This is a genomic window from Streptomyces sp. NPDC104106 (assembly GCF_055584345.1).
The window spans coordinates 112,264-196,765 of sequence record NZ_JBVJMF010000017.1; the positions used below are offsets into that span (position 1 = coordinate 112,264).

General features: G+C 72.8%; 85 protein-coding genes and 1 pseudogene. 43 read left to right on the forward strand and 43 right to left on the reverse strand.

What is annotated here, in order from left to right:
* Positions 1-77: 77 nt before the first annotated feature.
* The 3 genes from ACZ60X_RS32520 to crcB (ACZ60X_RS32530) form a co-directional block, all read right to left on the reverse strand.
* Positions 78-1,319 (reverse strand): MFS transporter, encoded by a 1,242-nt coding sequence (locus ACZ60X_RS32520; RefSeq protein ID WP_469606177.1) that lies wholly within the window; start codon positions 1,317-1,319, stop codon positions 78-80.
* A complete protein-coding gene (gene crcB, locus ACZ60X_RS32525) occupies positions 1,310-1,684 on the reverse strand; it encodes a fluoride efflux transporter CrcB (RefSeq protein WP_469606180.1) in 375 nt (124 codons plus the stop codon). The genes ACZ60X_RS32520 and crcB (ACZ60X_RS32525) overlap by 10 nt, the downstream gene beginning before the upstream one ends.
* A 124-nt stretch (positions 1,685-1,808) precedes the next feature.
* The gene (gene crcB, locus ACZ60X_RS32530; RefSeq protein WP_469606183.1) at positions 1,809-2,294 is read right to left on the reverse strand and encodes a fluoride efflux transporter CrcB; all 486 of its coding nucleotides are present in this window, start codon (positions 2,292-2,294) and stop codon (positions 1,809-1,811) included.
* 276 nt (positions 2,295-2,570) lie between these two features.
* On the opposite strand from crcB (ACZ60X_RS32530), the gene ACZ60X_RS32535 reads away from it, so the two are divergent.
* The 3 genes from ACZ60X_RS32535 (at position 2,571) to ACZ60X_RS32545 (ending at position 4,688) form a co-directional block, all read left to right on the forward strand.
* A complete protein-coding gene (locus tag ACZ60X_RS32535; protein WP_469606186.1) occupies positions 2,571-2,960 on the forward strand; it encodes a BlaI/MecI/CopY family transcriptional regulator in 390 nt (129 codons plus the stop codon).
* Between the two features lie 17 nt (positions 2,961-2,977).
* On the forward strand, positions 2,978-3,931 hold the full coding sequence (locus ACZ60X_RS32540) for a M56 family metallopeptidase (RefSeq protein ID WP_469606188.1): 954 nt from the start codon (positions 2,978-2,980) through the stop codon (positions 3,929-3,931).
* Between the two features lie 133 nt (positions 3,932-4,064).
* On the forward strand, positions 4,065-4,688 hold the full coding sequence (locus ACZ60X_RS32545; RefSeq protein WP_469606191.1) for a phosphatase PAP2 family protein: 624 nt from the start codon (positions 4,065-4,067) through the stop codon (positions 4,686-4,688).
* Between the two features lie 801 nt (positions 4,689-5,489).
* Here ACZ60X_RS32545 and ACZ60X_RS32550 read toward each other — a convergent pair.
* Complete coding sequence (locus ACZ60X_RS32550) at positions 5,490-5,927, reverse strand: (2Fe-2S) ferredoxin domain-containing protein (protein WP_469606193.1); 438 nt, start codon at positions 5,925-5,927, stop codon at positions 5,490-5,492.
* On the reverse strand, positions 5,924-7,948 hold the full coding sequence (locus ACZ60X_RS32555; protein WP_469606196.1) for a heavy metal translocating P-type ATPase: 2,025 nt from the start codon (positions 7,946-7,948) through the stop codon (positions 5,924-5,926). The genes ACZ60X_RS32550 and ACZ60X_RS32555 overlap by 4 nt, the downstream gene beginning before the upstream one ends.
* A gap of 114 nt (positions 7,949-8,062) precedes the next feature.
* On the opposite strand from ACZ60X_RS32555, the gene ACZ60X_RS32560 reads away from it, so the two are divergent.
* The 6 genes from ACZ60X_RS32560 (at position 8,063) to ACZ60X_RS32585 (ending at position 11,373) form a co-directional block, all read left to right on the forward strand.
* Positions 8,063-8,476: an ArsR/SmtB family transcription factor gene (locus ACZ60X_RS32560; protein WP_469606198.1), complete on the forward strand. Its 414-nt coding sequence runs from the start codon at positions 8,063-8,065 to the stop codon at positions 8,474-8,476.
* Positions 8,477-8,549: 73 nt separating this feature from the next.
* Complete coding sequence (locus ACZ60X_RS32565; RefSeq protein ID WP_469606201.1) at positions 8,550-8,861, forward strand: PadR family transcriptional regulator; 312 nt, start codon at positions 8,550-8,552, stop codon at positions 8,859-8,861.
* Positions 8,858-9,283, forward strand: a complete 426-nt coding sequence (locus tag ACZ60X_RS32570) for a hypothetical protein (protein ID WP_469606203.1) — start codon at positions 8,858-8,860, stop codon at positions 9,281-9,283. The genes ACZ60X_RS32565 and ACZ60X_RS32570 overlap by 4 nt, the downstream gene beginning before the upstream one ends.
* The gene (locus ACZ60X_RS32575; RefSeq protein ID WP_469606206.1) at positions 9,241-9,678 is read left to right on the forward strand and encodes a hypothetical protein; all 438 of its coding nucleotides are present in this window, start codon (positions 9,241-9,243) and stop codon (positions 9,676-9,678) included. Before ACZ60X_RS32570 ends, ACZ60X_RS32575 begins: the two co-directional genes overlap by 43 nt.
* Positions 9,679-9,904: 226 nt before the next feature.
* Complete coding sequence (locus ACZ60X_RS32580) at positions 9,905-10,156, forward strand: hypothetical protein (RefSeq protein WP_469606209.1); 252 nt, start codon at positions 9,905-9,907, stop codon at positions 10,154-10,156.
* Positions 10,157-10,167: 11 nt separating this feature from the next.
* Positions 10,168-11,373 (forward strand): SPFH domain-containing protein, encoded by a 1,206-nt coding sequence (locus tag ACZ60X_RS32585; protein WP_469606212.1) that lies wholly within the window; start codon positions 10,168-10,170, stop codon positions 11,371-11,373.
* A gap of 269 nt (positions 11,374-11,642) precedes the next feature.
* On the opposite strand, the gene ACZ60X_RS32590 is transcribed toward ACZ60X_RS32585, so the two are convergent.
* Both ACZ60X_RS32590 and ACZ60X_RS32595 read right to left on the reverse strand, forming a co-directional pair.
* Positions 11,643-12,329 (reverse strand): NAD(P)-dependent oxidoreductase, encoded by a 687-nt coding sequence (locus tag ACZ60X_RS32590; protein ID WP_469606215.1) that lies wholly within the window; start codon positions 12,327-12,329, stop codon positions 11,643-11,645.
* Positions 12,220-13,317 carry an EamA family transporter gene (locus ACZ60X_RS32595; RefSeq protein ID WP_469606217.1) on the reverse strand — a complete coding sequence of 366 codons (1,098 nt, stop codon included), beginning with the start codon at positions 13,315-13,317 and terminating at the stop codon, positions 12,220-12,222. Before ACZ60X_RS32595 ends, ACZ60X_RS32590 begins: the two co-directional genes overlap by 110 nt.
* Positions 13,318-13,395: 78 nt before the next feature.
* Between ACZ60X_RS32595 and ACZ60X_RS32600 the strand changes: the two genes are divergently transcribed.
* The 3 genes from ACZ60X_RS32600 to ACZ60X_RS32610 all read left to right on the forward strand — a co-directional run bounded on the left by ACZ60X_RS32600 (position 13,396) and on the right by ACZ60X_RS32610 (position 16,109).
* A complete protein-coding gene (locus tag ACZ60X_RS32600) occupies positions 13,396-14,283 on the forward strand; it encodes a LysR family transcriptional regulator (RefSeq protein ID WP_469606390.1) in 888 nt (295 codons plus the stop codon).
* A gap of 129 nt (positions 14,284-14,412) precedes the next feature.
* Positions 14,413-14,943: a hypothetical protein gene (locus tag ACZ60X_RS32605; protein WP_469606220.1), complete on the forward strand. Its 531-nt coding sequence runs from the start codon at positions 14,413-14,415 to the stop codon at positions 14,941-14,943.
* The gene (locus ACZ60X_RS32610) at positions 14,940-16,109 is read left to right on the forward strand and encodes an MAB_1171c family putative transporter (RefSeq protein WP_469606222.1); all 1,170 of its coding nucleotides are present in this window, start codon (positions 14,940-14,942) and stop codon (positions 16,107-16,109) included. Before ACZ60X_RS32605 ends, ACZ60X_RS32610 begins: the two co-directional genes overlap by 4 nt.
* 284 nt (positions 16,110-16,393) lie before the next feature.
* Here ACZ60X_RS32610 and ACZ60X_RS32615 read toward each other — a convergent pair whose 3' ends face one another.
* Both ACZ60X_RS32615 and ACZ60X_RS32620 read right to left on the reverse strand, forming a co-directional pair.
* Positions 16,394-17,332, reverse strand: a complete 939-nt coding sequence (locus ACZ60X_RS32615) for an NADP-dependent oxidoreductase (RefSeq protein ID WP_469606224.1) — start codon at positions 17,330-17,332, stop codon at positions 16,394-16,396.
* Positions 17,329-17,790 carry a hypothetical protein gene (locus ACZ60X_RS32620; protein WP_469606226.1) on the reverse strand — a complete coding sequence of 154 codons (462 nt, stop codon included), beginning with the start codon at positions 17,788-17,790 and terminating at the stop codon, positions 17,329-17,331. Before ACZ60X_RS32620 ends, ACZ60X_RS32615 begins: the two co-directional genes overlap by 4 nt.
* Positions 17,791-17,969: 179 nt before the next feature.
* Here ACZ60X_RS32620 and ACZ60X_RS32625 point away from each other — a divergent pair, with 179 nt between their 5' ends.
* The 8 genes from ACZ60X_RS32625 to ACZ60X_RS32660 all read left to right on the forward strand — a co-directional run bounded on the left by ACZ60X_RS32625 (position 17,970) and on the right by ACZ60X_RS32660 (position 25,938).
* Positions 17,970-19,220, forward strand: a complete 1,251-nt coding sequence (locus ACZ60X_RS32625) for a sedoheptulose 7-phosphate cyclase (RefSeq protein ID WP_469606228.1) — start codon at positions 17,970-17,972, stop codon at positions 19,218-19,220.
* Complete coding sequence (locus ACZ60X_RS32630; protein ID WP_469606230.1) at positions 19,217-19,984, forward strand: SDR family NAD(P)-dependent oxidoreductase; 768 nt, start codon at positions 19,217-19,219, stop codon at positions 19,982-19,984. The genes ACZ60X_RS32625 and ACZ60X_RS32630 overlap by 4 nt, the downstream gene beginning before the upstream one ends.
* 49 nt (positions 19,985-20,033) lie before the next feature.
* Positions 20,034-20,714 (forward strand): HAD-IA family hydrolase, encoded by a 681-nt coding sequence (locus tag ACZ60X_RS32635; protein WP_469606233.1) that lies wholly within the window; start codon positions 20,034-20,036, stop codon positions 20,712-20,714.
* A gap of 101 nt (positions 20,715-20,815) precedes the next feature.
* Positions 20,816-21,778, forward strand: a complete 963-nt coding sequence (locus tag ACZ60X_RS32640; protein ID WP_469606236.1) for an ROK family protein — start codon at positions 20,816-20,818, stop codon at positions 21,776-21,778.
* A complete protein-coding gene (locus ACZ60X_RS32645) occupies positions 21,775-22,869 on the forward strand; it encodes an alcohol dehydrogenase catalytic domain-containing protein (RefSeq protein ID WP_469606238.1) in 1,095 nt (364 codons plus the stop codon). Before ACZ60X_RS32640 ends, ACZ60X_RS32645 begins: the two co-directional genes overlap by 4 nt.
* Positions 22,866-23,684, forward strand: coding sequence for a sugar phosphate isomerase/epimerase family protein (locus ACZ60X_RS32650; protein WP_469606240.1), 819 nt, complete (start codon positions 22,866-22,868; stop codon positions 23,682-23,684). Before ACZ60X_RS32645 ends, ACZ60X_RS32650 begins: the two co-directional genes overlap by 4 nt.
* Positions 23,681-24,703: a zinc-dependent alcohol dehydrogenase gene (locus ACZ60X_RS32655; protein WP_469606244.1), complete on the forward strand. Its 1,023-nt coding sequence runs from the start codon at positions 23,681-23,683 to the stop codon at positions 24,701-24,703. Before ACZ60X_RS32650 ends, ACZ60X_RS32655 begins: the two co-directional genes overlap by 4 nt.
* Positions 24,700-25,938: an MFS transporter gene (locus ACZ60X_RS32660; RefSeq protein ID WP_469606247.1), complete on the forward strand. Its 1,239-nt coding sequence runs from the start codon at positions 24,700-24,702 to the stop codon at positions 25,936-25,938. The genes ACZ60X_RS32655 and ACZ60X_RS32660 overlap by 4 nt, the downstream gene beginning before the upstream one ends.
* Positions 25,939-25,950: 12 nt before the next feature.
* Here the strand turns inward: ACZ60X_RS32660 and ACZ60X_RS32665 are convergent, their stop codons facing one another.
* The 6 genes from ACZ60X_RS32665 to ACZ60X_RS32690 all read right to left on the reverse strand — a co-directional run bounded on the left by ACZ60X_RS32665 (position 25,951) and on the right by ACZ60X_RS32690 (position 32,501).
* Complete coding sequence (locus ACZ60X_RS32665) at positions 25,951-26,775, reverse strand: alpha/beta fold hydrolase (RefSeq protein ID WP_469606250.1); 825 nt, start codon at positions 26,773-26,775, stop codon at positions 25,951-25,953.
* A complete protein-coding gene (locus ACZ60X_RS32670; RefSeq protein ID WP_469606253.1) occupies positions 26,772-27,956 on the reverse strand; it encodes an acyltransferase family protein in 1,185 nt (394 codons plus the stop codon). The genes ACZ60X_RS32665 and ACZ60X_RS32670 overlap by 4 nt, the downstream gene beginning before the upstream one ends.
* Complete coding sequence (locus ACZ60X_RS32675) at positions 27,953-28,786, reverse strand: patatin-like phospholipase family protein (protein WP_469606255.1); 834 nt, start codon at positions 28,784-28,786, stop codon at positions 27,953-27,955. The genes ACZ60X_RS32670 and ACZ60X_RS32675 overlap by 4 nt, the downstream gene beginning before the upstream one ends.
* 121 nt (positions 28,787-28,907) lie before the next feature.
* Complete coding sequence (locus tag ACZ60X_RS32680; protein ID WP_469606257.1) at positions 28,908-30,122, reverse strand: acyltransferase family protein; 1,215 nt, start codon at positions 30,120-30,122, stop codon at positions 28,908-28,910.
* On the reverse strand, positions 30,119-31,426 hold the full coding sequence (locus tag ACZ60X_RS32685; protein WP_469606392.1) for an acyltransferase family protein: 1,308 nt from the start codon (positions 31,424-31,426) through the stop codon (positions 30,119-30,121). The genes ACZ60X_RS32680 and ACZ60X_RS32685 overlap by 4 nt, the downstream gene beginning before the upstream one ends.
* Entirely contained in the window at positions 31,320-32,501 is a 1,182-nt protein-coding gene (locus ACZ60X_RS32690; RefSeq protein WP_469606259.1) for an MFS transporter, read from the reverse strand. The genes ACZ60X_RS32685 and ACZ60X_RS32690 overlap by 107 nt, the downstream gene beginning before the upstream one ends.
* A 288-nt stretch (positions 32,502-32,789) precedes the next feature.
* On the opposite strand from ACZ60X_RS32690, the gene ACZ60X_RS32695 reads away from it, so the two are divergent.
* Together ACZ60X_RS32695 and ACZ60X_RS32700 are read left to right on the forward strand one after the other, a co-directional pair.
* Positions 32,790-33,065 carry a hypothetical protein gene (locus ACZ60X_RS32695; RefSeq protein WP_469606262.1) on the forward strand — a complete coding sequence of 92 codons (276 nt, stop codon included), beginning with the start codon at positions 32,790-32,792 and terminating at the stop codon, positions 33,063-33,065.
* Positions 33,066-33,339: 274 nt separating this feature from the next.
* The gene (locus ACZ60X_RS32700) at positions 33,340-35,175 is read left to right on the forward strand and encodes a phosphatidylglycerol lysyltransferase domain-containing protein (RefSeq protein WP_469606265.1); all 1,836 of its coding nucleotides are present in this window, start codon (positions 33,340-33,342) and stop codon (positions 35,173-35,175) included.
* Between the two features lie 198 nt (positions 35,176-35,373).
* Here ACZ60X_RS32700 and ACZ60X_RS32705 read toward each other — a convergent pair whose 3' ends face one another.
* The 4 genes from ACZ60X_RS32705 to ACZ60X_RS32720 all read right to left on the reverse strand — a co-directional run bounded on the left by ACZ60X_RS32705 (position 35,374) and on the right by ACZ60X_RS32720 (position 39,821).
* Entirely contained in the window at positions 35,374-36,819 is a 1,446-nt protein-coding gene (locus ACZ60X_RS32705; RefSeq protein WP_469606267.1) for a sensor histidine kinase, read from the reverse strand.
* The gene (locus ACZ60X_RS32710) at positions 36,820-37,557 is read right to left on the reverse strand and encodes a response regulator transcription factor (protein WP_469606271.1); all 738 of its coding nucleotides are present in this window, start codon (positions 37,555-37,557) and stop codon (positions 36,820-36,822) included.
* A gap of 116 nt (positions 37,558-37,673) precedes the next feature.
* Positions 37,674-38,828, reverse strand: coding sequence for an LLM class flavin-dependent oxidoreductase (locus ACZ60X_RS32715; protein ID WP_469606274.1), 1,155 nt, complete (start codon positions 38,826-38,828; stop codon positions 37,674-37,676).
* A 102-nt stretch (positions 38,829-38,930) separates the two neighbouring features.
* Positions 38,931-39,821, reverse strand: a complete 891-nt coding sequence (locus ACZ60X_RS32720) for an NADP-dependent oxidoreductase (protein WP_469606276.1) — start codon at positions 39,819-39,821, stop codon at positions 38,931-38,933.
* Positions 39,822-39,954: 133 nt separating this feature from the next.
* Between ACZ60X_RS32720 and ACZ60X_RS32725 the strand changes: the two genes are divergently transcribed.
* The 4 genes from ACZ60X_RS32725 to ACZ60X_RS32740 all read left to right on the forward strand — a co-directional run bounded on the left by ACZ60X_RS32725 (position 39,955) and on the right by ACZ60X_RS32740 (position 41,818).
* On the forward strand, positions 39,955-40,359 hold the full coding sequence (locus ACZ60X_RS32725; RefSeq protein ID WP_469606279.1) for a winged helix-turn-helix transcriptional regulator: 405 nt from the start codon (positions 39,955-39,957) through the stop codon (positions 40,357-40,359).
* 93 nt (positions 40,360-40,452) lie between these two features.
* A complete protein-coding gene (locus ACZ60X_RS32730; protein ID WP_469606281.1) occupies positions 40,453-40,791 on the forward strand; it encodes a YnfA family protein in 339 nt (112 codons plus the stop codon).
* A gap of 74 nt (positions 40,792-40,865) precedes the next feature.
* Positions 40,866-41,633 (forward strand): SDR family NAD(P)-dependent oxidoreductase, encoded by a 768-nt coding sequence (locus tag ACZ60X_RS32735; RefSeq protein ID WP_469606284.1) that lies wholly within the window; start codon positions 40,866-40,868, stop codon positions 41,631-41,633.
* On the forward strand, positions 41,633-41,818 hold the full coding sequence (locus ACZ60X_RS32740) for a hypothetical protein (RefSeq protein ID WP_469606286.1): 186 nt from the start codon (positions 41,633-41,635) through the stop codon (positions 41,816-41,818). The genes ACZ60X_RS32735 and ACZ60X_RS32740 overlap by 1 nt, the downstream gene beginning before the upstream one ends.
* Positions 41,819-41,824: 6 nt before the next feature.
* On the opposite strand, the gene ACZ60X_RS32745 is transcribed toward ACZ60X_RS32740, so the two are convergent.
* A complete protein-coding gene (locus ACZ60X_RS32745; RefSeq protein WP_469606289.1) occupies positions 41,825-43,018 on the reverse strand; it encodes an RtcB family protein in 1,194 nt (397 codons plus the stop codon).
* A 226-nt stretch (positions 43,019-43,244) separates the two neighbouring features.
* Here ACZ60X_RS32745 and ACZ60X_RS32750 point away from each other — a divergent pair, with 226 nt between their 5' ends.
* The 3 genes from ACZ60X_RS32750 to ACZ60X_RS32760 all read left to right on the forward strand — a co-directional run bounded on the left by ACZ60X_RS32750 (position 43,245) and on the right by ACZ60X_RS32760 (position 46,462).
* Positions 43,245-44,117 (forward strand): DUF3558 domain-containing protein, encoded by an 873-nt coding sequence (locus ACZ60X_RS32750; protein WP_469606291.1) that lies wholly within the window; start codon positions 43,245-43,247, stop codon positions 44,115-44,117.
* A 111-nt stretch (positions 44,118-44,228) separates the two neighbouring features.
* Positions 44,229-45,122: a DUF3558 family protein gene (locus ACZ60X_RS32755; RefSeq protein ID WP_469606293.1), complete on the forward strand. Its 894-nt coding sequence runs from the start codon at positions 44,229-44,231 to the stop codon at positions 45,120-45,122.
* Positions 45,123-45,265: 143 nt separating this feature from the next.
* A complete protein-coding gene (locus ACZ60X_RS32760; RefSeq protein ID WP_469606296.1) occupies positions 45,266-46,462 on the forward strand; it encodes a DUF2637 domain-containing protein in 1,197 nt (398 codons plus the stop codon).
* 74 nt (positions 46,463-46,536) lie between these two features.
* Here the strand turns inward: ACZ60X_RS32760 and lysS are convergent, their stop codons facing one another.
* The gene (lysS, locus tag ACZ60X_RS32765; protein ID WP_469606298.1) at positions 46,537-48,279 is read right to left on the reverse strand and encodes a lysine--tRNA ligase; all 1,743 of its coding nucleotides are present in this window, start codon (positions 48,277-48,279) and stop codon (positions 46,537-46,539) included.
* A 150-nt stretch (positions 48,280-48,429) separates the two neighbouring features.
* Here lysS and argS point away from each other — a divergent pair, with 150 nt between their 5' ends.
* The 6 genes from argS to ACZ60X_RS32795 all read left to right on the forward strand — a co-directional run bounded on the left by argS (position 48,430) and on the right by ACZ60X_RS32795 (position 55,947).
* Complete coding sequence (argS, locus tag ACZ60X_RS32770) at positions 48,430-50,196, forward strand: arginine--tRNA ligase (protein ID WP_469606301.1); 1,767 nt, start codon at positions 48,430-48,432, stop codon at positions 50,194-50,196.
* An 83-nt stretch (positions 50,197-50,279) separates the two neighbouring features.
* Positions 50,280-51,155, forward strand: a complete 876-nt coding sequence (locus ACZ60X_RS32775; protein WP_469606303.1) for a nucleic acid/nucleotide deaminase domain-containing protein — start codon at positions 50,280-50,282, stop codon at positions 51,153-51,155.
* A gap of 60 nt (positions 51,156-51,215) precedes the next feature.
* Positions 51,216-52,925, forward strand: coding sequence for a hypothetical protein (locus tag ACZ60X_RS32780; RefSeq protein ID WP_469606306.1), 1,710 nt, complete (start codon positions 51,216-51,218; stop codon positions 52,923-52,925).
* A gap of 126 nt (positions 52,926-53,051) precedes the next feature.
* The gene (locus ACZ60X_RS32785) at positions 53,052-54,800 is read left to right on the forward strand and encodes a nucleic acid/nucleotide deaminase domain-containing protein (protein WP_469606308.1); all 1,749 of its coding nucleotides are present in this window, start codon (positions 53,052-53,054) and stop codon (positions 54,798-54,800) included.
* Between the two features lie 3 nt (positions 54,801-54,803).
* On the forward strand, positions 54,804-55,391 hold the full coding sequence (locus ACZ60X_RS32790; protein WP_469606311.1) for an SUKH-4 family immunity protein: 588 nt from the start codon (positions 54,804-54,806) through the stop codon (positions 55,389-55,391).
* 13 nt (positions 55,392-55,404) lie between these two features.
* The gene (locus ACZ60X_RS32795; protein ID WP_469606313.1) at positions 55,405-55,947 is read left to right on the forward strand and encodes a GNAT family N-acetyltransferase; all 543 of its coding nucleotides are present in this window, start codon (positions 55,405-55,407) and stop codon (positions 55,945-55,947) included.
* On the opposite strand, the gene ACZ60X_RS32800 is transcribed toward ACZ60X_RS32795, so the two are convergent.
* Positions 55,882-56,880, reverse strand: a complete 999-nt coding sequence (locus ACZ60X_RS32800; protein ID WP_469606316.1) for a helix-turn-helix transcriptional regulator — start codon at positions 56,878-56,880, stop codon at positions 55,882-55,884. The genes ACZ60X_RS32795 and ACZ60X_RS32800 overlap by 66 nt on opposite strands.
* Positions 56,881-56,953: 73 nt before the next feature.
* Here ACZ60X_RS32800 and ACZ60X_RS32805 point away from each other — a divergent pair, with 73 nt between their 5' ends.
* A complete protein-coding gene (locus ACZ60X_RS32805) occupies positions 56,954-57,334 on the forward strand; it encodes a VOC family protein (RefSeq protein WP_469606318.1) in 381 nt (126 codons plus the stop codon).
* Between the two features lie 125 nt (positions 57,335-57,459).
* Here ACZ60X_RS32805 and ACZ60X_RS32810 read toward each other — a convergent pair whose 3' ends face one another.
* Together ACZ60X_RS32810 and ACZ60X_RS32815 are read right to left on the reverse strand one after the other, a co-directional pair.
* On the reverse strand, positions 57,460-57,852 hold the full coding sequence (locus tag ACZ60X_RS32810; RefSeq protein WP_469606322.1) for a hypothetical protein: 393 nt from the start codon (positions 57,850-57,852) through the stop codon (positions 57,460-57,462).
* 95 nt (positions 57,853-57,947) lie between these two features.
* Positions 57,948-59,138 carry a hypothetical protein gene (locus tag ACZ60X_RS32815; RefSeq protein ID WP_469606324.1) on the reverse strand — a complete coding sequence of 397 codons (1,191 nt, stop codon included), beginning with the start codon at positions 59,136-59,138 and terminating at the stop codon, positions 57,948-57,950.
* A 117-nt stretch (positions 59,139-59,255) separates the two neighbouring features.
* Here ACZ60X_RS32815 and ACZ60X_RS32820 point away from each other — a divergent pair, with 117 nt between their 5' ends.
* A complete protein-coding gene (locus ACZ60X_RS32820) occupies positions 59,256-60,083 on the forward strand; it encodes a DUF4253 domain-containing protein (protein WP_469606327.1) in 828 nt (275 codons plus the stop codon).
* A 24-nt stretch (positions 60,084-60,107) separates the two neighbouring features.
* Here ACZ60X_RS32820 and ACZ60X_RS32825 read toward each other — a convergent pair whose 3' ends face one another.
* Together ACZ60X_RS32825 and ACZ60X_RS32830 are read right to left on the reverse strand one after the other, a co-directional pair.
* Positions 60,108-61,346, reverse strand: a complete 1,239-nt coding sequence (locus tag ACZ60X_RS32825; protein ID WP_469606329.1) for an aminotransferase-like domain-containing protein — start codon at positions 61,344-61,346, stop codon at positions 60,108-60,110.
* Between the two features lie 109 nt (positions 61,347-61,455).
* Positions 61,456-62,826, reverse strand: coding sequence for a helix-turn-helix domain-containing protein (locus ACZ60X_RS32830; RefSeq protein WP_469606332.1), 1,371 nt, complete (start codon positions 62,824-62,826; stop codon positions 61,456-61,458).
* A 191-nt stretch (positions 62,827-63,017) separates the two neighbouring features.
* Here ACZ60X_RS32830 and ACZ60X_RS32835 point away from each other — a divergent pair, with 191 nt between their 5' ends.
* Positions 63,018-63,740, forward strand: a complete 723-nt coding sequence (locus ACZ60X_RS32835) for a DUF4232 domain-containing protein (RefSeq protein ID WP_469606395.1) — start codon at positions 63,018-63,020, stop codon at positions 63,738-63,740.
* A gap of 15 nt (positions 63,741-63,755) precedes the next feature.
* On the opposite strand, the gene hemB is transcribed toward ACZ60X_RS32835, so the two are convergent.
* The 3 genes and pseudogenes from hemB to ACZ60X_RS32850 all read right to left on the reverse strand — a co-directional run bounded on the left by hemB (position 63,756) and on the right by ACZ60X_RS32850 (position 65,919).
* Positions 63,756-64,748 (reverse strand): porphobilinogen synthase, encoded by a 993-nt coding sequence (gene hemB, locus ACZ60X_RS32840; protein ID WP_469606334.1) that lies wholly within the window; start codon positions 64,746-64,748, stop codon positions 63,756-63,758.
* A gap of 97 nt (positions 64,749-64,845) precedes the next feature.
* Positions 64,846-65,187: pseudogene (locus ACZ60X_RS32845) on the reverse strand (helix-turn-helix domain-containing protein); the annotation flags it as partial.
* 273 nt (positions 65,188-65,460) lie between these two features.
* Positions 65,461-65,919, reverse strand: coding sequence for an ATP-binding protein (locus ACZ60X_RS32850; protein ID WP_469606337.1), 459 nt, complete (start codon positions 65,917-65,919; stop codon positions 65,461-65,463).
* A 127-nt stretch (positions 65,920-66,046) separates the two neighbouring features.
* Between ACZ60X_RS32850 and ACZ60X_RS32855 the strand changes: the two genes are divergently transcribed.
* Entirely contained in the window at positions 66,047-66,877 is an 831-nt protein-coding gene (locus ACZ60X_RS32855) for a helix-turn-helix domain-containing protein (RefSeq protein ID WP_469606340.1), read from the forward strand.
* On the forward strand, positions 66,874-67,050 hold the full coding sequence (locus tag ACZ60X_RS32860; RefSeq protein ID WP_469606342.1) for a DUF397 domain-containing protein: 177 nt from the start codon (positions 66,874-66,876) through the stop codon (positions 67,048-67,050). Before ACZ60X_RS32855 ends, ACZ60X_RS32860 begins: the two co-directional genes overlap by 4 nt.
* A 121-nt stretch (positions 67,051-67,171) precedes the next feature.
* Here the strand turns inward: ACZ60X_RS32860 and ACZ60X_RS32865 are convergent, their stop codons facing one another.
* The 5 genes from ACZ60X_RS32865 to ACZ60X_RS32885 all read right to left on the reverse strand — a co-directional run bounded on the left by ACZ60X_RS32865 (position 67,172) and on the right by ACZ60X_RS32885 (position 72,872).
* On the reverse strand, positions 67,172-68,881 hold the full coding sequence (locus ACZ60X_RS32865; RefSeq protein ID WP_469606345.1) for a bifunctional uroporphyrinogen-III C-methyltransferase/uroporphyrinogen-III synthase: 1,710 nt from the start codon (positions 68,879-68,881) through the stop codon (positions 67,172-67,174).
* Positions 68,878-69,837 carry a hydroxymethylbilane synthase gene (gene hemC, locus ACZ60X_RS32870; RefSeq protein WP_469606347.1) on the reverse strand — a complete coding sequence of 320 codons (960 nt, stop codon included), beginning with the start codon at positions 69,835-69,837 and terminating at the stop codon, positions 68,878-68,880. The genes ACZ60X_RS32865 and hemC overlap by 4 nt, the downstream gene beginning before the upstream one ends.
* Positions 69,834-71,510 carry a glutamyl-tRNA reductase gene (locus ACZ60X_RS32875; protein WP_469606350.1) on the reverse strand — a complete coding sequence of 559 codons (1,677 nt, stop codon included), beginning with the start codon at positions 71,508-71,510 and terminating at the stop codon, positions 69,834-69,836. Before ACZ60X_RS32875 ends, hemC begins: the two co-directional genes overlap by 4 nt.
* Complete coding sequence (locus ACZ60X_RS32880; RefSeq protein WP_469606352.1) at positions 71,507-72,310, reverse strand: redox-sensing transcriptional repressor Rex; 804 nt, start codon at positions 72,308-72,310, stop codon at positions 71,507-71,509. The genes ACZ60X_RS32875 and ACZ60X_RS32880 overlap by 4 nt, the downstream gene beginning before the upstream one ends.
* A gap of 280 nt (positions 72,311-72,590) precedes the next feature.
* Entirely contained in the window at positions 72,591-72,872 is a 282-nt protein-coding gene (locus tag ACZ60X_RS32885) for a glutaredoxin family protein (RefSeq protein WP_469606354.1), read from the reverse strand.
* Between the two features lie 128 nt (positions 72,873-73,000).
* Here ACZ60X_RS32885 and ACZ60X_RS32890 point away from each other — a divergent pair, with 128 nt between their 5' ends.
* The 3 genes from ACZ60X_RS32890 to ACZ60X_RS32900 all read left to right on the forward strand — a co-directional run bounded on the left by ACZ60X_RS32890 (position 73,001) and on the right by ACZ60X_RS32900 (position 76,527).
* A complete protein-coding gene (locus tag ACZ60X_RS32890) occupies positions 73,001-73,930 on the forward strand; it encodes an HAD family hydrolase (protein ID WP_469606357.1) in 930 nt (309 codons plus the stop codon).
* A gap of 347 nt (positions 73,931-74,277) precedes the next feature.
* Complete coding sequence (locus tag ACZ60X_RS32895; protein WP_469606359.1) at positions 74,278-75,060, forward strand: ECF subfamily RNA polymerase sigma factor, BldN family; 783 nt, start codon at positions 74,278-74,280, stop codon at positions 75,058-75,060.
* A 237-nt stretch (positions 75,061-75,297) separates the two neighbouring features.
* Positions 75,298-76,527, forward strand: a complete 1,230-nt coding sequence (locus ACZ60X_RS32900) for a DUF5667 domain-containing protein (protein WP_469606362.1) — start codon at positions 75,298-75,300, stop codon at positions 76,525-76,527.
* A gap of 68 nt (positions 76,528-76,595) precedes the next feature.
* On the opposite strand, the gene ACZ60X_RS32905 is transcribed toward ACZ60X_RS32900, so the two are convergent.
* From ACZ60X_RS32905 to ACZ60X_RS32945, 9 genes are all read right to left on the reverse strand, one after another.
* The gene (locus tag ACZ60X_RS32905; RefSeq protein WP_469606365.1) at positions 76,596-77,699 is read right to left on the reverse strand and encodes a lysophospholipid acyltransferase family protein; all 1,104 of its coding nucleotides are present in this window, start codon (positions 77,697-77,699) and stop codon (positions 76,596-76,598) included.
* A gap of 14 nt (positions 77,700-77,713) precedes the next feature.
* Positions 77,714-78,775, reverse strand: a complete 1,062-nt coding sequence (locus tag ACZ60X_RS32910; protein ID WP_469606367.1) for an NAD-dependent epimerase/dehydratase family protein — start codon at positions 78,773-78,775, stop codon at positions 77,714-77,716.
* A gap of 201 nt (positions 78,776-78,976) precedes the next feature.
* Positions 78,977-79,075 carry a 30S ribosomal protein bS22 gene (locus tag ACZ60X_RS32915; protein ID WP_003948845.1) on the reverse strand — a complete coding sequence of 33 codons (99 nt, stop codon included), beginning with the start codon at positions 79,073-79,075 and terminating at the stop codon, positions 78,977-78,979.
* A gap of 133 nt (positions 79,076-79,208) precedes the next feature.
* Positions 79,209-79,418 (reverse strand): helix-turn-helix domain-containing protein, encoded by a 210-nt coding sequence (locus ACZ60X_RS32920; protein ID WP_212907930.1) that lies wholly within the window; start codon positions 79,416-79,418, stop codon positions 79,209-79,211.
* A 129-nt stretch (positions 79,419-79,547) separates the two neighbouring features.
* On the reverse strand, positions 79,548-80,360 hold the full coding sequence (locus ACZ60X_RS32925) for a phosphatase (RefSeq protein ID WP_469606397.1): 813 nt from the start codon (positions 80,358-80,360) through the stop codon (positions 79,548-79,550).
* Positions 80,361-80,488: 128 nt separating this feature from the next.
* Positions 80,489-81,661 carry an acetoin utilization protein AcuC gene (locus ACZ60X_RS32930; RefSeq protein ID WP_469606370.1) on the reverse strand — a complete coding sequence of 391 codons (1,173 nt, stop codon included), beginning with the start codon at positions 81,659-81,661 and terminating at the stop codon, positions 80,489-80,491.
* The gene (locus tag ACZ60X_RS32935; RefSeq protein ID WP_469606372.1) at positions 81,612-82,826 is read right to left on the reverse strand and encodes an MFS transporter; all 1,215 of its coding nucleotides are present in this window, start codon (positions 82,824-82,826) and stop codon (positions 81,612-81,614) included. The genes ACZ60X_RS32930 and ACZ60X_RS32935 overlap by 50 nt, the downstream gene beginning before the upstream one ends.
* 78 nt (positions 82,827-82,904) lie before the next feature.
* A complete protein-coding gene (locus tag ACZ60X_RS32940) occupies positions 82,905-83,660 on the reverse strand; it encodes a VC0807 family protein (RefSeq protein WP_469606375.1) in 756 nt (251 codons plus the stop codon).
* Between the two features lie 93 nt (positions 83,661-83,753).
* The gene (locus tag ACZ60X_RS32945) at positions 83,754-84,398 is read right to left on the reverse strand and encodes an HAD family hydrolase (RefSeq protein WP_469606378.1); all 645 of its coding nucleotides are present in this window, start codon (positions 84,396-84,398) and stop codon (positions 83,754-83,756) included.
* Positions 84,399-84,502: the final 104 nt, after the last annotated feature.

The following is an 84,502-nucleotide window of genomic DNA, read 5'->3' on the forward strand; positions in this document are numbered from 1 at the left end:
GCCGCGTGGGCGCGACCAGCCGGGGGGCGGACCCGCGGCCGGCCGGCGGCATGGCGCGGGCACTTCCGGCGGAGCGCTCAGGCCGGGGCGCCGCCCGCCCGGGGCCGCGTGGCGGCCAGCAGTGCCACGGCCAGGACCTGGACGGCGACGACGACCGTGATCAGCAGGGGGATCGAGTAGCCGTACAGACCGCCGAGCAGCGCGCCGCCGGCCAGGCTCGCCGCGCCGACCACGCCGGCGAACAGGCCGTACGCGGTCGCCCGCCGTCCGCTGGGGACGAGGTCGGCGACGGTCGCGCGCAGCGTGGACTCCTGGATGCCCATGGCCGCGCCCCACACCAGCGATCCGGCGACGGCGACCGCGACCGTGTCGGTGAAGGCCAGCGCCGCCACGGCCGCGGTCAGCGCCGGCAGGGCGACCAGGACGCGCGGGCCGATCCGGTCGTAGAGCCAGCCGGTGGCGAGCGCGGCGACGGCGTCCACCGCCATCGCCCCGGCGTACAGCACCGGCACCCACGCGGCGGTCAGCAGACGGCGCTCGACCAGGTGGTAGGAGAGCAGGCCGAAGGTCGCGAACCCGGTCGTGGTGGCCGCCGTGAACGCGGCGTACGTCCAGAACGCCCGCGGCAGCCGGCCGTCCGGCGGCGCCGACGGCCGGGCGGGCGCCGAGGCCAGCACCTCGCGTTCGTAGCCTTCCGGATCCGGCACCCGCGCCCGCAGCCAGAAGAGCAGCAGCAGGACGGCGACGCCGGGGGCGGCGAGGACGCCGAGGGCGGGGCCGTAGTCGTCGCCGGTCAGCGCGAGCACGCCCGCCACCAGCAGCGGCCCGGCCAGGGCGCCGATCTGGTCCAGGGCCTCGTGGACGGCGAAGCCGCGGCCCCGTCCGGTCGCGGCGGTCGCGTGCGAGAGCAGGGTGTCCTTCGCGGGTGAGCGCACCGCCTTGCCGACGCGCTCGGCGACCACCAGCGCGCACGCGGCCCACAGCACCCCGGCCACGCCCAGCAGCGGTACGGAGACGACGGTCAGCGCGTACCCGGCGATCGCCAGGCCCCAGAAGCGCCGGGTGCGGTCGGCCAGCGGGCCGGAGACCAGCCGCAGCCCGAGTGCCGCCGCCTCACCGGCACCGGTGACCACGCCGACGACCAGGGCGGACGCCCCCAGTGAGGCCAGCAGCGGGCCGGTGATCGAGCGGGCGCCCTCGTACACGACGTCCGCGAGCAGGCTGACCGTGCCGAACCAGACCACGAACCGCCACGGCCCCATCCGCGCCGGCGGCCGCCGCGGCTCCTGCTCCTGCGGGGCCGCCGGGTTCACGCCCACAGCGCCTCCGCGACCGACACGCCGACGAAGGCCGCCCCCAGGCCCGCGACCACGCCGGCGACGACGTTGGCCGCGGCGAAGAACCTGGCCCCGCCCTCCGCCAGCCGCAGCGTCTCGTACGAGAACGTCGAGTACGTCGTCAGCGCCCCGCACAGGCCGGTGCCGAGCAGCAGCTGGACGTGCGAGGAGGCGGCCCCGGCGGCCGCGGCGCCGGAGAGCAGGCCCAGGATCAGGCAGCCGGCCACGTTCACGGTGAAGGTGCCCCAGGGGAAGACCGTGTCGTGCCGCTTCTGCACCGCGCGGTCGGTCAGATACCGCAGCGGCGCGCCGACCATGGCCCCGACGACCACCAGCAGCCAGTTCACGCCTTCTTCTCCTTCTTCCGTCGTACCGGATGGCCTCCTTCCCGTCGTACCCGACGGCCTCACGGTCGTCGAGTGACGGGCGGGGCCCCGCGCCTGACGATCTTCACCGGCGAGAGCCGTGTCATCACCGCCTGCCTGCCACCAGGCGGCGCGTCGCCGTCGCCGCGAGCCACACCGCCGCCAGCGCCGCGCACAGCGTCGCGGCCAGATACGCGAGCGCGGTCCGGGGGTGACCGCCGCCGACCAGCTTCTGGATGTCCACCGCGTAGGTCGAGAACGTCGTGAAGCCGCCCAGGACACCGGTTCCGAAGAACGGCCGCACCAGCCGGTGCGCCGCCCACACGTCGGTGATCAGCACCATGAAGACGCCGATGACCGCACAGCCCAGCGTGTTGACGCACAGCGTCGTCCACGGGAAGCCGCCCGCCGCGACCGGCCACAGCAGCGAGGCCCCGTACCGGGCCGACGCCCCGATCGCCCCGCCGGCCGCCACCACCGCCACGATCGGCGCCTGCGCCCGCCAGGGCCGCGGGCGCCGCCGAGCGGGCACGCGCGGATCGACGCCGGGGTCCGTGGGCTCGGCCGTCACGCCGGGGTTCGGGGCTGTCATGTCGGTGTCTCCTACTCGCCGGGGCCCGCGGACATGCGGGCGCGCACCATCGCAAGTAGGGACTGTTGGCGGCACCCGTGCCGCGGTTCGGGTACGGCGAGCCCCACCGCCGCGCCGCGATCGCCGGATCGCGGCCTGTGCCAGGTTAGAGCACGGGGACGCGGGATGGCACACTCGGGGGACAGCGGCATTTACACGCCCGTAAAAGTTCGCCGTGGCGGCGGGCAGCGGGTTCCGTCGGGTGGCGGCGGACGGCGAGCGAGGGACGCGGAGCTGATGAACGGTGGTGCACAGGACCGGGGGGCCAAGCTGGCCAACGGCGTGCGCGAGGCCGAGATCCTCGCCCTGCTCCAGCGGTCCGGGCAGGCGCTGACGCCGGGCGAGGTCGCCGGACTCCTCGGCGGAGAGCTGGCGTACAGCAGCGTGGTGACGATCCTGACCCGTATGCACACCAAGCAGATCCTGACCCGCACCCGGCGCGGCCGGGCCTACGCCTACGCGCCCGCGACCGACGACGCCGGGTTCGCCGCCCGCCGGATGCGCACGGTCCTGGAGGAGCGCCCCGACCGGGAGGCGGTGCTGGCCCGCTTCGCCGACGGCCTGTCCGACACGGACGCGGAGTTGCTGCGGCAGCTGCTCGACCCCCGATCCGGCACCGGTCGCTGAGCGGGGCCGGGTCCGGGATGCGCGTTCTCGTCTATCTTCCGCTGCTCCTGCCGCTGCTCGCGCCCCTGGGAGCCGCGCGGCTGTCACGGCACTGCGAGCCACGGCTCGCGACCTGGCTGCTCACCGCGTCCTCGCTGGTACTGGCCGTGGCGAGCACCCTCTCGCTGGGGCTGCTGGCCGTCACCGGGCTGACCCGGATCCCGCTGCTCGCCGCGCTCGGCCACTGGTCGGTGGGCACGGCCCGGCAGAACGACCCGACCGAGCTGTCCGTCGCGCTGCTCGCCGGGCTGCTGCTCGGCGTGGCGGTCGTCATGGCCGTACGGACGCTGTGGCGCCGGGCCCGGTCGCTGGCCGCCGCCGCGCTGGACGCGGCCTGCATGCCGGCGCGGGACGGGCTGGTGGTCGTCGACGATCCGGCGCCGGACGCGTTCGCGCTGCCAGGGCTGCCCGGCCGGGTCGTGGTCTCCACCGGCATGCTGCACACCCTCGACGAGGCCGAGCACGACGTCCTGCTCGCCCATGAACGCGCGCATCTGAGCGCGCACCACTACGCGTTCGTCGCCCTCACCCAGTTCGCCGCCGCCGCCAACCCGCTGCTGCGCCCGCTCGCCACGGCGGTCGCCTTCACCACCGAGCGCTGGGCCGACGAGAACGCGGCCCGCGCCACGGGGGACCGCACCCGGGTCGCCCGGGCGATCGGCAAGGCGGCCCTCGCCGCGCACGCGAACCCGGTACGCTCCCGGCTCTCCGACGCGGCCCTCGGCCTCCTCGGCCGCGTGGGCCGGCGCCGCGATCCCATGGCCGCGGCCGGTCCGGTGCCGCGCCGCGTCGCCGCGCTGCTCGCCCCGCCGCCCGGCCGGCGCCCGCTCCTGGTGGCCGCCACGCTGGCGGTGCTGCTCACGGCGACCTGGTCGAGCGCCGAGGCGGCGCACGACCTGCACCGGCTGCTGGAGACGATCGGCGCCGGGTAGCGCGCGACGGCGGCCCGCGCGTCAACGCCGCGAGACCCCGTGATCATTTACACGCGTGTAGATGATACCCTCCGTTCATCCGGCCACACCCCGGTGTTCCCGCGGTCTCCGCCTGCTCGAAAGACCACGCCCGATGACCCCTCACACCACCGCCCAGCTCGCCTTCGACGGCTCCGGCATCGACGGCTCGCTGTTCACGTCGGTCACCGACTTCGCCCGCGACACCCCCTGGCTCAACACCCCGATCGCGCTGGCGACCAATCTCGGCCTGGGCGTGTTCGCCGTGCTGATGGTGATGGGCTGGTGGCGGGCCCGCCGGCGCGACGCCGCCGCCATGGCCACGGCGCTGGCCGCACCGGTGGCCGTCGTGGTCGCCTTCGCCGTCACCGAGGTGATCAAGAAGCTGGTCGCGGAGGCCCGCCCCTGCCGTGCGCTGCCGCACGACTACTTCGTCAACAGCTGCCCCGCGCCCACCGATTACGCCTTCCCCAGCGGCCACACCACCACGGCCGCCGCCACCGCCGCGGCCCTGTTCCTCCTCGATCGCCGGCTCGCCGCCATCGCCGCCGTCTGCACGGTCCTGGAGGGCTTCACCCGCGTCTACGTCGGCGACCACTACCCGCACGACGTCCTCGGCGCGATCGTCATCGCCGCACCCGTCGCCCTCGTCGCCGCCCTGGCCCTGCGCGCCCTGCTCCACCCCCTGGTCTCCCGCCTGCGCTCCACCGGCGCCCTCCAGCCCCTGCTCACGGCGTAGACCTCCGGCCACACGCCCGCACCAAGGGGGCCGGAAGCCGCTTGACCGTCGCCGACACCGGGACCGACGACGCGAAGGCCACTCGACCGACGCCGACACCGGGACCGACGACGCGAAGGCCACCCGACCGACGCCGACACCGCCGCCGGGGCCGCCTGGGCAGCTCCGGCGGCCACGGCGGAGGCCAGCTCGGACCGCAACGGCGGCCACGACGGAGACCGCCTGGGCCGGGTCGGCGCGCGCGACGGAGGCCAGCCGGAAGGCGTCGGCCCCCGCGACGGAGGCCAGCCCAGACCCCAACGGCGGCCACGGAATCGGCTCGGGCACTACGACGGCCGCGCCGAAGTCCACCATCCGACACCGCGTCGCCTGCGACGGAGACCAGCCACGACCCCAACGGCGGCCACCGAAACGGCTCGGGCACTACGACGGCCGCGCCGAAGTCCACCATCCGACACCGCGTCGCCTGCGACGGAGACCAGCCACGACCCCAACGGCAAAGTCCATCCCGACCGCGCCGGCCCCCGCGAGGCAGACCAGCCCCAACCACAACAGCAACACGACGCGGTCCGCACGCGCCTTCCAGCGCCCACCACGAAGACCACCCGGACCGAACACCGGCGACCACGCCCCAGGCCGCCCGGACCGCTGCGGCGCTGGTGGTGGCAAGGAAACCCGTTCCCGTCCGGGCGGCAACCGCGCGGAGGGGCCCGCCCCGACTGCCTCCGCCCACTCCCCCGCCCTGGCCTCAGACGCCGCGGGCGAAGGCCTCGACGCCGGTCGGCCCGGCCCCCGCGGGCGTCAGTCGCCCATCGTGCGGCGGACGCGGCGGGACGGGGTGAAGGTGTACAGGTCGAGGATGGCGGGCGGGTCGGCGAGGCCGGGGCCGCCGGCGCGGATCCAGGCCGTGATGTCGCCGGTGGCGTCGGGGTCGTTGACCAGGCCGAGCCAGACCGGCCGGCCGCCGGCCCTGCGGCCCTCGGCCGACGGCTGGACGACGATGACGTTGGCGTGCTCGCAGGTGTCCAGGCAGGTGGTGGGCCGCACGCTCGCCGCCTCCCCCAACGAGGCGCGCAGAGCGGCGAGTTGGGCGGCGTGGTCCACGCCGGGCACCTTCGGGGTGCCGCAGCAGCAGCCACGGCAGACGGTGACCGTGCACCGCCCCCCGCCCGTCCCCGCCCCCCGCTCCGTCCCACCCTGCGCCGCGGCCCGGCCCGCCTTGCGGGTACGGCGGCTCACCGGCCGTACTCCGCACCGGCCCGACGCCACGCGGAATCCGCCAGCAGCCGCAGGCCGTTGAGGCCGACGACGACCGTCGAACCCTCGTGCCCGGCGACACCGAGCGGCAGCGGCAGGGTGCCGGCGAGGTCCCACACGACCAGGCCGGTGATGAACACGGCGGCGATGACGAGGTTCTGCACCACCAGGCGCCGCGCCCGCCGGGACAGGGCGACGACGGCCGGGACCGTGGCCAGTTCGTCGCGGACGACGACGGCGTCGGCGGTCTCCAGGGCGAGGTCCGAGCCGGCCCGGCCCATGGCGACACCGGTGTGCGCGGCGGCGAGCGCGGGCGCGTCGTTGACGCCGTCACCGACCACCAGCACCTTGCGCCCGGCCCGCTCCAGCTCCCGTACCGCGGCGACCTTGTCCTGGGGCAGCAGGCCCGCGCGGACGTCGGTGATGCCGACCTCGCCGGCCAGGCGGGCCGCGGCGCGCGGGTTGTCCCCGGTGACCAGGACCGGCGCGGTGCCGGTGAGGGCGGTCAGCGCGGTGACGGTGGCGACGGCGTCCGGCCGGAGCCGGTCGGCGATCCCGAGCACGCCCACCGGGACGCCGTCGAGGGTGACGAGCACGGCGGTACGCCCCTCCGCCTCCAGCGCCTCCACCTCCGCGTCCAGCCGCGCCGCCTCCCGCTCCTGCGTGTCCCGCCCCTCCGCCTCGGCGGCGGCCGGCTCGGTCCGGCGGGAGAGGAGCCGGGCCGGGCTGCCGACCGCGACCGCCCTGCCGTCGACCGTGGCGGTCACGCCCGTGCCGGGGGCGGAGCCGAAGTCGTCCACCAGCGGGATGTCCAGCCCCCGGGCGCGGGCGGCGGCCACGACGGCGCGGGCCAGCGGATGCTCGCTGGGGTGCTCGGCCGCCGCCGCGAACCGCAGCACCTCCGTCTCGCTCAGCCCGGAGCCCGCCGACGGGCGCACGTCCGTCACCCTCGGGGTGCCCTCGGTGAGGGTGCCGGTCTTGTCCAGCGCCACCGCGTCGGCCTGCCCGAGGCGCTCCATCACCACGGCCGACTTCACCAGCACGCCGTGGCGGCCGGCGCCCGCGATCGCGGCCAGCAGCGGCGGCATGGTGGCCAGCACCACCGCGCACGGCGAGGCGACGATCATGAAGGTCATGGCCCGCAGCAGCGTCGGCCGCAGCGCGGCACCGAGGACGAGCGGCAGCGCGAAGAGCGCGACGGTCGCCGCCACCATGCCGAGGGAGTAGCGCTGTTCGACCTTCTCGATGAACAGCTGGGTGGGCGCCTTGGTCTCGGAGGCTTCCTCCACCATGGCCACGATCCGGGCGATCACCGAGTCCGCCGGGTCGCGCTCGACCTTCACCCGCAGCGCGCCGGTGCCGTTCAGGGTGCCGGCGAACACCTCGTCCCCGGGCTCCTTCGCCACCGGCAGCGGCTCGCCGGTGATGGTGGCCTGGTCCACCTCGCTCGCGCCGGCCAGGACCCGGCCGTCGGCGCCGATCCGCTCGCCGGGCCGGACCAGGATCACGTCGCCCACGCGCAGCCGGTCACCGGGGACGGTCTCCTCGGTGCCGTCGTCGCTGAGCCGGGTGGCGGTGGCGGGGGCCAGGTCGAGCAGGCCGCGCACGGAGTCGGCGGTGCGGGCGGTGGCGACGGCCTCCAGGGCGCCGGAGGTGGCGAAGATGACGATCAGCAGCGCGCCGTCGAGCACCTGCCCGACCGCCGCCGCCCCGAGCGCGGCGACGACCATGAGCAGGTCCACGTCCAGCGTCTTCTCGCGCAGCGCCCGCAGGCCCGCCCAGCCGGGCTCCCAGCCGCCGGTGGCGTACGTGAGCGCGAACAGCGGGCCCCACGTCCAGGCCGGCGCCCCGGTCAGGTACAGCGGCAGCGCGAGCAGGAACAGCACCAGGGCCGCGGCGGCCCACCGGGCCTCCGGCAGGGCGAGGATCCGGGTGCGGCGCCGGGGCGCCACCACGTCTTCGGCGGTGCCGGTGGCGGCCGGGCGGATGAGGGTGGAGGACATACGGCGGATTCCTTGGGATTCCTCGGGGACGCGACCTTCGGTCCGGTCCGACGCCCCCACCATACAGGAACACATGAAGAAGCCTTCATGTATACATCTCGGTAGCATGACCGCATGGGCCATGGAGCAGCCACCCCCGCCGACACCGTCCCGCGCACCCGCCTGGACGCCGACAGCGCCACGAAGGTCGCCACCACGCTCCAGGCGCTGGCCACCCCCTCCCGGCTGCTGATCCTCGCCCGGCTGCGGGAGGGCCCGCTGCCCGCCACCGAACTCGCCGCCGAGGTCGGCATGGAGCAGTCCGCCTGCTCCCACCAGCTCCGCCTGCTGCGCAACCTCGGCCTGGTCACCGGCACCCGCAAGGGCCGCTCCGTCGTCTACGCCCTGTACGACCACCATGTCGCCGAACTGCTCGACCAGGCCCTCTACCACGTCGAGCACCTGCGCCTCGGCCTCACCGACACCCCCGCCTCGCGGACGCCGGGGGCGGCGGGGGGCGAGGACGAGACCGAGGCCGAGATGGCGTAGTTCGCGTCTCGTACTACGTGACAAGTAGTATCGAGCGTCGTAACGTGGCGGCTCCGAGGCAAGGAGACGACGCATGCACAGCAACGACGCCCAGATGCTCGTACTCACCGTCCTCGCGGACGGACCGCGGCACGGATACGCCATCAACACCGCCATCGAGGAACTGACCGGCCGCCGGCTCGGCCCCGGCAGCCTCTACGGCGCGCTGTCCCGGCTGGAGGCGCGGGAGTTGATCCGGCCCGCGGACGAGGCGGGCGAGGCGCGGGAGCGGCACCGCACCATGCGGATCACCGACGCCGGCCGCGACCAACTGCGCGCCGAACTCCAGCAGATGGCCCGGATCTCCGCGGCCGGGCTGCGCGCGCTCGGGGCCGGCCCGGCATGAGCGCGGCCACGTTGCTGGCCGGGCTCTACCCGCCGGCCGTACGCGAGCGCTGGGGCGCGGAGATCCGCAGCGAGGTGGCCGCGTCGGGACCGCGGTGCCGGCCCGACACCGTCGCGGGGGCGGTGCGGCTGTGGTTCCACCCCGGGGACTGGCCCGAGACGTTCGCCGGGCAGACCCGCCGTGTCATGACGGTCGCGCTGTTCGCACTGGCCGCGGTCAGCGCGCTGGCGCTCCGCTCGTTCGAGCCGTCCGCCGCGCTGGCCGTCGACGCCCACACCGACCCGCCGCCGGCCTGTGGCACGTCCCGCTGGTGCTCGGTCTCGCCCTCGCCGCGCCACTGCCCCCGCCGCACGCCGTGGCGCTGCGCCGCCTGGCCGGCGTGGCCGTCCGCACCCCGGCGGCCCCGGCCGTCACGGGTCTGACACTGTGTCTGCCTGCCTGGAGCGGCGCCGTACCCGCCCGGCCCTCCGGCCTCACCGACGCCGTCCTGGTGCTGTCCTACTGGCTCACGCTCGGCTTCATCGCACTGCGCCTGTGCGTCCTCGTCGCCCGCGTCGCCCGGATCTCGGCCCTGCCCTCGGCCCGGCGGCTGTCCACGGCCCTGCTGCTCATCGGGACGGACCTGGCTCTCGCAGCGGGCCAGAACCTCCTCGCCACCGCCCGCACCGCGGGCGGTGGCCCGGTTCCCGTCACCGAGAGCCTCGTACTCGGCCTCCTCGCCGCCACGGCCCTCGGCACCGGCCGCGACCTGCGCCGACGCGCCACCGCCGGGCGTGAGGGGCCGCACCGCCCCCGCCCCCGGCGACAGTTCCGCTAGAGCAGCGCCCCCTTCCCGACCCGCGGAACCACCGCCCCGCACACCGCGGCCCGCCCCTCCACGCCGAACCACCGCCCGCCTCCCACCGCCCCCCGCCACCCGCAGACCGCCACCCACCGGTCGTCGCGCACCTCCCGGTACGCCGCGCCCTCCTGCCCGTTGGGAACCGGCCGGACGAGGACTATCGTCGGAATCCTGGGGCCAGGAACGAGGAGGACGGCCGGTTATGCCGCAGGACGAGGCCGTGATCGGCCGGACGGGGAAGGTGCTCATCGGGACCCGCGGATCCGCCGGTCCCGGCGAGGTCCTGGTCCGGGTCAGAGGCGGCTCCGAGACCTTCCTCGCCTGGTCCGACAATCCCCTGCCCGCGGGCGCCACGGTCCTCGTGATCGAATCACGGGGCTCCCGTGAGGTCGGCGTCATCGAGTGGGTGGATCCATTGGACGCGCTCGGCGGAGACACCCCGGGCGCAAGCTGAGGAGTACAGGCATGTTCGGATACCGCGTTCCCGCTCCCGACGAGGCGATGCTGATCTCGGGCGGCAGGCGGGGACTGGGGGGCGCTCCGTTCCGCGTGGTCACGGGCCACGGCAAGTTCGTGCTCCCGATCTTTCGGAAGGTCCGCTTCCTCACCCTGTCGATGTGTGAGGCGGAGGTCACCGAGACCTGCGTGACCAAGCAGGGCATCTCGCTGCACGTCCGCGCGGTCATCGCCTTCAAGGTCGGCAACGACCACGAGAGCATCATCAACGCCGGTCAGCGCTTCCTCTCCGACCAGGAGCAGATGTCGGTGCTGACCGGCCGGATCTTCGCCGGCCACCTGCGGGCCATCATCGGCTCGATGACGGTCGAGGAGATCGTCACCGAGCGGCAGAAGCTCGCCGCCGAGGTACTCGACACCTCGAAGGTGGAGATGGCGAAGATCGGCCTCATCGTCGACTCGCTCCAGATCCAGTCGATCGACGACGGCGACACCGGCTACATCGCCGCGATGTCCGCCCCGCACAAGGCGGCCATCCAGCGCCAGGCCCAGATCGCCCAGGCGCAGGCCACCCAGGCGGCGGTCGAGGCGGAGCAGGAGGCGGCCCGCAAGCAGGCCGAGTACGCCCGGCAGACCGCCATCGTCAAGGCCGAGTACTCCGCCGAGGTGGACCGCGCCCAGGCCCAGGCCGCACAGGCCGGACCGCTGGCGCAGGCCCACGCCCAGCAGGAGGTGCTGGACGCGCAGACCGAACTGGCCCAGCGCCAGGCCCAGTTGCGCCAGCAGCAGCTGGTGGCCGAGGTCGTCAAGCCCGCCGAGGCCGAGGCCGAGCGGGTCCGCATCCTCGCCTCCGCCGAGGCCCAGCGCATGAAGATCCAGGCGGAGGCGGCGGCCTCCTACGACCGGGTCGCGCTGGACCGGATGCTCATCGACCAGCTCCCGCAGATCGTGAAGGAGGCCGCGGGCGGCCTCGCGGGCGCCAACGTCAACGTGCTCAACGGCGCCGACGGCCTCGGCGAGATCGCCGCCGGCCTGGTCTCCCAGGGCCTGACGATCCTCGACTCGGTCCGCCAGAACCTGAACGGCCAGGACAAGGACCGGGACGGTGACCGCGACCGCGGCCGGCCGGAGAACACCAACCCCAGCGGTCTGCTCCAGCTGCGCGCCGGCAAGGGACGCGGGACGGGCGACGACGGTCCGGTCGACGTCGACTAGTGCTCCGGCGGGCAGAATTCGCCCGTCCAGCAGCGGCGTCCGGCGCGTGCTGTCGGCGTGCCGGCCGCCTCCGCAGGGGAAGTCCTCGTACGGGGCCGTACGTTGGGCCTTCGGCCGGTGCGGCGGGTGGGGGCGCCTCCCGCGCGGCGGGGGAGGCGCCGGGCGTCGCGACGGGGCGAGCGTCGCCTGTCGGGGCGGCACGCGCCGGGCCCCGCCCGGGTCCGCCGGGCCGCACCGTTCGTCCCGGCCGGCCCGATCCAAACGCCCCCCTAGGGGTGCCCCGCGTCCTCCACGACCGTGAAGTGCCGGTCGGCGCCGGGGGTTTCCAGCTCGTCCAGCACCGCCGCGGCCAGGTCCTCGGCGCTGACGTACGACCGTCCGTCGGCGCCGGTCAGCAGGGTGTCGGTACCCCGCCGGTAGCGGCCGGTGCGCTCGCCGGGCGCCAGCAGGGCGGGCGGGCTCAGATAGACCCAGTCGGCGCCGGCGTGGGCCCGGCAGGCGTCCAGCTGGGCGATCCCGGCAGCGGCCACCGCACGGTGTTCCGCCGGAACGTAGCGGGGGTTCTCGGCGACCGGCAGCGCCGGGTCGCCGGGGCTGCGCAGGGCGCCGGCCCCGCCGACCACGAGGACCCGGATGCCGAGCCGGGCGGCGGCGTCCAGCACCGTCCGGGTGGCGCCGACCAGGAACTCCCGGTCGGCCGGGAAGGTCCGCACGCTCAGGACGACGGCGTCGGGGGCGCCGTCCTCCAGCGCCTGGCGCACGGCGTCCGGCTCGCCCACGTCGACCGCGACCGGCGTCACGTCCGCGTCACCCGACCCCCCGGCGCCGCGCTCGCCGGCCTGTTCGTCACTCGCCGGTTTCCGCGACAGCGCCAGCACCCGGTGCCCGCGCGCCCTCGCCTCGGTCACCACCCGCGCGCCGACCATCCCGGTAGCGCCCAGCACGGCGATCGTCATGCACCGCGTCGTCATCACAGCTCTCCTCTTCCGTCCCGTACGTCTGCGTGACGCACGTGCGCGCCACGTGCCTCCGCGGCGCGTCCGTCTGCGCCGCGCTCTTCTTCTCCCGCTCCCCGGGCCCGAGTTGGGCGGCCAGCAGCGCGGCCAGGGACAGGGCGAAGCCCAGGGTCTGGGGCAGGTTCAGGGTCTCCCCCCGGGCCAGTCCGATGACGGTCGCGACCAGCGGGGACAGCAGCACCAGCGGGGCGCTCGCGGCGACCGGGAGACGGCCGATCCCGCGGAACCACAGCGTGTACGCGATCAGCCCGCCCATGCTGCCGAGCCACAGGTAGCCGCCCGCGGCGCCCGCGTCGATCCGCCCGGGCACCCCCTCGACGCCGAGCGTGAGGGGCAGCATCAGCAGTCCCCCGGCGGTCAGCTGCCAGCCCGTCAGGGCCAGCGGGCTCACCCCGGGGGGACGGCCCCAGCGCTTGGTCAGGACGACCCCGCACGCCATGGTCGCCGCGTGCCCGAGGCCGGCCAGCACGCCGACGGCGTCCAGCCGGGCGCTCGGCCCGAGCACGACGAGCCCCACACCGAGCACCCCGAGCACCCCCCAGGCCAGCCGCCACAGGGTGGGCCGCTCGTGCAGCAGTGCCGCGCCGACGGCGGCGGCCAGCAGGGGCTGGGCGGCGCCGAGGGTGGCCGCGACGCCGCCGGGGAGCCGTTCGGCGGCCACGAACAGCAGGGGCATCGCGCCGATGTTGAGGGCACCGAGGGCCGCCGTCCGCCCCCACCACCGCCCGCGGGGCAGCACCCGGGTGAGGGCCAGCGCGATCAGGCCCGCGGGCAGGGCGCGCATCAGCCCGGCGAACAGCGGGTGCCCGGGCGGCAGAAGCCGCGTGGTCACGGCGTACGTGGTGCCCCAGGAGGCGGGGGCGAGGGCGGTCAGGGCGACGGTGGCCGCCCGCGCCCGGTGCCGGGGCGGGGAGGTCAGGGGGTCCATGCCGGAAGTGTCGCCAGGCAGCGGCCATGCCTCCAAAGCATGGTTGCCATCGCAGCCATGAACGGAAACCATCGATCCATGGACCTCCAGCAGCTCCGGTACGTCGTCGCCGTCGCCGACACCCTCAACTTCACCCGCGCCGCCGAGCGCTGCGAGGTGGTGCAGTCCTCGCTCAGCCACCGGATCGCCGCGCTGGAGCGGGAGTTGGGGGTGCGGCTGTTCGCTCGCTCCAGCCGCCGGGTCGAACTGACCAGCGCGGGCGCGGCGTTCCTCGCCGGGGCGCGCGAGTGCCTGGCCGCCGCCGACCGGGCGGTGGCGGACGCGGCCGCCGCGACCGGGGTGGTGCGCGGGCGGCTCGCCGTCGGCGTGATCGTGACGACGGCCGCCGTCGACGTACCGGAGCTGCTGCAGCGCTACCGCGCCCGGCACCCGGACGTCCAGGTGGCCCTGCGCTCCGGGCGCAGCGACGACCTGGCGGCCGCGGTCCGCTCCGGTGAGCTGGACATCGCGTTCCTGGGCCTGCCGGAGGGCGAGCGGCCGGCCGGGGTGGAGACGGTCGTCCTCGATCACGACGAGCACGTGCTGGTGGTGCCGGCCGGGCACCGGCTGGCGGCGGCGCCCCGGGTGACGCTGGCGCAGATCGCCGGGGAGACGTTCGTGGACTTCGTGGCCGGGACGCCCGGCCGGGCACCGTCGGACCGGGCGTTCGCCGCCGCCGGGCTCGTGCGCGACGTGGCGTACGAGGCGGGGGTCGTGGAGCTGATCACCCGGCTGATCGGGCGGGGGCTCGGCGTCGCGCTGCTGCCGTCGGCGTTCATCCGCCCGCTCGCCGCCGACGACCCCGGGCTGGCCCTCGTCCCGGTGGTGGACGGGCCGCGCCGGCTGGAGTACCTGGCGTGGAGCCGCTTCAACCCCAGCCCGGCCACCCGCGCCATGCTCGACGTCCTCGGCGTCCGCCCGGGCTGAACCGGAGCGGCGGCACGCCACATGTCACACCGCGTTACAGCCTCATGACGTTCACCACCATGATCTGCGGTCTCACCACTTGCTGACGTAAATTGACTGTGGCCTACAGGCACGAACTCGGGGGAATGAATGCTGAGCAGGCAGGTTCGGAACGTCTTTCGCCGGTTCCCGGACTCACGCCAGGGCCGGCTCCGCGACGCGCACCTGCGCGCGCACAGCCGTCAGCTGATGCGGCGGCTCGAACTGCCCGTGCCGCTCGACCCGGGGATCCTGTGCGAACGGCTCGGCGAGTTCCGCGGCACCCCGATCCGGCTGATGGCCTGGGAGCTGCCGGTCGACGGGCCGTTCGGCATGCTGATCTCACGCCCGCACGAGGACGCGATCGTCTACCAGTCCCACACCACCCGGGCCCACCAGGCGCACATCATCCTGCACGAGGTGGGGCACATCGTCGCGTACGACCTCGCGGGCGAGCGACCCGACGGGACGAAGCTGCGCACCTGTTACTCGGACCGGGACGAGCGGGACGCCGAGGTCATCGCCTCCACGATCATGCGGCAGGCGATCCTGCTGGGTCGCCGCGCCCGGCGCTACGGCATCGACGAGCCCTGGCGGCCGACCGTCTACAACAGCCTGGTCCCGACCGACGGGCTGACGTGAGGGCGTTCGACTGCGTCGCCGTCGTCACGCTGCTGGCGGGCACCCTGTGGACCCTGCCCGCGCTCGTCCGACGCCGGTTCCGCGACCCCATGCGGCTGCACCTGTGCCTGTCGCTGTTCCTGATGGGGATGGGCAACCTGCTGGCACAGCCCGCCCTGATCGCCCTCGTGGACCGGCACACGGCGCCCGGCGTCGCCAAGTGCACGTACAACGCGATGGTCCTGGTCGGACTCTGCCTCATGGTCTCGTTCCTGCGGGAGCGCCCGATCGACCGCCGTACGGCCGCACGCTCGTGGGAGGTGCTGCTGTGTGCGGGGTGCCTGGCGGGCATGCTGGCGATGACCGCCCTGCTGCCGCCCCGGCTCCGCAACCACTCGCTGACCGGCGTCTTCCTCGCCGACTGGCGCGTGCGGGTGTTCTACGACCTCGGCAACGTCTTCCTCTTCTGCGGATACGCCGCCTGCGCGCTGCTCGCCTGGCGGCACGCCCGCACGGGGCATCCGCTGCGCCGGTGGTCCCTGGCGGTCATCTCCGCCGGCCTGGTCGGGCTGGCCCTGAGCTGCGTCTACCGCGTGCTGTGGGTCAACGTGCCCGCACTGCGCGCGCCCGGGACGCCGGTGACGTACGCGGACGACTTCGCCTTCGGCGTCGCCGACACCATCGTGGTGTGCGCCGGGCTGAGCCTGCCGTTCTTCGTGGGGGTGTGGCAGCTGGTCCGCGACCGGCTCGACCACCGGGCGCAGTTCCACGGGCTTGAGGAGCTGTGGCGGCGCCTGGTGGCCCTGTACCCCGAGCTGGTCCTGGACCAACGGCCGCTCGCCGGGCGCCCGTTGCTGTCGGTCGCGGACTACTCGTCGGCGACGTACCGGCGTTACGTCGAGTGCCGGGACGGGCTGACCCGGCTGGGCCCGTATCTGCGGATCGCCGCCGACGAGTTGCCGGTCGCCGCGGTGGCGGCCCTGCCCAGGCAGCCGGGCGCGGCGGCGCGCGTCATCGACCGCGCCCTGCGCCTGTACGGGGAACGGCCGCTGGACAGCGCGGCACCGACGGCGAACGCCCTGTTCATACCGGGCCCCCGGGACGCCTCGGACGACTACGAGAGCGACCTGCTGGGCCTGATAGAGATCTCCCGGGCACTGAGGACACTGCGCGCATCCCGGAACTAGTGCCCCGGCAGGCAACGTTTGCCCGTCAAGGAGCGGCGTCCGGTGCGTGCTGTCGGCGGGCCGGCCAGAAGTCCTCGTACTGGGCGTACGTGGGCTTCCGGCCGGTGCGGCGAGTGGGGGCACCTCCCGCGCAGCGGGGGAGCGTGCCGGGCGTCGCGACGGGGCGAACGCTGCCTGCCCGGGCACTAGGCGGTGTCTTCGCATGACCGGTCCGGCCGTTGCAGCCGGTGTCGTCGCGGGGGCGCAAGCGGTTGGCCTGCCGCGGGCCCCGGGGCCTCGGCGGGCTAGGGGACCAGCACGAACTTCCCCCGGAACCCACCGGCCTCCAGCCGCCGGTGCGCTTCGTGTGCTTCCGCAAAGGAGAGAACGGTCGTCCGCTGCCGCAGACCGGCGTCGCGGGCCGCGCGGTCGGCCACCTCGGCGAGGTCGTCGCGGTTCAGCTCCACGCCGTGGAGGACGAACTCCACGTCCGGACGCCGGGCCGGGTCGGGGGCGCTGAAGGGAGTGAGGGTGACGAACGCGCCGCCCGGGCGCACCGCGTCGATCAGGTCGGGGGCGCCGCCCGCGTCCACGACGACGTCGTACGCCTTGGTCCCGACGCCCGCCGGCTCCGTCAGCACCGCGCCCTCGCCGGGGCGGCCGGCGCGCAGCTCCCGCCAGGTCGCGGCGTCACCGGGGCGGACCAGGAGGTCGGTGCGGGTCTCCGGCTCGTCCAGCAGGCGCGGCGCGAGCTGTCCGCCGACGCTGCCCTGGGCACCGACGAGCAGCACCCGGCGACCGGCCCGCTCGGGCGTGCGGCGCAGCGCCTGGACGGCGGTGACGCCGGCCAGCGGCAGAGCGGCGGCGTCGGTGAGGCCGAGGGAGTCGGGGACGCGGACGACGAAGGCGGGGTCGAAGCGGACGTACTCCGCCATACTGCCGACGCCGGTGCCGAGCGGGGCGGTCATCGCCATGACCCGGTCGCCGGGGGCGAAGCCGGAACCCCGCGGCGCGTGGGCGACCGTGCCGGCCAGGTCCCAGCCGAGGACGGCCGGGAGCGCGGTGGGGATGAGGCCCGAACGGGTCGCGAGGTCCACGGGGTTGACGGCGGCGGCCGCCACCCGGATGACGAGCCCGGCCGCCTCCGGGCCATCCCCGTCCGGTCCCTCGGTGTCCGGTTCGGGCAGGTCCAGGAGGCCGAGCACCTCCGGGCCGCCGGTGCGGGTGATCCCCACGGCCTTCATCGGTCGGTGTCCCGTCCTTCCGGGCTCGGCGCGGACGGCCTCGGGGCGTCCAGCGCGTCCATGATCGACAGCAGCTGCTCGCGCATCTCCGGGGTCATCCCGCCGGCCCGCATCGCGATCGAGCGGACCTGCCGGTCGGCGAGCGCGGACGCCCAGGCCGGGTCGTCGGCGGCCTCCGCCGTCTCCTCGTTGATGAGTGCGCCCACCGAGACCGGGAGCGTCATCGGACGGGCGCGGAAGTACTGCACGATCGCCGCGAGCACGCTGATCGTGGGGTTGGTCTGCGAGCCGTTGCGCAGCGCGGCGAGATAGCTCCGGGAGATGGTCACGTCGTGCGACGGGTCCTCGGAGATCGCCTGGGCGACCTCGGCGGTGGAGGGCTCGCGGCGGCGGCCCACGGCGTCCGTGGTGGCCGCGTCCGCGAACCAGGCGTTGAGGCGTTCCGCCAGCGTGGCCATCTCCGACTCCCTGGGCTGCGTCGACTCGGGTCGGGTGACTCGGCCGCGCGTTTCAGTCGCCGAGACGCTTGAAGCGTAACACAAATGACACCGGGACCAACAAGGCTGCTAATATATTGGCATCAGCGATCGCCACAGCGACGATTGTCCTGTGAGAGCCTTCCGCATACGGAGGAGACATGCGCAGCGGTACGTCCTTCACCCAAGGTCTGCGGCACAGCGTCGACAACGGCCCGGCGAGCGGGCCGGCCTGGACGGTCGAGGCCGTCCGCCAGGTCCGCTACCACGTCGTCAGCTCCGACCACCTGTTCGCCCTCGACAACACGGCCCTGCTCGACGCCTGCCCGGACGCCCCGCTGCGCTCCGGTGACCGGCGGCTGGTGGTCGTCGACGAGAACGTCGACACCCTCTACGGCCGGGAGATACGCGAGTACTTCGGCTACCACGGCGTGCGGGCCACGATGGTGCCGCTGCGCGCCGACGAGCCCGTGAAGGAGTGGGAATCCGTCCTGCGCGTGGTCGACGCCATGAACGACTTCGGCATCGACCGCCGCCGCGAGCCCGTGCTCGCCATCGGTGGCGGCGTCCTCACCGACATCGTCGGCTTCGCCGCGAGCCTCTACCGGCGCGGAACGCCCTACGTCCGCATCCCCACCACGCTGATCGGCCTGGTCGACGCCGGGGTCGGGGTCAAGACCGGCGTCAACTACGGCCGCGGCAAGAACCGCCTGGGCACCTACGCCCCGGCCACGGCGACCTTCCTGGACCGCACCTTCCTGCGCACCCTCGCGCCGCGGCACATCAGCAACGGGCTCGCCGAGATCATGAAGATGGCCCTGATCCGCTCCGAGGAGTTGTTCGAGCTGCTGGAGTCCTGGGGCGCCGCCGTGCACGCCGACCGCCTGCAGGGCACCACCGGCGAGCTGGCCGCCGCGGCGGACGCGATCACCGCCGAGGCCATCCACCTCATGCTGGAGGAACTGCAGCCCAACCTCTGGGAGTCCCACCTGGAGCGCTGCGTCGACTACGGCCACACCTTCAGCCCGACCGTCGAGATGCACGCCCTGCCCGAACTGCTGCACGGCGAGGCCGTGATGATCGACATGGCGCTCACCACCGCGCTCGCCGCCCTCCGCGGCGACGTCAGCACCGCGCAGGCGGACCGGATCTACGCCGTCGCCGCCTCCCTCGGCCTGCCGCTGTGGAACGACGTCCTGGACGACCCGGCGCTGCTGGAGGCCGCCCTGCTCGACACCGTGCGCCACCGCGACGGCCGGCAGCGGCTGCCGCTGCCCGTCGGGATCGGCCGGCACCGCTTCGTGGACGACGTCACCCCGGCCGAACTCCAGGAGGCCACCGCCCTGTTGCGCGACAAGGCCCGGGCAGCGGGCCGTACCCCGGCCGCCGCGTCCGTGCGGGTGAGCGCGTGAGCGCCCCGGTGCGCGAGCCCGCGACCGCCGTCGTGATCGGCGGATCCACCGGCATCGGCCGGGGCGTCGCCGACGCCTGGGCCGCCCAGGGCATCGAGACCCACGTCTTCAGCCGCACCCGCCCCACCGGAGCCGGCGCCGACCTGCTCGCCTGGCACCGCCTCGACCTGCGCGACGGCGACCGGGCCCAGGCCTCCCTGCGCTCCGGCACCCCTCCCCGGGTCGACCTGGTCTGCTACTCGGCCGTCTACTTCACCTCCCGTCGGGAGCCCTTCACCGAGGTCCGCGAGAGCGACTGGCTCGACCAGTTCGCCGTCAACGTGCACGGCCTGGCCTGGAGCCTGAAGGCCACCCTGCCCGCCCTGCGCGCGGCCCGCCCCGGCCTGTTCCTGCACATCTCGTCCGAGGTCGTCTACAACGCGGGCCCCCACCGCTCCGGTTACGCCGCGACCAAGGCCGCCGCCGACTCGCTGATCCGCTCCGTCACCCAGGAGACCGACCCGGCCGAGGTGACGTTCGTCCAGGCTCTGCCCGCCGGGATGGTCGACACCCCCGGCATCCGCGCCCGCCGCCCGGCGGACTTCGACTACGGCGCCTACATGACACCGGACCACTTCGCCCCCCTCGCGGCCGAGCTGGCCCGCACGCGCGGGGTGCCGTACGCCGGTGAGGCGCTGGTCGTGCACGAGGACCGGACCTGGACGACCGTCCATGCCGGCGTCCCCGTGTCCCAGTCCCGCCCCCTCGCCGGCACCCGTGCCTGAGCCCCCACCGCTCACCCGACTTCCCCGACTCCCTGACCGAGGAGACCCGTTGCCGCTGCTTCAGGCGCACACACTGCTGTTCGACATGGACGGAACGCTGGTGGACTCCACCGCACTGGTCGAGTCCACCTGGGCGGGCTTCAGCGAGCGGCACGGCCTGGACCTCGCCGCCGTCCTCGTCTTCGCCCACGGCCGCCCCACCCGCGAGACCGTCCACCGCTTCGTCCCCGACCCCTCCCTGGCAGCCGCCGAGACCCGCCGGCTGGTCGCGCACGAGGAGTCGGAGACCACCGGCATCACCGCGGTCCCCGGCGCCGGCGAACTCCTCGCCGCCCTGCCGTCCGGCTCCTGGGCGGTGGTCACCTCCGCCAGCCGTCGGCTGGCCGAGGTCCGGCTCGGCGCCGCCGGCCTGCCCGTGCCCCCGGTCCTGGTCAGCGCGGACGACATCACACACGGCAAGCCCGACCCCGAAGGCTACCTCCGCGCCGCCGGCCTGCTCGGCCGGACCCCGCGCGAGACGGTCGTCTTCGAGGACTCCCCCGCCGGCATCCGCGCCGGCCTGGCCTCCGGCGCCCGCACGGTGGTCATCGGCGCCTGCGCCGCCCACGACCACGAGGCCGAGCGCCACGCCGACTTCCGGGGCTTCCACGTCCGCACCGGCCCGGCCGCCGACGCGGTCACCCTGTCCACACCGGAGCCGGTGAACGGCGGCCGGCTGGTACGGCGATGACCGCGGCCCAGCCGCCCGCGGACCGGAAGACTCGCCCTGCGGGGGACACGGCACCGGCTACCGGACCCGGCACCCCGCCGCCCCCTGCCCCCCTCGCGCACATGCCCCGAGCGACCCTCGCCGCCGACGTCGGCGGCACCTGGGTGCGGTGGCGGGCCGGCGGGGCGGTGGAGCGGGTGCCGTCGCCGAGCCGGCTGCGACGGCCCGGGCGGACGGTGGCGGAGCTGCGCCGGGACATGGTGGAACTGCTGGGCGGGGCCGCTCCGCCCGGCGCCCGGGCCGCGGTCTCCTTCGGCGCGGCCATCGACCACCTCACCGGCGTCGTCCACGGCTCGGCCCCGCTGTGGGGCGCGGTGGACGAGCCGTACGACCTGCTGGGCGCCCTGCGTGCGCACCGGCCCGACGTGACCTGGACCCTCGTCAACGACGTCACCGCCGCCCTCGCCGACTTCGCCACCACGCATGCCCGGCCCGGCACCCGGCACGTCGGCTATCTGACCGTCAGCAGCGGGATCGGGCTCAGGATCGCCGACCTGGAGCGGTCCGTGATCCCGGTGGACGCGTGGGGGCTCCAGGGCGAGGTCGGGCATCTGGCCGTCGCGTGCCCGCCGGAGCTGGCCGGGCTGGTGTGCGAGTGCGGGGGCTCGGGCCATCTCGCCTCGCTCGCCGCCGGGCCGGGATTCGTCCGGGTCGCCGAGCGGCTGGGGCTGACCGGCCCGGCGGAGGTGACCCAGTGGCTGCCGGCCGCCCTCGACGCGGACGATCCGGCGGCCCGGCGGCTGCTCGGCCTGTGCGTCGAGCCGGTCGCCCAGCTGATCCGCACCCTGTGGTGCCTCGACCCGCACCTCGATCTGCTCGGCGTGGGCGGCGGGGTGGTCGAGGGGCTCGGCGCGCACTACGCCGCCGAACTGCGCGGCCGACTGGCCACCCCCACGTCCTACGCCGCCCGCGGCTACGGCCCGGCCTGGCTCGACGACCGGCTGGTGCTGTGCGGTCCCGGCGACGTGGACGCGCTGCGCGGCGCGGAACGCATCGGCCGCTGGCCGCCGAGGATCGCGCCATGAGCGCGGCCACGTACCACGCGCTGGTGCGCCGCACCCCCGACCGCCACGGCCGCACCCTGCTCGACGTCACCGAGGTGCCCACCCCCGCGCTGGAGCCGGGCGACGCGCTGCTCGCCCCGGCCGTGGCCGGCATCTGCGGCACCGACTGGCAGATCCTGCGCGGCCTGCGCGAGGACCCGGCCCCGGTGCTCGGACACGAGGGCGTGGCATACGTCGTCGAGCCGGGCGGCACCGGGCTGCCCCCGGGCACGGCCGTCACCGTGAACCCCACGCACCCCGGCGACCCGTCGTTCCTGCTCGGCCACAACCTGCCCGGCCTGTGGGCCGAACGCACCCGGATCCCGGCCTCGGCGGTGCGCGCCGGGCTGGTCGTGCCGGTGCCGGACAGTGCGGTGGGCCCCCGGTCGGCCGCACTGGCCGAACCGCTCGCCTCCGTGCTGTACGGGCTGCGCACGGCGCTGCGGCTGACGCGGCCGGCCGCGCTGGTGGTCTGGGGGGACGGGATCGTCGGACGGCTCGCCGCCGAGGTGTGGCCACGCGAACTGCCCGGCCTGCGCGTGCTGTTGGTGGGCCACGGCGAAGGGGCCGTCCACCCGGACGACCCGACGCTGCCGGCCGCGCTCGCGGACCTGCCCGGACCGGTCGCCGCCGTCCTCGCCACCCCGCGCACCGGCACCCTCCCGGCGCTGCGGGCCGTGGACCGCCATGTGCCGGGCCCGCTGGTCGTGGACGTGCACGCGGGAGTGCCCGCCGGTGCGGTGGAGCTGACCGCCGGCGCGGTCGACGTGGCGGCGGTGCGTGCCGGGCACTGCGGGGGCACCCCCTGGCCGCCGCACGCCACGCCCCTCGCCCGGCCCGCCGGACCCCTGCTCCTGCACGGCCACCGGGGCGTGTCCGGTGACCACCTGCGCGAGGCCGTCGCGCTGCTCACCGCCCCCGGCGAGGCCGTGGGCCGGGACGTGCTGACCCACGAGGCAGACCTCGCCGGGGCCGCCGACCTCGTCAACACCGTGCTGACCACGCGCCGCCGGTTCGCCGGCGGGCGCCGGGTGCTGAAGGCCGCGATCCGGCTGACGCGGGAGGACCGATGAGCGGGGCGCGGCCGTGCGGCGCGGTGACGGTCGCCGCGCCGCAATGGCGGATCGGCACCGACCGGGCCGCCGCGGCCCGGGCCGCGCTCGCCGCCGGCGCGGACGCGCTCCACCTGGACTTCGGCGGCGCCCACCGCGGACCGCCCCTGACCGACCCGGCCGAACTGGCCGCCGCCGAGGCCATCGCCCAGGTCGTGCCGGTCCCGGTGCTCGCGGTGAACCACGTCAACGACATCGGCCTGGCCCTGGCCCGCGGTACGGCCAACCCCGCCGCCCTGGTCGTGCTGCACCGGGCCCTGGACTGCGCCCGCCGCCTCGGCGTCCGGGTGCTGCACGTCCCGGGCTTCCGGCGCAGCCTGGCCACCACCGCGGGCCTGCGCGCCGGGACCGCCGACGCGCTGCGCACCCTGTGCGAGCGCGCCGGCGCCGCCGGGCTCACCCTCGCCTACGAGTCCCCGCTCGGCCCCGAGGACAGCCTCGCCCTGGCCCGCGCGGTGGACCATCCGGCGCTGCGGCTCGTCCTGGACACCGGCAACCTGCTGGACGCGGGTGTCCGGCCGGCCACGTTCGCCCGCGCCGTGGCGGCGGCTGGGCTCCTGCTGCCCGACATGCACGTCAAGGACCCGGCAGACGCGGCGGGCTGGTCGGGCATGAGTGCCGAACTGCCGCACCTGCTGCGCCTGTTCACCCCCCGCACGGTACTCGTGGAGAACGACTACCGGCATGACCCCGCCCGGCTGCGCGCCGACATCGACGAGTGCCGTACCGCACTGGACACCGGCCACGAGACCATGGACCACAGGGAGTTGCCGTGAAAGCAATCACGCTGACCGCACCGCGCACGGTGTCGATCACCGAGACCGACCCGCCCGTCCCCGGCCCCGGCGAGGTCCTCGTCCGGGTCGGCCTCCTCGGGCTGTGCGGCACCGACCTCGGCTTCTACGACGGTTCCAGCAACTATCTGCGGGACGGCCTGAAGAGCTATCCCTTCGTCCTCGGCCACGAATGGGTCGGCACGGTGTGCGGCACCGGCCCCGGGGTGGCCGCCGAGTGGCGGGGGCGGCGGGTCTCGGGGCACAACTTCCGCGCCTGCGGCCGGTGCTCGGCGTGCCGGGCGGGCCGGATCCGGCACTGCCCCGACCGCAGCGAGATCGGAGTACTGGGGCCCCGGCCGGGCGCCGGCACGGAGCTGCTGACCGCGCCCGCCGACACCCTGACCCGGATCCCGGACGCCCTGTCCGACGCGGCGGCCGCCCTGCTGGAGCCGACCGCGGCGGCCGTGCACGCGGTGGACCGGCTCGCGGTGGGCCCGCGCGACCGGGTCGCCGTGCTCGGCGCGGGCACCCTGGGGCTCGCCGCCGCCCAGGTGGCGCGGGCGCTCGGCGCCGACACGGTGGTCCTCGACCCGCACCCCGCCGCCCGGGACCTGGCGGCCGGCCTGGGCCTGCGCGCACAGGCGGCGCCGAGCGAGCGGGACGAGGCGGCGTACGACGCCGTGGTGGAGGCCTCCGGCGCCGAGGCCGCCGTACGCACGGCCGTCGCCCTGGTCGCGTCCGGCGGGCGGATCGCCCAGCTCGGCACGCCGCACCGCGCGGTCGCGGACTTCGACGCCGCCGCACTGGTCATCAAGGACGTCACCCTGCACGGTGTGCTGTCCGGGGTCGGGTACTGGGACCGGCTGGTGGAGTTCGTGGAGTCGGGCGCGGTCGACCTGGACGCCCTCGTCGACCGGGTGTTCCCGCTGGGCTCTCTGGACGCCGCGTTCGCCCGTCTCGCCGCACGCGACCGGCTCCGGCCCAAGGTGATGGTGCGCGTCGGGGCGGCCGACGCATGAAGGCCACGACAGCCCCGGCGCTCCGCCCGCCGGCCCGGATCGGCGCGCGGACGGCCGCCCGGCTGGCCGCGCTGGCTGCCGCGACCTTCGTCTACGTCACCTTCGAGGTCTTCCCCGTGGGCCTCCTGCCGGACATCGCGCGCGGCCTGGACGTCCCGGAGGGCCGGGTCGGGCTGCTGGTCAGCGGGTACGCCGTCGTCGCCGCCGTCGTCACCGTGCCGACGGTGGCGCTCGCCGCGCGGGTGTCGCGGGGTACGGCGCTGCTGGTCTCCCTGCTGGTGCTGATCGCGGCTGAGGTGCTCGCCGCGCTCGCGCACAGCTACCCGGTGATGGTGGCCAGCCGGGTGGCCGCGGCCCTCACCCACGGGGTGCTGTGGTCGCTGATCGCCCCGGCGGCGGCCGCTCTGGTGCCGCGCGAGCGGGTGGGTACGGCGACCGCGGCGGTGTTCGGCGGTTCCTCCCTGGCCGCGATCGTCGGCAGCCCCGGCACCGCCCTGATCGGCCGGCTGATCGGCTGGCGCGCCACGGCACTGCTGCTCGCGCTCGCCACGGCGGTCGTGGCCGCGGCCCTGGGGTGGGCGCTGCGGGGGCAGCGGGGCGACGCGGACCCGGCCGCGGCATCGCGGCAGGAGGCGCCGTCGGGCGCGGGCATGGACCGCCGTGCGGTGCTCACCCTGTGCGGGGTGGCCCTGGTCCTGGTGACGGCGCACTTCGTCAGCTACACGTACTTCTCCGTGCTGATCAACGGCGTCACCGGTTCCTCCGGGGCGGTGGTCGCGCTGCTGACGGTGTTCGGGCTGGCGGGGGCCGTCGGCACGTTCCTGGTCGGCCGCCACAACGACACCGCCCCGCGCCGGACGGCGACGGTGACGATGGCGGTGTTCGTGGCGGGCGTGGCCCTGCTGCTGCCCGGCTTCGCCCCGCTGCCGACGGCGGTCGCCGTGTCGTCGGCCACGGTGGGCGTGGCCCTGTGGGGCGGGGCGTTCGCCGCGGCGGGGCCGGTGTTCCAGACCGGCATCATGCGGGTGGCCGCCGCCGAGGCCGACCGGGCGTCGTCCGTCTATGTCACGTGCTTCCAGGTCGGGATCGCGGGCGGGTCGGCGGTGGGGGCGGCCCTGCTGGGCGGGGCGACTGTGTGGTTGCCGGTGGTTTCGGCGGGGCTGGCGGGGGCGGTACTGCTCGCCGTGTGCGTCCTGCGCCCGGTTCCGGGAGCGCCTGGTGAGCGAGCCGGGTGAGGGCCGGCGCCCTCACAGCCGGTGATCCGCGAGGAACCGCTCCACGTCCCGCGCCCACACCTCCCCCTCCGCCTGCGTGAAGGCGTGACCGGCGTCCGGGTACTCGATCAGCGAGGCGCCCGGGATCCGCTCCGCCAGCACGCGGCTGGTCGACGGCAGCACGACGCGGTCCGCGCCGGCGACGACGACGAGCGTGGGCACGGTGATGCCGGGCAGGCGGTCGGTGAGGCGGACCCCGGTGGCGGCCGTGATCTGCCGCAGGCCGCCCGCGGGCAGACCCTCGCCGAGCGCCTTCGCCTGGGCGTGGTGCTCGGACTCCCCCAGTGCGGCGAGGAGTTGGGGATGCGTCAAATGGCTGATGAGGTACGCGCCCAGCGCCTGGCGGTCGCCCGCCGCGTCCAGCGCCGCCCACACCGAGGCGACCGTGCGCAGCTGGGCGTCCGCCTCGCTGAAGCCGACCGTGAGGACCAGTCCGGTCACCCGGTCGGGGTGGCGCAGCGCGGCGGCGAGTGCGACGGCGCTGCCGAAGGACGCGCCGACCACGGGGAAGCGGCCGTGGCCCTCGCGGACCAGCGCGGCGACCAGGGAGTCCGCGAGGGCGAAGACGTCCAGGTCGCCCGCCGGGTGCGAGGCACCGGTGCCCGGGTAGCGGGTGCCGACCAGGTGCCGGTGGCCGGACAGGCGGCGCAGCAGCGGGCCGAAGTTCAGCTCGACGTCGCCGCCCGCGCCGTGGGCGAGGGCCAGGCCGGCGCCGGTCCCCGCGTGCACGTACTCGGTGGTGCCGGTGTCGAGCAGCGCGCTCGCCACCGGCGGCACCGGCTGGTGGAGCTCTGTCATCGCCTTCCCTTCACGGAGCCGAAACGTCGTACGAGGGGCATCTCCACGTACCGGTACAGGAGCCCGGCCAGGGCCAGGGAGACCGCCAGGGCGGCCGCCAGGTAGCAGGCGACCATCGCGTCCGAGTCGAACGGACCGTGCAGCACCTTGGTGTTCAGGGTGTAGAGCACCAGGTAGTGGCACAGGTAGAAGGCGAAGGACGCGTTGCCGAGGGCCACCAGGGGGCGGGAGGACAGCACGCCCGGACGGCCGGCGGCGTCCCGTTGGGCGGCGGCCACGATGAGCAGGACGCAGGAGATGATCAGCGGCGCCCGCCAGCCGAACAGCACCGGGCTGTAGCTGGCGACGACGTACGCCGGGACGAACGACACCAGCACCCACGGCAGGCTGACCCGCGGGAACCGGCCCGAGGTCACCAGCAGGGCGGCGAACATCCCGGCGAAGAAGTCGAAGAGCCGGCCGACCGGGAAGACGTAGGCGAACCACAGCTGGAAGCCGGTCACGCTCGGCTCACTGATCAGCTTGATGTGCCCCGCCGGCAGGACGTCGTAGGCGAGGACCGGCATCAGGAAGGCGCCGGCCACGCAGACCGCCAGCCCGGTCCAGGCCGTACGGGGGCGGACGGTGCGGAAGCGTCCGACGACGAAGGGGAACACCAGGTAGAAGACGGCCTCCACGGCCAGCGACCAACCCGGCGGGAGAACCGTGAAGTTGTGCTTCGGGTTGGGCACCCACACCTGGGTGAGGGTGGCGTAGCGCACCACGTCCCGCACCTGCGTGCCGGTGCCCCAGAACACGGCCACGGCCGCCGCGCCGGCGACGTAGTACAGCGGCAGGATCTTGACGAACCGGCGCCGGTAGAAGTGGGTGAGCCGGTCGCCGGCGCGCGAGGACCAGGTGAGCACGAAGCCGCTGAGGACGAAGAAGAACGCCACGCCGAGGCCGCCGAACTGATTGGCGATCTCGTGGAAGACGACGTTGGTGTGGTGGTCCGCGAACGTCGGCAGCGCCAGGTAGGAGGAGTGGCACACGAACACCGACAGGGCGGCGAAGAAGCGCAGTCCGGTCAGCGAGTCCAGGCGGGGACGGCGCCCGGCCGGGGCCGGCGGCGGCCCGCTGGGCGCGGGATCCGCCGCCGGCGCCGCCACGGGCGCGCCGCCGCTGCCCTGCACGGCTCTCATGCGCCGGTCAGCGACGTGACCGCCGGCACGGCCGCGAGACCGTCCTCGTAGCCGAGTACGGCGGCCACACCGCGTACGTCGGGGTCGAAGGGGTCCGAGCCGAAGCCGGCCCGGGACCGCTCGGAGGGCTCCAGCAACAGGGCACGGTCCAGGACCCGCTGCCGCTCGGGCGTCACATAGCCGGGCAGGTCCGGCTGGGGCCGCACCACCAGCACGCGGTCGGCCTGGGCGGCGAGGTCGGCGTTGGTGAGGGAGTAGGTGCCGCCGTCGACGTAGTCGTGGCCGTCGATGGTGACCACCGGCCACAGGCCCGGTACGGCGCAGCTGGCGGTGAGCGCGTCGACGAGGGAGACGCCGGAGTCCGCGGTGAAGACGGTGGTCTCGCCGTCGGCGCGCACGGCGGTGACCGAGAGCCGGGCCTCGGGCCAGGCGTCCTTGTGCAGCCGTCCGGCGATCACCTCGCGGCGCCGGGCCGGGTCGGTGCCGGAGCGCTCCCGGGACAGCGCGGCGAGCTGTGCGGTCTTGGCCGCGAGGGACTCGCCGGTGCCGTGGACGGCGAGCACGTCCGGCAGGATGTCGGCGAGCGCGACGGCCGGGGCGATCTCCTCGTTGCGGCGGGCCTTGCGGACGGTGCGGTCGAACTCGGCGGCGGCGCCGGACTGGAGCACGGCGGCGGCGACGGCGGCGCCGGCGGACGTGCCGATGACGTGGCCGGCCGAGGACAGCCGGAGCGCCCCGGCCTCCTCCAGTGCGGCCAGGACGCCGATGGTCCAGCCGATACCGGCGAGCCCGCCGCCGCCCAGGACCACGGCGGTCGATTCCTGCGACATGAGCATCCTCCTGTTGTCGGGGAGTTGAGGGACGGGGCCGGCCACCGGCTCCTGTGCCGGGGCGCGGTGGCCGGCGTCGGCCCGGCCGGGGGGCCGGGACGGTTCCGGGGTGCGGTGCGCGTCAGCGCGGGTGCACCGGTTCTGCCGGTCGCCCGGTCCGGGCGACCGCCTCCGCGTGCGTCCGTGCCGGGGCCGCCGGGCGCGGGGGCGTGTTGCGGCGGCGCCAGCGCTGGTCGAGGGGCTTCTCGACGAGCTGGTACGACAGGTACGTGGCGACAACGGTCAGGGCCACGATCCCGGCGTACACGATCAGCGCCTCGACGGCGCTGTAGCCCTGGCCCTCGCGGTGCAGGTACCACATCCACAGCAGCGGCCACTGGTACATGTAGACGCCGAAGGTGAAGCGGCCGAAGCGGGCGAGGGCGGGCGCGGCCCGCTCCGGCGCGCGGCGCAGGTCACCGGCGCCGACGGCACCGACCAGCAGCGCGATGCCGGTGATGGTGGCGGCGCTGGTGGCGAAGATGAAGTGGGCGTGCTCGGTGGCGACGTAGATCTCCGGCGCGAGGACGACCAGGGCGGCCCAGCGCGGGATACGGGGCCAGGCACCGCGCTTGAGCAGCAGGGCGATCAGCATGCCGAGGACGGATTCCAGCATCCGCGCCGCGGGGCAGACGTAGACCAGCCAGAACTTCCACTCCGAGATGTCCTCGGGCCGGCCGTGGTAGTTCATGCCGGGGCTGCGGAAGGTGGCGCCGTCGGGGAAGAGCGACAGCACGAAGGGCAGGGCAACGATGGCCGAGGTCAGGACGACGGCGAGGGTGCGCAGGGCAGTTGTGGAGCGCTTGACCAGGAAGCCGTAGAGCAGCGGGAAGACCAGGTAGAAGCAGATCTCCACGGACAGCGTCCAGGCCGGGTTGTTGACCGCGAAGTACACGGTGTGGTCCGGCACCCAGGCCTGGACGAGGAAGAGGTTGGCGAGGACCGTGCCGAGCGGGAAGGCCGTCGCGGCGAACAGCGCCACGCAGATCACCCAGGCGATCAGGTGGACGGGGATCACCTTGACCACGCGCCGGGACATGAACCGCCGCCAGCCCAGTGAGGTACCGCGCGAGGTCCAGGTGAGCACGAAGCCGCTGAGCACGATGAAGAACGACACGGAGGTGTAGCCGATCTTGCTCAGAGCGCCGTAGACGTGGGACTGCAGTGCCTGGTCGGCGAAGAGGCCCACGCCGACGATGTGCGAGGTGAGGATGAAGAGGGAGGCGGGCAGGCGGGCCAGCGAGAGCCCGGGCAGGTTGCCGCCGCGCCCGGTCCCGGTCGGCTGGGCGGTGCTCACGAGGACACCCCCGCCCCGGCTTCGACGCCGTCGGTCGCGGCGCCCTCGGTCGCGCTCGGGGCGGCCGGGGTCCGGGCCGATGTCCCGTGCGGGAGCCGGTGGGCGCGGCGGGCCGTGGCCCAGCGGTTCATCGCGGGCAGCTCGACCAGCCGGTACAGCAGCCAGCCGGCGAGGATCGTGGCCGCGAAGGTGCCGAGGATCAGACCGATCGCGGGCAGCGGAGCGTAGTGGACGCCGTGCTGGATCTTGACGCGCAACGTGTACATGATCACGTGCTGGGTCATGTAGAAGCCGAACGACACCTCGCCCAGCCACACCATCGGCCGCGAGGACGGCCAGGTGGGCCGCCCGTCGAGGTCCCGGCGGACGGCGGAGCCGACGAGCAGCAGCAGCGGCACGAGCGTGAACGGGATGAAGGAGAAGGTGAACGGCACCAGTTCGGCGACGACGTAGCCGGCGAGCAGCGCGCCCCAGGCGGCGGCGGGCCGGACGGCGGGCAGCCGGCCGGCGGCCAGCAGGCGTGCCAGGACCATGCCCGCGGTGAACTCCAGGAGGCGGGGCAGCGGGAAGTTGTAGCCGAACCAGAACTGGATGGTGGAGATCGGCATGCCGTCGGTGTGCGGGGTGTTCGGCAGCAGCGTGGTGATGCCCGCGATCACGAACGTCCCCGCGACGCATCCGGCCAGCGCGAGCGCGAGACACCTGTCGGGTATCCGGCGCACGAGCGGGGCGAGCAGCGGGAACAGGGCGTAGAACATCAGCTCGCAGCACAGCGACCAGCTGGGGACGTTGACCGCGAGGAAGATGTCGTGGACCGGGAACCAGGAGTTCACGAGGAAGAGGTTCGGCAGGTAGTCCCAGGGGGTGGCCGCGGCCGCGCCGGCGAACAGGACCATGGCCGCCGTCCACGTCACCACGTGGGACGGGAACAGCTTGACCAGACGCTTGCGGAAGAAGTGCCAGTAGCCCCGGCTGTCGGAGTTCCGCCACATCAGCAGGAAGCCGCTGAGGACGAAGAAGAAGGACACGCCGACCCAGCCGGCCTTCCAGAAGATCGTCTTGTAGGCGTCGGCCCAGGTCGGGTCGCTGAACGGGTTCATCGGGATGAACGTCAGCGACAGATGGAAGAAGAACACGGGCGCGGCCGCGACGAAGCGCAGACCGGTCAGGGACGGCAGCGGTGCGCGGTGGTCGATGCTAGGCCTGGAAATGGGACGCCTCCTTGATGCGGTCGACGGGGGAAGAGGCCGGTCGCGCGTGCCGCCATCCGTAGAGGGCGAACCCGCCCAGGGCGAGGACGGCAGCGGCCAGGGGTACGTCGTGCACGTCGTGGAAGTGGGTGATGACGCGGCCGCCCGCGAACGAGCCGAGGGCCGCGCCGACGCCGAAGGCCGACATGTTGGTCGACAGCGACAGGCTCGGGGCCGCCGCGGCGAGGTCCAGGACGTCGCTCTGCAGGATCGGGATGAGCGAGAACGTGGCGAGGGCGAAGAGCACCGCGCCCACGGGGAAGGTGACGGTGGAGCGCTGGAGCGGCTGGAAGGCCGCGCAGCCGGCGATGAACGCGGCCGCCGTGAGCAGCGCGGGCACTCGGCCGCGGCCCGCCAGCCGCCCGCCGATCGAGTTGCCGGCGATGCTCGCGACGCCGTACGCGACCAGCAGCACGGGTACCGCCCGCTCGGCGTACCCGGCGGCGACGGCGCTGGGTTCGAAGTAGGTGATGATCGTGAACATCGCCGCCGAGAACAGCGCCGTGGCTCCCACGGTGAGCGCGACGTTCAGGTTCAGCAGCGCCGAGATCTCCTGCCGGGCGTCCGGCTCGGGGGTGCCGATGTCCAGGTGGGCGGTGGCCCTGTGGACTCCCCAGGTGGCGAGCGCGGCGACCACCGAGATCACCGCGAACGGGGTCCGCCAGCCGCCGAGCTGGGCGAGCGCGGCACCGGCCGGGATGCCGAGCACGGTGGCGAGGTTGACACCGAACTGGATGGCGGTGACGGCCTTGCTGGAGCGCTCCACGGGCAGCAGCCGCTGGGTCACCACGATCGCGGTGGCGAGATACGCCCCGTGCACGCTCGCGGTGACGACCCGGCCGAGCAGGACCAGGGGAAAGCCGGCCGCGGTCGCGATGACGACGTTGCCGGCGGTGAACACCGCCAGCAGCCAGGTGGCCAGGCGCGCCTTGGAGACCCCCGCTGTGAGCACGGTGACGACGGGTCCGGCGAGGGCCACGGTCGCGGCGTAGACGGTCACGAGCAGGCCCGCGGTCGTCACGTCGACGTCCAGCGCCGAGCCGAGCTGGGACAGCATCCCGCCGGGCAGCAGCTCGGAGGTGCCGATGCAGCAGATACCGGCCACCAGCGGAATGGTTCTGCGGGTCACAAGGGAGTCCTCTCAGGAGCCATGAGGAGACTTTAGAAGTCGAGTTGCCAATATACAAGACAGGTGGCGCACCAAAAGGAGTGCGGCTCGCAAAGCGAACGCACTGTCCAGCTGAAGAGAGGCCCAGGGGGAAGTCGGGGGCGGACGTAAGAAGTTGCCGCACAACCGATCAGAGGGGCGGGCGCCACTCGCGCCGGTGACACCCCGGCCCGGCAACGCGACCCGGAAACCCTACGTATTGTAGGTTCCCAACCGCCAGCGGCCACACGTCTGTTCAACGGGGGACCCATGCAGGACACCGAGTCGAAAGCCGGCAGGGGGCCCGGCGCGCACAGTCTCGCGCCGACGGTGACCCTGCTGGTCGTCAGCCTGGTCATCGCCGCCGTGGGCGTGTACGAGCTGTGCGGCTTCGGCCTGCACAGCCTCGACCGGCGCCCGCATCTGTTCAGCGACGGCCTCGCGACCGGCGGGGTGATCGTCGCCGTGGTCGCGGCCGGCGCGGCGGTGGGCAACCTCGCCTGGCACCTGGCGGCGGCCCGCCGCGATCCGGGTAAATCCGGGTAGAACCAGGTAAGAGGCACAGGCGGCGCACAGGATGCGGCGGGTAAGGCGCGCACAGGGAGTTCCCAGGAAGGCGGGAACGGAGAGATCCGGGTAAGAACGGATGCCGGTACGCTCCCGATAGCCCCGGCACCCGGCACCCTCGCCGCTCGGTCCGTATGAATCTGGTGAATGCCGTCGTACCGGGGCCGCGCACCACGCGCACCCGCGCTTACCCTACGAGCTGTAGGGTCGGCGTTTGCCCTGTCCCCTCCCCACCCCAAGGTGACCAGTCACCATGACCGCTCAGCAGCAGTCGACCCTGGTCGACGCGCAGGTCCCCGGCCAGCGCGGCGGCCGCCGCGAATTCCAACTGCCCGCCCCCAGCCCCCGGCTGCGCGCGGCGGCGGCCTCGGCCACCGTGTGGTACCTGCGGCTGATCGCCGTCTTCAACATCATCGCGGTGTTGTCGGTGCCGTTCCGCAAAGAGGTGCAGGAACACAACGACGGCAAGATCTTCACCGCGCGCCATGTGCAGGCGCACACCCACCACGCCGGCCAGTTCTTCACCCCGTACCTGGCCACCGCGGGCCTGTCCGCCGCCGCGGCCGCGATCTTCCTGGCGCTGGTGATGCGGCGCGGCAAGCGGGCCGCGTGGGTGGTCAACATGCTGATGGCCGGCCCCCTGTTCGTGCTGTACGTCCTCGCGCTGACCCAGCACCCCTTCCGCGACCACGCCTTCAACTGGGTCTCCACCGCCCTGACCGGCCTCTTCGTCGCCGCCCTGCTGATCGGACGCCGCGAGTTCAACGCCGTCGGCGACCCCTCCAACCCCAAGCTCGCGCTGGCGGTCGGCGCCGGCGGGGTGCTGCTGACCGGCGGACTGGGCACGCTGCTCGTCCACGCCACCAACAAGGTGCCGGGCGGCGGCCCCCTGTACGAGGAGCTGGCCTACAGCCTGCTGCGCGGCATCAGCGTCGGCCCCTTCGCCGACCGGGTCGACTCCGTGCACGCCCCCCGCTGGGTCGACATCCTCCTCAACGTCCTGCTGGCAGCGGCCTTCTGCCTCGTCCTGTACGCCTGCTTCCGCTCCCCGCGCGGCCGCCGGCGGCTCACCGACGAGGACGAGGAGAAGCTGCGCGCGCTGCTCGCCAAGCACGGCGCCCGTGACTCCCTCGGCTACTTCGCGCTGCGCCGCGACAAGGCCGCCGTCTTCTCCCCCACCGGCAAGGCGGCCGTCACCTACCGCGTCGTCGGCGCGGTCTCCCTCGCCTCCGGCGACCCCATCGGCGACCCCGAGGCCTGGCCCGGCGCCATCGACGCCTGGCTGGCGGAGGCCCGCCGCCACGCCTGGACGCCCGCCGTCATGGGCGCGAGCGAGGAGGCCGGCACGATCTACGCCCGGCACGGCCTGGACGCGCTCGAACTCGGCGACGAGGCGATCGTGGACATCGCCGACTTCACCCTGGAGGGCCGCGCCATGCGCGTCGTCCGCCAGGCCCACAACCGGGTCAAGCGCGCCGGCTACACCGTCCGGATCCGCCGCCACGAGGACATCCCCGCCGAGGAGATGGCCCGGCTCGTCCAGCGCGCCGACGACTGGCGCGACGGCGCCACCGAACGCGGCTTCTCCATGGCCCTCGGCCGGCTCGGCGACCCCGGGGACGGGCGCTGCGTGATGCTGGAGTGCCTCGACGCGAACGACGAACCGCGCGCCCTGCTCAGCTTCGTGCCCTGGGGCGAGCACGGCCTCTCCCTGGACCTGATGCGCCGCGACCGCGACAGCGAGAACGGCCTGATGGAGTACATGGTCGTGGAACTGCTGCTCCAGGCGAAGCAGTTGGGCGTCCAGCGCGTCTCGCTCAACTTCGCCATGTTCCGCGCGGTCTTCGAACGCGGCGCCCGCCTCGGCGCCGGCCCCGTGCTGCGCCTGTGGCGCTCCGTCCTCACCTTCTTCTCCCGCTGGTGGCAGATCGAGTCCCTGTACCGGGCCAACGCCAAGTACCGCCCGGTCTGGGAACCCCGCTTCCTGCTGTTCGCCAAGTCCAGCGACATCCCCCGCATCGGCCTGGCCTCGGCCCGCGCGGAGGGCTTCCTCACGCTGCCGGGGATGGGCGGCGACTCCCCGTCGTAGCGGACCGACCGGGCCGCACCGTCCTCGGGCTCCAGGACGAGTCCGGGGACGTACGGCAGGGCGGCCCGCACGGCTTCGGCGACGCCGGCGAGGTCCACGCCCGAGCGGGTCGGGTAGGACGGGAGTTCGTCGAGGGGCAGGCCGGCCTCGCGGACGACGGTCCGGGAAGTCCTCGATCGGCTCCGACAGGCGCGGGCCTCAGCCGCCGCCCCGGCCGGGCACCGTTCCCCCGCCCACGGTGAAGCCGATGACCGAGCCGCCGCCCTCGCGACGGAAGGCGAAGGGGGCGCCGCCGTGCGAGAGGGCGACTTCGCGGACGATGGACAGGCCGAGGCCCGAACCGGGCAGGGAGCGGGCGTCGGCGGCGCGGTAGAAGCGGTCGAAGATGCGGATGAGGTCGCCCTCGGCGATGCCCGGCCCCCGGTCCAGCACCTCCACCCGCACCGTCCCCGACCGCGCCGGGCCGGTGATGTTGACCTCGATCGGCGCCCTGCCGTCCCGGTCGAACTTGGCCGCGTTCTCCACCAGGTTGGACAGGGCCCGCTGGAGCATCCCCGGCCGCCCGTCGATGGTGGTGTCGCCGCTCGTGCGCAGCACGATCTCGCGCCCGGTACGGCGCTTGGTCACGCCCACCACCTCTTCGGCGATGTCGGCGAGGTCCACCCGCTGCGGCGGCTCGGTGTCGGACTGCCCGGCGGCGAGATCGACCAGCTCGTTGACCAGGTCGGTCAGCTCCCGGGCCTCCTGGGTGAGGTCGGCGACCAGGTCCTCGCGGGTCGCGGGCGGGAGCTCGTCGATGCGCCGCAGCAGCGAGATGTTGGTCCGCAGGGAGGTCAGCGGGGTGCGCAGCTCATGGCCCGCGTCCTGGACCAGGCGGCGCTGGTCCTCCTCGGACTGCGCGAGCCGGCCGAGCATCCGGTCGAAGGCACGGCCCAGCCGGCCCACCTCGTCCAGCCCGGCGACCGGCACGTCGATGCCCAGCCGACGGGTGCGGGCGACGTCCTCGGCGGCGGTGGTGAGGATCACCAGGCGCCGGGTGATCCGGCGCGCCAGCCACCAGCCGAACAGACCGGCGGCCACCACGACCGCCGCCATCAGGATCAGCGTGCGCTGCTGGAGCGTGCGCAGCAGGTCCTCGGTGTCGCTGAACTCCTGCGCGACCTGCACCGCGCCCCGCCCGTCGCCGAGCGAGATGGTGGCGATGCGGTACACGTCCGAGTCCACCGGCACGTCCTTGCGCTGGACCACCTTCCCGGCGGTCTGCGCGAGGGCCATCGCCTTGTCGCGGGAGGTGACGGGCAGGACCGGGTTGCCGTGGTCCACGATCTGGCCCTGGGCACCCAGCACCTGCACATCGGTACGGGCGGGCCGGACCAGGTCGTGCCCCGGCCGGGAGGAGGAGAAGTCCTCCGGCACCATCTCGTGCTGCCGCACCTCGTCCCGTACGTCCTGGACGACCTGCGTGAACACGGACTGCTGGTCGACCCGGACCAGCCGCGCGGCGGAGCTGTACGAGGCGATGCCGACGAGGATGGTCACGGCGGCGGTGACGGCCGCGAAGGAGACCGCGAAGGTGGTGCGCAGGGAGACGAGCTTGGGCCGGCGCCGGGCCAGCAACCGCCTGAGCCGCTTGAGGCGGCCCACTCAGTCCTCCCGCAGCACGTAACCCACGCCTCGCACGGTGTGGATCAGCTGCGGAGCGCCGGGCTCGTCGAGCTTGCGGCGCAGGTAGCCGACGTACACGGCGAGGTTCTTGGACCCGGGCCCGAAGTCGTACCCCCAGATCCGGTCGTAGATGGTCGAGTGGTCGAGCACGATCCCGGCGTTGCGCACGAGCAGCTCCAGCAGCTCGAACTCGGTGCGGGTCAGCTCCAGCTCGCGCTTGCCGCGCCAGGCGCGGCGGGCCTGGAGGTCCATGCGGATACCGGCGGCCTCGACCTGCCGGTCGGAGATCTGGACGTCCGCGCGCCCCGCATCGCTCGCGCTCGTGCCGCCGCCGCTCGCGGCGGGCACGGGGCTGGTACGGCGCAGCAGCGCGCGCAGCCGCGCGAAGACCTCCTCGACGTCGAAGGGCTTGACCACGTAGTCGTCGGCGCCCGCGTCCAGGCCCGCGATGCGGTCGGCGGTCTCGACCAGCGCGGTGAGCATGAGGATCGGGGTGCGGTTGCCCTCGGCGCGCAGGACGCGGCACACCTGGAGCCCGTCGATCCCGGGCATCATCACGTCCAGCACGAGCACGTCCGGCGGCGTCTTGTGGGCCTGCGCCAGCGCTTCGACGCCGTCGGCCACCGCCGTCACCTCGTAGCCTTCCAGCGTCAGGGCACGCTCCAGGGCATGGCGGATGGCACGGTCGTCTTCGGCGAGCAGCACAGTCTGGGGCACGCACCCAGTTTGCCAAGGCCTCCGGCGGTTCGGTCGGGGCGGGCGGCCCTACCATCACGCTTTTTACCGCCCTCTCACCGTGACAGCGGAACCCCACCCCGGCCCCTACCGTCCTCTCACCGTTGCGCACCGGCTTCCGCGTCCGTGCCCGCGTCCGCCGCCGTGACCTCCCGTTCCGCGGTCCCGCGCTCCGTGGTCCTGCGCGCGGCGGCCAGCAGGGACCGGTGGGTCGGCGCCTGCGGCACGTCCGCCGGGCGGCCGGCCGCGAACTCCGCGCGCAGCACCGGTACGACCTCCTCGCCGAGCATGTCGAGCTGCTCCAGCACCGTCTTCAGCGGCAGCCCCGCGTGGTCCATGAGGAACAGCTGGCGCTGGTAGTCACCGGCGTACTCACGGAAGGACAGCGTCTTCTCGATCACCTGCTGCGGCGAGCCCACGGTCAGCGGGGTCTGCTCGGTGAAGTCCTCCAGCGAGGGCCCGTGGCCGTAGACCGGCGCGTTGTCGAAGTACGGCCGGAACTCGCGCACCGCGTCCTGCGAGTTGCGCCGCATGAAGACCTGGCCGCCGAGCCCGACGATCGCCTGCTCCGGCGTCCCGTGCCCGTAGTGGGCGTACCGGGTGCGGTACAGCTCGACCATCCGCTTGGTGTGGTCGGCGGGCCAGAAGATGTTGTTGTGGAAGAAGCCGTCGCCGTAGTACGCGGCCTGCTCGGCGATCTCCGGCGAGCGGATCGAGCCGTGCCAGACGAACGGCGGCACGCCGTCCAGCGGCCGCGGGGTCGAGGTGAAGCCCTGCAGCGGGGTGCGGAACCTGCCCTCCCAGTCGACGACGTCCTCGCGCCACAGCCGGCGCAGCAGGGCGTAGTTCTCCAGGGCGAGGTTGATGCCCTGCCGGATGTCCTGGCCGAACCACGGGTACACCGGCCCGGTGTTGCCGCGGCCCATCATCAGGTCCACCCGCCCGTCGGCCAGGTGCTGGAGCATCGCGAAGTCCTCCGCGATCTTCACCGGGTCGTTGGTGGTGATCAGCGTGGTGGACGTGGACAGGATCAGGCTGCTCGTCCGCGCCGCGATGTAGCCGAGCATCGTGGTGGGCGAGGACGGCACGAACGGCGGGTTGTGGTGCTCGCCGGTCGCGAAGACGTCCAGGCCGACCTCCTCGGCCTTCCGGGCGATGGCGACCATGGCCTTGATCCGCTCGCCCTCGGTCGGGGTGCGCCCCGTGGTGGGGTCCGGCGTGACGTCGCCGACCGTGAAGATCCCGAACTGCATGGCCGCTCACCCTCCAGATTGTTGACCGTTCAACTATAGCGCCGTAACACCCCTCCTCGGGTATTCCGACGCCACCCCACCCCACCGGAGGTCCCGCCGGCCCTACGGCACCAGCACCAGCCGCCCCCGCAGACCCCCCTCCGCCAGCCGCGCGTGCGCCTTGCCCGCGTCCTCCAGGGCGTACGTCGCGGCCACCCGCAGCGTCAGCGCCCCCGCGTCCACCAGCCGCGCCAGCTCCGCCAGCCGCGCCCCGTCCGGCCGCACGGCCACGGAGGAGACCCGCACCCCGCGCACCGTGCCGGGATGCTCACCGGGCCGCACCCCGACGTACGCGCCCCCGTCCCGCACTCGGGCGAGCGCCCGCTCGCCGAGCACCGCCGCGTCCAGCACCGCGTCCACGGACCCCTCGCCCGCCCCGTCCGCCGTGAAACGCGCCGCCCCCAGCGAGCGCACCAGTTCCTCGTCACCGGCGCGGGCCTGCCCGACGACCTCGATCCCCCGGTGTGCGGCCAGCTGCACCGCGAACCCGCCGACCGCGCCCGCCGCACCGGTCACCAGCAGCGAGTCACCCGGCCCGAGGTCCAGCAGGTCCAGCGCCTGGACCGCGGTCAGCCCGTTCAGCGGCAGGGTGCCCGCGTGCACCGCGTCGACCGACCCCGGCGCCGCGGCCACCGCGCCCGCGTCGACCACGACGTACTCGGCGTGCGCCCCGAGCGGCACGTCCACGCCCGGCGCCAGCGCCACCACCGGATCACCGGCCCGCCAGGCCGCGGGGAACCCCACCGCGTCCACCGTGCCGGCCACGTCCCAGCCGAGCCCCAGCGTCTTGCCGGCCCCGCCGAAGAAACCGGCCCGCACGGCCGCGTCCACCGGATTCAGCGCACCGGCGGCCACCTTGATCCGCACCTGCCGCGGCCCCGGCTCGGGCACGGCCGCCTCCGCGACCTCCACGACCTCGGGCCCGCCGAACGTCCGCACCACGACTGCACGCATGACAACTCTCCCTGATCTCACGGCACTTGCTGCCCTCCACGGCGGCTTCCCGCTCGCAGCACCCACCGTAGGAGAGCTACTATCCATCGGGAAGTAGTTACCTGAGAGTGCGTATCCGACCCGGAGGAGAGCCATGGCGACGACGACCGCGGTACAGCGACGCGAACAGGCCCGCGCCGCCTACGACGCCTTCCTGCGCGAGTGCCCCACCAACCAGCTCCTCGGCCGGCTCAGCGACAAATGGGTCAGCCTCGTCGTCGCCGCCCTGTCCACCGGCCCCCTGCGCTACAGCGACCTCGGCCGCAAGATCGCCGGCGTCAGCCCGAAGATGCTCACCCAGACCCTGCGCACCCTCGAACGCGACGGCATCATCAGCCGCACCGTCACCCCGTCCGTCCCCGTCCGCGTCGACTACGCCCTCACCCCCCTCGGCGCCAGCCTCGCCGGACTGCTCACGGCCGTGAAGGAGTGGGCCGAGACCCACTTCGACGACGTACGGGCGGCCCGCGAGGCCTACGACGCCGAGAACCCGGCGTAGACCTCCAAGGCCGGCCGCCGCGGGGACGTACGCCGTCCGCGCCCCCGCCCAGGCGCCCTTCAGCAGGTGCCGGGCGGATGACAGGCTGAGGGCATGCCGATCCTCCGCTCCGCCGCCCTGTTCGTCGTCGCCGCGCTCTTCGAGATCGGCGGGGCCTGGCTCATCTGGCAGGGTGTCCGGGAGCACCGCGGCTGGCTGTGGACGGCGGGCGGAGTCCTCTGCCTCGGCGCGTACGGTTTCGTCGCCACCTTCCAGCCCGACGCCCACTTCGGCCGCATCCTGGCCGCGTACGGCGGGATCTTCGTGGCCGGCTCGATCCTGTGGGGCATGGTCGCCGACGGCTACCGGCCCGACCGCTACGACATCACCGGCGCCCTGGTCTGCCTCGCCGGGATGGCCGTGATCATGTGGGCGCCGCGAAACGGCGGTTGACCCTCACTTACGCTGGACGCGAGCCACCACCCAAGATCCCGGCCCGTCCGGACGACCGACCACAGGAGCAGCCCATGGCCCCGGCCCCCGCGTCCCGCATCGCCGTCGTCACCGGCGCGAGCAGCGGCATCGGTGCCGCCACGGCCCGTCGACTCGCCGAGGCCGGCTACCGCGTCGTCCTCACCGCCCGCCGCAAGGACCGCATCGAGGCGCTCGCCGAGGAGCTGACGGCGGCGGGCCACTCGGCGACGGCGTACCCGCTGGACGTGACGGACCGCGCGGCGGTGGACGAGTTCGCGTCGGCCTTCGGCACGGTCGGCGTCCTGGTCAACAACGCGGGCGGCGCCCTCGGCGCGGACCCGGTGGCCACCGGTGACCCGGCGGACTGGCGCGCGATGTACGAGACGAACGTCATCGGCACGCTGCACGTCACCCAGGCCCTGCTGCCGAAGCTGGAGGCGAGCGGCGACGGCGTGGTGGTCGTGGTCTCCTCGACCGCCGGGCACGGCACCTACGAGGGCGGCGCGGGCTACGTGGCCGCCAAGCACGGCGAGCACGTCCTCGCCGAGACCCTGCGCCTGGAGATCGTCGGCCGGCCCGTCCGCGTCGTCGAGATCGCCCCCGGCATGGTCAAGACCGACGAGTTCGCGCTGACCCGGTTCGGCGGGGACGCGGCGAAGGCGTCGAAGGTCTACGAGGGCGTCCCCGACCCCCTCACGGCGGACGACGTGGCCGAGACGATCACCTGGGCGGTCACCCGCCCCAGCCACGTCAACGTGGACCTGCTGGTCCTGCGCCCCCGCGCCCAGGCCTCCAACACCAAGGTCCACCGGGAACCGTGATGCCCGAGGAGACCGCCCCCGAGGCCCCGAGCCCCCTCGACACCCTCGAAGACTCCCTCGAACGGCGCCGCCTGGCCCAGGAGACCAAGGACGAACGCAAGGTCTGGTGGTTCCTGGGCTACTTCCTCTTCGGCATCCACATCGTGGCGTTCGTGATGATCTACGCGGTCCGGCACGGGCACTGACGGGCGTCAGCCCTTGACGCAGACCACCTGCTTCAGCTTCGCCACGACCTCCACCAGGTCGCGCTGCTGGTCGATGACCTGGTCGATGGACTTGTAGGCGCCCGGGATCTCGTCCACGACGCCGGAGTCCTTGCGGCACTCCACGCCCCGGGTCTGCTCCTCCAGATCCTTGGTGGAGAACCGACGCTTGGCCGCGTTGCGGCTCATCCGCCGTCCCGCGCCGTGCGAGGCCGAGTTGAAGGCCTTGTCGTTGCCGAGGCCCTTCACGATGTACGACCCGGTGCCCATGGAACCGGGGATGATCCCGTACTCACCCGAGCCGGCCCGGATCGCGCCCTTGCGGGTGACGAGCAGGTCCATGCCGTCGTAACGCTCCTCCGCCACGTAGTTGTGGTGGCAGGAGATCTCCGGTTCGAAGGTCGGCTTGGCCTTCTTGAACTCCTTGCGGACGACGTCCTTCAGGAGCGCCATCATCAGCGTGCGGTTGTGCCTGGCGTACTCCTGCGCCCAGAACAGGTCGTTGCGGTAGGCCGCCATCTGCGGGGTGTCCGAGACGAACACCGCCAGGTCACGGTCGACCAGGCCCTGGTTGTGCGGGAGCCTCTGGGCCACGCCGATGTGGTGCTCGGCGAGTTCCTTGCCGATGTTCCGGGAGCCGGAGTGCAGCATGAGCCATACCGCGCCGGTCGTATCCGTGCAGACCTCGACGAAGTGGTTTCCACTTCCAAGTGTTCCCATCTGCTTCGATGCCCGGTCCTGGCGGAATTTGACCGCTTCCGCGACCCCGTCGAACCGCCCCCAGAAGTCGTCCCACCCGGCCGTCGCCAGCCCGTGAAAGTCCCCCGGCTCCACCGGATCCTCATGCATCCCCCGCCCCACCGGAATCGCCTGCTCGATCCGCGACCGCAGCCGCGACAGGTCACCCGGCAGGTCATCGGCCGTCAGCGACGTCCTCACCGCCGACATCCCGCATCCGATGTCCACCCCGACCGCCGCCGGGCACACCGCGCCCCGCATCGCGATGACCGAGCCGACCGTCGCGCCCTTGCCGTAGTGCACGTCCGGCATGACGGCCAGGCCCTCGATCCACGGCAGGGTCGCGACGTTCTGGAGCTGGCGCAGGGCCACGTCCTCCACCGTCGCGGGGTCCGTCCACATCCGGATCGGCACCTTCGCGCCCGGTATCTCCACGTACGACATGCGTTCCCCATTCCCCCGAGTACGACAACAGAAGGCTTAGAAGCGACATAAGCAACAAAGCGCAAAAGCGGCGCCAGGATCCGTGAAAAGGGACAGAGGACCGGCGTTCACCGCAGTGCGTGCGATAGACATTGTCTCCAGGGGGCGCCCCGCTGCGGCAAGCGAATAACCGGCGGGGACACTGGAGCAGCAAGTGAGCGCACACCCACCCGAGAGGAGCCCGACCGTGCAGCGGAAGGCGTACGTACCCGGCGCAGCCGCCCTCCTCGCGGCGCTGGTGGCCGGCTGCACGAGCGGCTCCGGCGGCGGGGGCACCACGGACAACGCCAACCCCGGTGGCGCGGGTACGACGACGGTCGCGGCGCAGCCGGGCAAGTACCGCACGCTGCCCGAACCCTGCGGCGCGGTCAACCACGGCACCCTCGACGCGCTGCTGCCCGGCATCCAGCAGATGGCCGACCCCGACCAGCGGGACAAGGCGTACCAGGGCGACGCGGAGCTGACGTACGACACCGACCGCAAGGTGGGCTGCAGTTGGAAGGTGGACTCGGACGACGCCACCGACCGGCTGTCGATCGACTTCGAGCGCGTGGTGTCGTACGACAACGCGGTCAGCGACGCCGACCAGGCGAAGAAGCTGTTCGCGGACAAGGAGTCGGCCGCCGATCTGCCGGAGCCGCGCGGTTCGTCCGCGGCGAGCGGGGCCCCGTCCGCGTCGTCGAGCGGCAGGCCGTCCGGCTCGCCGAGCGGCTCGCCCTCGCTCTCGCCCTCGCCGAGCGGCTCCCCCTCCGGCTCCCCCCCGGGTTCCGCCTCCGGTACCCCGTCCGGGACGGCGTCGCCCTCGGGTACTCCTGCCGATCTGCAGCCGCGCGTGCTGACCGATCTCGGTGACGAGGCGTATCTGGACGACCAGCTCACCACGTCCGGTTCGACGGCCGAACAGCGGACGGTGACTGTGGTGTTCCGCACGTCCAACGTCCTCGTCACCCTCGTGTACGAGGAGCAGCCGACGACGACCGGAACGGCCCCCGACAGCAAGGAAATGCAGGACAGGGCCCGTAATCTGGCGTCCAAACTGGACGACGCCCTGGGCGGCTGACGCCCGCCGCACCCCGCTCGCGAAGAACGCGAACCGAAACCGCACAGCTCCTTCACCGCGTACCGTGGCCCCGCAGGAACCCGTACGATCACCGAGCGTAGTGAAGGAACCATGCAGCGAGCAGCCCAGCGAGACGACCGTGCCCAGCAAGGAAGGCGCGGCAAGCGCCTGAGCCGTGTACTTGTCTGCGCGGCAGCCGTTCCCGCGGTGCTGATCACCGCCGCCTGTTCGTCGGACTCGGGCGACGCCAAGAGCAAGGGCGGCGACAGCGGTACGCGGCAGTCGGCGGACGCGGGCGGTAAGCCGTCGTCGGCGAGCGCGTCCCCGACGGTGCAGCCGGCGGCGTACAAGAAGCTCCCGGATCCCTGCGGAGTGCTGTCGAAGGGCACGCTCTCGGACCTGGTGCCGAAGGGGACGTCCGGCAAGAAGGGCGGCTCGGACGATCCGTCGTCCCGCTCCTCCTGCTCCTGGAACAGCCTGGACAACAACGGTGTGAAGGGCTCGCAGTTCCGCTGGCTCAACGTCTCGCTGCTGCGCTTCGACTCGGACGTGACGCGCGGCACCGGTGAGGCGCAGGCCCACACGTACTTCGCGCAGCAGGTGAAGGCCGCCGAGGCGGTGGACGGCGCGAAGAACACCAAGGAGGTGCCGCTGTCCGGCACGGGTTCGGAGGCGACGGCGGTGCGCTACGACCTGAGCAAGAAGGAAGGCCTCTTCAAGCAGCAGACGGTGGTGGCGCGGGTCGCGAACGTGGTGATCACGCTCGACTACAACGGCGCCGGCCTCGCGGGCGACCAGACGCCGAACGCGGACGACCTGACGCAGTCGGCGACGAAGGCGATCAAGGAGGCGGTCGCGTCGGTGTCCTCCGCCAACGGTGACTCGTCGTCGGGCCAGTCGGGCTCGTCGTCCTCGCCGTCACCGTCGGCCTCGTCCGGCAAGTCCGCGTCGTCCTCCCCCTCTTCCGGCCCGTCCGCGTCGAAGTCGGCGGACAAGAAGGGCTGACCGCCGCCCCCGCCGCGATGAGCGTGGCATCGGTGAAGTCCCGACCGATGCCACACTCGCCGTACACGTGTGCCACCCTGTTGCGCGCAACAACAGGCAACGGGAGGGGAGTACGAGTGGCCGCGCCACCGCAGCTGACTCGGATGCACCGCGTACTCATCGGCGTGGTGGTGACCGGCGCCTTGATCATCGCCGGCATCGGCTTCGCCGGGTCGTACGCGGCGGTCCGTGAGCTGGCCATCAAGAAGGGCTTCGGGAACTTCTCCTACGTGTTCCCGGTCGGCATCGACGCGGGCATCTGCGTCCTGCTCGCCCTGGACCTGCTGCTGACCTGGATCCGCATCCCCTTCCCGCTGCTGCGCCAGACGGCGTGGCTGCTGACCGCGGCGACGATCGCGTTCAACGGCGCGGCGGCCTGGCCGGATCCGCTGGGCGTGGGCATGCACGCCGTGATCCCGATCCTGTTCGTGGTCGCGGTCGAGGCCGCCCGGCACGCCGTCGGCCGGATCGCCGACATCACGGCGGACAAGCACATGGAGGGCGTCCGCCTCACCCGCTGGCTGCTCTCGCCGCTTCCGACGTTCCTGCTGTGGCGCCGTATGAAGCTGTGGGAACTGCGCTCGTACGAGCAGGTCATCAAGCTGGAGCAGGAACGTCTCGTCTACCAGGCCCGGCTGCGCTCCCGGTTCGGCCGGGCGTGGCGCCGCAAGGCTCCGGTGGAGTCGTTGATGCCGCTGCGCCTGGCGCGGTACGGCGTGCCGCTGGCGCAGACGGCCCCGGCGGGCCTGGCGGCGGCGGGCATCGAACCGGTGCTGCTCCCGCCGACGCCGCGGCCCGGGCCGCGGCTCCAGCCGCAGCCGCAGCCGCAGCCCGAGTTGGCGGCGCCGGGCGAGCCGCCGGCGGACGACCAGAGCCCCTGGTTCAAGGCGGAGCGGCAGGTCGAGTACCAGGGCGGCTACGACCCGACGTACGACCCGATGATGCAGGAACCCCAGTACGCTCCCGAGGAGCAGTACGAGGGCTGGTACGAGGAGCAGGCCCCGGAGGACTTCCAGCAGCCCGGCCCGGAGGAGACCGGCAGCTTCCCCATCCCGGTGGGCCCGAACCGCACCCGTGAACTCGGCGAGGGCGGCGGCATTGTGGAGCCGGAGCCGACGGAGGAGGACTTCTACCTCGTCTTCCGCAAGTCGATCGACGGCAGCTACCCGACCGGCGCCCAGTTCAAGGACGACGTCGAGGCGACGTTCGGCATCGCGCTCAGCCCGGCGGACGCCAACCGCATGGTCAATCGGTTCACCAATCGCCACACGGCGGAACTGCAAGAGGACCACATCGCGTAAGCGAGAAGAGAGACGAGGAAAAGGGGCCCTCCGAAAAGAGGGCCCCTTTTCCTTACCCGTTTACTGGTCCGGCCTTACTCGCCGAGCAGGCGCCGCACCCGCTCCTGGCCCACCGCGAGCAGCAGCGTGGGCAGGCGCGGGCCGGTGTCGCGGCCGACGAGCAGGTGGTAGAGCAGGGCGAAGAAGGTCCGCTGGGCGGTCTTGATCTCCGGCGGCAGCTCCTTCGGCGTGGCGTCGGCGGAGAATCCCGCCTGCACCTTCGGCACGCCGTAGACGAGGTGCGTCAGCCCGTCGAGGGACCAGTGCTCGGCGAGCCCGTCGAGCAGCAGCCGCACGGACTGCTGGGAGGCCTCGTCGAGGGACTTCAGCAGGTCGGCGTCGGGCTCGTCGCGCACGATGGTCCGCTGGTCGGCGGGCACGTGCGTGTTGATCCAGGCCTCGGCCTTGTCGTAGCGGGGCCGGGCCTCGTCCAGGGAGGCGAGCGGCTGCTCCGGGTCCAGCTCGGAGAGGATGCGCAGGGCCTGGTCCTCGTGTCCGGCGGTGATGTCGGCGACGGAGGCGAGCGTGCGGTACGGCAGCGGGCGCGGCGTCTTCGGCAGCTCGCCGGCGGCCGTGCCGACCGCGCGGCTGTACGCGGCGACGTCGGCGGGCAGGGCGGAGCCGTCCGCGACCTTCCCGGCCAGCTTGTCCCACTCGTCGTAGAGCCGCTGGATCTCCTGGTCGAAGGCGATCTTGAAGGACTGGTTGGGCTTGCGGCGGGCGTAGAGCCAGCGCAGGATCTGCGGCTCCATGATCTTCAGCGCGTCGCCCGGGGTCGGGACGCCGCCGCGCGAGGACGACATCTTCGCCATGCCGGAGATGCCCACGAAGGCGTACATCGGACCGATCGGCTGCTTCCCGCCGAAGATCCCGACGATCTGCCCGCCCACCTGGAACGACGACCCCGGCGAGGAGTGGTCGACACCGCTGGGCTCGAAGATCACGCCCTCGTACGCCCAGCGCATCGGCCAGTCGACCTTCCAGACCAGCTTGCCGCGGTTGAACTCGCCGAGCCGGACGGTCTCGGCGAAGCCGCAGGCGGTGCAGGTGTAGGCCAGCTCGGTGCTGTCGTCGTCGTAGGACGTGACGGTCGTGAGGTCCCTCTCGCAGTTGCCGCAGTACGGCTTGTACGGGAAGTACCCGGCCGAGCCGGAGGAGCCGTCGTCCTCGCTCGCGGCGCCCGAGCCCTCCTCGGCCTCCAGCTCGGCCTCGTCCACGGCCTTCTGCTGCTGCTTCTTGGCGGGCTTGGGCTTGGTGCGGTACTGGGCGAGGACGGCGTCGATGTCGGCGCGGTGCTTCATCGCGTGCAGGATCTGCTCGCGGTAGGCGCCGGAGGTGTACTGCGCGGTCTGGCTGATCCCGTCGAACTCCACGCCCAGCTCGGCCAGCGAGGCGGTCATCGCGGCCTTGAAGTGCTCGGCCCAGTTCGGGTACGACGACCCCTTCGGCGCCGGGACCGAGGTCAGCGGCTTGCCGATGTGCTCGGCCCAGGACTCGTCGACGCCCGCGATCCCGGCCGGGACCTTGCGGTAACGGTCGTAGTCGTCCCAGGAGATCAGGTGCCGGACCTGGTACCCGCGGCGGCGGATCTCGTCCGCGACCAGGTGCGGGGTCATGACCTCGCGGAGGTTGCCCAGGTGAATGGGTCCGGAGGGGGAGAGGCCGGACGCGACGACGACCGGTTTGCCCGGGGCCCGGCGCTCCGATTCCTCGATGACCTCATCCGCGAAACGGGAGACCCAGTCGGTGGTCTCGGTGCTCTGAGCCACGATCGGCACGTCCTTCTTTCTGGAACGGGGAGGCACTCCAACGGATCGGGGTGACACTCCATTCTCACAGACCGGATCGCGCCCGCGAAAACCGCTTTACCCTCCGTGGGATACTGGCTGGGTCTATCCATCCCCACGAGGAGAACGGCACCCATTCCTATGGCCTCGGTCACGTCCCTCAGCGACTCCGTCCAGCAGCACCTGGCGTCCGCCCTCTCGGCCACCCTGCCGGAGGCCGCCGGCGCGGACCCGCTGCTGCGACGAAGCGACCGGGCCGACTTCCAGGCCAACGGGATCCTGGCCCTGGCCAAGAAGGCGAAGGCGAATCCGCGGGAGCTGGCGACCCAGGTCGTCTCCCACGTCGTGACGGGCGCGGAGCTGATCAAGGATGTCGAGGTCTCGGGCCCCGGCTTCCTGAACATCACGGTCGCCGACCGGGCGATCACCGCGAACCTCGCCGCGCGCTACGCGGACGACACGGGCCGCCTCGGCGTGCCGACGGCCGCGCGGCCCGGCACGACGGTGATCGACTACGCGCAGCCGAACGTGGCGAAGGAGATGCACGTCGGTCACCTGCGCTCGGCCGTCATCGGCGACTCGGTGGTCCAGCTCCTCGAGTTCACCGGCGAGAACGTGATCCGCCGCCACCACATCGGCGACTGGGGCACCCAGTTCGGCATGCTGATCCAGTACCTGGACGAGCACCCGCACGAGCTGGACCACAAGGAGTCCCAGGTCTCCGGCGAGGAGGCGATGTCCAACCTGGACCGCCTCTACAAGGCCGCGCGGGCGAAGTTCGACTCCGACGAGGAGTTCAAGACGCGCGCCCGGCGCCGGGTGGTGGACCTCCAGGCCGGCGACCCGCACACCCTCGCCATGTGGCAGAAGTTCGTGGACGAGTCGAAGATCTACTTCTTCTCCGTCTTCGAGAAGCTGGACATGGAGATCCGGGACGAGGACATCGTCGGCGAGTCGGGCTACAACGACATGCTGGCGGAGACCTGCCGTCTGCTGGAGGAGTCCGGCGTGGCGGTCCGCTCCGAGGGCGCCCTGTGCGTCTTCTTCGACGAGATCAAGGGCCCGGACGGCAACCCGGTCCCGCTGATCGTGCAGAAGTCCGACGGCGGCTACGGCTACGCGGCGACGGACCTGTCGGCGATCCGCGACCGCGTGCTCAACCTCAAGGCGAGCACGCTGCTCTACGTGGTGGACGCCCGCCAGGCCCTGCACTTCAAGATGGTCTTCGAGACGGCGCGCCGGGCCGGCTGGCTGAACGAGGACGTGACGGCGGAGCAGCTGGCCTTCGGCACGGTCCTCGGCAAGGACGGCAAGCCGTTCAAGACGCGGGCGGGCGAGACGGTCCGCCTGGTCGACCTGCTGGACGAGGCGATCGACCGCGCCTCGGCCGTGGTCCGGGAGAAGGCCCAGGACCTGTCCGAGGAGGAGATCGCGGAGCGGGGCGCCCAGGTGGGCATCGGCGCGGTGAAGTACGCGGACCTGTCGACGTCGGCGAACCGGGACTACAAGTTCGACCTGGACCAGATGGTCTCGCTGAACGGCGACACCTCCGTCTACCTCCAGTACGCCTACGCCCGTATCCAGTCCATCCTCCGCAAGGCCGGCGACACCCGCCCGGTGCCCCACCCGGAGCTGGAACTGGCGCCCGCTGAGCGGGCGTTGGGCCTGCACGCGGACGCGTTCGGGGAGGTGGCGGCGGAAGCGGCCGGCGAGCACGCCCCGCACAAGCTGGCGGCCTACCTCTACCAGCTGGCGTCCCTGTACACGACCTTCTACGACAAGTGCCCGGTCCTGAAGGCCGAGACGCCGCAGCAGGTGGAGAACCGCCTCTTCCTCTGCGACATCACCGCCCGCACCCTGCACCAGGGCATGGCCCTCCTGGGCATCCGCACCCCGGAGAAGCTCTGACCGCCACCTGACCGGCACCCCCTAGAGTCTGTGGAGCGTCCCCCTTCCACCGACCTCCACAGACTCCCAGGGAGCCGAACCCGATGTCCGAGCGAGTCCCCGACCCGTCCACGGCCCATTTCGGCAGGGACGGCATGCGCCGGTTCACGGTGCCCGCCTCCTACGGCATCCAGCTGCCTGACGCGGCCCGCGTGGCGCTGGCGGAGACCGGGGTCCCGCTGCACGTGGCGCCGTACTTCACGGCGGCGGCCGAGACGGACGGGCCGACGCTGGGGATGACGGCGGGCCACCATGGCGTCCCGGTGCCAGCGGGCCAGGAGGCGTGGCTGCGGATCGGCACCGACCCGCTGGCCGACCTGTGCGTACGGCCGGACGGGGCGGTGCAGGCCGTGTTCCTGGGCGTCGGTGAGGACGACATGTTCGTCAGCTCGGACATCCCCGCCTTCAACGCCTCGCTGACGGCCCTGGACCGCCGGCTGCCGGTGATCGCCGCCTCCACCAGCCTTCCGGTGGCGGCCGCCGCGTTCCGCGAACTCAACGCGGACCTCCGTCAGATCGACGCCGCCGCCTTCGAGGACCGCGAGAGCTGGTGGCCGAGGGTCCTGGACGACGTGCGGCACACGTTGAACTTCCCCTTCTCGTCGGCCTTCGAGTACGTCGACGCGACGGGCGCCAAGCAGATCGTCACCGACACCACGGGTCCGGGGCGCCCGCACCCGGAGGAGCTGGTCTGGCAGCGCCTGCACGCACAGGGGGTCTCCCCGCAGCAGGTGCGCCGCGTCTACTGCGAACTGGAGCCCTGCATGATGCCGGGCCATTACTGCGCCGTATGGCTCCAGGCCACCTTCCCGCACGCCGAGTTCACGCACAGCTTCGACTACGGGTCGACGGCCGAGTCGCGGGAGGACGGCCTCAAGGAGCTGATCACCTACGCGGCCCAGCAGGCCGGGGGCAGGTGACGTCGGCACGAAGGCCGTCGCGAAGGTCATCGCGAAGGTCGTTGTGAAGAGGGAGACACCGTGACCGAACCGAAGTGGTCCCGCCCGGCCGCGGGCCGCGAACCGGCGGCCGCGGCGCTGCTGGCCTGGCTGGCGGACGAGACCGCGCCCCGGCTGTGCGTCGTCACCGGCAGCGCGGGGTGCGGCAAGTCGACGCTGCTGGCGTGGCTGATCGGGCACGGGACGCGGGAGGGGACGCGCCGGGATCGCCGGGTCCACGGCTTCGTCCCCCTCACCGGGCAGTCCGCGCTGACCGCCGCCTGGACCCTGTCGCAGCAGTTGTCGGTGGCCGCCCGCACCCCGGGTGAGCTGCTGAGGGCGATCTCCGCCGACACACGCCGTACGGTGATCGCGCTGCCGGAACTCCATGCCGCGGAGGATCCCGGAGCGATCGCCGAACTCGCGCTGGAGCTACTGGAGTTGCCCCACGTCCGACTGTTGGTCGAGGTACGTGGTGACACTGCCGAGGCCGCGAGGATGACGGCGGTCCACTCGGCCGTGATGGACCTCGACCAGTCGCGCTGGACGGACCCGGAGCGGTACGCCCTCTGGGCGGCCGCGACGCAGGACGAGCGCGCGACGGCAGCCGAAATCCCCCCGCCTCCCCCTGCTCCGGTCGACTTGGACGACCCCGCGGCTGTCTGCCACGCGGATCCCGCGCAGGTGTCCGTCCGCTACGAACGCTCCTCGGAGGCACACGGAGGGCTGCGCGCGGCATGGCTGCGTGCGGGGGCCTCCCTGACCCGCGAACAGGCGCCCGCGGACCAGGCCGTCGTCCTTCTGGCGGCACTGGGCGACGACGCGGACCCGCGACTGCCGCAGGCGCTGGCCGAGCTTGCCGAGGGTGCCGCATGGGAGGTGGTCTGGCGACGGGTGCGCGGCGATGTCCGGCCGCCGTGGCCGGGACCGGCCGTTGCGCTGGCGTCCGGTCGCGGGCACCTCTCCGGAAAGCTGGTCGTGGCCGATCACCGGGGCACGGTGCGCCTGGTGGAGGACGTGAACGCCGCGCCGGCCGGCAGGCTGCCGGAGCCGGTGGCACAGACGCGGGCCGTGTGCGCCACGCCGGAGGGGGACGTACTGCTCCTGGACGCACAGGGCCGGTTGCACACCCGGCGCAGTCCCTCCGCGCCGAGGGCCGCGGGCCTGTCCGCGCTGCTGGACGACGGCCCGACGCCGCTGGAGCGGCTGACGGAGGCGGTGCGCTCCCGACTCGGCGGAACGGCTGCGGCACTGGCGCTCCAGGACGGACTGCTCGCCGTCGGCGACGCCACCGGCCGGATCCACGCCTTCCTCGAACACGGCACGGTCGAAGAGGCCGGCACGGACGACACGCCTCTCGCCGTCCGGCTGCACGAGGGCGAGGTCGCGGCCCTGGCCGCCCTGCGCCTTCCGGTGTCCGAGGACGAACCGGGCATCCCGCTGGTCTACAGCGGCGGTGACGACGGGACGGTACGGGCGTGGGGCCCGGGCGCCGAACCGCTCGCCTCCCCCGTCCGGTCGCGACCATGTCCCGTCACGGCGCTGGCGGCGGTCGGCACGACAGGCACCGGTGGTCCACCGGTGCTGGCCGTCGCCTGGGCGGACGGCCTGGTCGAACACCATACCTTCGACGAGGACGGCACGGTCCGCACGTACTGGCCGGGAGCGCCGGTGCACGCGGTGGCACTGACCGGCGCCGGAACACTCGTGATCGGCACGGACGAGACGCTGGTGTGCCTGCGCCCGGCCTGAGAGACGGCGGCTGTTGTCACAGTCATGCGATAGAACCCAGAACCGGACTTGCCCGCCAACCCACGCCCCTCGTTAGGGTTTTCATACTTATATGACGACCAGTAGGACGAGGGGGCGTCACGGGGGATGGGCTACACGATTCCGGGTTGGCTGGACCAGGTCCTGGACTACATCGGCATCCACTTCCCGAACGTGGACGAGGACGACTACCGCCACATGGCCACCGCCCTGCGGGAGTTCGCCGACAAGTTCGAGGGCCACGGCGCGGACGCGCACAGGACGGTGGAGCAGATCCTGGCCTCCTCCCACGGCTGGGCCGTCCACTCCATGCAGGCCCACTGGAGCCAGGTCAAGGCGGGCCACCTGGACAAGGTCCCGGAACTGGCCCGCCTGTTCGCCGACGCCCTCGACGTGATCGCGGACATCGTGTTCGGCATGAAGACGAAGGCCGAGGCCGAACTCGCCGTGATGGCAGGCTCGGTGGGGCTCTCGCTCGGGCTGTCCTTCGTCACGGGAGGGCTCTCCGCCGTACTCGGCGCGGCCGAGGTCACGGCCATGCGGCAGTTGGTGAAACGAATCATCGACGAAGCGGCCGACCAGATCGTGAACGAACTGCTCGCCAAGGTCACCGAACCGGTCAACGCCAAGCTGGAGGCGATGATCGAGGACACGGTCCTGAACCTGGCCAACGACGCCTTCACCCTGCCGCCCGCCCCCGGCAGCGGTGACGGCGGTTCCGCGCACGGTCACGGTGGCATGCAGCTGGCCTCGGCGGGAGACGCGAGCGGCCTGGAACTCGCCTCCGCATCCGGCGGCGCCGTCGGACCGGGCGCGGGAGCCGACCTCTTCATCGACCACGAGGAGTTCGAAAGCGGCGCCGCCAAGCTCTCCTTCCACGGCAGCGAACTCCACCTGAACAGCGCGGCCCCTCTCGGCCGGGCCAAGTCCCTCTTCGGCCGCACGAGGGGCAAGGATCCCTTCACCCAGACCTTCGACTCGGTGCTGCACGGCGGTCTGGAAGGCTGCGAGAAGGCTCTCAAGAAGATCGGAAAACACCTCGCGGAGACGGTCCCGAACCGTACGAAGGCGATCTCGCAGCTGCACAAGGACATCGACAACGAGGTCGGGCAACGGGTCAAGCGAATCAGCACGGGCCATCACGGGGACGGCGACACCCCGATGTTCCTCCTCAACGCGGACGGAACGGTTGAGCGGCTTCACGCCGACGGCCGAAAGCCCACGAGGGTCCATGGTCACGAACAGGGTCTTCCGGACCTCGTGGACAGCGACGGCAGAGCCTGGCGGTACCGCAAGGCAGACCCGGAAAAGAACCCTTTTCCCCTGTCTCCGGACCCCACCAACCCGAAGGTCTCCTCCAGGCGTCTGCGCCCGGACGAGGTGAGCGACCTGGCCTACGCGACACAGCTGGCACGCTATTCGAAGAAGGACTACGGCGGCGGCAACTACGCCGCAGCGCACTACGTCGACTCCAACGGAAAATCGTTCATCTTGGTCGGCCACAGCAAGGGTGTCCACTCAGAACGGACCATTGGGTATCCCGTACTCAGAGACGGCAATCCGCATGGCATCCGCTCTCTCTACACAGAACGGGAACCCTGCCAGGACTCAAGCTCATGGTGCGATCAATGGCTCGCCAAGCACTTCGGTGCGGACCAGCACGTCACCCACTCGCACAGTTACGATCAATCGCCCGTGGACGGCAAGCGTCCAAGCTCGTACAGCATCGATGGTGAGCACCGGGCATACCGGAGGAATCTGGAGGACTGGCATCGCAAGCATGGCCTCGATGCTGGGATGATGACCGAGTCGGACGGTGCGGCCATGGAGGCCGCGAGGAAAAGCAGGCGGGGCTGAACCATGCTCTTCGACATTGACCATGAAGTCTTGTCTCATGCTGTCGGCGAGGGCGGCGTGTCCCGCCTTCCCGAGGCAACGGCCCGGCGCTACGGCTTCACCGGAGAGACTCTCGACTTCCTCGTCCGCACGGGCATCCCCGGAGCCGAGGACTTCGAGTTGTCCTTCGGCCTGCCGACCGAATTCGACGCTCGCTTCGTCTGGGACTGCGCGGAGGAAGCAGAACGAGGCCGGACCTTCCCTGACGGGGTCAAAAAGGTCGTCAAGATCGGCAACTTTCCCGTCAACGCCGTCGTCATCGATCCGGAGACCGGGGTGGTGTACCAATACACCGATGCCACGCAGGACGCGATTCCGGTCCACGGCGACCTCTCATCACTGACGAAGACCGTGATCTCCTTCCTCGACTACATCGAGTCCTACAGCCGCGACGAGGACGCGGATGACGAGGACGCGGAGTACGTACGCCGTGAGCGCGAAGTCGACGCCTTGATGGATGACATCCGCGCCGTCGACCCGCTGCCCTTCGCCCACGAGTACAGCGAATGGACCGAGATGTTCGACAACCTCAAGGGCGGCATCTACACATGAGCAGCGGCCGGCGATGACGAGGACGGATCCGCGGTTCGCCGGGTATCTGCCGCAGCCTGGTGAGCGGCAGGCGCCGGTGTCGGCGGTCGTGGCGGAGGCGAGCGAGGCAGAGGTGCCGGTGCTCGCCGCGTTGCAGGCGCGGGCGCGTGGTGGGCCCGCGGACGAGTGGGCGGAGCGCATTCGGCGGGTGTGCGGTCGGGAGCGCAGCCTGGTGGTCACCGCGAAGGTGTCCGGCGAGACCGTCGCGTACGCGAGCGCCGAGTTCCTGCCGGAGCATCCGGCGGATCACGCCCCGGCCGGCCACTACCTGACCGGCGTCACGGTGGACCCGGCCTGGCGGCGCCGTGGTCTCGGGAGGCTGCTGACCCTGCGGCGCGTGGACTGGGTGTGGGAGCGGGACACGGCCGTCTGGTGCTTCGTCTCCGCCCGCAACGGTGCCTCGCTCGACCTGCACCGTGACCTCGGCTTCGAGCAGGTACGGAGCGGGCCGTCATTCCAGGGCGTCGAGTTCGCCGGCGGCGCGGGCCTGCTGCTGCGCGGGCTCCGCACGCCGTAGGTTCTCGCCGGCCAGTTCCCGCACCCGCCGCACCAGCGCCTCCCGTACCGAATCCGGCTCCAGGACCCGCAACGGCGATCCCAGGCCGAGGAGATAGCGGGCCAGGCCGTCCGCGTCCGGGCCGCCGACCTCGACCCTCGTCGCGTCCGGGCCGTCCGGGCGGTGGGTTCCGATCGTGGCGGGGACGAGGCGGAGGGCCTCCCGGAGGGGGACGGGGAGGCGGACGGTCGCCGTGAGCGGGTAGGGGCCGGTGGCGATGTTCCGGGAGACCAGGCGGGCCGGGTCCGGGACGTCGGTGAGGTCCGCCGGGTGGCCGGTGGACTGGAGGCGCTCGACCCGGTCGGCCCGGAAGGTGCGCCACTGGCCCCGGGCCACGTCCCGCGCGACGAAGTACCAGAGCCGGCCGGTGTGGACCAGGCGGTACGGGTCGATCTCCCGGACGGTCGAGCGCCCCTCCCCGTCCGTGTACGTCAGCCGGGCCCGCTCCCCGCGCCGGCAGGCCGCCGCCAGTTCCAGCAGCAGCCCGGGTCGGATCTGATGTGCGCCCGTGCCCGGCAGTCGTACGAAGGCGTCGTCCAGTTCCCCCAGGCGCTCCGCGATGCGCCGGGGCAGGACCTGGCGCAGCTTCAGCATCGCCGACAGGGCCGCCTGGTCCCCGCCGAGCGCCGCCTCGCTCAGCCCCACCGCCACGGCCAGCGCCTCCTCGTCGTCCAGGATCAGCGGCGGCAGGTGGGAGCCCGCGCGGAGGCGGTAACCGCCCCAGGGGCCCGCCTCGGAGTCCACCGTGTAGCCGAGGTCTCGCAGCCGGGCGACGTCCCGGCGGACCGTGCGGTCGGTGACCTCCATGCGCTCGGCCAGTTCGGCGCAGGTCCAGGACGGGCGGGAGGAGAGGAGGGACAGCAGCCGCAGCAGGCGGGCGGACGCGGCGATCACGGTCCAGAGTCTGGCACACGGTCGCGCCCGACCAGGACCGTACCTGTCCTGGTCATGGCCTAGCGTCCTCCTCATGAGCGACGACACCACTCCCGCCTTCCGCTACGCCGCCGTCACCTTCGACTGCGCCGACCCCGCCGAACTCGCGCGCTTCTATGGCGAGTTGCTCGACTACCCGACCCTGTTCGCCACCGACGACTTCGTCTTCCTCGGCAAGGAGGGCGCGGCCGGCCTCGGTTTCAACCGCCTCGCCGACTACCGCCCGCCGACCTGGCCGGACCCGGCCCAGGAGAAGCAGGCCCACATCGAACTGGGGGTGGACGACCTGGACATCGCCGAGAAGCACGCACTCGGACTGGGCGCCACCAAGCCCGAGTTCCAGCCGGAGCCGGACCGCTGGCGCGTGCTGCTGGACCCGGCCGGTCACCCGTTCTGCGTCACGACGCTGGTCTAGGGCTCTTGGGCCCTCGTGTCACAGGGCCCGCAGCAGCCAGGCCAGCCCCAGCTCGCGGGCCGTCAGGCCGGCCGTCTCGCGGAGTTGGTCGGCCTCCGCGCCGGGGGGAAGCTCACCGGCGAGCGTCACGGCCGCCGCCTGCGCACGGGCGCCGAGGGTCGCCGCAGGTGGTAGGACCGGCGCAGCAGGACGATGCCCTGTTCCCGGTCCTGCGCCGGCAGGTGGCCGCCGATGTGGCGTACGGCGTAGGACTCCAGCAGCGCGTCACCTCGCTCCCGGGCCTGTTCCAGGGCCTGCCGGCAGCCCGGCCCGGCCGTGTCGGGATCGTCGTCGACGTTGTCGGCGAGCACACCGAGCCAGAACACGGCCCAACCGGCCACCCGCGTGTCGGCCGTGGCGGCACGGAAGCCCTCGCGGGCCTGCCGGAGGTCGTCGGGGCGCGGGTCCAGACCGAACAGCAGCCCGGTGTGGCGCAGTTGCGCGCCGAGGTATCCGGCGAGCACCGGCTCGCCCGGCAACAGCGCCTCGACCGCCTCCTCGGCGGCCGCCGCACCGTCCAGCCGCCAGAATCCGCCGACGCTGAGCTTCGTGGTGTGGGAGCCGGCACTGCGACTCAGAGAACGACCCCGCCCACGGGCCGACCCTCCGGGTCGAACCCTCCGCCTGGGCCTCCTTCACCGCCTCCCTCAGGTGACCGTCGGCCCCGCCGTGCGCGGGGCGTCCGCTGGGGCCACAGCAGGACGTACGCCGCCGAGCCGATACAGAACGCCAGCCGGATGAGACCCCGCGTCGAGTCCGACGGGACGACCAGGACGCTGCCGTAGAGCGTGATCAGGGCGATCCAGCTGACCCAGGGGACGAGCCGGCGCTGGCCGATCGAGTCCCACAGCAGGGTGCCGAGGAGGACCGAGGCGTTGTAGTACGTGTACACGCTCGGGTCCAGCATGATGCGCGCGTCGACGGCGAGGAAGACCACCGCCGGCCAGCGGTTGCGGCGTACGGCCAGGGCGCCCAGGGCCAGGCCCAGGGCCATCTGGGCGGGGCGGTCCCAGGGCGGGGTCGCCGGGTCGTTCACGCCGAACCAGCGCAGGGCGGACGCCGGCTGGTTGGGGATGGTGAAACGCGCCGCGTGCAGGGTGTTCAGGTGGGTCAGGTAGAACGGCAGCCAGGCCACCGCCACCAGGCCGAACGCCCAGAACGCCGAGCGCAGGCGGGACCCGCGGGGCAGGGCCAGCAGCAGGGGCAGGAAGCCCACCGCCCAGGGTTTGGAGTCCACGGCGAGGGCCAGGAAGACGCCCACCCCCGTGGCGTTGCCCCGTACCAGCGCGCGGACCGCGAGCGTCGTGAAGAACAGGGCCATGACGTCGTCGAGGTGGGCGAAGCGTACGGAGACCTCGACCCACATCGGGATGAAGGCGGCACCGGCGATCAGGACACGCTGTTGCAGGCGTTTGTGGTTCAGGCCCGTGCCCCGGTTGTAGTCCGCTGCCGCCCGGCCTATCAGGACCAGCATGTACAGGCCGAGGCCCGACATGAACGCGTCAGCGAGTTTCTCGCCCACCGCGAGGGGGAAGGGTGCGAAGAGGCCCGCGACCAGGAAACTGACAGGGCCGATCTGTAGCTCGGGGTGGTTGGCATAGAGCGCCAGGCCACCGCCGCCCCGCTGACCGAAGAGGAGCTGCTCGCCCTCGCGCAGGTAGTGCCAAGACACCGCCGCGTGACGTTCGGCCACCAAGAACCAGACGACCGTCCACAACGTGAGCAGCACGATGTGCCACCGCACCGGGTAACGCCCGATCCGCACGTTCCGATTCCGTCCTTCCCGTCCTCACACCACCTGATAAGAGGGACTGCCGGGGCAGGTGGTTCATCGGGCCGGTCCGCCAACAGGATTGTCAGTGGGGCACCCTACAGTGCCCGCATGGCGACTCTTCCCAACCCGCTGCCCAGGCTGGCCCTCGACCCCAGCGGCCGTTCGCTCGGGCTGCGGCTCCCTCCCGGCCGGCTGGTCGACGCGACCGACGACGGCCCCTGGCACGAGCCCCTGCTGTGGCACGCGGAGAAGCCGGCCGCGCCCGGCACCTGGAAGGCCCTGGGCGCACCCGGCGCACGGGTCGGCCTGCTGCCGGTGCTGGTGGACCTGGGCGCGTACCGAACCGGCCCGGAGGACTGGGGTCTGCTGCCCGGCGAGGCCTCGTATCCGGGCGACCACGACGCCGAGGAGGTCCTCGGGGAGTACTGGGAGGAGGAGACGGCGGAGCTGACGGACGGTGCGGAGATCGCGCCGTTCGGGGACGAGTGGCCGGGGCTCGCGCCCGCCGGGCAGCTCGCCGCCGACCCCGACACCCGGGCCGCCCAGGTCGCGGACGCGCTTCGGAGCGGTCCCGGCATGCTGATCGAGGAGGCGCACCTCGCTCTGGTGCCGGCCCGCCGCTCCGCCGACATACCGGCGGCCATCGGGTGGACGGGGCCGGTGAACTACGAGAGCGACGTGGCCCGGATATGCGCGGTCCTGCGCTCCTGGGAGGACCGCTTCGGCATCCGCGTCGTCGCCCTCGGTCTCGACGCCCTCGTCGTGTCCGTCGCCGCCCCGCCGACCACCCAGGAGGCCGCCGAGGCGGTCGCGGCGGAGCACTTCGCGCTCTGCCCGGACACCATCGTCGAGGGCGAGTACGACGACGCCGAGAGCCTGCGCGCGTACGCCAAGTCCCTGGTCGGCGAGCCCGTGTGGACCTTCTGGTGGGACTGAGCCCGCTCCCCGGCCCGGTGCGCGTCAGCCGGTGGGCCTAAGTCCCCGGCCCAGCCGCCGCAGCCCCTCCGCTATCTCCCGCGGGGTCTGCGTGACGAAGCACAGGCGGAGCGTGGCGGGGTCGGGCGTCCCGGCGTAGAAGGGCGCGCCGGGGACGTACGCCACGTTCTGCTCGACCACCTGGGGAAGCAGTGCGAGCGTGTCGTACCCCTGCGGCAGCCGGACCCACAGGAACATCCCGCCCTCGGGCCGGCTCCACCGCGAGCCGGCCGGGAGGGCACCCGGCAGGCCCGCGAGCATGGCGTCGCGGCGGGCGGCGTACACCGACCGCACGCGCTCCACGTGCGCGTCGAGGACGTCGAGGTAGCGGACGGCGGCCAGTTGGTTGAGCGTCGGGGTGTGCAGGTCCGCCGCCTGCTTGGCGACCGCGCACGCCCGGCGCAGCTCCGCCGGGGCGCGCAGCCAGCCGAGCCGCAGGCCGGGCGCCATCACCTTGGAGAAGGAGCCGATCAGGACCGTGCGGTCCTCGGCACCCGGCAGGGAGGCGATCCAGGGGACGCGCTCGCCGTCGTAGCGCAGCGCGCCGTACGGGTCGTCCTCGACGAGCCACAGGCCCGCGCGGGAGGCCACGGCGGCGATCGCCTCGCGGCGCGGCGCGGGCATCGTACGGCCGGTGGGGTTCTGGAAGGTGGGGACCAGGTAGAGCAGCTTCGGGCGCTCGCGGCGCACCGCCTCCTGAAGCGCGGCCGGGTCCACCCCGTCCGCGTCCCCCGGCACCGCCACCACGCGCGCGCCCGCGAGGCCGAAGACCTGGAGGGCCGCCAGGTAGCAGGGGTCTTCGACCAGGACCGTGTCACCGGGTTCGAGCAGGGCGGTGGCGAGGAGGGACAGGGCCTGCTGGGAGCCGGTGGTGACCAGCAGGTCGTCGGCGGCGGTCGGCAGGCCCTGGGCGGTGACGCGGGAGGCAAGGGCGGCCCGCAGCGTGGGCTCGCCCTCGGTCGTGGAGTACTGCAGCGCCCGCGCCGGGCTGTGCGCGAGGACGTCCGCGAACGCCGCCGCGATGCCCTCCCGGTCGAACAGCTCCGGCGCCGGCAGCCCGCCCGCGAAGTTGATCACCTCGGGTCGCGCGGTGACCGCGAGGATGTCCCGCACCGGCGAACCGCCCACCGCGCGGGCACGCGCGGCGAGCGGCGGGACGGGGGCGGGGGCGGGGGCTCTGTCGGCGAGCGGCGGGGCGGGCGGGGCGGGCTGGGCGACGGTCATGGCACGGCTCTCCTTCGGCGCTGCGGCTCGGAATCCGGCCACAGTAGAGAAGGTAGGTGCCGTCTACACCGGCAATTCCGCGATGCGGACGCTCCGGTGGGCCTGGCGCTCAGTTCGCCCCGGCCGCCGGTTTCCACGCGTCGCCGCCGAGCGGAAAGGCGTACGCGGGCCGCCCGTTGGCGCCGCTGGTGCGCAGCGGCCGGCCGTTGTCACCGATGAGCAGCGTGCCGTGGCGTGTCCCGCTGGACCAGGACAGCTCCAGGTACCAGCTGACGTCGTACGCGGAGGCGTCGGCCGTGACGTGGAGGACCTCGGGGTCCGTCCGGCTCACCTTGAACGGGAAGCCCTGGTGCCCGGACTCGGGTACGACCTGGGGGCGCAGGGCGTCGAGCGCGACCGTGAAGGAGCGCGTGGGCACGCCCCCGCCGCAGCCCACGCCGGGATAGCCCATGGCGTAGTCGTTCCAGGAGAGCGGCGAGCCCCGGCCCGCGACGCGCACGGACAGCCCCTCCAGGACGACGGTGTCGCCGCCGGTGCCCTGCACGGTGAGCGTGACGAACTGCTCCCCCGCCGACACCGCCTTGTGCACGGCCACCCAGGCCGGCGCGTCCTGCTCCAGCGGGGGCGGGGAGACGTCACTCGGCGCCCGGTCGATCAGGTAGTGCTGGGAGCAGGGGCTCTCCCAGGAGTACGGGTGCGTGGTGACCGCCAGGGGCGGGGCGGCGGTGTCCGTGCCACCGGGGGTGGCGGTGTCCTGGACGCCAGGTGCGCCGCTCGGAGGCGCGGCGGAGGACGTGCCGGACGGGGAGACGGACCCCGGGCCGGTGGCGTCCGTGCCGGCCGTGCCGGCAGTGCCGTGCGGGGCCCCGGCCGTCGGCGCATGCCGCGGTACCGCGGAGCCCGCCGCGGGCGCGGCCGCCGTGCCGTCCGCCTCCGCGCCGCCGGAGGGGAGGGTGAGAGCCAGCGCCGCCGCCCCGAGCAGCGCGGTGACGGCGACGGCGGACAGGAGCGCGATCCGGGTACGGCGGGTGAGGCGGGCAGGGCGCCGGCGGCCGCCGGACCGGCCGCCGGGCAGGTCACCGCGCCGGGAAACGGCCACCGGCTCGGCGATGTCCGACACCGGCGGCACCAGTTCCTCGACGGGCACCGCGTCCGGGGCCGGGACCGACTTCGCAACGGGCGCCGCCGGCTCCGGCGCCACCGGCTCCGCGGGAGCAGGCTCCTTCCTCCCCCGAGCCGCGTCCGCCAGCACCCACCTGCGGTGCAGCTCCACCAGTTCCTCCGGCGTCGCCTTGCACAGGCGGGCGAGGCGTTCGACGGGGGCGTAGTCGGTCGGTACGGCGTCCCCGTTGCAGTACCGGTGGAGCGTCGACGTACTCATGTGGAGCCGCTTGGCGAGCGTGCCGTAACTGTGTCCGGAACGGTTCTTCAGCTCCCGCAGAAGCTCCGCGAAACCGCTCTCCGTGCTGCCGTCCGTCACCGTCTCCCCCTCCCCCCTCGTCCCATCCCGGCATTCCAGGGAGGGACTGTTTACGCAGGTCAGCACCTATGCCGGTGTTCCAGCGTCCCGGATTGGCCAGCACCTGTGGCCGCCGGGACGAAGCTCCGCACAGGCTGTGGCTCATCCAAACACGCCAACCGGCCCAGCCCGAAAGAGGACTTGCCATGCGTATGCGCCACATCCGTCTGCTCGCCGCCGCCGGCACCGCGGTGACCGCCCTCGCGCTCAGCGCGTGCGGCGCAGGCGGGACGGGGACGAAGGACGAGGGGGCCGCGCGCTCGGCGGCGCCGACGGCGGCGGACGGGACGCCCAGCGCGTCCTCCGGTTCCTCCGCCTCCCCCGGCACGGCCGCGGGCACCGGCGGGACGGCGAACGGCACGCCCGTGACCCGCACCCACGCCCCGGGCGGCACGAAGGCCGGGGGGACGGGAGCCGCGACCGGGAACGGCACCGGCACCGGCGGCTCGATCGTGCTCTGCAACGGCGCGAACACCCGCGTCACCGCACAGCCGCTCAACCGCCCCCTGAACCACATGCTGCTCACGGTGACCAACACGGGCCGCAGGACGTGCGACCTGACGTACTACCCGATCGTGCGCTTCGACGAGATGCAGTGGGCTCCGCAGGCGGACAAGGGCACCCAGCCGCAGGCGGTGACGACGCTGAGGCCGGGCGAGTCGGGGTACGCGAGCGTGCGGCTGTCGGCCGCCGACGGCAGCGGCGAGGGCGGCGCGACCGCCCACAAGCTGACGGTGATGTTCCAGGGCCGCACCCCGAGCAGCGACGGCGGCGCCACCGCGAGCCCGGTACTGCCGGCGAAGGGCGTCTACTACGACAGCGCGCTGACGGTGACGTACTGGCAGCGGAGCCTGGACGACATCGCCGGCTGGTGAACCGTGCGCCCGCGACTAGCGCAGGGTGCGGGCCACCTCGGTCGCCCAGTAGGTGAGGATGTTCCGGGCGCCGGCCCGCTTGATGCCCGTCAGGGTCTCGACGATGGCCCGGTCCCGGTCCAACCAGCCCTTCTCGGCGGCGGCCTCGATCATCGCGTACTCGCCGGAGATCTGGTAGGCGGCGACGGGCACGTCCGAGGCGTCGGCGACGCGCGCGAGGATGTCCAGGTACGGCCCGGCCGGCTTGACCATGACCATGTCCGCGCCCTCTTCGAGGTCCAGCTCCAACTCCCGCAGGGAATCACGCCAGTTGGCCGGGTCCTGCTGGTAGGTCTTGCGGTCGCCCTGGAGCGAGGAGCCGACGGCCTCGCGGAAGGGGCCGTAGAACGCGGACGAGTACTTGGCGGTGTACGCGAGGATCGCCACGTCCTCCCGCCCGATCTGGTCGAGCGCGTCGCGGACGACGCCGATCTGGCCGTCCATCATCCCGCTGGGGCCCACCACATGGGCTCCGGCGTCGGCCTGCACCTGGGCCATCTCGGCGTACCGCTCCAGGGTGGCGTCGTTGTCGACGCGGCCCTCGGCGTCCAGCACACCGCAGTGCCCGTGGTCGGTGAACTCGTCCAGGCAGAGGTCGGACATGACGAGGAGGTCGTCGCCGACCTCGGCGCGCACGTCGCGCAGCGCGACCTGGAGGATCCCGTCCGGGTCGGTGCCGGCGGTCCCGAGGGCGTCCTTCTTCGACTCCTCCGGCACGCCGAACAGCATGATCCCGGAGACCCCGGCCTCCACGGCCTCCAGCGCGGCCTTCTTCAGGCTGTCGCGGGTGTGCTGGACGACACCGGGCATGGCGGCGATCGGCACCGGCTCGCTCACGCCCTCGCGGACGAACGCCGGGAGGATGAAGTCGGCGGGGTGCAGCCGCGTCTCGGCCACCATCCGCCGCATGACGGGCGAGGTCCGCAGCCGCCGGGGCCGGGCACCGGGAAACGATCCGTACTTCGTCATGCCCTCTACGCTACGCCCGCCCGGCGAGCGCCTTTGCCAACACGGTGTCGGCCCACGGCGAGGGGCATTCAGGGGCATACCGGCACCCCGATACGGACGTCCGCGTCACCAGGCGGCCTGACTCCGTGTGCTCACGGACCCGCGCCAGATAGCCGTGCGCCTCCAGCTCGCGCAACGCGGACGCGATCCGGTCCCGCCCCTCGGGGAAGCGGTCCGCGAGGCTGCGGATGTCGACGGGGGTCCCCTCGGGCACCGAGAGGATGTGGGTCGCGAGTCCGATGGCGGTCAGGGACAGCTCGCGGTGCTGGGCGAGGTGGTTGCCGACGACCACGTACTGGCCGGGCTGGTACGTGCGTACGTGGGTGACACCGGAGGGGGTGGTGGATCGCCGAACACCCTGAAGCGGGCGCAGGGCGGCGTTAGGCTTCTTCTCAGCCATAGGGAAGGGTCGACTTCCTCGTTGGTCAGGCCCTCGCACTGGGATTGCCGTCCCGGCGGGGGCCGATGCATGTGTGGGGTTGTGAGTGTCCGAGGCGCATATGCCTGCGGCGCCTCGGGGCTGAGCCTGCACGCCCGAACCGCCGCCACGCCAGCCAGACCGACCCGTTTCACCCGAGCGAGTGACCTACGCGGGGTTTGGTTTGGTTGGTTGTTTTTTCCCCGGGTTCTTAGGTCTTTTACGGCCCGCAGCCCCGGCCGCGGAGCCACCGAGTCACGCATTCCCCGGCTCCGGTGCGAGGTGCGCCGATGGCCCGGCCGTATCGGTTTCGGCCCACACCGTCTTGCACGGCACCGGCCCCTGCCGCACACCCCAGCGGTCCGCCAACTCCTCGATCAGCAGCAGTCCGTAGCCGGACTCGGCCGACCCCGGGGCGGCGGCCCGCGGAACGGGCAGCGCGTCGCCACGCGTGTCGGTGACCTTGATACGCAGAACCCCCTCGGCCGTCACCGCGAGAGCCGGCCGGAAGCTCCGCCCGAGCACCCCGCCGTGCAGCGCGGCGTTCGCCGTCAGCTCGGCGACGATCAGCCGGGCGGGGGCCAACGGCATCCCCCAGGAGCGCAATTGCTCGGTTGCGAGCAGTCGGCCGAGGCGGGCGCCGCGCCGGGTCGAGGAGAGCGGCACGCAGAACTGGCGCGCCGGGATGTGCAGGGTGGAGATTCGCTCATTCACGTCACTCAGCGTGTCCACGCGTGCCTAGCCTGTGAAGAACGGCAGCCCGTGCGGACGGAGGCTGTCCGTGCCGTGTCCGGGTGCATCCGGGCCGTACGGGGTGAGTGGTGACGGGAGGACGGCGCAGGTGAGCGACTGGGATGCGGGGCTGGAGGACGACGAGGCCGGAGCCGTCATGCGGACGGTCTCACGGCAGCTGAAGCTGTGGCGGGAGGCGGCCGGCCTGACCCAGGCGGAGTTCGGGACGGCCATCGGGTACGGCGAGGAACTGGTCTCCTCGGTGGAGCGGGGACGGCGGATTCCCCGGCCGGAGTACCTGGACGCGGCGGACGAGGTGCTGGGTGCGGGCGGGAAGATCACGCTCAAGCAGGATGTGGCGGAGGTCCGGTACCCGAAGAAGGTCCGGGATCTGAAGAAACTGGAAGCGGATGCGGTCGAGCTGTGCGCGTACAACAACTCTGTCGTGCATGGGTTGTTGCAGACCAGGGAGTACGCGCAGGCGGTCTTCAGCGCTCGCCGGCCACCCTTCACCGCAGAGGAGTTGGACCAACGGTTGGCAGCCAGAGTCGCACGTCAGGAGGTTGTCGACGAGACCATGGCCCGGCCCGTCTTCAGCTTTGTCCAGTGCGAGTCGACGCTTCGTCGGCCCATCGGCGGCAGGATGGTGATGCGAGCGCAGCTGGAACGCCTGCTGGGTGTCGCCGAGTTCCGCAACGTCGACCTCCAGGTACTGCCGCTCGGACGTGAGCAGAACTCAGGCCTCGCCGGGTCGTTCAGGTTGCTCAGGCTCAAGGACGGCACCACGGTCGGGCACGTGGAGGTGCAGCACATCAGCCGGGTGATCGTCGACCCGAAAGAGGTGCAGCTCCTCGATATGCGTTATGGGATCATCCGGGCACAGGCTCTCGACCCACGGGAGTCGATGGCCCTCATCGAGAAAGTGCTTGGAGAGACATGAAGCTGGAGTGGATAAAGAGCAGCTACAGCACGGACGAGGGCCCCGACTGCGTCGAAGTGGCGACCATCCCCGACCAGATCCTCGTCCGCGACTCCAAGAACCCCACTGGCCCCCGTCTCACCCTCACACCCGACGCGTGGGCGACCTTCCTGCCGTATGCCTCCGGGCGCTGACACACCAGCGGGCGACCGTGCCCTCGAGGACCGCATGCGACGCAAGAACGCCCCGCCGTATCCCTGAGGGACGGCGGGGCGTTCGTCGATCGGCTCATGGCGGACCACCACCCATGGGGCTTCAGGTGGTCGACCGACGCCTCCGCGCCCCCGGCCTCCGCTCGCTCGGCCGGGTCACCGGGTCCCCCGCCTCCACCGCCGCGGCCCGCCGCTTCATGCCGAACTCGGCCAGCGCCTCCGCCAGCTTGTGGACCGACGGCTCCGGGGCCATGACGTCCACCCGGAGGCCGTGCTCCTCGGCCGTCTTCGCCGTCGCCGGGCCGATACACGCGATCACCGTCACGTTGTGCGGCTTGCCCGCGATGCCGACCAGGTTGCGGACCGTCGAGGAGGACGTGAACAGGACCGCGTCGAAGCCGCCGCCCTTGATGGCCTCGCGGGTCTCGGCCGGCGGCGGCGAGGCGCGGACCGTCCGGTAGGCGGTCACGTCGTCGACCTCCCAGCCCAGCTCGATGAGCCCGGCGACCAGGGTCTCGGTCGCGATGTCCGCGCGCGGGAGGAAGACCCGGTCGATCGGGTCGAAGACCGGGTCGTACGGCGGCCAGTCCTCCAGCAGGCCCGCCGCCGACTGCTCACCGCTCGGCACCAGGTCCGGCTTCACGCCGAAGGCCACCAGCGCCTTCGCCGTCTGCTCGCCCACCGCGGCCACCTTGATGCCCGCGAAGGCACGGGCGTCCAGGCCGTACTCCTCGAACTTCTCCCGGACCGCCTTCACCGCGTTGACCGACGTGAACGCGATCCACTCGTAGCGGCCGGTCACCAGGCCCTTGACCGCCCGCTCCATCTGCTGCGGGGTGCGCGGGGGTTCGACGGCGATGGTCGGCACCTCGTGCGGGACGGCGCCGTAGGACCGCAGCTGGTCGGAGAGCGAGGCCGCCTGCTCCTTCGTACGCGGCACGAGCACCTTCCAGCCGAACAGCGGCTTGGACTCGAACCACGACAGCTGGTCGCGCTGGGCGGCGGCGGAACGCTCGCCGACCACGGCTATCACCTGCCGGCCGCCGTCCGGGGACGGCAGCACCTTCGCCTGCTTCAGGGTCTGCGCGATGGTGCCGAGGGTGGCCGTCCAGGTGCGCTGGCGGGTCGTCGTACCGGCGATCGTGACCGTCATGGGGGTGTCCGGCTTGCGGCCCGCCGAGACCAGCTCGCCCGCCGCCACGGCCACCGAGTCGAGGGTCGTCGACACGACGACCGTGCCGTCCGACGCGCCCACCTCCGTCCAGCAGCGGTCGGAGGCCGTACGGGCGTCCACGAACCGGACGTCCGCGCCCTGCGCGTCCCGCAGCGGCACGCCGGCGTACGCCGGCACACCGACCGCGGCCGCCACGCCCGGCACCACCTCGAAGGGCACCCCGGCGGAGGCGCAGGCGAGCATTTCCTCGGCCGCGTACGTATCAAGTCCCGGGTCCCCGGACACCGCACGGACGACCCGCCTGCCGGAGCGCGCGGCCTCCATGACAAGATGAGCGGCATCCCGGGCAGGAGACGGGGCAGCGGCGGTGGTTGACGTGCCGTCAACGACCTTGAGCTGCGGCGTGCCCGTGCCCGGCGGCGAGACCGAGGAGGAATCGCCGTCCGTCCGCACGACGGAGACGCCCTGCCGCGCGTGCGTCCGGATCACGTCGAGCACCTCGTGCTCGGCGATCAGGACGTCCGCGTTCGACAGCGCCTCCACGGCGCGCAGAGTCAGCAGTCCCGGATCCCCGGGTCCGGCACCGAGGAAGGTGACGTGCCCGTGTTCGAGGCCGGCGGGAAGGGTGGTGGGGCTCAATGTGCTCGCTCCCCCATCAGACCGGCCGCGCCCTGGGCGAGCATCTCGGTCGCGAGGTCGCGACCGAGTGCCAGCGCCTGGTCGTGCGCCTGGGGCACGGGACCGGTGGTGGACAGCTGCACCATGCGGGTGCCGTCGGTCGTCCCGACGACGCCGCGCAGGCGCATTTCCTTGACAATCTGCCCGTCGGCCAGAAGGTCGGCCAGTGCGCCCACAGGGGCGGAGCAGCCGGCCTCCAGGGCGGCGAGCAGTGATCGTTCGGCGGTCACGGCGGCCCGCGTGAACGGGTCGTCGAGTTCACCGAGCGCGGCGATCAGTTCCGCGTCGTCCGCGGCACACTCGATCGCCAGGGCCCCCTGGCCGGGGGCGGGCAAAACCGTGTCGACCGACAGGAAGTCGGTCACCTCGTCGATCCGGCCTATCCGGTTCAGGCCGGCGGCGGCCAGCACGACCGCGTCCAGCTCGCCGTCCCGGACGAACCGGATGCGGGTGTCGACGTTGCCGCGGATCGGGACCGTCTCGATGTCCAGTCCGTGCGCGCGGGCGTACGCGTTCAGCTGCGCCATGCGGCGCGGCGAGCCGGTGCCTATGCGCGCGCCGCGCGGCAGGTCGGTGAACTTCAGCGCGTCGCGCGCGACGATCACGTCCCGCGGGTCCTCGCGCTCCGGTACGGCGGCCAGGACCAGCTCGGCGGGCTGCGCGGTCGGCAGGTCCTTGAGCGAGTGCACCGCGAAGTCGACCTCGCCGCGCACCAGCGCGTCGCGCAGCGCCGTGACGAAGACGCCTGTGCCGCCGATCTGCGCGAGGTGCTCGCGGGAGGTGTCGCCGTAGGTGGTGATCTCGACCAGCTCCACCGGCCGCCCGGTCACCTGGCGGACGGCCTCCGCCACCTGCCCGGACTGGGCCATGGCGAGCTTGCTGCGCCTGGTCCCCAGCCTCAGTGCCCTGTCAGTCATGCCGGTCGGTCCTTCGTGTCTGTGCTGTCCACGGCCCGGGAGACGGAGGCGACCGTCTCCGGGTCGAGGTCGAACAGGGTGCGCAGCGCGTCCGCGTACCCGGTGCCGCCGGGCTCGGCTGCGAGCTGCTTGACCCGCACGGTCGGCGCGTGCAGCAGCTTGTCCACGACCCGGTGCACGGCCTGGCGGATCTCCCCGCGCTGGCGTTCGTCCAGGTCGGGCAGGCGGCCGTCGAGCCGCGCGATCTCACTCGCCACGACGTCCGCGGCCATGGTGCGCAGCGCGACCACGGTCGGCGTGATGTGCGCCGCCCGCTGTGCCGCGCCGAAGGCCGCGACCTCGTCGGAGACGATACGCCGGACCTGGTCCACGTCGGCCGCCATCGGAGCGTCGGCCGAGGCCTCCGCGAGCGACTCGATGTCCACCAGGCGCACCCCGGCCAGCCGGTGCACGGCCGCGTCGATGTCGCGGGGCATGGCCAGGTCGAGGAGGAAGAAGAAGGGCGCCGGGCGCTCGGCGGGCGGCTCGGGCCTGCGCCGCTCGGGGATCCGGCCGACCGTGGCGGCGGTCGCGGCGAGTGCGGTGATCAGCTCGGCGTCGGCCTCGGGCGTACGACGCTCCCGCCGGTCCACGGCGCTTCCCGCGGCCCACGCCGCGTGCTGCTCCAGGGTGGCCGCGTCCATCCCGGCCACGGCGGCCTCGCCCAGCACGGAGAAGCCGCCCGGTACGGCGGCCAGGTCCAGCGGGCAGTTCTCGTCGCCGGCGGCCGGCGGCAGCGGGGCCTTCTCGTCCGCCGTGGTGAACGCGGTCGCGGCGACGGCCGGCTGCCCGGTGCGGCCCTCGACCGCCTGCGCGACCGCTTCCGCCGTGAGCACCAGGCCCGTCGCCCCGGTACAGGAGACGACGACGTCGGCACGTGTCAGCTCGCCCGGTACGGCGGCCATCTCGACCGCGCGCGCGGTGACCGTGCTGTCGTCGGCGTCGGTGAGTATCCGGGCGAGGCGCTCGGCGCGCTCGAAGGTGCGGTTGGCGACGACGATCTCGGCGACCCCGGCCCGCGCGAGCGTGGCGGCGGCCAGCGAGGACATCGATCCGGCGCCGATGACCAGCGCCTTCTTGTCCCGCGCCCAGGCGGGGACCTCGCTCCCGGCGGCCAGCTGCTCCAGACCGAAGGTGACCAGGGACTGGCCCGCGCGGTCGATGCCGGTCTCGGAGTGGGCGCGCTTGCCGACCCGCAGGGCCTGCTGGAACAGGTCGTTCAGCAGCTTGCCGGCGGTGTGCAGCTCCTGCGCCTTGGCCAGGGAGTCCTTGATCTGACCGAGGATCTGGCCCTCGCCGACCACCATCGAGTCCAGGCCGCAGGCCACCGAGAACAGGTGGTGGACGGCCCGGTCCTCGTAGTGCACGTAGAGGTAGGGGGTCAGCTCGTCCAGGCCGACGCCGCTGTGCTGGGCGAGCAGCGTGGACAGCTCGGCGACACCGGCGTGGAACTTGTCCACGTCGGCGTACAGCTCGATGCGGTTGCAGGTGGCGAGCACCGCGGCCTCGGTGGCGGGCTCGGCGGCGACCGTGTCCTGGAGCAGCTTGACCTGGGCGTCCGCGCTCAGCGCGGCCCGCTCCAGCACGCTCACCGGCGCGCTGCGGTGGCTCAGACCGACGACGAGGAGACTCATGCCGGCATCACGGCGGGTACGTCCCCGTCGGGCCCCTGGTCGGCGGATGCGGTCGACGCGCCCGGCGCGGCGGACGCGTCGCGGGTGGTGGCCGCGGGCAGCGCGCCGTCGCCCGCGGCGGTCTCCAGGACGGGCTCCTCGCCGGCCTTGCGCTGCTCGTGGAAGGCGAGGATCTGCAGCTCGATCGAGAGGTCGACCTTGCGGACGTCGACGCCGTCCGGGACGGACAGCACGGTCGGCGCGAAGTTCAGGATGGAGGTGACCCCGGCACCCACGAGCCGGTCGCAGACCTGCTGGGCGGCGCCGGCCGGGGTGGCGATGACACCGATGGAGACGCCGTTGTCCTCGATGATCTTCTCGAGGTCGTCGGTGTGCTGCACCGGGATGCCGGCGACGGGCTTTCCGGCCATCGCGGGATCGGCGTCGATCAGCGCGGCCACCCGGAAACCACGGGAGGCGAACCCGCCGTAGTTGGCGAGCGCGGCGCCGAGGTTACCGATACCGACGATGACAACCGGCCAGTCCTGGGTCAGGCCGAGTTCACGGGAGATCTGGTAGACGAGATACTCCACGTCGTAGCCGACACCGCGCGTTCCGTACGAGCCCAGGTACGAGAAGTCCTTGCGCAGCTTGGCGGAGTTGACCCCCGCCGCCGCGGCCAGTTCCTCGGAGGAGACCGTGGGTACCGAGCGCTCGGACAGTGCCGTCAGGGCTCGGAGGTACAGCGGAAGCCGGGCGACGGTGGCCTCGGGAATCCCTCGGCTGCGGGTCGCCGGTCGGTGTGTTCGGCCAGTTGCCACGGTGCTCCTGCGGGTAGAGCGGGGCTGCAGGCGGTCACACGTCCCCAGACCGCCCCGTCGAATGCAGGCTATGTCTTTGTGAACGCGTGCACAAAGATGGTGTCCGATTTGCCCGGCAGAAGTGACCGGTGTCACGAAACCGGGGCGCCCTTGACGGGAACCGGCGTGCACGCACGCGCGTTCCTTCGGTACCGGGGGCAAAATCGCACACTCTCCTCACAAATCCCGCCCCCGAGACCAAACCGCCGTCGATCCTAAGCGACTTTCGGGCCGGTTTGGACTAGTCGGTCAGTGCCCGGCGCAGTCGTTCCTCGTTCACGCGCCAGAAGGTGTGCTGTTCGCCGTCGACGAGCACGACGGGGATCTGCTCCCAGTACTGGTCGTGCAGCGCCCGGTCCTCGGTGATGTCCTTCTCCTCCCAGGCCACACCGAGTTCCCCGCAGACCTTCTCGATCACGGTCTGCGCGTCGTCGCACAGATGGCAGCCGGGCTTGCGGATCAGTGTGACGAACCGCTCACGGGGGTCGGCCTTGCGCCGGAAGAGGGGGCTCATACCCGCCATTCTCCCGCGCGCCCGGAACCCTCCCCCGGCCCGCCTCCCACCGGCCTTAACGGCTCGGTAGCGGAGAGTTCACACCCTTCCAACCTCTCGACTCCGGCAGCCCCGAACAAACTGGCTATGCTCACCGCATGGCCGCTCTCGGATGGCTCACTCCCCGTAGGCGCTCCGCCACGGCGCGGAGCGTGTTGGCAGGCGAGGCCTCGGCGGAGGCCGCGCGCAAGTCCTCGCAGGAAGCGCAGGCGGCACCGCCGGGCGCACCGGAGGAACCCCAGTTCCCGGTCATCGGCGACACCAGGGCAGCCGCGTTCTTCGACCTCGACAACACCGTGATGCAGGGCGCCGCGCTGTTCCACTTCGGCCGCGGCCTGTACAAGCGCAAGTTCTTCGAGACCCGCGACCTCGCCCGGTTCGCCTGGCAGCAGGCGTGGTTCCGGCTGGCCGGCGTCGAGGACCCCGAGCACATGCAGGACGCCCGCGACTCGGCGCTGTCGATCGTCAAGGGCCACCGGGTCGCCGAGCTGGAGTCCATCGGCGAGGAGATCTACGACGAGTACATGGCCGACCGCATCTGGCCCGGCACGCGCGCGCTCGCGCAGGCCCACCTCGACGCGGGCCAGAAGGTGTGGCTGGTCACGGCGGCCCCGGTCGAGATCGCCCAGGTGATCTCCCGCCGCCTCGGCCTGACCGGCGCGCTCGGCACGGTCGCGGAATCGGTCGGCGGCGTCTACACGGGCAGGCTGGTGGGCGAGCCGCTGCACGGTCCGGCGAAGGCGGAGGCGGTCCGCGCGCTGGCCGCCGCGGAGGGCCTGGACCTCGCCCGCTGCGCGGCCTACAGCGACAGCCACAACGACATCCCGATGCTCTCCCTGGTGGGCCACCCCTACGCCATCAACCCGGACGCCAAGCTCCGCAAGCACGCCCGTGAGAAGGACTGGCGCCTGCGCGACTACCGCACCGGCCGGAAGGCCGCGAAGGTCGGCATTCCGGCGGCGGCGGGCGTCGGAGCGGTGGCCGGCGGCACGGCGGCGGCGATCGCGTTGAGCCGCCGGCGCCGATAAGCGCCCCGCCGGGGCCCCAGCGCCCCCGCGAACCCGCACGCGACGACGGCCAGTCGCCCCTGTGGCGGCTGGCCGCTTCGCGCGCCCGATTATGCCGCGCTCACTTCAACACGCCCTGTACCTCACCGAAACAGGCCGAAAAGCGGTCAACAACCGATCAAGGTACGGCACTTGATCGGGCGTCATTCAGCAACAGAAGCGACGCAATCGATGATTTGAGCAACTCGGTGTAGCAGTGCCTGTACGAAGCGTTATTCTCCTCAGACGCAAACCGGTACCCCTCCGTCGCCACGACGGGTGAACGGTCCCGCACTGCACGTGATGGAAGCTCTGCCTCTGGGAGTCCCGTGTACCCACACGTCGGGGTTGACGCCTCGGGCCTGGCTACGCTGCGCGCAACTGTCGCAACGGTCAAAGAGACGCTGCGCGGCCTCGTCCCCACCGCGTACGCCGTCCCCGCCTTCGCCACCGCCACGCCCGCCGGTCCGTGCTACGCACTGGCCGAGTCAGGCAGCGCCGTCGTCGGCAGACGCGGCCGCGCCACCGGTGCCGCCACCGCCCGCCGCCCGGCCGCCGACAGCGACAGCGCCCGGATGATGGACCTGGTCGAGCGCGCCCAGTCCGGCGAGGCCGAGGCCTTCGGCCGGCTCTACGACCAGTACAGCGACACGGTGTACCGGTACATCTACTACCGCGTCGGCGGCCGGGCCACGGCCGAGGACCTCACGAGCGAGACCTTTCTGCGGGCGCTGCGCCGGATCGGCACGTTCACCTGGCAGGGCCGCGACTTCGGCGCCTGGCTGGTGACGATCGCCCGGAACCTCGTCGCCGACCACTTCAAGTCCAGCCGCTTCCGCCTGGAGGTCACCACCGGCGAGATGCTCGACGCCAACGAGGTCGAGCGCTCCCCGGAGGACTCCGTCCTGGAGTCGCTGTCGAACGCCGCGCTGCTCGACGCCGTACGCCGGCTCAACCCGCAGCAGCAGGAGTGCGTGACCCTCCGCTTCCTCCAGGGCCTCTCGGTCGCCGAGACCGCCCGTGTCATGGGCAAGAACGAGGGCGCCATCAAGACCCTTCAGTACCGCGCCGTCCGCACCCTCGCCCGACTCCTGCCGGACGACGCGCGCTGAAGCGATCGCGACGCTCAGCGACGATCAACTCACCGTACGTGAAGGCCTGTTGTCTTTCCGATTGACCCGTCCGCCGTCCGTAACCCAAGTGCCGCGCCAGTCGTTGTGCGGGATACAGGCTCCCTGTGGTCACGTCCTGGCCGACCCTGATCACTCGATCGTGTGGACCGGTCACGGGCGTGCAACCCTCAGGACCCCCTGGGGAGTCGACCGTCATGACGAGAGGAGGTGCCGCCAGTGATCGCGAACGTATCGGCGCACCGGCGGGCGAACGCCTTCGCCCAGGCCCTGGACGAGCAGTCCGACCGTGACACGGCGGCCGAGCGGTCAGCACCGGCGGGATCGCCGCCGGCCACCGAGGACCAGTCCGAGCGGGGCGAACTGCTGGCCCTCACCGCGGGACTCGCCGCGCTGCCCAAGCCGCAGCTCGACCCCGAGGTCAAGGTCGTCCAGCGCGCCCAGCTGGTGGCCGCGATGGAGGCCATGCTCCAGGAGGGCACCGCAGCGGCGGACGCGTCGGTACCCGAACAGCGTGCGCGCTCCAGAGGCGCACACCGGGCGAGCCCGCTGAGCAGACTCCGGCCGCGTACGCGGCTGACCAAGGGGCTCGCCGCCGGCGGGCTCAGCGTCGGCGTGGCCGCCGGGGCCTTCGGCGGAGTCGCCGCCGCCAGCTCGGATGCCCTGCCCGGTGACTCCCTCTACGGCCTCAAACGGGGCATCGAGGAGTTCAAGCTCAACTACCTGACCGACGGCGACGACCAGCGCGGCCAGACCTACCTCGACCAGGCCTCCACCCGGCTCAGCGAGGCCCGGCGGCTGCTGGAGCGGGGCCGCGGCGGGCACCTCGACCACGAGTCCATCGGCGAGATCCGCCGCACGCTCTCGGGCATGCGGCAGGACGTCACCGAGGGCCACCGCCTGCTGCACGAGGCGTACGAGGCCGACCCGGGCTCCCTGGGCCCCATCCAGGCCCTGTCGGCCTTCTCCCGCTCCCACCGGGAGGCCTGGAGCGCGCTCAGCGACAAGCTGCCCGTCCAGCTCGGGGACGTCAAAGAGCAGGTCTCGTCGGTCTTCGACGCCATAGACCAGGAGGTCGCCCCGCTGGAGTCCCGGCTCCCCAAGCCACCGGCCCAGCCCGGCGCCGGCGGTCACCAGGGCTCGGGCTCCGCGTCGACGGGCTCCGGCAGCCGCCACGGCTCCACCCCGCCCAGCTCCTCCGGCAGCACCCCGTCCACCGGCAGGCACGCGCGCACGGACGCCCCGAGCGGCTCGGCCACCGGCGACACCGGCGAGGGTCTCCTCGGCGGCAACACGGGCGGCCTGCTCGACCCGCCGAAGACGGGCACGGCGCCCACGACCCCCACCACCGGCAAGCCCACCACCCCGGCCCCGGACATCACCCTTCCCCCGCTCCTCCCCCGCCTCCTACCGGGCCTGGGCATCGAAGGGGACAACACCAACCAGTAGAGCTACGGCAGCAGGGGCGCCCCTTCCCGAGCGCGGGGCGCCCCTTCGTCGTACAGCCGTCGATCAGGTCAGAAGAACACCGACCGCCGCTGCACCAGCAGCTTGTACAACGCGTGCTGGATCTGTTCCCGGACCTGGTCGGTCAGGTTGAACATCAGCATCGGATCCTCGGCGGCCTCCGGCGGATAACCGTCCGTAGGAATCGGCTCACCGAACTGAATCGTCCACTTCGTCGGCAACGGAACCGCCCCCAACGGCCCCAACCACGGAAACGTCGGGGTCAACGGAAAGTACGGAAAACCCAGCAACCGCGCCAGGGTCTTCGCGTTGCCGATCATCGGGTAGATCTCCTCCGCCCCGACGATCGAGCACGGAATGATCGGCGCGCCCTGCCGCAGGGCCGTGGAGACGAAGCCGCCCCGGCCGAACCGCTGGAGCTTGTACCGCTCGCCGAACGGTTTCCCGATGCCCTTGAAGCCCTCCGGCATCACCCCGACCAACTCGCCCTGCGCCAGCAGCCGCTCGGCGTCCTCCGCGCACGCCAGCGTGTGCCCCAGCTTGCGCGCCAGCTCGTTGACCACGGGCAGCACGAAGACCAGGTCGGCCGCGAGCAGCCGCAGATGACGGTCGGCGGGATGGTGGTCGTGGACGGCGACCTGCATCATCAGCCCGTCCAGCGGCAGCGTCCCGGAGTGGTTGGCGACGATCAGCGCCCCGCCCTTCGCCGGGATGTTCTCGATGCCCTTCACGTCGACCCGGAAGTACTTCTCGTACAACGGCCGCAGCAGCGACATCAGGACCTGGTCGGTCAGCTCCTCGTCGAAACCGAAGTCGTCGACGTCGTAGTCCCCGGTCAGCCGGCGCCGCAGGAAGGCGAGCCCGGCCGCCACCCGCCGGTCCAGGCCGCCGCCCCGCCCGCCGGCCTCCGGCCGGGCGTCACGCGCCGCCTCCGGCGTCTTCGGTCCCTGCGGCCCTTCCGGCTCCTGCGCACGGCTCACACGTCCATCCTCCCGCGCCCCGGCCCGCCCCGGCAGCGGCTGGACCTCACCCAGCTCCCCGGTGTCGCCCAGGGCCCCGCGCCGGCTGCCCGCACCCCGGCGCCGCGCCGGGCGGGCCGCACCACCCCCGCGGGACCGGTCGTCGTCGAAGGGAATGACCTTGGCGTCCGCCATCGTTGCTGCGCTCCTCAGTTGGCGCCGTACGTCGGGAGGTGACCGCCGCCCCTCGCGGCCAGCGCGGCGATGCGGTCGACGGCCGCCGCGAGGGTCTGCGGCGGCAGCAGCCCGGGGCCCTGGCCGCGTACGAAGTCCGCGAACGTCTCCGCCGTGGTGTAGCGGGGCGTGAAACCGAGCGTCTCGCGCATCTGGCCGGTGTCCACCACCCGCCCGTGCGTGAGCAGCCGGATCTGCTCGGGGGAGAAGTCCGTCATACCGAGCGTACGCACCAGGGAACCGGCCCAGGTGACCGCGGGCAGCAGCAACGGCACGGTGGGCCGTCCCAGCCGCCGCGAGCACTGCGAGAGCAGCAGCACGCCGTCACCGGCGATGTTGAACGTGCCGCTGTTCAGGGTGCCCCGGCGCGGCTCGTGCGAGGCGATCCTGAGCACCTCGACGACGTCGTCCTCGTGCACGAACTGCAGCCGCGGGTCGTAGCCGAACACGGTCGGCAGGACGGGCAGCGCGAAGTACGAGGCGAGGGGCGTGTCGGCGGCCGGCCCGAGGATGTTGGCGAACCGCAGCACGCACACCGCGACGTCCGGCCGGCGCCGCGCGAATCCGCGCACGTACCCCTCGACCTCGACGGTGTCCTTCGCGAAGCCCCCGCTCGGCAGGGACTTCGCCGAGGTCGTCTCGGTGAACACGGCGGGATCGCGCGGCGCGGAGCCGTAGACGTTCGTACTGGACTTCACCACCAGCCGCTTGACGGCCGGCGACTTCTGGCAGGCGCCGAGCAGCTGCATGGTGCCGATGACGTTGGTCTCCTTGACCGTCGCCCGGCTTCCGGCGCCCAGCGCCGTGCCCGTCACATCGAGGTGGACGACCGTGTCCGCGCCGGTCTCGGCGAGCACCCGGGCTATCGTCGGCAGCCGGATGTCGGCCTGGATGAACTCGGCCCCGCCCAGATGGTGCGCCGGGGGCACCGCGTCCACGGCGATCACCCGCTCGACCTCCGGATCCCGCTGGATCCGCCGTACGAACCGGCCGCCCAGCTGTCGGGCCACTCCGGTGACGAGCACGACCTTCCCCAAGATCAGCGCCTTCCCTCGTACGTTGTGCGTGCGGCCAACTTAGCGGGTCGCTGTTGCGCTGTGATGACCCCCCGATGCACGAAGTGACGGAAATTCACCGATCGGAAGATGCCGGGTCCCCCGCCGGGCGCCGGATACGCCTGTGGCCTCCCGCCGTTATCGGCGGGAGGCCACAGGGACACGCTTCTCGCGCGCTGTCGCTTACTTCTTGTTGCGACGCTGAACGCGCGTGCGCTTGAGCAGCTTGCGGTGCTTCTTCTTGGCCATCCGCTTGCGCCGCTTCTTGATAACAGAGCCCACGACTACCCTCGCTCACTTCTCATCACTCGGTTGTTTGGGCGCCATGGGCCCACACGACCTACGAGGGGCTAGCCTACCCAACCGAGCGCCGAGGTCGTAATCGAGGGTGCTCCGGATCTTTCCGGAGGCGTTGTCAGGCCGTTTCCACCCCCACATAGCTGTCGCGAAGGTACTCGTGTACCGCCTGTTCCGGGACGCGGAAAGACCTCCCCACCCGGATGGCGGGCAGATGACCGCTGTGCACCAGCCGGTACACGGTCATCTTCGACACTCGCATCACCGAGGCGACCTCCGCCACGGTAAGGAACTGAACCTCGTTCAGAGGCCTCTCGCCAGCTGCCATGACACACCTGAACCTTCCGCACTCGACGGCCACCGGCTTCCCCTTCCGGTGACTCTTCGTCGCTGCGTGCTCACTCCCCAATGTAGGGGCGGGTGATGCGAGTGGGGAAGAGGTGCACCCATCGCAGGCCTACTGTGACAGACACGCTCGTTTGAGTACGTAGCGGGTAAGCGGGCGGTAGTACGCGGACCGCGCACCGTCATCAACCGGAACGGCGACGGACACGGCCCCCTCGGCCTCCCCCACGAACAGCGCGGGATCGTCGACATCGCCGAGCCCCAGGGCCTCGAACCCCAGCTGACCTGCACCGCAGACCCAGCCGTGATCCCCGACGACCAATGCGGGCAGGGGCCCGCCACCCGCCGCGGCGGCCTCCAGGGCGACCCGAACCGGCAGCGGTGAATGGCTGTGGACACCGGGCTCACAACCGGGGCGCTCGGCGCCCGGTTCCCGCACCAGGGCAATCCCTCGTACGTAGTCGAGGCGGTGGGTGCGTAGACCGAACCGGGTCAATATGTCGACACAGCGACCCTGCGCCGGTGTGAGCACCTCACACCCCGCCGCCGAGAGCGCGTCCGCCAAGGCTGCGTAGAACCCGAGCAGCCGCCCCGGGTGCCCGGTGCCGAACAGCACCGGCGCCCGGCGCCGGGCCGCCGCCCCGATGCGCTCGGCGAAGGAGTCGAGCGCGGCCACCGTCAGCTCGGGATCGATCACATCCGGACCCGAAGTGTGCAGCGGATCGGCCGAGACACCGCACTTCTCCGCCATCAAGGCAATCAGGTCCCGCTCGCGCCAACGCCCTTCGGGATCGACCCCGATCAGAACCCGAGGATCCCGGGCCGCGAACAGCCGGTAACTGCGCAGGCTGACCTCCCGGGAGGTCGCCACCTCCCCCGCCAGCCGAACAGCCGGCAGATACGCACGCAGACCTTCGGCGGACACCACGGCTGCGATGCTCGCGCATCAGGGGCGGGCGCGGACGGCGAACGGCGGGAAGTGCGCACGGTTGGCGTAACGGGCGGATGCCGCTCAGCCGTCACGGCGCACCAGCCGTCCGGCACCCCCGGCCGTCAGAGCAGCAGGCCCCGTAGCGGAAACGCCGCCCGCCGAGTGGCCCGTACCGCCTGGTCCAAACGGTCCGCGGGGTCGTAGCCCGCCTCCCACGACGCCCAACTCACCGGCCACCGGCCGTCGGTCATCCGCTGCGGCCCCAGCTGCCGGGTCCGCGCGAACACCTCCTGGCGCCAGCCTTCCGGGATCACCGTCTCCGGCGCCACCGGCCGCCCCGCGGCAATCCCCACCAGATGCGTCCACGACCGCGGCACGACGTCCACCACCGCGTACCCGCCGCCGCCCAGCGCCACCCACTTCCCCGCCGCGTACTCGTGCGCCAGATCGTGACACGCCACCTGCACCGCCCGCTGCGCGTCGAGCGATACGGCGAGATGGGCCAGCGGATCCTCGAAGTGCGTGTCGGCACCGTGCTGCGTCACCAGTACCTGCGGCCGGAAGTCGGCGATCAGCTCCGGCACGACCGCGTGGAACGCCCGCACCCACCCCGCGTCCCCGGTCCCCGCGGGCAGCGCCACGTTCACCGCGGATCCCTCGCCGGCCCCCGCCCCGACCTCTTCCGGCCACCCGGTCTGCGGGAACAGCGTACGAGGGTGCTCGTGCAGCGAGATCGTCAGAACCCGAGGATCCTCCCAGAACGCGGCCTGCACCCCGTCCCCGTGGTGCACGTCCACGTCGACGTACGCGACCCGCTCGGCACCCAGCTCCAGCAGCCGGGCGATGGCCAGCGCCGCGTCGTTGTAGATGCAGAACCCCGAGGCGCCGCCCGGCATCGCGTGGTGCAGGCCGCCCGCGAAGTTCACGGCGTGTTCGGCGTCGCCCCGCCACACCGCCTCCGCCGCCGCCACCGACTGACCGGCGATCAGCGCGGACACCTCGTGCATCCCGGCGAACGCCGGGTCGTCCACCGTTCCGAGGCCGTACTCCCCCCGCGCCCCGGCCGGGTCGGCCGACGCGGCCTTCACGGCCTCGATGTAGTCCTCGCGATGCACCAGCCGCAAAGTGGACTCCCCGGCCGGCTTCGCCGCGACGACCTCCACCTCCCGGTCGAGTCCGAGGGCGCCCACCAGCTTCCGGGTCAGCTCCAGCCGGACCGGATCCATCGGATGGTCCGGGCCGAAGTCATAGCCCGTTACCGCCTCGTCCCACATCAGCTGTGCTCGGCCGCTCATGCCCGCCACCGTATCGGTCCTGTTGAGGCGCGAACGACCTGGCGTACCCCAGCGTCACCAGCACCAACACCATCGGCACACACATCGCACCGCGATAGCTCCACGCATCGCCCAGCGCCCCGACCAACGGCGAACCGACCAGGAAGCCCACGTAATTGAAGATGTTGAGCCGCGCGACGGCCGCGTCCGAGGCGCCCGGGAACAGCCTGCCCGCCGCCGCGAACGTCTGCGGCACCAGCACGCACAGCCCCAGCCCCAGCAGCGTGAACCCCAGCATCCCCACCCACGCGCCGGGCGCCGACGCCACCACCGCGAACCCGCCGGCCGCCACCAGCGCCCCGACCCGCACGACCGCCACGGCCCCCAACCGCCGCACCCCGAGATCCCCGATGGCCCGCCCCACCAGCGTGGTCACCATGTACACGTTGTACGGCACGGTCGCCAGCTGCTCGCTGCTGCCCAGCACGTCCTTCAGGTACTTCGCGCTCCAGTTGGAGACGGTCGAGTCCCCGATGTAGGCGAAGGTCATCACCAGGCACAGCGGCAACAGCACCGCGAAGACGACCCCTGTGCCCCGGCCCCCCTGCTCCCCTTCCACGGGCGTCGGCTCGCCGTCGACGTACCACCGGCTGCCCACGAGCGTCGCCGGCAGCAGCACCGCCACCACCGGCAGATACGACACCCACAGCGCGAGGTGCCAGTGCGCCCCGACCCAGGCCAGCGAGGCCCCCAGGATCCCGCCGAGGCTGTACGCGGCATGGAAGCTGAGCATGATGCTGCGCCCGTACGCCCGCTGGAGGCTCACCCCGAGCATGTTCATGGAGGCGTCGAGCGCTCCCACGGCCAGCCCGAACACGCCCAGCGCCACGGCCAGTTCGGCGATCCGCCCGCCCGCCCCGGCGCCGAGCAGGGCCAGCAGCACGACCGGCTGGGAGCAGCGCAGCACCCGGCTGGGGCGCACCCGCTTCACCAACTGCTCGGTGGTCACACTGCCGGCGCCGGCGAGGACGGGTACGGCGGCCAGGAAGACCGGCAACAGCGCGTCGGAGACGCCGTACCGGTCCTGGACGGCCGGGATCCGCGTCACCAGGAGAGCGAAGGCGGCGCCCTGCGCGAAGAAGCTGAACGCCAACGAGGCCCTACCGCGCCGCAGCACATCAGTCATGGCGGCGAGCGTAGGGCCCCGGGCTACCTGTGGGTAGATCCAGCCAAAGATGAATTCTCCTCAGCTTCGCCCGGTGGCTCAGGCGGCGACGGCCAGGCCGGACCGCTCCGGCCGCGTCCGCTGCTCGGCCGCGCCGTCCGCCACCTCGGCGGCGAGCATCCCCTCCAGGGGCCCGACGGCCAGCGCACCGCCGACCACGAACCCGATCAGCATCGCACCGACCAGGAAGACGGTGCCGAGCCACACCATCGTGCCGACGGGAATGGTGTAGGCACCCACGACCCGGGCGGAGCACTCGGCGAGCAGCACCAGCCCCCACACGATCGAGAACGCCTTCTCCTTGCGCCGGAAGGCCGCCGACCGGACCGACGCCCCGGAGGCGAGCCGCTGCCAGGCGGCCTCCTTGACCGCGTCGCCCTTGACCAGGAAGGGCTTCATCCCGGCGGTCATCATCGGCTTGCCGAGCCAGACCGAGGCCAGGATCCCGAAGGCGATGACGCTGCTGACCCCGCTGTCCTTGGCGAGCATCAGCCGGGGGTCGCCGGAGACGAAGCTCAGCAGCAGCGAGACGACGTTGACGACCAGGATGAGACCGGCCAGCGCGTTGGTCCTGCGCTCGCGCACCACGCCCCACACGGTCCGCACCGCCGGCACCACACTGCTCCAGGCCAGCGCCGCGAAGGTGCTCATCCCGAAGGTGTCTTTGAAGAGGTAGTACGAGCCGAGCGGCACCGCCACGTCCAGGAGCAGCGGCCGGAAGTTGTCCAGCATGCTCGGGTTCTGCGCCCGCCGCTCGCTCCGGCCCCGGCCCTGGTTCCCCGTGTTCTTCGTCATGCCCTCAGCTTCGCCGCCACGGGGGGTCCGCCGGTAGAAACGATCGTCCGGAGGTCCGCATGACAATTGTCAGCCCCCGGCCGATGGCTCGGGTCATATCAGCAGGTCAAGCAACTCGCCCATGGAGCCGAAGAGTTGACCGGCACCGGCGAGCCTGGCCGCCGGGGTCATGGCGGTGAACCCGCAGACGTCCATCCCGGCCGCCACGGCCGCCTGTACGCCCAGCGGAGAGTCCTCCACGACCACGCACCGCTCGGGGGCCACGCCCATCCGCTCAGCCGCGTGGAGGAACAGATCGGGCGCCGGCTTGCCCCGTCCCACGTCCTCGGAGCTGAAGATCCGCTCGTCCGGGAACCACCGGTCGAGCCCGGTCGTCCGGTGCCCCACCCGGATCCGCGCATGGCTCCCCGAGGAGGCCACGCAGTACGGCACTCCGTCGGCGGCCAGCTTCTCCAGTACGCCCGCGACGCCGGCCACGGGCTCCAGCTCCCGCTCGAACGCCGCGAACACGCGCGCGTGGAAGACGTCGTCGAAGTCGTCCGGCAACCGCTGCCCGGTCCGCTCCAGCACCAGTTCATGGATCCGGTGCATCGCCGAGCCCATGTAGTCCCGGATGGAGTCCTCGTACGAGGTGGGGTGACCCAGCTCGGTCAGATAGGCGGCGAGGTGTCGATTGGAAATGGGCTCGCTGTCGACGAGCACTCCGTCGTTGTCGAAAATGACCAGGTCGTAGCGCATGCTGTCGAGCATAAGCGCCATAAATGCGGAAAGGCCCACACCAGACGGTGTGGGCCTTTCCCAAAAATTGTTCGGCGGTGTCCTACTCTCCCACAGGGTCCCCC

Excerpts from the sequence above, each read along its gene's own strand:
- crcB (WP_469606183.1), bottom strand. The coding sequence starts at position 2,294 with ATGACAGCCCCGAACCCCGGCGTGACGGCCGAGCCCACGGACCCCGGC.
- ACZ60X_RS32535 (WP_469606186.1), top strand. The coding sequence starts at position 2,571 with ATGAACGGTGGTGCACAGGACCGGGGGGCCAAGCTGGCCAACGGCGTG.
- ACZ60X_RS32540 (WP_469606188.1), top strand. The coding sequence starts at position 2,978 with ATGCGCGTTCTCGTCTATCTTCCGCTGCTCCTGCCGCTGCTCGCGCCC.
- ACZ60X_RS32545 (WP_469606191.1), top strand. The coding sequence starts at position 4,065 with ATGACCCCTCACACCACCGCCCAGCTCGCCTTCGACGGCTCCGGCATC.
- ACZ60X_RS32555 (WP_469606196.1), bottom strand. The coding sequence starts at position 7,948 with ATGTCCTCCACCCTCATCCGCCCGGCCGCCACCGGCACCGCCGAAGAC.
- ACZ60X_RS32560 (WP_469606198.1), top strand. The coding sequence starts at position 8,063 with ATGGGCCATGGAGCAGCCACCCCCGCCGACACCGTCCCGCGCACCCGC.
- ACZ60X_RS32565 (WP_469606201.1), top strand. The coding sequence starts at position 8,550 with ATGCACAGCAACGACGCCCAGATGCTCGTACTCACCGTCCTCGCGGAC.
- ACZ60X_RS32570 (WP_469606203.1), top strand. The coding sequence starts at position 8,858 with ATGAGCGCGGCCACGTTGCTGGCCGGGCTCTACCCGCCGGCCGTACGC.
- ACZ60X_RS32580 (WP_469606209.1), top strand. The coding sequence starts at position 9,905 with ATGCCGCAGGACGAGGCCGTGATCGGCCGGACGGGGAAGGTGCTCATC.
- ACZ60X_RS32585 (WP_469606212.1), top strand. The coding sequence starts at position 10,168 with ATGTTCGGATACCGCGTTCCCGCTCCCGACGAGGCGATGCTGATCTCG.
- ACZ60X_RS32590 (WP_469606215.1), bottom strand. The coding sequence starts at position 12,329 with ATGACGATCGCCGTGCTGGGCGCTACCGGGATGGTCGGCGCGCGGGTG.
- ACZ60X_RS32595 (WP_469606217.1), bottom strand. The coding sequence starts at position 13,317 with ATGGACCCCCTGACCTCCCCGCCCCGGCACCGGGCGCGGGCGGCCACC.
- ACZ60X_RS32600 (WP_469606390.1), top strand. The coding sequence starts at position 13,396 with ATGGACCTCCAGCAGCTCCGGTACGTCGTCGCCGTCGCCGACACCCTC.
- ACZ60X_RS32605 (WP_469606220.1), top strand. The coding sequence starts at position 14,413 with ATGCTGAGCAGGCAGGTTCGGAACGTCTTTCGCCGGTTCCCGGACTCA.
- ACZ60X_RS32615 (WP_469606224.1), bottom strand. The coding sequence starts at position 17,332 with ATGAAGGCCGTGGGGATCACCCGCACCGGCGGCCCGGAGGTGCTCGGC.
- ACZ60X_RS32620 (WP_469606226.1), bottom strand. The coding sequence starts at position 17,790 with ATGGCCACGCTGGCGGAACGCCTCAACGCCTGGTTCGCGGACGCGGCC.
- ACZ60X_RS32625 (WP_469606228.1), top strand. The coding sequence starts at position 17,970 with ATGCGCAGCGGTACGTCCTTCACCCAAGGTCTGCGGCACAGCGTCGAC.
- ACZ60X_RS32640 (WP_469606236.1), top strand. The coding sequence starts at position 20,816 with ATGCCCCGAGCGACCCTCGCCGCCGACGTCGGCGGCACCTGGGTGCGG.
- ACZ60X_RS32645 (WP_469606238.1), top strand. The coding sequence starts at position 21,775 with ATGAGCGCGGCCACGTACCACGCGCTGGTGCGCCGCACCCCCGACCGC.
- ACZ60X_RS32650 (WP_469606240.1), top strand. The coding sequence starts at position 22,866 with ATGAGCGGGGCGCGGCCGTGCGGCGCGGTGACGGTCGCCGCGCCGCAA.
- ACZ60X_RS32660 (WP_469606247.1), top strand. The coding sequence starts at position 24,700 with ATGAAGGCCACGACAGCCCCGGCGCTCCGCCCGCCGGCCCGGATCGGC.
- ACZ60X_RS32665 (WP_469606250.1), bottom strand. The coding sequence starts at position 26,775 with ATGACAGAGCTCCACCAGCCGGTGCCGCCGGTGGCGAGCGCGCTGCTC.
- ACZ60X_RS32670 (WP_469606253.1), bottom strand. The coding sequence starts at position 27,956 with ATGAGAGCCGTGCAGGGCAGCGGCGGCGCGCCCGTGGCGGCGCCGGCG.
- ACZ60X_RS32675 (WP_469606255.1), bottom strand. The coding sequence starts at position 28,786 with ATGTCGCAGGAATCGACCGCCGTGGTCCTGGGCGGCGGCGGGCTCGCC.
- ACZ60X_RS32695 (WP_469606262.1), top strand. The coding sequence starts at position 32,790 with ATGCAGGACACCGAGTCGAAAGCCGGCAGGGGGCCCGGCGCGCACAGT.
- ACZ60X_RS32700 (WP_469606265.1), top strand. The coding sequence starts at position 33,340 with ATGACCGCTCAGCAGCAGTCGACCCTGGTCGACGCGCAGGTCCCCGGC.
- ACZ60X_RS32715 (WP_469606274.1), bottom strand. The coding sequence starts at position 38,828 with ATGCAGTTCGGGATCTTCACGGTCGGCGACGTCACGCCGGACCCCACC.
- ACZ60X_RS32720 (WP_469606276.1), bottom strand. The coding sequence starts at position 39,821 with ATGCGTGCAGTCGTGGTGCGGACGTTCGGCGGGCCCGAGGTCGTGGAG.
- ACZ60X_RS32725 (WP_469606279.1), top strand. The coding sequence starts at position 39,955 with ATGGCGACGACGACCGCGGTACAGCGACGCGAACAGGCCCGCGCCGCC.
- ACZ60X_RS32730 (WP_469606281.1), top strand. The coding sequence starts at position 40,453 with ATGCCGATCCTCCGCTCCGCCGCCCTGTTCGTCGTCGCCGCGCTCTTC.
- ACZ60X_RS32735 (WP_469606284.1), top strand. The coding sequence starts at position 40,866 with ATGGCCCCGGCCCCCGCGTCCCGCATCGCCGTCGTCACCGGCGCGAGC.
- ACZ60X_RS32740 (WP_469606286.1), top strand. The coding sequence starts at position 41,633 with ATGCCCGAGGAGACCGCCCCCGAGGCCCCGAGCCCCCTCGACACCCTC.
- ACZ60X_RS32745 (WP_469606289.1), bottom strand. The coding sequence starts at position 43,018 with ATGTCGTACGTGGAGATACCGGGCGCGAAGGTGCCGATCCGGATGTGG.
- ACZ60X_RS32755 (WP_469606293.1), top strand. The coding sequence starts at position 44,229 with ATGCAGCGAGCAGCCCAGCGAGACGACCGTGCCCAGCAAGGAAGGCGC.
- ACZ60X_RS32760 (WP_469606296.1), top strand. The coding sequence starts at position 45,266 with ATGCACCGCGTACTCATCGGCGTGGTGGTGACCGGCGCCTTGATCATC.
- argS (WP_469606301.1), top strand. The coding sequence starts at position 48,430 with ATGGCCTCGGTCACGTCCCTCAGCGACTCCGTCCAGCAGCACCTGGCG.
- ACZ60X_RS32775 (WP_469606303.1), top strand. The coding sequence starts at position 50,280 with ATGTCCGAGCGAGTCCCCGACCCGTCCACGGCCCATTTCGGCAGGGAC.
- ACZ60X_RS32785 (WP_469606308.1), top strand. The coding sequence starts at position 53,052 with ATGGGCTACACGATTCCGGGTTGGCTGGACCAGGTCCTGGACTACATC.
- ACZ60X_RS32790 (WP_469606311.1), top strand. The coding sequence starts at position 54,804 with ATGCTCTTCGACATTGACCATGAAGTCTTGTCTCATGCTGTCGGCGAG.
- ACZ60X_RS32795 (WP_469606313.1), top strand. The coding sequence starts at position 55,405 with ATGACGAGGACGGATCCGCGGTTCGCCGGGTATCTGCCGCAGCCTGGT.
- ACZ60X_RS32805 (WP_469606318.1), top strand. The coding sequence starts at position 56,954 with ATGAGCGACGACACCACTCCCGCCTTCCGCTACGCCGCCGTCACCTTC.
- ACZ60X_RS32820 (WP_469606327.1), top strand. The coding sequence starts at position 59,256 with ATGGCGACTCTTCCCAACCCGCTGCCCAGGCTGGCCCTCGACCCCAGC.
- ACZ60X_RS32825 (WP_469606329.1), bottom strand. The coding sequence starts at position 61,346 with ATGACCGTCGCCCAGCCCGCCCCGCCCGCCCCGCCGCTCGCCGACAGA.
- ACZ60X_RS32835 (WP_469606395.1), top strand. The coding sequence starts at position 63,018 with ATGCGCCACATCCGTCTGCTCGCCGCCGCCGGCACCGCGGTGACCGCC.
- hemB (WP_469606334.1), bottom strand. The coding sequence starts at position 64,748 with ATGACGAAGTACGGATCGTTTCCCGGTGCCCGGCCCCGGCGGCTGCGG.
- ACZ60X_RS32860 (WP_469606342.1), top strand. The coding sequence starts at position 66,874 with ATGAAGCTGGAGTGGATAAAGAGCAGCTACAGCACGGACGAGGGCCCC.
- hemC (WP_469606347.1), bottom strand. The coding sequence starts at position 69,837 with ATGACTGACAGGGCACTGAGGCTGGGGACCAGGCGCAGCAAGCTCGCC.
- ACZ60X_RS32875 (WP_469606350.1), bottom strand. The coding sequence starts at position 71,510 with ATGAGTCTCCTCGTCGTCGGTCTGAGCCACCGCAGCGCGCCGGTGAGC.
- ACZ60X_RS32885 (WP_469606354.1), bottom strand. The coding sequence starts at position 72,872 with ATGGCGGGTATGAGCCCCCTCTTCCGGCGCAAGGCCGACCCCCGTGAG.
- ACZ60X_RS32890 (WP_469606357.1), top strand. The coding sequence starts at position 73,001 with ATGGCCGCTCTCGGATGGCTCACTCCCCGTAGGCGCTCCGCCACGGCG.
- ACZ60X_RS32905 (WP_469606365.1), bottom strand. The coding sequence starts at position 77,699 with ATGGCGGACGCCAAGGTCATTCCCTTCGACGACGACCGGTCCCGCGGG.
- ACZ60X_RS32920 (WP_212907930.1), bottom strand. The coding sequence starts at position 79,418 with ATGGCAGCTGGCGAGAGGCCTCTGAACGAGGTTCAGTTCCTTACCGTG.
- ACZ60X_RS32930 (WP_469606370.1), bottom strand. The coding sequence starts at position 81,661 with ATGAGCGGCCGAGCACAGCTGATGTGGGACGAGGCGGTAACGGGCTAT.
- ACZ60X_RS32935 (WP_469606372.1), bottom strand. The coding sequence starts at position 82,826 with ATGACTGATGTGCTGCGGCGCGGTAGGGCCTCGTTGGCGTTCAGCTTC.
- ACZ60X_RS32940 (WP_469606375.1), bottom strand. The coding sequence starts at position 83,660 with ATGACGAAGAACACGGGGAACCAGGGCCGGGGCCGGAGCGAGCGGCGG.
- ACZ60X_RS32945 (WP_469606378.1), bottom strand. The coding sequence starts at position 84,398 with ATGCGCTACGACCTGGTCATTTTCGACAACGACGGAGTGCTCGTCGAC.